Below are 115,343 nucleotides of genomic sequence, written 5' to 3'. Positions count from 1 at the left end.
ACGGACCCCGCGGCGGTGAGGGCCGTTCCCCCGTCCCGCCGGATCGCGATGCCGAAGTCGAGCACCTTCACCACGCCCGCCTCGGTCACCATGACGTTCGCCGGCTTGATGTCCCGGTGCACGATGCCCGCGTCGTGCGCCGCGGCCAGCGCCGCGCAGATCTGCCGGGCCCAGCCGACGCTCTCCGCGAAACCGGGCAGGCCACGCGCCAGCACACCGGCCAGGTCCGTACCCGCCACGTACTCCATCACCAGGTAGACGACCGTCCGTCCGCCGTCCGTGAATTCCCCCACGTCGTGGACGACGGCGACGTTCGGGTGCGTGAGGGCTCCGGCGAGGTGGGCCTCCCGCACGAAGCGGCGCACCGCCTCCGCGCTCTCGGCCGCACCGGTCTTGACCACGACCACCCGCTCGATGCGCAGGTCGTACGCACGCCACGCGGTACCGAACCCGCCGCTCCCCAGCGGGGTCTGAAGGCGGTACCGACCTCCCACCACGTCTCCGGCCCCGACCATGTCCCTCTGCCCCCTCCGCCGCCACTGGCCCCCGCGATCAGGCTGCCAGATCCGTCCCGGGCCGCAAGCGGTTCCAGGATCCCGGGGCGCGGGGGTCGGGGGTCGGGGGTCGGGGCGCGGGGGTCGGCGGCTCGGGCCGCGGGCGCGGCCGCCGGGCGGCGCCTGACAGTGCCGCGGCAGGCAACGTTCGCCCGTCAAGGAGCGGCGCCCGGTGCGTGCTCTCTGGGGGTCCCCCCTGCTCGAAGAGCTCGGGGGAGTGCCAGCCGGAAGTCCTCGTACTGGGCGTACTTGGGCTTTCGGCCGGTGCGGCGAGTGGGGTTCCCCCTGCTCGAAGAGCTCGGGGGAGGCGTGCCGGGCGTCGCGACGGGGCGAACGTTGCCTGTTGCCGCACTAGCACGGCCGGTGCCCCCCGGCGCCGGCTCAGGGGCGCCGGGGAGCCCCGGCCGGGGCGATGGGGCCGTACGGCCGGGCACGCGGTGATCAGCCGTTGATCGGGGTGTCGTAGTGCGCCCACGAATCCCAGTTGCCGTCGTGGTCACGGTTACGGCCCCAGTACTCCCCGCTCTGGTCGTAGTAGAACAACCTGAAGCTCCAGCGGTCGCTGGTGTCGTAGTCGTAGGCGTACGCCTTGCTGTACGCCTTCCCTCCCATGGACATCCAGCCCGACCAGTCCCCGTCGGAGTCGGTCCAGCGGGTCCACACCGCACGGTCGGTGCCGACGACGAACTCCTGCTTCGTACCGTTGGGGAGCTTGTAGCTGGTCACCTCGTACTCGCAGATGTAGACACCGCCTCCGCGCGAGCAGTTGCTCGCCTCGGCCGGCGTGGCCACCGCCGCGACACTCGCGAGGGCGGCGGCCGCGATCACGGCTGCCTTGAACTTGCGGACCAGCATGACTCTCTCCTCCGGACGTGCGTCCCCGCCCCGTTCGGGCAGGGACGCGGTGCTCATGGCGGAAGTCTTCAGCCCGCCGCTGGCGTCCCGCTAACGTTCCGCCGACGTTCCTCGTGCGCGGGGCGGTCCAGCGCCCGCCCGGACCCGTGACGCTCTCCGGCCGCCTTGCCCGGGAGCTGGACCCGCCGCCGAGGACGCGCGCCTTCCCCGGTCGGCCGGCGGGCGCCGTTTCCGGATCAGCTCTTCAGACTGTAGAAGCGCATCGGTGAGTTCGGCTCGAAGCCGATACGCGGGTACACGGGTGCTCCGGCGACGGTCGCGTGCAGGGCGGCGCGGGTCAGTCCGGTGGCCCGGGCGCCTTCGTGCAGCGCCTTGCGGGTCACCGCCTCCCCGTAGCCCCTGCGCTCCCACTCGGGGAGCGTGGCGACGAGGACGACGAAGAGCCGCCCCTCCGCTTCCACGGTCGCGGCGCAGGTCACCGGGACACCGTCCCGCAGGCCCAGATAGGCGTGCACGTCGTTCTTCCACAGCGCGGAGCCGACGAGCCCGTCGCGGCCGTCCTCCAGGGGGAAGCCGTAGGCGCGCGAGTTGATGTCCGCGTAGGCCCGCAGCTGTTCGTCGGTGCGCACGCGCGCGAACGTCAGGTCGGGATGGACCGGGTCGGGGACGGGGAGCAGGTCCCCGGCCATGCCGGTGCCGGGGAAGGCGTGCTGGAGGCCGGCGCGTTCGGCCGCCTCCGCGAGCTCCGCGCGGGCCCCGGCGTCGAGCAGGTCCTCGAAGAGCCAGAGGAAGCCCGGGTGCTTCTTCGCGCGCATGATGTCCGCCGCCTGGTTCAGACGCCGCCGCACGAGCGCCGCGTCCGCTCCCACCTCGGTCAGCGTGACGCAGTTCCAGAACGCGAACCGGCAGTCGGCCCAGCGCACGGCGAGGCCGGGCAGGTCGCGCACATCCGCGTCCGGTTCCCGGTCCAGGACCATGGCACGCCAGACCGTGGCGAGCTGTTCCATCGATTCGATCGATTCGGCGAGACCTGTCATGGAGAGCTCCTACTCCTCGCAGTCGAGTGTGCGGACGGTTCGCGGTGTCAACGAACGGCGCCGGTCCGGGGGTTCGCACCGCCTCGGGCCCCGGCGTGCCCGGCCCCGCCGGCGCGCCCGGCGGGGCGTCGCCCGGTCGTGGCGGTGTCCGGCGGCCCGGGACGGAACAGGCGGCCGGCCTCGGCGGCGCGGCGGTCGCGGGGGGCGACCGCCGTCACGAGCCCGACGGGACGGATCACGGTGCCGGCTCCGATCGTTCCGCCGCGGGTGCGTCCTGCACCCGGCGGACCATCTTCCACGGCCCGCCCGGCAGAGCGCTCCTCTTTACGCCGGTCCGGCCGGTAAGCCGCAGCGGACCGGCGGTGACGGCGTGGATCAGCCGATCGGCGGTGACGGCGCGCACCGGTCGGCCGGTGCGACGGCGTACATCGGCCGGGAGCCTGCGCGGCCCGGGCCCGGGCCGCCGTGCCGAGCCCCGCGGACGTACTCGGGTGACAACTGAGTATGTGCGCTCTGGTCGGTGCCCGGACCAACCGCGACGCTCGGTCCATGCGCGAAGGAATACGGAGAACCCTCCCGCGACAACTGCTGTGGACGCTCGTGGCGGCCGCCGTGTCGGCGGCGGCCTGGGCCGCCTGGCTGGGCTGGGACCAGCGGCGTGACGTGCACCCCGACGGTTCGACGACCGGCCCGTACGAGGCGTGGCAGGTGGCCGGGCTGATCCTGACCCTGCTGGTGGCGGTGTGCTGGGCGGCGTCCCGGCGCCACGTCGTCGCCGCCGTGCTCGGCCCCACGGCCGGCCTGACCGGCGCCGCGTTCTACGACTGGTCGGACGACGCGAGCGGCCTCTTCGTCGTCGGCGTGGGACTGGTCATGCTGGGAAGCCTCGCGGGCACTTCCGCGGTCGCCGCCGTGACCGCCGCCGTGCAGCGGGCCGGACGGCGCGGCTGAGCGCCCGACCCGCCGTCGCCCGGCGCCCGGTGGCGTGCGGTCATCCCGGGCCGGCGCAGGGGCCGTCGGTTCCGGTCACCTGGGCCACCAGCCGCAGTCCGGTCTCCTGCGCGACCCGTTCCGCGGTCATGCCCGCGCCGGACTCCTGCCGCAGCGCGTCGAAGATGCCCAGCTCGAAGCGGCTCAGCACGTTTATGAACCGCAGCGGGCCCAGAAGGTATTCGCGGGACTTGGTGAGTACGGCGTCCGATTCGGTCATCGTGTTCTCCTTCGCCGGCCCCGGGCGGGGCACTGAGGTGGTGAACTGCGGGGAGAACAGGAAGGGCGCCGTCGCGGGGCACGCGCGAAGTCGCTGCCGAACTCGGGCCGCCCCGCGCGCAACCCGTGGCCGTCCGTCGGTGTTCCAGGTGGGTGATGGACGAGATTGCCGAGCAGCTGACCGAGCGACTGGCGGTGGACCTGGATGACGGCTTCACGGAGCTGGTACGGGTCCACGCCCCGGCGATCCGCGCGTTCCTGCTACGGGTCTCCGGATCCGCCACGGAGGCGGAGGACCTGGCGCAGGAGACGTTCCTGCGGGCCTACTCGGCGCTGCGCGGCTACGGTGCCGCACGCCGCCGCGAGTTACGCCTCAGAGCCTGGCTGCTGACGATCGCGACGAACGTATGGCGCAACCACGTCCGCACCGGCGTGCGCCGGCCCACCTCGGTGGGCGCCGTGGAGGACTCCCGCGAGTCGTGGCACGACACCAGCCCGGGGCCGGAGGAACTGGCGGCGGTGGCGGAGGACCGGGGCCGGCTGGTCACCGCGCTGTCGGCGCTGCCGGAGAGCCCGCGGGTGGCGATCGTGCTGCGCCACGTGCTCGGGCTGAGCTACAGCGAGATCGCCCAGGCCCAGGGCTGCCCGGTGGGCACGGTGAAGGCCCAGGTCTCGCGCGGCATCGGGACGCTGCGGCAGATCCTGGAGAACAACGACCCGCCACGGGAGGGGGTGCAGCGGTGACCGCGGAACACGACGGCCGCGAGAGCGCTCCGTACGACATCGAGGCCGCTCTCGCCGGGCTCGCCGACCCGCCGCCCGCGGACTTCGCTCTGCGCGTCCTGCGGCGCGTGGGCATCCCGGAGGAACGGTACGACACCTGGGTGAGCCTGGACACGCCCGCCGGACCGCTGTACGTGGCCCACAGCCCGACCGCGGTGACCGGGGCCCTACTGGCACGGCTCGCGGGCGGCGCCGACGAGTTCGAGGCACGGCACTGGCGGCGCACCCGGCGCACCGCGGTGCGCGCGGTGACGCCGCTGCGCGGGGTGCGCACCGCGCTGCGCACGGGCCGCGCACACCGCCTTCCCGTCGACCTCGCGGGGCTCGATCCGGTGGAGCGGGCGGTGCTCACGGCCGTGCGCTCGATCCCCAGCGGTCAGCTGCGCCCGCTCGGCTGGGTGGCCCGGGAGGCCCCGGCGGCCGAGGCCGGGACGGTGCTCGCCGCCCTCGCGCGCAACCCGGTGCAGGTCCTCATCCCCTCCCACCGGGTGACGCACGACGACGGCACGCCGTGCGACGCGGACCTGCCGGAGGACTGCGGGGCGGCGCTGCGTGCCGCGGAGGGCATCGATCCGGTGCGTCTGGAGGAGCTCGCCGCCCGGGGCGCCGTCTTCCTGGGCAGTGACACCACCCGCGTCTACTGCCATCCGACGTGCGCGCACGCCCGCCGGATCACCCCGCCCCACCAGCGTCCGTTCCGCACCGCCGGGGAGGCCCACCGGGCCGGCTACCGCGCCTGCCGCAGTTGCCGTCCCCTCACGGTGTGAGCCGCCTCCCGGCCGACCCGGCGTGCCGGGCCCCGCGTCCGGCGCTCACGAAACTCGCCGGGCCGTCGGCGCGCTGAGCGGGATCGCGCCCTACGGCAGCACCGCGGCCTACGGCGCGCTCTCGCCGCCGCACTCGACCGCCCCGAGACGGCGCGCGCCGTCGGCAGGGCGCTGGGCGCCAACCCGCTCCGCGTCCCGCTGGGAAGGGCACGACTCGTCCACGACTCGAGGTCGTCGCGCCCGGAACGCGGGCGGCCGTGCAACCGGCCCGGACCGGCCGGTGTTCCCCACCCGAGGCGCACGCGAGGCGCGCGTCCGCGAGCGGATGGGAAGGACGCCACATGAACGTACGGTCCGGGGGGCGTGTGGGCGCTGCTCCCGAGGCGGGCACCGGCACACAGGCCGGACCCGTATCCGGGAAACTGGGATTCGGTCTGGCCCTGATCCTGGCCGCCCAGTTCATGATCATGCTGGACTCGTCGATCGTGGCGGTGGCGATCCCCCACATCCAGCGGGACCTGGGGTTCTCCCCGGAGGGCGTGCAGGCGGTCGTCGCCGCGTACAACACCGCCTTCGGCGGTGCCCTGATCCTGTGCGGCCGCGTCGGCGACCTGCTCGGACGCCGCCGCGTCCTCATCGTCGGGATGCTCGGGTTCGCGCTGACATCGCTGCTGTGCGGTCTCGCCCGGAGCGCCACCGAACTGGTGGCGTTCCGCGCCCTCCAGGGGCTGTCGGCCGCCATCATCGCGCCCACCGCGCTGTCGCTGCTGACGACGCTCGTCCCCGAGGGGCCGCAACGCGTGAAGGCGATGAGCAAGTTCGGCATCGCCACCGTGCTCGGGTTCATCAGCGGCCTGGTCTGCAGCGGTCTTCTGGTGAGCGCCTGGGGCTGGAAGGGCGTCTTCTTCGCCACCGTGCCGGTCGGCGTCCTCGGGGCGGTGCTCATCCCCCGGTTCATCAGGCCGGTGGACCGTCTGCCGCACCGCATCGACGTAGTGGGCGCCGTGCTGATCACGGCGAGCGTGTCCGTGCTCGTGGCCGCGCCGACGCGCGGCGCGCAGGCCGGCTGGACGTCGGGGGAGTTCCTGCTGCTGCCGGCGATCGGCGTGGTGCTCTTCGCGGCCTTCCTCTGGTACGAGAACCGGCACGACGAGCCTCTCGTCAAGCTCTCCCTGTTCCGCTCCCGGACCCTGAGGGCGGCCAACGTCGTGTCCCTGTGCTCCGGGATCAGTTCGGGCACCGCCTACCTGCTGACCACCATGTACCTCCAGGACGTGCGGGACTTCTCACCGGTGAAGGCCGGTCTGTTCGTGGCGCCGGTGGGCGTGCTGAACATCGCTTTCGGATTCGTCATCGGACGCCTCATCACCCGCTACGGGCTGCGCGCCTCGATCACCGCCGCGACGCTGCTGTCCGGCCTCTTCGTGGCGCTGGTGGCCGGCCAGGTCTCTCCCACGGCGAACCTGACGGTCTTCGCCGTGGTCCTGCTGCCCATGGGCATGGCGTTCATGGCGGGCACCGTGACCTCCACCCTCGCGGCGACCAGCGGCGTCGCCCCGCAGGAGCAGGGCCTGGCCGCCGGGGTGCGACAGACGTCGTTCCAGCTGGGGATCGCCCTGGGCGTGGCCGTCCTGGTGCCCCTGGCCTCGCGCGACGTCGGCACGCACGGCGGCGCGGGCGTGGCCGCCCAGGAACTCGCCGACGGGGTGCGGTCGGCGTTGCTCGTCCTCGCCGCCGTGGTGGTGGCCGCGGGCGTGGTCGCCTTCACGGGCGTGCGCCGTCCGGCTGCCGGCAAGGACGCGTGAGAAACCGGCGAGCGCGACGGACCGGGGCCCGTCGCGGCCCTGCGCAGGCGCCCCCTCGCAACAGTCGACAGCGCGCCCTTCTGCGGAATCCAGGTCAAGACCAAGGACACCAAGCAGAAGACGTCCTGTCCGGTGGTGCACAACGAGGGCAGCTCCAACAGCCCGGTCTACGTCATCACCTTCGGGTCTTGATCTCTCGTAGCGGTCCGGCGGTCCGGCGGTCCAGGGCCGCCGGACCGTTTCGGCTACCTCAGGTGGCGAGCCGGACGTATGCGAGGCCGACTCCGGCGATCCGTGTCTGTTGCCGGTGCTTCCACCGGTTGGCGGCGGTACGGCCGCGGCCCAGTGTGTTCGGTGAGCCCGGCTCCAGGGCTCCAGTGGAAACCCCGGAAGACGCCGTCGAGGTCGAAGCGGTCGGTGGGATCGCCGTCGCGGTACCGTGACGGCCCGGCGGTTCGACGGGGAGGACACCGTCCGGCCCGCACGAACGGATCGCTGACCACGACCGCCCGATCGAGAGGGCCGGTCGACCGTCGAACGAGACGGCCAACCGCCGACCCACGTCACCACGGCCACAGGTGGATGTGGTCGGGTTAAAGGAAAGGGTTAAATGACGGGATAAAGATTGCTAGGGTCCAGGGTGGAGGTAGACGCATGGCGACCGAGGAAGAGCTGTTCGCGTCCGTCGACGCGCTGCTGGACGAGGAGCCGCAGCTCCCGCCCCCGGCGGAACGCGCCCGGTTGCGTGAGGCCGCCGGCATCACGCAGGCCCGTCTGGCGGTCGCGTTGAAGACGTCGACGCAGAGCGTCAAGAACTGGGAGAACGGCCGGTCCGAGCCGAAGTCGCCGCGTCTGGAGGCGTATCAGCGCCTGCTGAACGGCTGGGCGGCGAGATTTCCCGCGCATGGCGCCGCTCCCGCTCCTGCTCCCGCTCCTGCTCCCGCTCCCGCTCCCGCTCCTGCTCCCGCTCCCGCTGTGGCCGCCGCGCCCGTCCCGGTCGTCGCGCCGCGGCCGGAGGCGGAGACGGTCACCGGCCCGGCCGCACCCGAGGCGGAGCCCGGCATTCCGGCAGGGGTTCCCGCGGCCCCGGCCGCGCACGAGCGTGCCGTCCGTCCGGCCGCGAGCCCGGCGGCGTCGCGGCGCCCGGCGGAGACGACCGCGGGAGCCGCGGTGGATCCCCGGTTCCCGCACGGCCCGCTCGCGGTCCTGGACGGCGACGGCCGCGCGTACGGGGTCGACGGCATCGTGCTGGACTGTCCCGCCCGCACGATCCCGGAACTGGTGGAGTGGACGCTGCGCGAGTCCGGTCTCGGTGCGCCCAAGCTGCACCGCAACGGCAAGGACCAGGACCCGCTGATCGTGCTCACCGCGGACGCCGCCGTGAAGTTCGCCCTGCCTGAACGCCTGGAGGACCGGCGCGGCCTGCGCCTGCCCGCGGACCACCCGGTCGTCAAGCAGATCGGCAAGGCGAAGTGGCAGCTCACCCAGCGTGGGTTCGGGCCGTGGACCCGCGTCTACCGCAAGGCCCAGGGCTCCCAACGGCAGTGCGTGCAACTCGCCGTCCTGCCGTGGAACGCCCTCGACGACCGCTCCTGGCCCGGCGTGGCGGACATGGAGCCGGCCGGCATCGCCCGGGTCCTCGGTCTCTACGCCCGGCGCGTCATCACCCCGCGCGGCGGCACGGCGGTCAACGGCCTGGAGCTGATGACCGCGCTGCGCCCGCCCACACGCCCGGTGCGCGACCAGGAGAGCGGCAACTGGATCTCCGGCCACAACCCCGGCAGCCTCGGCACGGAGCCGATGGACCCGGCGCCGCCGGAGGGCCGGCCCGAGCACCCCGCGGTCCACCACCGCGGCTGGCAGGGCGGCTTCCTGCACGAGGAGGCGTACCAGTGGGTGCGGTCGGTGGACCTGCTGACCGACGAGGAGTGCCGCCTGCCGTACGCGGTCGGCCTGGACCTGAACACCGCGTTCCTCGCGGCCGCCGCCCGTCTGGTCGTCGGCCTGTCGGAGCCGGTGCGCTTCACCCGCCCGCGGTTCAACCCGAAGATCCCCGGCTCCTGGCTGGTCGACCTGTCCCACGTGGAGCTGGACCCGCGCCTTCCCAGCCCGTTCACGCCGACCGGCGAGCGGCCGACCGGCCCGGCCTGGTACCAGACGCACACCGTGGCCTACGCCCAGGAGCTCGGCTGCAACGTGGAGCCGGTCGAGGCGTACCTGCGCCGCGAGACCGGCGCGTACCTCGACCCCTGGCACGACCGGCTCAAGAACGCCTACGTCGACACCCTCGCCGACCTCGGGGTCACCAAGGACCTCCCCGAGGCGGAGTTCCTGGCGGCGATGGAGCGGCACAAGGACGTCGACCCGGCCCTGACCGCCGTACTGGCCGCGATCAAGGGGACGGTCAAGGGCGGCATCGGCAAGCTGTTCGAGGCCCCGCAGGGCAAGGACTACAAGGACGGCGACCCATGGCCGGCCATGCGGCGCCCCACCTGGCGCCCGGACATCCGCGCCGCCGTCATCAGCAAGGCCCGGGTCAACATGCACCGCAAGCTGCGCAACATGGCCTCGATGACCGGCCTGTACCCGCTCGCCGTGCTGTCCGACTGCGTCGTCTACCCTAGCCCCGGACCCTCGCCGCTGGACTTCCTGCCGTACGCGGCCTCCGGCAAGCCGCAGCCCGGAGCCTTCCGCCTCGGGCCCAGCCCGGGTCTGGCCAAGCTGGAGGGCGTCCAGGAAATGCTCTGGGCCGTCGACCTGATGGAGAAGGGCTACAACCCCGCCCGGCACATCAAGGGCGGCGACGCCGTCCTGGACGAAGGCGAGTAGACCCGGGACCACCGCCACCGGCATGCTGTGGCCGGAGGCCGGCGGGGAGCCGGAGCGGACGCGGGGCCGCCGACGGGCGCGCACGGAAGTCCCGCGGCCGACCACGCGCCCCCGCCTGGGCCCTGCCCGGTCCGGGCCGTGGCGGCACGACCCGCGCGAGACGTGCGAAACCTGGTTCCGGCCGGTCGGTCCCGACGGCCGGAACCCCACCTGCGAAGGGAGCCGCAGCCGTGGCCGGAGAGATCGAGGACGCCATCGAGCGGGCCGACCGGGAGGCCTTCACCCGCGAGCCGCCGAAGACGCTCAAGGGCCGGATCAGCTACCTGATCAAGCAGTTGGGCAGCGCCAAGGCCGTCGCCCGGGAGATCGGCGTCACCGCGGACTCCGTCAACCGCTATCGGCGCGGCGCCCGCAAGCACCCCCGCGCCGACGTGGCGGCGAGGATCGACGAAGCGGTGCGGGCCCGCTGGCAGCCGAAGGTGCGCGGGCGCCGGCGGCGACAGGCCGCCACCACGGGCGGGATCACGGTGGAGACCAGGGCCCGCTTCGGATACACCGCTCCCATCGGCACCACCGACGACGGGCGCTTCCGGCGGCTCACCGTGCACCTTCCGCCGGAGTACGCCCGCCGCCTCTTCGAGGCCCGCGACGCCGGGGCCGGCGACCGCGAGATGCGTGGAATCATCGCCGACGGGTTCAAGGACGTGTACTTCCAGGACGGCGGTGGCCGCGCCATGGGACTCTCGGACGTCGCCATCAACGACATCGACTACCTGGATCTCGACTACTGAAGCGGGCGCGGAAACACGCCCGCTGGACTTCCGGCCGTCGGCGGGGACGGGGCCCGCCGGGCGAACCGCCCGGTCCGCGGGTGCCGGGTGGCGCGGGTGCGCCCGGTGGGTGTTCGCGCGCCGGCGGGCAGGGGAGTCCGACGGCCGAACAGCGCCCGGCGTGGGCCGTCGGCGGGTCACGGGGTCGGCGCCGGCCGCCGAGGGGCCGGGGTCCGCTGCCCGTGTGACGCTTCTGTGAAAGGCCGCCCGGCCCCTTCGGGCCCCGGCCGCCGACGCGTTCCCGTTCCGTATTCTGGCGCCTGGAACTGTCGGCCGACCAGGGGGGCGCCGTGCCGCTGCACAGGGAGGACCCGAGGTCCGTCGGCGGCTACCGGCTGGTCGACCGGCTCGGGGCCGGCGGAATGGGCATGGTCTACCGGGGCAGATCGCGCTCCGGGCGCGAGGTCGCCGTCAAGGTCGTGCACGCCAAGTACGCCCGGGACCCCGTCTTCCGGGCCCGGTTCCGGCAGGAGGTCGAGGCCGCCCGGCGGGTGAGCGGCGCCTTCACCGCGGCCGTGGTGGACGCCGACCCGGAGGCCGAGTCGCCCTGGATGGCCACCCAGTACGTGCCCGGCCAGTCGCTCGCCGCCCGCATCCGCCACCGAGGCCCGCTGCGCGTCAGCGAGTTGCGGCCGCTGGCGCTGGGCCTCGTGGAGGCGCTGCGGGACATCCACCGGGCCGGAGTGGTGCACCGTGACCTGAAACCGGCCAACGTCCTGATGGCCGAGGACGGCCCCCGCGTCATCGACTTCGGCATCTCCCGGGCGGCGGAGAGCCACCACACCCTCACCGAGACCGGGCAGGTGATCGGCACCCCGCCGTTCATGTCCCCGGAGCAGTTCACCGACGCCCGGACGGTCGGCCCGGCCTCGGACATCTTCTCGCTCGGCGCGTTGCTGGTGTACTGCGTCACCGGGCGCGGCCCCTTCGACGCCGACAGCCCCTATCTGGCCGGCTACCGGGTGGTCCACAACCCGCCCGTCCTCGACGGGGTGACCGGATCCGTGCGCGCGGTGCTGGAGCGCTGCCTGGCCAAGGATCCCGCCGACCGGCCCGGACCGGACGAACTGGCGCGGGAGTTCGCCGACGCCCTGCCGGAGCCGTCGCCGGGCGAACCGGAGACGATGACGCTGCGGCTGCCCCCGGCGCGGCCCGGCGACCCGACCCTCGCCGGCACCGCGACCGCCGCCGGCCGCCGCCCCCCATGGCGCGGGCCGCGGACGCTGCTGGCCGTGTCCGGCGTGCTGGCCGCGGCCCTGGCCGGCTATCTCCTGGTGGGCCCGCGCGGCGGTGACGGCACGGCACGGGTGAACTCCACGGCTTCCACCAGCCGCTGGACCGCTCTCCCGGCCGGCTGGAAGCCGTGGCAGACGACCGCGTCCGCGGTCGCGGAGAAGGGCGTGCGGAAGGCGCCGGGGTACGAGGGGGACAGGGCGCCTGCCTGTGTGGCGGACGACGGAGCCCTCTACTGCGCCGGCAGCGCACTCCTGCCGGAACGGATCGACGCCACCACCGGACGCACCCTGTGGCGCTCCGGCATCGCGCCCGCCGGGGTGCCGGCCACCCGGTACGTCACGACGGTCCTCGGCGTGGCCGAGGGCGTGGTGCTCGTGGAACTGGCGGTCACCGACGAGGGCGGCATCGGACAGGCGCAGTCCGTCATCGCCCTCGACGGCGCGAGCGGCGCCCGGATCTGGACCCACGCGGTGCGCACCGACAGCCTGGGCTCGGTCTACGCCGCCGGGGTGACGCTGACGCAGGAGGGCGACGGCAGTGCGGTGACCGTCCGCTCGGCGCGCGACGGCACCGTACGCCGGAGGGTCCCGGTGCCCTCCGGCTACGACTGCCTGCCGCTCGCCGCCGATGACCGTCCGTTCGTGGAGTGCATGACCCAGGAGGAGGGCTCACACGTCACCGAGTTCCTCGTCGTCGATCCCAAGGACGGTTCCGTACGCACCCTCACCTCCCCCGCCCAGCCAAGGAGCTTCATCGGCGTCCTGGACGGCAGGCTGGTCTTCGTGGAATCGGACGACCGCCCGGTGGCCAACAGCCCCGACCTGATCTACACCCGGATCGTGCGCGTCGACCCGCGCACCGGCGAGCGAGCGCTGACGCCGCTGCCCGAGCGGTACCGAGGCGGGATCCCGACCCTGGCGCACGGCACGCTCTACTTCGCCACCTCCAGCGGCCTGGTCACGGCCGTCTCACCCGCGACGGGGGCCCGGCTGTGGCAGAGCCACACGACCCTGGAGACGCCGGGCCAGGCCTCGGTGGACCGGAGCGGGCGCACCGTCTACCTGGCCGGGGGGAGCGGCCGGGTGGCCGCCCTCGACACGGCGCGCGGCACCCTGCTGTGGGAGTCGTCGGCGCGTGCGGAGGTGCTGAACAACGGGCTCCTGCCCACCGTGTGGTTCAACGGGGGCGCGCTGGTGCTGGCGGCCTCCGACGGCACCCTCTTCACTCTCGACCCGGCGCACCCCGGGCGGAAACCCGTCCCGGGGTGACCCGGACGCGGTCCACGGTCGGGCGGAAGCGATCCCGCGGCCGGGAGGGACGATCCGCTCACCCTCGGGCGCGGACCCGTCCGCCCGGCGCCGGCCCGGGTCCGGCCCGGTGCCGGCGGCCCACTCGACGCCGGCCGGGCCGGGCTCCGGCGCGAACGCGTCCACGCCGGAGCCCGTTGCCGACCCGGCGGTTCCCGCCCACTCAGGACAGGCGACCACGCAACTGTCCGGGAGCGCGGCTTCCGGACGGAGTTCCTCAGAGGCCGGACGCCGGCCCGGATCGAGCGCCGGCCACGCCGTAGGCGGCACGCCAGGCCGCCGGGGGCACGGCGGCCTGGCGCCGGAAGAACGTGGTGAAGTTGCCGACGTCCCGGAAGCCGAGGCGCCGGGCGCAGCCGGCGACCGGCACGTCGGTGTGCGCGAGCAGTCTCTTGGCCTCCAGCAGGATGCGCTGGTCGAGGAAGGTCTTGGCGCCGGTGCCGGTGGCGGCACGCGTCGCCCGGGTGAGGGTGCGCGCGTCGCAGCCGAGTGCCCGCGCGTAGTCGGCCACGTGGTGCCGGTCGGTGAAGTGCTCCTCGACGGCGGCCCGGTAGGCGCGGAACACATCCGTGTACCGGCTGTCGACCGGCGTCGCACCGGCCGGGGCCGTCGCGTCGGGCAGGGCGCGCAGGACCAGTGCCGCCAACAGGTGGGAGAGCAGTTCGGGAGAGGCCAGCCGTGGTGTGCTCGCGGCCGCGGCGTGTTCGCGGCGCAGGTGCTCGGCCGCGAGCAGTGCGAGCTCCAGACGCTGCCGGTCCACCTGCCAGCACGCCGGGGCGGCGGCCTCGGCCGCTGTGAAGCCGGGCAGGAAGCCGGTGCGGAAGAGGACCAGCGGACCGTCGCAGGCGTCGACGTCGCTCCACCGGTGCACCGTGCCGGGCCGGATCCACACGACGCTTCCCTCCGTCAGACGGTAGTCGTGGAAGTCCGCCTCGTGGCCTCCGCCGCCGGAGCCGACGAGGGCGAGAACGTGGAAGTCGGGGCGCTGCGGAAGTACGCGGCGGCGGTGGGTGTCCATGGCACGCAGCGCCGCGAAGTCCATGACCTCCACACCGTACGGCGATCCCACGGCGGGCAGATAGCTCAACTGCCGCACACCGACGTGTCCGTTTTCCACAACCATCGTGCCCTTTCCGTCCGGGAACCGGACAACGCCTTGCGTACCGTCGGAATCGGCCTGAGAAGCAGGTCAGGGTACCCGGTCGGACTGCGGTACCGCGACGGCCGCGGGTTCGCGGCCGAGGGCGAAAGGTGTGACGATGACGGAAACGACAATACGGGTGGCTGTGGCGGGCGGGACCCTGGACGTGCGGGTCGGGGGCCGGACCGGGCCGGCGCTGGTGTTCGCCCACTACTGGGGCGGCTCCGCCGACACCTGGGACGGGGTGCTCGGCCACCTGCCGCCCGGGCAGGCGACGGTCCGCTTCGACCAGCGCGGCTGGGGCACCTCGCGGGCGCTGCCCGGGCCCTATCACCTCGATCGGACCGCCGACGATCTCGCCCGCGTCGTCGACACGTGTGTGCCGGGTCCGTTCGTCCTGGTCGGCCACTCGATGGGCGGCAAGGCGAGCCAACTCCTCGCGGCCCGCCGACCCGCCGGACTGGTCGGCCTGGTGCTCGTCGCGCCCGCACCGCCGCGGCCGCCCGCCACGGTGACCGAGGAGTACCGGCGGGTCCTGTCCCACGCATACGACTCGCCCGAGACGGTGCGGCACGCCCTCGACCATGTGCTGACCGCCGTGCCACTGCCCGAGGCCGTGCGGACCACCGCGCTGCGTGACAGCCTCGCCGCCGGGGCCGAGGCCCGGCAGGAGTGGCCGTTGCGCGGCATCGCGCAGGACATCACACGCGCCGTGCGCGACATCGAGGTCCCGGTGACCGTGCTGGCCGCGGAGCACGACGTGGTGGAACCGCCGAGCGTCCTGCGCGAGCACCTCCTGCCGCACATCCCGCACGCGACCCTGACCACGGTCCCCGCCGTCGGCCACCTGCTGCCCGTCGAAGCCCCCGCCGCCGTCGCGACCGCCCTCGGTGAGTTCCTCGCACTCCTCGGGCACCGACGGCACTGACCGTCCGAGAAGCGCTGCCCGCCCCGGCCCGGCCGCACTAAGCTGCGGGGCATGGACATCGTGATCCCGCTCTTCGACCGCTTCGAACCGCTCGACGCGATCGGGCCGTACGAGATACTCGGGTACGTGCCCGGCGCCAGTGTGCGGTTCGTCGCAGCCGAACCCGGCATGGTGCAGGACGTGTTGGGCTCCCTGCCGGTGCACGTCCCGACCGGGTACGCCGAGGTGGAGCGCTGCGACGTCCTGCTGATCCCGGGCGGGGGCAGCCACCGGACCATGGTGGAGGACCCCGAGTTCCTCGACTGGGTGCGCCGGATCCACGCCGGCACCCGCTTCACCACCTCGGTCTGCACCGGTTCCCTGGTGCTCGGCGCGGCCGGCCTGCTGGACGGTCTGACCGCCACCACCCACTGGGACGCGGCCGCCGAACTGGAGTCGTACGGCGCCGTCTACACCCCCGAGCGGGTGGTCCGGCAGGACCGGGTGATCACCTCGGCCGGTGTCTCCTCCGGCATCGACATGGCCGTCCGGCTGGCCGCCCTGCTCACCGACGAGGTGACCGCCCAGGCGATCCAGCTCTACACCGAGTACGACCCCCAACCCCCCTTCGACACCGGCTCGGTGGCCAAGGCCCCGGCCGAAGTCCTCGAACGGGCCCGCACGCTGGGCTGACCGAACCGCCCCGCTCGTCGGCGGCCGCGGTCCGGCACGGTCCCGCGCCGGACACGGGTGCGATCCCCCGGTGTCCGGCACCCACCGTCGCGCAGAGCGCCGTTCAGGCCCGCCTGGTCGCCGACGAACTGCCTCGGGCCGCACCACCCGACGCCGGACGCCGTCGATCCGGCCGGTGTCCGGCGCCCGGCTCCGCCTCGTCGGGCCGGGAGGGACGACCGGGGGCCGGGACCGCCGCCACCGCGCTCACCACGGGATGGCGCCGGACCCGTGGAAGCTGACCATGAACCAGATCACGAGGGGCATGAGCACGAGGAGCACGAACGCGGCGAGGACCTTCGCCCACACCGCTGTCCCACCGGGTCCGTCCGTCGGCATGACTGCTCCGCATCATCGCTCGGGCGCGGGCGGTCCGCCGACGCGGTTGAGATGGTAACTCCCGCAGAGCACCTGTTCGTTGGTGGGCCGGGCGGCACCCGAAAGTGGCGTCCCGGGCGGTCGCCGTGCGCGGACGGCCCAGTTGCCGCGCCCCCGGCGACCGCCCGACGCCGTCGGCGGATCCGGTCCGCCGGGCCGAGGCGGCGCGCCGGCCTCGCCGCGGGCCGTCTCCTCCGGAACCCCGCCGGCTCTTCCCGATGTGCGACGACACCGACCCGCCCCGAACGCGAGGTCGGCCTTCATGTCCACAACGGGGCATGAAGGCCGACGTCACGTTCAGCCCCCAGGATTCGCCAGCCGTGTCATTGCCTCGCCGGGGGCGCGGGGTGCTCCGCCGCAGTCTCTAGAAGAGCCCCTTGTAGCCGGTCCAGCCACTCGCGATCTTCGTGCGGGAGCCGAAGGTGCCCTTGCCGGTGCCGTTCTGCCGGTAGAGGTTCCCCGCGGTGTCCCGGGCGACGATGTCGGCCCTGCCGTCGCCGGTGATGTCCCCGACGCCGACGACCGCGTTGTACGAGCCGCCCCAGGCGCCGGCGATCTTCACCCGGGACGTGAAGGTTCCCTTGCCGGTGCCGTTGAGGCGGAAGAGGTTGTCGGCCCTGTCCTGGAGGAGGAGGTCGCCGATGCCGTCGCCGTTGAGGTCTCCGGCGCCGACGATCTTCTTGTAGCCCTTCCAGTCGGCGGCGAGCTGGACGCGGGACGACAGCTTGCCGGTGCTGGTGCCCTTGTAGAGGTAGACGGCACCCGTGGAGGCGTTGCGGGCGATCAGGTCGGGGCGGCCGTCCTTGGTGACGTCACCGGGTGCGGTCAGGACGTCGTACTGGGTCCAGCCGCTGGTGCCGAGGGTGGTGTACGGCGTCGACGGCTCCGGCGCCGCCCCGCAGGCCGGCTTGTACAGGCGCAGGGCGCCGCTGCTCGGCCGGACCAGGACGTCGTTGCAGCGGTCGCCGCTCAGATCGCCGAACGGCACGGCCCTGACCGAGGTGGACCAGCCGCTCGCCGACACCTTGCCGGAGAGCTTCCCGGCCCCGTCCCCCTGGTGGAAGGTGAGCGATCCCGAGGAGTTCAGCGTCAGGAGGTCTCCGACGCCGTCGGGCAGCGACGAGCCGCCGACGTGGTCCCGCCACACGGCCGTGCCACCCGTCAGCCGGACCGTGCCGGACTGGACCAGCGCCGCGCCCTGTCCGTCCGCCGGCACAGCCGTCAGCGTCCAGGTGTACGAACCGTTGGGAACCGGTCCGCCCGCAGTGTCACGGCCGTCCCACGACGTCGCGATCGAGTACGCGGCCCCTCCGCCCGTACGCGTGGCGACGACGCGGCCCGTGGCCCTGTGGCGGATCTCCACCTTCCAGGAAGCCGCCGGTTCGGACAGCCACCACTCGCCGCGCCAGGCGAGCGGCGTCGCGTCCGTCTCCACCCGCGCGCTGACGTTCCGGTAGGGAGAGAACAGCGGCGCCTCGGGTCGCCCGGTGTTCAGGACGTGGACGGCCTGGTCCGGCGTGGAGTACGCGAGATCACCGTTGCGCGGGTCGAGAGCCACGAGGCCCGCGGCGTCGGTCGTCCACCGCTGGACGGCCGCCCCGGTCCGCAGGTCGTAGACGCTCAGCCCCTGCCCGCCCCGGACGGCGACCACGCCGTCGCCGAGGCGGGCCTGCCCGGTGGAGGGAAGCGGGAAGCTCTTCCCGGACCGGAGGTCGTGGACGCCCGCGGCGAGCGGGGCGTCGCGGGCGTTGCACATCCAGTACAGCCATCGGCCGACAGCCTGGAGGTCGACCATGGAGGAGCACCTGGTGCTCACCGTGAAGGAGGTCAGCGAGGCCCCGGTGCGCGCGTCCTTCGCGGTCACCGTGCCGCCCGGGGCCGAGGACCACAGAGTGGTCCCCCAGATCGCACCCACGCGGTACGGCTCCTTGTGCAGGACCTTGCCGGAGCGGATGTCGACGACCCGGAGTTCCCGGCTGCCGCCGGCAGGCGTCCCGTCGACCAGCACCAGGTTCTCCGATGCCCCCAGGATCCTCGTCCGGGGCCCGGAGTCGTCGTAGGAATCCTCGAGGCCCGTCTCGACCGGGGTGCCGGGAAACGTCCCGCCCCTGCCCACGACGAACAGCTCGGGCCGCCAGTCGCCGTCCACGCTCATCGTCCCGCGGTACACGGTCCGGCCGTCCCCGGTGGGGTACAGCTCGGGGCACGGCACTTCGGTGGCGGTGCACTTGCCGTACGGAGCCGGCAGGCCGCCCACCCGGACCCGCTCGCCGTGTCCGGGCGCGGCTCCGGTCAGCGGGCGCTCGTAGACGGCGGTGGCTCCATCGCCGGACTCCAGGGTCCTGACGGTGCCATGGTCCAGCGTCAGCCGCTGGAGCTGCATCGGGACCGGCAGGACGCGGAGCACACGAGTCGCGTGCGGTACGGCGTCCGCCCCGGCGGTGATGTCCTGGTAGCCGTAGTCCTCCGCGGACCGGCCGCCGAGGACCTGGAGGCCGCCGTCCGGTCGGACGGCGACACGGCCCACGACCGCGCGGTCGAGAAGCGTCCGCTCGCCGGAACCGTCGAAGGGCACGGCCACGACCCTCCAGACGGACGCCTGGGACTCCTTCTGGCCGAGCGAGGGGTCATAGCGGCCCACGATCAGCGAGTCGCCGACGACGCCGAGGACCTTGGCGTCCTCGAGACCGATCCGAAGCTCACGCACGGGGGTGTCGAACCGGCCCTGCTCATAGATCCGCACGCCGTCGGCCTGGGGGGTGACCAGATGGAGGGCGGTCACCACGGAATTCCCGTACACCGTGCCGTAGGGCAGCCGCGTGGCCTCGGCGGTACGGAGATCGACCCAGACGTACTGTCCGACGTCCTGCCCGGGGACGCGCAGAAGCGAGAGGAACCCGTGGACGCCGGCCCGCCCGACGAGGAGGACGGAGGCGCCCTGAGGAAGGCCCGTCACGCGGCGGTCCACCGTGGTCCCGTTCTCATCGCTCAGCAGATGGAACTCGGTCCACTTCCCGTCGGTGCTCCCGCCCTCGGACACCACGGTGGTCCCGATCGTCCTGCTGTACTTCTGCCCCGCGGGGACGGTGACGGTCGTGGTCTCGTCGGTGGCCATGTTCCGCAGCAGCACGTCGCCCCTGTCCCCGCTGGGCGGCAGCGCCACGACGTCCGATGCCGTTCCGTAGTACTCCACCGGGTCGGCAGGCTGAGTGCCCTCGAGCTTCCGGGTCGAACCGTCCGCGCCCGTCCACTCCAGCCCGGAGGGCCCCTTCGTGGTGGTCGCGGCGTGCAGGAACCCGGAAGGCCCCACGCTCATCACGGAGCCGTAGCCCGGTGTGACGCGCATGGTCGCGGCGATCGTGGTCCCGCCGAAGGTCCCGGCGTCGGCTGAAGCGGTCCAGGGGGCCGGACCGAGGGCCAGCGCCAGGGACACGACCGCCGTGGCGGCGACAACGCTTGGACGTGCAGAGGCATGACGAGACAACTGGACCCTCCCCGAGTACCGAGACGTGGTCGTGCCCCGCTCTCCGGCGCTCCTGACCCCCCGGCCAACGCACCCGTCTCACAAGTGGGTTGATCTTACAGTCACCTCACAGGGTCTCGGCGAGGGTTCTCCGAGGGTGTGCGGCCGACGGCACCGACCGGCACCACGGCCCCGACCCGGAACGCGGGGCGGACATCCGAAGTGGGAGCCACGGGCACCTTCGGTGCGGTGCGGTGCGGTGCGGTGCGGTGCGGTGCGGTGCGGTGCGTTGCGTGGCGGTGCGGCGGGGCCGGCCCCGCCCCGACGCCGAGGGCGACTCCACGGACCGGAACGGCACTTCGGCGCCCCGTGGTGCTCATCGCGGCAGAATGCTGGTCAGCCGTGTGTTCCAGAACGGTGACATCGCCGGGGCAACGACCGCTGAGTGCGTGCTGTCTTCCCTTGCGAGAGGCCGCCGGACCGGTCGGGAGCCTGACCAGTCCCGCCCGATCCGGCGGTGAACACAGCGATCCCAAGAGGGAGTGGCCATGAGCATGCGTTATCGCCGTACGGCACTGCGGGGGACGGCCGTCGGCACGGTGGCGGCGGCCGCGCTCGGCCTGGCGGCGGCCGGTGCCTGGGCGAAGTCCGACATCTCGTTCACGGCCGGCCCGCACTCCGTGCGCCTCGGCTCGTCCGTCCACCTCGCCGGCCACGGCGCGGACGACAACTCCACCTACAACAGGTTCTGTGTGCAGGAACGCTCGGGCACGGGCAAGTGGGTGACGTCGCGTTGCTCGAGCGGCGCCTACAACGGCGGCGGCAGCCTGAAGTTCTCGGTGCGCCCGTCGCATCGCGGCCAGTGGCAGTTCCGCGGTGTGCTCACCGAGGCGTCCTCCCGGACGTCCCGGCACACCTGGATACACCAGGTCTCCTCGACGGTGACCGTCCGGGTCCGCTGACCGCCGGGCCGGCTCGCCCGCATCATGCCGGAGAGGCTGGTGCGGGCACCCGGAGGGGCGCGCGGGCATCGGGCTCGGCCTGGTCAGCAGGGAGGAACGGGTAAGGGCACTGGACGGCGAACTCACCGCGGGCCCGACCGGTGACGGCGGCTTCCGCGCCGTGGCCACGATGCCGTTGGAGCCTGCGGATGTCTGAGCAGATCAGCGTGCTCGTCGTGGACGACGAGCCGGTCATCCGCGCCGGACTGAGCGCGATCCTGGACAGCCAGTCGGACATCACCGTGGCGGGCACCGCGGACGACGGTGAGGAGGCCGTCGAGGCGTGCGCGCGGCTGCGGCCGGACGTACTGCTGATGGACATCCGGATGCCGCGCCGCGACGGCCCGTGGGCGCCGGCCGAGCTGGGCCGCCGGAGACCGCTCGGGCCGGGGCGCAGCCGGGTGCCCATGCTGACGACGTTCGACCTGGACGAGTACGTCGACGACGCGCTGGCGGCCGGGGCGTCCGGCTTCCTGCTGAAGAACGGTCGACTTCGAGGGCGGGGAACTGGCCGGTGGCGCGCGGCCGTCGTCGGGCCGGACGTTGATTCTCACCCGTTCCGGGACCGCCCGGCGCTGTTGTCCCCGCCGGAAGCGGTCCGCGGTGCCGTGGCGGTGGGGCCGCGCAGGCGGGCGGCGCGGGCGGAGGCGGCGGCCGGTCAGGCGGGCGGCCAGCTCCGCAGCGCCATGTCGGCCACCTGCCGCAGGTCCTCACGCGTAGCGCCACTGGCGGCCTGGACGGCGATGCCGTTCGCCACGGTCATGAGGTAGCGGGCGAGCTGTCCGGGATCGGTGCCCGGGGGCAGGTCGCCTTCGGTGACGGCTCGCCGGAACCGCTCGCGCAGACGCGCGGTGCCTTCGTTGCGCCAGGCGATGAGGGCATCGCGGGCGTGGGCCGCGGTGTCGCCGGCGGCGAGGGACGCCTGGACGCCGAGGCACCCGGTGGGGCGGTCGGGGCGGGTGGTGGCCCGCACGGAGCCGTCGAGGAACGCGGTGGCCACCTGCCGGGCGGTCGGCTCCTCCAGGGCACGGGCCGCATATGAGGCGGGGCCCTCGGTGTAGCGCTCCAGTGCCTTGCGGAACAGGTCCTCCTTGTTGCCGAAGGCCGCGTACATGCTGGTGCGGGTGATGCCCATGGCGCCGGTCAGGTCGGTGAGGCCGGCGCCTTCGTAGCCCTTCTCCCAGAAGACCCGCATGGCCTGTTCGAGGGCCTCGTCCGCATCGAAGCCCCTCGGCCGGCCGATCCGCGCCTGTCGCTGCGTTCCCATGCACTCCACTCTACTACTTCAGTACCGATCGGTCGGGAACTCTGCTACCTTCGTGTTCCGTACTGATCGGTACGGAACTTTACGGAGGTCATGCGCATGTACCAGCTCAAGGACAAGACCGCAGTCGTCACCGGCGGCGGCACCGGGATCGGCTTCGCCGCCGCCGCGCGACTGGCGGCCGAGGGTGCGCACGTGTTCATCACCGGCCGGCGCAAGGCCGAACTCGACACGGCCGTCGAGACCATCGGTGCGACGAGGGCCACCGCGGTGGCCGGGGACATCTCCGACCCGACCGACCTGGACCGGCTGTACGACGCGGTCCGCCTCCGCGGTCGGGGCCTGGACGTGCTCTTCGCGAACGCCGCGACCGCCTCGCTGGTGCCGCTTGAGCAGATCACCGAGAAGGACCTCGCCCACGTCTTCGACATCAACGTGCGGGGCACGCTGTTCACCGTGCAGAAGGCACTTCCCCTGCTCAACCACGGCGCCTCGGTGATCCTGAACGCCTCAACCGCCGCCGACAACGGTGCCGAGGGGTTCGGTCTGTACGCGGCGTCCAAGGCCGCCGTACGGTCCTTCGCCCGGGTCTGGGCCAACGAGCTCAAGCATCGAGGCGTCCGGGTCAACGCCATCTCGCCGGGTCCGGTCGACACCCCCGGGGTCACCAACCTGGTCGGGCAGGAGAACGCGGCCGGCCTCCGGGCCAAGCTCGCCGCGGACACCGCGCTGGGCCGGATGGCACGCCCTGAGGAGGTCGCCGCGGTCGTCGCCTTCCTCGCCTCCGACCAGAGCAGCTTCGTCCTCGGCGCCAATCTCTACGTCGACGGCGGCGAGAACCAGATCTGACCCGCCTACCCAGAAGCTCACCGGAGAGGCCCCGTGCCCGGCCACGGGACGGCCGGACCACTGAAGTGCGTGCGCTCCAGCAGCGGGTACCCGTGCTGTCCGAGGATCGGTATCACCCGTGCGTGGCCGGGACGGAGTTCCGAAGCGGCACATCCGTGCATGGCGTGCGCGGCTGCCCGGCGAGAGGGCCCAAGACTGTGACGGAGAGCAGCGCGGTGTCGCTGATGCGGTTGATGCAGGCCAGTCATACGGCCACGCTGGAGCAGCTCCCGCAGTTGATCGCCGACCATGCAGCCGTGGCGGGCATGCACGATGTGGCCCTGTTTCTGGTGGACGTCCGGGAAACGGTGCTGCGCCAGGTCACGGGGCGGGGGCTGGACGCCGGGGAGGGTGGGCAGGAGTTCACCGTTTCGGGCAGTCTGCCCGGCCAGGCCTACCAGCGTGTGGAGCTGATCCCCGAACCCGCACGGGGCCAGGCGGGCGAGGGTGCGCGGCGGCGGTGGTGGGTGGCCGTCACCGACGGCGTGGAACGGTTGGGCGTGCTGCGGGCCGACACCGACACCGACACCGGACCCGTCCGCCGGGCCTTGAGCGATCTGGCGTCGATGACGGCTCTGATGCTGCTGAGCAAGCGGTCGTTCAGTGACTCCTACGCGCGTCTGGTGCGCACCGAGCCCATGAACGTGGCCGCGGAGATGCAGTGGAACCTGACCCCGCCGCCCGCTTTCGCCGGGCACGACGTCACCGTCGGCGCGGTGATGGAGCCCGCCTACCAGGTCGGCGGGGACGCCTTCGACTACGCCGTGGCCGGCAGCGCCCTGCACCTGGGCGTCTTCGACGCCATGGGCCACGACACCACCGCCGGAATCACCGCCAACGTCGCGGTGTCCGCCTGCCGCAACGCCCGCCGCCAGGGCGCCACACTGACCGAGACCAGCCAGGAAGTGGAGCAGGCCCTGATCGAGCAGTTCCAGGCCCGCCGCTACGTCACCGCGATCCTGGCCGACCTGGACATGGAGAGCGGCCGGCTGACGTGGATCAACCGCGGTCACCATCTGCCGCTCCTGATCCGCGACAACCGCTGGACCATCGAACTGTCCTGCCCGCCGGCCGGCCCCATGGGCGCCGACCTGAGCCTGCCCATCACCATGGCGACCGAGCAGCTGGAACCGGGCGACCGTCTGCTGCTGTACACCGACGGCATCGTCGAAGCCCGCGACAGGCACGGGAACGAGTTCGGCCGGGACCGGTTCGTCGACTTCATCCGCCGCCACCACTCCGGCCGGCACACCCTGCACGAGGCTCTGCGCCGGCTGATGGCCGCTGTCATGGAATACCACGACGGCAAGCTCGACGACGACGCCACCGTCCTGCTCACCGAGTGGCGCGCCGGCCACCAGCAGGAGCTGACCCCGTGAACCGCCGCCCACGTGGAAAGAAGCGGTGATGAGCACCGACCAGCCGATCGCCGACGACCAGGACCACACCCCGTACCTGCATGTCCGCCCGCTGAGCACCGACCGCGACCTGGTCACCGTCCGAGGCGACCTCGACCTGCACACCGCCCACCGACTCGCCGACGCCCTGCACTCGCTGCTGCTCACCGACGGTCACAGCGTGCTGTTGGACCTGTCCGGCGTCACGTTCCTGGACTCCACCGGCCTGACCTGTTTGATCACGGGCTACCGCACAGCCAGGACCACCGGCGCCCGCCTGGCCCTGATCGCACCCAGCGAACGCGTACGCCGCATGCTGGCCCTGACCGGTGCCGACCAGATCCTGCACAGCTACCCCACCCCCGACTCCGTGCCCGACCGGCAGTGAAGAACCGGCGGGCGGGGCGGCATCCGCAACTCGCGAGGATGAGGCTGGGTGCAGCAGGTGCTCGGGAGGTACCGGTGTTGTGATCATCTCGCGTCGGCCGAGCTCGTCGCGGTTCCGGCGTTCTGGGCGGCGGTGCCGGACCTGCTCGCATCGGACCGGCTGCCCGGGCAGCAGGCCTGCACCGCACGAATGCTCGCGGACGCCCCGGCCGGCCGACCCCGACGCCTGGGCCGCGCTCCGCCCGCCGTCACCACGGTGCGGTGCGGGCGCGACGGCGGCATCAACGGTGTCGTCTCCTGCACCGAGCGTCCCAGCGACGCCACGTCAGTGATCTTGCGGCAGCACTGCGCGGAGCCCCCCAAACAGCGAAGACCCTGATCGCTCGGTCGCTGGAAGACGACGACGACCGCCCCGTGCAGGCATTCTCGCTCGCCTGCGCTCTCCCCCGGGGCCTGGCCGGCCTGCCGGAACGCCACACCCCCGCCGCCCGGCCGGATCTCCCGAGAAGAGCAGCGGCGCCCGGGCAGCGGCCTCGTCCGCCGGACTCATAGGGCGAGCGGGTCTGCTTCCTCTTCACCCCGGGATAGATGCCCAGGACCGGGGTAGAACCTTGGGCGGCTCCTCATGTCCCAGGAGCCGCAGCACGCCCGGCCGAGATCTTTCAGCCGGGCATGGATAGAGGAAAGACAGTATGGCCAGCGGTACCGTTAAGTGGTTCAACTCCGAAAAGGGCTTCGGCTTCATCGCTCAGGACGGCGGTGGCCCGGACGTCTTCGCCCACTACTCGGAGATCCAGGGCAGTGGCTATCGAGAACTGACCGAGGGCGAGCACGTCACGTTCGACATCGGCCAGGGGCCGAAGGGGCCGCAGGCGCAGAACATCGTCCGGGGCTGAGCCGCCTCCCGGCGAGCGCCATCCAGCCGAACAGCCCGACCTCGAAGGCGGTCAGGGACCGTAGGTCGGCCTTGACCGCCGAGATCAGGCCCTTGCGCCGGCCCAGCAGCGGCCCGCTCATCGGGGCTGCGCGGCAGCGGGACCAACGACGAATCTCCGGCTCAGGAGACCAGGCCGTGAGAGTAGCGCTTGAAGAGGGTGGCGAACCTGGCGGCGGCGGATGAGCCGGGCCGGCTCGCGGTTGGCGAGCCGGGCGTGCATCGGCCAGGTGCCGTGCGTCGTCGGCCTGCGCCGCCCGAGCACCAGGTCCGCTTTACCGTCCCGGACGGGCTGGGCGAGGGAGGGCAGCAGCTCCGGGTCGCGACGGCGACGCGCCACCTCACCGTCCGGGGCGACGCGCCACCGGTCCCGGTGGCCCGCGCCGTCACCGGTAGCGGCCCCCGTCGGGAACGGGTACTCGTCTGCGTATGGGCCTGTGGGGCAAACGGGAAGACATGGTGGTGCACGAGCGGGAGCCGTTCAACGCCGAGCCGCCGCGCGCGGCGCTGGCCGGGAGGCGGCGGACGCCGGTCGACGCCTTCTACAGCCGCAACCACGGACCGATCCCCGACATCGAACCGGCGGCATGGCGGTTGCGGGTGGACGGCCTGGTCACGCGGGCACTGGAGCTGTCGCTGAAGGATCTGCGGGGACAGTTCGAGACGGTGGAGGTGCAGGCCACGCTGCAGTGCGCGGGGAACCGGCGGGCCGGCCTGGTCGCGGTCCGGGACATCCCCGGCGAGGACCCGTGGGGGCCTGGCGCCACCTCGACCGCCTGCTGGTCCGGGGTACGGCTGGCCGATGTGCTGGACGCGGCCGGTCTGCGCCCGCAGGCCGCGCACATCGCCTTCGAGGCCCCGGACGTCTCCCGGCTGGCCGACCCGCCACAGCCCTACGGAAGCTCCATCCCCACCGCCAAGGCCCTGGGGCCGGAAGTGCTCCTGGCGTGGGCGATGAACGGCGGACCGCTGCCCCGCGTCCACGGCGGACCGCTGCGCGCGCTGGTGCCGGGCTGGATCGGCGCCCGCAGCGTCAAGTGGCTCACCCACGTCACCGCCCGGGCCCAGCCGTCCGGCAACTACTTCCAGGCCGTCGCCTACCGCGTCCTGCCCGCCGAGGCCGACCCCCGGCAGCCCGGGCCCGCCGATGGCATCTCGCTCGGCCCGATCACCCTGAACTGCGACTTCCTGTACCCCGACGACGGCGCACACCTGCCGCCCGGAGAGACCGGGATCACCGGCTACGCCCTGGCCGGCGACGACCGAACCGTCGCCCGCGTCGACGTCTCCCTCGACGGCGGCCGGAGCTGGCGGCAGGCCGCACTGGACCGGCCGGACAGCCCTTGGACCTGGCAGCACTGGCGGACCACTCTCGTCCTGCCCGTCGGCGACACGGAGGTGATCGCCCGGGCGTGGGACTGCACCGGCGCCGTCATGCCCGAGTCCCCGGTCCACCTGTGGAACCCCAAGGGCTACGCCAACAACTCCTGGGCTCGAATCCGCGTCCTCTGCCGCTGACAAGCACTCCGGCGGCGTCCGACGCGACCAGGCGAAAGCGCGAGCGCCGCCCGCGCCGGGAGGGACGGCGCCCCGTCGGACGGGGCAGGACGGCGGCGAACGTCATTCGATCGCCGAGGCTTCGCCGCCCGCCGACTCGCCGGCAGATCCACGACGACATCCACGACGACATCCACGACGACATTCACGAGGGCTCCTCGCCCGCCCTCGCGTGTGCGCTGATCGGCCGGCGGCGTCCGCACGCGTTGAAATCCGGACCGGAGGGGGAGTTGAGTTCTCCGTCATGAGCCACTACGTCAAGACGTTCCATGCCATCGAGATCGGAGACGGCGGTGACGGGCGGTGGGCCGAGCACGTCCGCCCGGCCATGGTGGGCGCGGAGGACTGGCTGACCGAGGAGGGGAGGACACCCGAAGGCGCGACCCGCGCCCGGCGGCTCTTCGAGGAGCACATGCCCGAACTGGTCGCGCCACTCGACCGGCTCGCCGGCCAACTGACCTCTCCCCGGGCCAGAACGTTCCTCACCATGGCAGCGGTGCGGCCGTTCTTCTCCGGGTGCACCCAGATCGGCCGCGAGGGCGCTCTGCTCAGGAACTACGACTTCGCTCCCGAACACTGCGAAGGCACCATCGTCTCCTCCCGCTTCCTCCTCCCCGTGATCGGTATGCAGGAGGCTGGGTGGGGTCTGCTGGACGGCATGAACAACGCCGGTCTCGCGGTATCGCTCACCTTCGGCGGGCGGTTCGTCCACGGGCGGGGCTTCGCCATGCCCATGGTGCTGCGCTATCTGCTGGAGACCTGCCGGACCGTCGACGAGGCGCTGGACAGACTGCGCACCATACCCGTCGCGATCCCGCAGAACGTCACCCTCGTCGACCCGGGGCGGACCGTGACGGTCCACGTCGGACCCGACATCCCGCTGACCGAGACGCCGGACCGCTGCGCGTCCAACCATCAGCACCTGCCGGTGTCGGACGAGCAGGAACGGGCCACCCGGACACGGACGAGGCTGGCCGCCGCACAGGCGGCCGGCATCGACGTCACGGCGATGCTACGACCGCCGCTGTACCAGTGCGCGTACGACGAGTGGCTGGGCACGGTCTACACGGCCCACTACCGTCCCGCCGAGGGCCGCGTGGCGTACCACTGGCCCGGGGAGAGCTGGGAGCACTCCTTCGCCGGCTTCTCCCCAGGATCCCGCACCGTCACCTTGGGGCTCGCGGAAGGGAGCGGTGACCGCTGACACACGCGCGTCGACGGTGGAGTCGAGGCCGTGGAGGCGGGCGGCGCGGGCCGTGGCCGGGAAACTGACGGCCGAACTCGGTACACAGCCCCGACCGCGGCACGGTGCCGTCGGCACCCGCGGACGACACATCCTCGACCGAGGAAAACGGCAGTTGGGCGGCGCTCCACCGGCGGACCGCCGAGACACGCAGGTACGAGGGGTCGCGCCCGTCGCCGCGGTGACCGCGGCCCGCCACAGGACTCCTGTCCGTGAGCGGGTCAGGGCTCGTCATGCCAGCGCGTCGGCGTCACGGTGCCGGTTGCCCAGTCCCGGCGCAGTATCGCGTACCCGACCGAGTCGTGGCGGCGCCCTCCGGCTCCGGGCCAAGCTTCGCGATAGTGGGCTTCTTTGTCATAGCCGCACTTCTGGAACGTCCGCCGCATGGCCACGTTGTCCTGGCGAGCTGATCTCCACGGCCGTACCTCACGAACCTGTGAGGGCTTCGGCGAGCCGCGCGACCGGATCACCGATGAGTCGGTGCTGTGACCGTCCGGTGGGCCAGGTGGAGATGCCGTCGGCCGGCCATCGCGGAACGACGTGGAAGTGCAGGTGGGGCACCGACTGTTCGGATCCTGGGCCACTGGCGTTGAGGATGTTCACTCCCGAGGCGTTCAGAGCGGTGCGCATGGCGCCTGCCAGGCGCTGGGCCAGCTTCACCGTTTCGACCAACACCTCGGCGGGTGTGTCGAAGACATCCGTGTGATGGGAGGCCGGCGCCACCAGGGTGTGTCCCGGAGCGAGCGGGTTCAGTGGGGCGAAGGCGCAGACCGAGGAGCCACGAACCACCCAGTGGGCGGTTCCCTCGTGGACGAGCCGGCAGAAGAGACACTCCATGCGGCGGACTCTGTCACACACGGTGACCACCGTCGATCTGATTTCGTCGCGCGGACTCCTCGACGGCATCGGCCGAGCCTCACCGGCACGGGACACCGACGATCGTGGGACAGCGTTCGCACGGTCACTCCGGAGCGGAGTCCTCCTGCCCCCTCTCCTTCTCCTCGGACAGGGCGAAACCCGAACCGTCGTCCGGCAGCATGACCAGACGTACGGCCATACGGCGAGAGCCGGCGGCGCGGTCACCTGGCTCCGTCACGTACTTGCGCAGCAAGGTCTGGTACTCCTCGGCGAAGGCCGCTGCCTGGTCCTTCGTCATCCACAGACCGGAGCGGTAGATCTGGTTCCAGCCTGCCGAAGTGTCGTATCCGGCATAGGCCTTGACGACCAGGCTCAGATCCTGCGTCATCTTGAGCGTGCCGATCTTCAGCGCGGCCTCGCGCTCGGCGGCTGTCATCTCCAGCCCCGGGGGCGTGAAGATGTCCGTCATCAGGGATCTCCACCAGCGTTCCCTGCCGTTGGAGCGCTCCTCGACCTCGGCGATGAGCTTGAGATCGGCGAGCTTGCGCAGGTGGTAGCTGGTCGTTCCGGTGCTCTCGCCGAGCGCCTTGGCGACGCTGGTGGAGTTCGCTTCGCCGTGCTCGCCGAGGTAGCTCAGGATGTCGCGGCGCACCGGGTTGGACAGCGCCTTGTAGAAGGCCTTGAGGTCCGGGCCCGTCAGCACTCTCGTCTCGGAACGCTCAGCCATGCCCTTCACCCTACTGCAGAGACTCTCTGCGATGATTGCAGAGACTTTTTGCAGAGAATCTCTGTCATGGTTAGGATGGAAGCAGGCGGGCGCTCGCACCTGCTGGCACACCGCGGGCGGCGGCTACCGTTTCGACGTTCTTCGGACTGGAGGGGGCCGGCCGTGGCCGACTCACTGGATGCGCGGATATGTGACGAGATCGATGACCAGGTCGCCGAGGCGTTCGACGCCTACCTGGCGGACCGTCTGGCCGAGCCAGGCCCCCTGCGTACCGCGCTGGCCACCAGGCGCAGTGCGGGGGTGGTGCTGGGCACGGTGGGTCTGGGCGCCCTCGCCACGGCGTTGGCGCCGACCGCGGTCCCGGTCGTCTGCTGGATCTGGGGTGCCATCGCCTTCGTCGACGTGGCTTGGCTGTTGACCGCTCAGCGTCATTGAGGCGCCCGTCGGCGCGGAATGGCTCGTTGCCTCCGGGTTCCGCGGAGGGTGGCGCCGGCAGCCGGCCATGCGTCGTCCCGCGCACCCTTCCCCGGGCATCCGACCGACGCCCCCGGTCGAGCAACCTCCCGAACGGAAGACGGGTAGCCCGTATGTGCCGACCGCTTCGTTCCGGGCGGCCGTGTACGCCCCGTGGCCGGGACGCGGGGCTGTCGTGCCCGCGGTCCCGGCCATGGCGTGCTGCGGAGGCGGCGACTCGCACCGGGGCACCGCGGCCGACGCCGGGCCGGCCGGCCTGCCGGACCGCTCCGCCCGGCCGGCCCGGCATGTGATGACCGCCCCCCGCCCGTACTCACGGCAGGTGCCGTGCGGTTCGGATCAGTCGACGTCGTCGCTCTTGCAGATGGCGACGTCGTCACTGGTGCCGGGGACTGCCGCGGCGCGCACGTCCTGGAAATTCCCCTCGAAGGCGTCGTACACCGAGGCCGTGGTGACGCGGAGCATGGCCTCGTCGTTGTTGCGCAGCGCCGGGCCGCTCCAGTTGTGACTGCCGGTCCACATGACCTTCTGGACCGTGCCCGCGTACATGCCGTCGACCAGCAAGTTCTTGGAGTGCACGATCCGCCGGGGCGTCGAGGCGTCCGCGTCGTCGTCATGCTGGTAGCAGCGGTTGGTGATGCCGGAGACACCGTGCAGGGCACTCCAGGTGCCGGCGTCGGTCTCGCTGTAGACCAGGTCGACCAGGCATCCCGCCCCGGCCAGCGCACGCAGCTTGTCCGCCACGGCCTGCCGGGTGATCTTCAGCATGGCGGCGTGGACGGTGGTGCGGTGCGCACCGGCGGAGTCCGACCAGCGGCAGGTGATGTTGTCCAGGGCGTTGACCACGGTGTCGGTGCTCGCGTCACTCCCCGCCCGGGGGAAGAAGTAGTACTTGTAGTCGCCCGCGTTGCCGTAGGTGTAGGACCAGGCGGAGCGGTTCTGGGCCGGCAGGCGCGTGAAGTACCCGACATAGCCGTCGTAGAGGTCGGTGATCCCGGCGACGGTGAGCGAACTGTTCCAGTAACGGCTGTAGTTGGACGGCGTGAGGTTCGAGGTGAGCTGGACGACGACGTTCTTCTGCGCGCCGCCGCCCACACTGCTCGCCAGCAGGAACTTGTTGTGGTTGATGCCCGTGCCGGCCGGACCGAGGCACGAGGAACCGGACGTGCACAGGGCGACCCAGGACGACGCGGAGGTGCTGGTGCCGAGCGCCGCCTTGAGGGTGTCGTAGGAGGACGGGTAGTCCAGGGTGCTGTGGTCGAGGACGACCCGGACGCTGACGCCCCGGTCCTTCGCGGCGAGAAGGTCCGCGGCGATCGTGTCGTCCCACAGGTGGTACATCGCGAGCCGGAGGATCGACCCGCTGTACGCGTTGGCGACCACGGAGCGGACCTGGGCGCGGATGGTCTGCTGGTCGACGGTGGTGCCGGTGGGCCGGTTGAAGACCGGCCCGGTGGTGACGGTCGCGGCGTCGGCGGTCTGCGCGGGTACGAGCAGCGCCGCCACGCAGGCGGCGGCGGCGAACAGCACCCCGGCCCCGCGCCTGCCCGACACTGCCCTGACGAGCGATGGTCTCATCGTCGGCTTCCCCCGTCCTTCCGTTGGGTGGGTTGGTCAAACGTGGTTCGGTCAACCCGGCCCAGCAAAGCACGACTTCGCGAAGGAATCCGCCCCTTCACCATGCCGCTTCACGGCGCGTGCCTGCATTCGGTCGGTGGACGTGAGGACTTCGAGGAACCCGACGTGCCCCAACGGGGACAGGTCGGCTCCGCCGGTGAGGGGACGGAGGGTGTCGCCGAGCGGGAAACGGCCGCCCCCGAGGCCCGGCGACGGTACGAGAAGACCGGCGAGGTCGTCGACGTGCCTGTGCTCGGCGGCGGCGATCCGGAGGCGGTGGTGTGACACGCTGCGGGACGCGGCGGGTGACCGGTGCTCGCGCGGCGGGCCCTGTTTGACCTTGACACGGTGACAGGGTCTTCACTGCTCGCCAAGGAGGTGGTCCTGATGACAGGGCAGGACACGGCTGCGGTGCGGGTGCTGGAGCGGCTGGAGGACGGCCGTTCGTCCGTCAGACTGCGAGCCGCTCTGGCGCTCGGCACGACACCCGACCCGCGCTTCGTCGACAAGCTCGTCGAGCGATGCGCGATCGAGCCCGAGTTCTTCGTGCGCGACATGCTGACCTGGGCGCTCACCCGCCATCCGGCGTCGTTGACGCTTCCCGTGCTGCTGGCCGAGGTCCGCTCGGAGCGTGCGCAGGCACGGAGCCAGGCGCTGCACACGCTGTCCAAGATCGGGGACCGGCGGGCGTGGCCGGCGATCACCCGGGCGCTCCTGTCCGACGCCGACGAGGAGGTGGCGCGCAGCGCCTGGCGGGCCTCGGTCCTACTAGTGCCGGAAGGTGAGGAGTCCGCGCTGGCGACCGCGCTGGCGACGCAGCTCGGCCGTGGTGGGCGGGCTACGCAGCTCAGTCTCAGCCGGGCGTTTGTCGCGTTGGGAGAGGTGACGGTGCCGGCCCTGCTCGCCGCGACGACGGCCCCCGACCCGCGCACGCGCGCCCACGCGCTCGCGACCCAACGGCTGCTGCGTGACCCGGACGCCGGATTCGAGTACGCGATCGAGGAGGCGAAGCGCGTCGTGGCCCTCGGCGACTTTGGCCAGGAGGGACGATAGAACGTGTTGATCGGTGAGGTGGCGCGACGGTCCGGGGTCAGTGCCCGCATGCTCCGGCACTACGAGTCGCTCGGTCTGGTGCGTCCTTCGGAGCGCACCGGCTCCGGCTACCGGGAGTACTCCGGGGAGGACATCCAGCGGATCTTCCACATCGAGAGCCTGCGGTCGCTGGGGCTGTCGCTGCGTGAGATCGGACGCGCGCTCGACGACCCGGGCTTCACGCCCTCGGCGCTCGTCGACGATCTCGTGCGTCGTACGCGCGAAAGCATCGCGGCGCAGACCGCGCTGCTCACGCGGCTGCGCCGGATCGACGCCGCGGACCCGGCCGGCTGGGAGGACGTCCTCCGGGTCGTCGCGCTCCTGCGTGCGCTGGAGTCGGGAAGCGCCGGCGCGCGCCAGCGCGCGGCCCTCTCCAGCGTCGACGGGGTCGCGGCGCCGGTGGAGGCCCTGGTCGAGGCGGTGCTGAGCGAGCGGGACCCGATCGTCGCCGGAGCCCTCCAATGGGCACTGGCGCGACTGGGCGACCGCGGCCCAAAACTTCTGGCGGAGGGCCTCGGCTCGCCGGTGGCCGCGGTGCGGGAACGCGCCGTCCGGGCCCTGGCCGAGATACCCGGTGGCGAGGCCGCCGCGCGTCTCGGGGACGCCCTCGCCGACCCCGACGTCGTGGTGCGCGGGTACGCGGCGCTGGCCCTCGGGGCACGTGGCGTGGCCGATGCGGTCCCGACGCTCGTCGACATGATCGTGCGGGGGAGGAACGACACCGACGCGGCCGACGCTCTGAGCGTGCTGGCGAGCGACCCCGCGACGGCGGATCGGATCGCGAGCGGGCTCGTGGACCGCCTCGCCCACGACACCTCCGGTGCGCCGGCTCGCGGACGGCTGACCCAAGCCCTGGCGGGCATCCCGGGGCCGACGGCGTCATGTGCCCTCGCGGAACTGTCGCATGACGCGGACCGTGCCGTCGCGCTGACCGCGACGTACCTTCTCCGGCTGCGCGACGCACGGTGACGCGCCTCCGCCCGGGGCGCCGCCCACGAGGTCCTCGGGGCGATCACCATCCCCTGAAGGGGAACGGCGGACCTCCTTGCGACCAGTTGCGCGCAAGGCTCCGCCACGAAGCCGTCCGGCGACACGCCGAACCCGTACGGCGACGACCGCACGGCCTCCGCCACGGGGAACGAACTCGGCAACCGGTCGGGGAGGTTGGGACGGACCGGCTCCGCACCGGGATCGACGGCGTACCGATGGGACCGCCGGGCCGCGGACCTGGCGTGGCCGGGGCCGGCGGAACCCACCGGTCGCCGATGTCGGTGATCCACGGCTGACGCGGCGCGACGGCGGTCACGTTCCCGAGCGGCGGGCGGTAGGTGCAGCCCTGCGACGGCCGGTCCCGGTCACGCGCCTGCCGAGCGATCGGTTCAGGGCGACGAGGCGCCGCACGCCTGCCCTGTGCCGTCTTGGTGGAGGCCGCGCGCGGTGACCGGGGAGGCCGTCGCGCGCCCCGCGCCGGCGGGGCGCGGGGCACACGGAACCCTGGCGGGCGCCGTCACCGTGAACGACTGGCGTCCTCGAGCCGCTGGGGAGGATGGTTCCCGCCCCGCGCGCGCAGGGAGACGTCCGTCTCGGTGAGCACACGGTGCACGAACCCGTACGACCGCCCGTGCGCCTCGGCGATGGCCCGTATCGACATGCCCTGGTCGTACTGCTTCTTCATCTCCTGCGCGAGCTTCTCGCGGGCCGTACCGGTGATCTGCTTGCCCTTGTCCGCGACTCGTCCCTTCGCTGGTCGTCGGCCGGGTGTGGTCGTCGGCCGGGTCTGGTCGTCGTCTACCCCGAACTGCGGGCCGGTCACGGCCTGGACGCCGGAACCCCCGGCCGTGGCGGACCGTCCCGACAATCTCGTCCCCGGTGGCCGCACCGTCCCGTGCGCAGGCCGCGCACCGCCCGAACGCGGAGAAGCCGGCCGACCCCGGCGGCCAACCCGCCGCGTTGCGGGAACGGACCGAACCGGCGGGCCCCAGGGCCGTGGTGGGGGTGCGCCGGCGCAGGCTGTCACCCGTCCGGTGCGGCACTGCCGGGCACGGTGTGAACCGCACGGGCGGAGAGCGGATCACGGCCGGTGGCCGGGGCCCGGCCGGCTTCTGCTCCGCGCGCGTTCGGTGGTGTCGAGGCCGCACCGACGCCCCGCGCGAGTGCTTCGCCGGACGCTGTCCGTGCGCGCGTCCGGCCGGTACGGCTGGGGCAGTTGCCGTCGCGGCACGGCAGCGGGGGCGTGCCGGACGAGCCAGGAACCGGCCAGTCCGATCACGGCGCCCGCGGCGACGTCGCTGGGGTAGTGGGCGCCGCGCTCTGCCCACGCTCGATCGCCACCATGGCGGCCGGAACCGCGCACAGGACGCCGGCGAGAGGCCAGGTGGCGAGGACGGCCGCGGTGAACGCCACGGCGGCCGCGGTGTGCCCGGAAGGGAACGACGACGACTCGGGGCGGTCGTCCACCTCGTCGTGCGGGATCCATTCCTTCGGGGGCCGGGCCCGGTCGGCCAGATGCTTGCACAGCCCGTTGGAGGCCAGTTGTGCCGACGCCGACGCCGCCCGCCCCGCCGCCGCACGTCGCCCCCGCCGGCCCCCGGCCGAGGCCATCACCACGGCCGCGCCGCACCTCGGCGCGGTCCCGGCCGGATGCGTGCCCCGGACCTGCGCGGGCCGGGGACGCCGCCCCTCACTCACCGCCTACTGCACACCGTCTTCAGAGTCGCCCTGTGCAGGACGTCCCGCGCGGACTGCGCGTCCTGCACCCTCTGCACGTCCTTGAGCAGACCCGGTATGTCGGCGTCCTGACCGGCGGCGACCCTTGCGATGGTCAGCAGGACAGCCTCGTAGAAGGCGTCCCGCACGGCAGGCGGCATGACATCCGAGGCGTCCAGGCAGCGGGGCCCGGCACCGAGCCGCTGCGCGATCTCGTGTTCGAAGAGGCCGTCCTTGGGTTTCACCTCACGGTTCGCCGAGAAGATTCCCCCCTTCTCGGCCCAACTCCTCTGCCCTTCCATGGAGGCCAGCCGCTTGATCAGCTCCCGGGCCTGGGGACGCTCGCTGAACAGCGCCGCGAAGTCGCCGGTCACCTCATGGGCCCGGACCCGGCCGCCGCCCCCGGGCAGCAGCGGAGCGGAGTCCGTCAGACCCGCGTGCTTCGCTTCATTCCGGTAGAAGGAGCTCGCGAAGGAGCCCTGGTGCTCCAGGGAGCACCCGCCCCAGCCGTCGAACAGCAGCCCCTTGCTGTTCGGGGCGCCACGGTGGTCGGTGAGCAGGGCATGCTCGGCCGCGCCCCTGTCCTGCCGGAGCAGACCGGCCCACGCCTCCCAGGCGGTGCGCACCGCGGTGCTCCGCCACCACTTCACCGAGCCCTTGGCGAGCGCCCACTTCTCGTAGACGTCCGGGCCCTCCCGTTGCAGGACGAGGTCCTCGATCCAGTCGGTGCCGGGCCAGCCGGAGGCGCCGTCGTCACCCACGCCCATGCACCAACTCCGCAGCGGGGCGGGCGAGGTGGCGGGCTCTTCGCCCCGGCGGTACCAGACGATGCTCTTCAGGTCCGCCTTGACCGGCACCCAGTAGACGTTCTCGGAGGGCGTGCCGGTCGGCTTCCAGGGCGCCCCGTACTCCTGCGGCTCGTACAGGTCGTTCAGCGGTTTGAGGCGGTTCTGGTCGGCGTACTCGGCGAGTTCGCCGATGCCCGGCATGATCACGATGTCCGGGGGCTCGCCCGACTGCACCTTGGAGAGCAGCACCTCGCGCTGGGCCGCCGTGCCCTGGTAGCGGAAGGGGATGCCGAAGTCCCGTAGGACGGCCTCGAACTGTTCCGCCTGCTTGGCCGTCCACGTCCCGAGGATGGTCACCGGCACGTCGTCGTCGTGCTGCGCCCAGACCACCACCATGCCGCCGGCGCCGATCAGCAGCATGACCACGATGAGGACCAGCATCCTGAACCGTCGGGTCACCGCCGCCTCCAGTAGTCCTTGTCGAGCCGCAGACCGAGCCCCAGCGCGGGCAGGACGATGACCAGCAGGCCGCCGACGAGAGTGCCCCGGTACACCTTGTCGGTCCAGGCCTCGTCGGCCAGTTCCAGCCGGACGCCCTCGGACTCCGCCGTGACGCGCTGCTGCGCGTCGGCCGGCCCCGCGCCGCTCTGCCGGGACACCTCGGTGATCTGCCGCAGATTCCTCACCGCCCCGGCGAGGGCGTCCTCGGTGGAGGAGGTCGTCGTCAGCGGGACCACCGCGAGCAGTACGGTGAGGACGAAGGCCACGAGCAGATACGGGTTCCAGTCGCGGCCGCAGCGGTCGCGCAGCACGAACAGGGCCGAGAGCAGGGTCAGCGCCACCACGGCCAGGGCGAGTTCGGCGAGCCACCATCCGGCGTGCTGCCACCGCCCCATGGTCGCCGTGGCCTCGGCGTGCTCCATCTGGACCCGCTGCAGCGCGTCCAGGCGGGGTGCGAGGCCCACCGTGTCGCGGGTGAGCAGCGAGTCCGCCTCGCCGAGCTTCTGCTTCCGCATCAGGGGCTCGTCACGGTAGAGGGAGGCGCCCAGAGTGAGCGAGTTGCTGTAGGTGGCGAGCAGACCCTTGACCGTGCCGAGGTCCTGGTCCGTGCGGTCGGCGATCCGGGACAGTCCCTGGTCGGCGGCGGAGAGCTGGGACCGGTAGGTCTCGCCCGAGCCCGCGACGTCGACCAGGTTCAACCTCAGCAGGGCGTGGGCCTCCTGGTCCGCACGCAGCGCCGCGAGCCGGGTGGCGGCGAGCCCCTGCACGGCCGGCGCCTCGCGGGAGGCGAGTGTCTCGGCGCTGCGCTGGGTCTGACCGAAGGAGAGGAACAGGGCGGTGGCGGCCACGGCCGCGAACACGAACAGGACCAGCAGGTGCGCCTCCAGCAGTCGGCGGGTCCGCCAGGGCCGCAGGCGCTCGCGCCAGAGGGCCGCCGGCAGGTACCGGCGCCAGGAGGCGGTGCGTCCGGTCCTCACAGCAGCTTCTCCCCGCACGTGACGCAGTACCGCGCATCGTTCCCGGCCGGGGTACCGCAACCGCCGCAGCGCGGGCCCGGCCGCACACCGACGGGGTCGGCCGGCGGTCCACCGGGGCGGGACCCGGCGCGCAGGATCATCGGACCCAGGGTGCGGGCGTCGAAGGCGCGCAGGCGCACCAGCCCAGCGGCCGCGTCCTCGATGTCGGCGACCGCGCGGATCTCGTTCAGCACCCATTCCGTGCCGAACTGGTGCGCCAGCCGGGCGGCCTGTGCCAGACAAGCCTCGGCGGTGCCCCGCTGGTGTTCCCGGAGGGCGAGGAGTCCCCGGCGAAGGGCGCTGCGCATCCTGGCGGTGGCGTTGAGGTCGCGCACGCTGTCGGCCCCCGCCGGGGCATGGGGCGGCGACTGCTCGGGCAGGTGCCAGCGGGCGAGGACGGGCTCGTGGACCTCGCCGATGGAGACCATGGCGAACTGGAGCTCGGTCTCCAGTGGGTCGGCGTCGGCGTCGGCGACCAGGGTGAGCAGGTAGTCGCGTCTGCCCTGCTGCCATTGGTAGGTCGGGAAGCTCCAGTGGTGCGGCCGGCCGGGCTGGGACAGCCCACCGAGGCGGTGCGGCCGGGGCGCCTTCTCGTTGAGCGAGACCTGGCGCACGGAGGGCCGCACGGTCACCTCGATCGGCAGCTGGGGAGCGTGCACCCGGCGCAGCCGCTGGATGGCGGTGGTGATCGCCCCGCTGAGCCCGTCGTCCACGAACTGGGCGGTGCCGTGCAGCCGTTCGGCGAGGGTCAGCAGGGGTTCGGGCGCCCAGTCCGCGCCCACGGCGAACACGTCGCAGGTGAACTGCCCCGCGCAGGCGTCCAGTTCCCGCTCCAGTCGGGTCTCCGCGGCGGCGCTGCTGCCGTCGGTGATCAGCACCAGGTGGCGTACGGACGCCGGCCGGCCGGCGAGCAGGGCACGCGCTCCGGCCACCCAGGTGGCGTACCCGGCCGGACGCGGACCGTCCCGGTGCAGGGGGAGGGAGCCTGTGACGAAGGCGGCCCGGCGCCTTTCGTGCTGGTCGGCGACGGCCCACTCGTCGTCGCCCCGCGGATAGCACCGGACGGGCTCGGGGCCGCTGCCGAGCACGGTGAAGGAGATGCGGTCGGGCAGGGCGCGCAGGGCGGCCGGCAGGGCGTGCCGGACGAACCCCCGGTTCGGCTCGGCGACGTCCACCGCGATGATCACGGCGAGCTGGACCGCGGGCAGGTCGGTGGGAGCGCCGTCGGCGGCCACGTCGACCCGAAGCCGGGCTTCGATCTTCGCGTTCCGGTGGGGACGCAGATCGTGGTCGAGGTCGACGTGCAGGCGGATGCCCGGCCGCGGCGGCCGGGTGTGGCTGCTCATGCCGTACGTCACGCTCCTTCCCTTAGTCGCCGTGCGTGCCGTGTGCCGTGCGTGGCGTGCTGTCGTGTCGCGTGGCGTGTGCCGTGCGTGGCGTGTGCCGTGTGTCGTGCGCGGCGTGCCGTCGTGTCGTGCGCGGCGTGTGCCGTGCGTGGCGTGTGCCGTTCGAGCTCGTGCCGTCGTGCCGTGCGCCTCAGAACACCGTCTGGGGCCGTACCGCATGCGAGAGGTCCATGAGGTGTTCGTGAGCGGCGGGTGATTCCCGGTGCCGTGCCGCCAGGTGCCGGTAGTGCGCCTCCAACTGCTCGCGCAACGCGCGCTCCGGCGTGCTCAGCCGCCGAAGGCCACGGGCGTCGAGCCGTCCGGCACTCCTGCCCGGGGAGCGGCGGTGGTCGCTGAGGCCGTGCACCGCGTCGAGTTTCCACTCGTGCAGTTCCGTGCTCAGGCGCAGCGCCTCGTCCTCCGACAGGCTCGGTTCCCCGGCGCCCGGCCGCTGGGCCACGAGGCCGGGCAGTTCGGCCAGCGCCGCGTCGACCTCGGCCGGTGCGGGCAGCGGGTCACCGTCTCCGGGCAACCGGGCCGCGCGTATGCGCAGCGAGGCGATCCGGGCGACCGTGTGGTCGAGGGTGCCCTGCCGGACCCGGCCGAGCACGTCGATGGCCGCCCGGCGGTCGCCGGCGCGCAGCGCGAGCCGGGCCAGCCCGAGTGCGGCGCCGCCGTGCGCGGGGTTGCGGGCGAACACCGCCTCGTACAGTTCCCTGGCGGTGGGGCCGGGCGTGTCACCGCCGAGCCGCTCCTCACAGTAGGCCAGGGCCAGTTTGGGCGCGTACTCGCCGGGCAGTTCGAGCTGGACCCGCGTGAAGTGGGACTTGGCCCGGGCGACCTGCCGCGGGTCGTCGTCGAGGCCGGCGCTGCGCAGCGCGAGCAGGGCGCGGTGCCACTCCAGCCGCCACCGGCGCACGGCGGGCGGCCCGGGGATGGAGTCCGCGATGTCGAGTTCCTCCTGCGCCTGCTCCAGGTCCTGCCGGGTGTTCCGGCCCAGCAGGACCCGCACGTTGTGCAGGCGGATCTCCACCGAGGGAGGCTTCTCGCCCTCCTGGCCGAGGAGCTGGCCCGGGTCGTAGCCGCTGCTCACCTCGAACCGCGCGGCCTGCGGATCGCCCGGGTACGGCCTCGGCACCGGCAGGCAGCCGGCGATCTCGGTGGGCGTGGGGGCGCCGAGGTCGAGGGCCGGTGCCGCGGGGGGCTCGTACCGGTCGCGGCGGGGGCGGCGCAGCCAGTGCTCGATGTCCGGCACCGTGCCGAGCCGGGCGCCGAGGAGCTGAGCGGAGGGACGGAAGTAGTCCGACGGCTCGGGCGGGTCGCTCTTGCCGCGCAGCGCGCGTATCTCCCGCAGTGCCCCGCGCAGTTGGCCGACCATCTCGCGGGCGTCGGTGAAGCGCCGGCCCGGGTCGGGCCGGACGGCGCGGTCCACGACCTGCCGGAAGGAAGCGGTGCCGAGGCCGGGCACCACGGCGACGGCCCAGCGGGCGAGTCTGTCCAGGGTGACGCCGACGGTGTACAGGTCGTGGGCGACGGTGGGTATGTCCGTGGCCCCGGTCTCGGGCGCCATGTACTCGTCCGTGACATGGGCGGGCGGCTGGCTCTGGCCCTGTTCGCGCATGCCGCCCAGGTCGATGACCTTGACGCCGTCCTTGTGGTGCACGACGTTGGACGGCTTCATGTCCCCGTACACGAAGACCCGTTCACCGTAGGCGTGCAGGTGGACGAAGGCTTCGAGGATCTGGCAGCCGTACGCCGCGACGTGCTCGATGTCCAGGACGGACTCACCGCGCCGGACCTCCTCGACGACTTTCGCCAGGGTGCCGTCACCGACGTCGTCCATGACTATGTAGCCGCCGGTGACCTGACCGGTGCCGTCGATCCGGGCGACGAAGTCGCGGATCTGGACGATGCGGGGGTGGCGGATGGCGACGAGGTTGCGGCGTTCGACGTCGGCGAGCCGGGCGCCGTCGTGCTCGTAGCGGTTGAGCAGCCCCTTGACGGCGACGACGTCACCGAGATGGGTGTCCTCGGCGAGGTAGACCCACCCCTGGCCGCCGTGCGCGATGGGCCCCATGATCTTGTACTGGTCGCGCAGCATCTCGCCCGCGGTGAGTTCGGGCTGGTACGAGTAGCGCTCGCCGCAGGCCGGGCAGAACCCCTTGATCGGCACCGGGCCCTCGGTGTAGGGCGGGGCGAAGGTGATGCCGCAGTCGGCGGACGAGCAGCCCATGCGGATGCGCAGCGGCGCGTCGGGAGGGAGGAGGCGTTCCCCGGCGGGACGCGGCTCGCGCTCGGGGAGCGAGAGGAGCTCGCGGGGGCCGAGCTCCCTCGGGTCCCCGGGCAGGGCGGGCAGCCCGGGGCCGTCCTCCGCACGGCCGCATACGGCACAGCGGCCGGTGGCCAGCACGGCGCCGCCGCAGGGGGCGCCGTCGAAACGCCGGTGCGGGCAGGTCGTCATCCTCTCGTGGTCCTCCTCACCTGCCCGGGCCGGGCAGAGCGGCGCGTCACCGGCCACCATGACGGCTGAGGTCGGTGCGCAGGGTCCTGATCAGCGTGCGCAGTCGGTTGAGCTGCTCCTGCGGGTCCCGCACGGTGTCGATCAGACGGCGCTCGGCCCCGCGCCGGTCGGCCGTCTCGGTCACGGAGCCGAGGGACTCGCTGTCGACGACGTCGCGGAGGACCGCCTGGCCGAACTCCACGATTCGCAGGCGCTCCAGCAGCGCGTCGGCGTGGCCGAGGAGCGCGGGCCGCAGCAGCCGGTCGCGGGACGCGGTCCAGCCGGTACCGCCCTCATGGCGGAAGACGAGCAACAGCCGGAAGCCGAACCCACGGAGCCGGTCGAGGAGTTCGATCAGCGGACCCGGCTGGGGTTCCTCGTCGAGACCGTCGACGAGGACCGTGACCGGCCGGACGGGCGCGCGGTCGGCCGCCTGCGCGGGCCGGGGTTTGGCGCCGCGCAGCCAGTCCCAGTACGCCAGGTATTCGCCGGCCGGGAAGGCGACCTGGCCCAGGGCGTGGTCGATGAGATCGGGCCTGCTGGCGCCGCCGCGGTGGACGACGTGGGCGCGGTGCAGCAGATGGCGCAGCGAGCGGTCCTTGCCGCTGCCCGGAGGCACCACGGTGATCTTCACCGGGTCCTCGTCCGGGTCGTCGAACCACCGGGTCAGCCGTTCCTCGAAATCGCGGTCCCAGGCCCACGGACTGCTCAACTCGGCTATCAGCGGCGACAGTTCGGCGATGCGGCTGACGGGAACCAGATACGAGAAGGCGAGCCGGTTGTCCTCGGGCAGCGGGCCGCCCATGTCACCGCGCCAGCTGACGACGAGGCCGACCACACGGGCCGAACGGTCCTCACGCGGCCGGGTGCACACGGCCGCGCCGCTGAAACCGGGCCGCACCACCTCCCCCTTGGTGAAGGCGTCGAGCTGCACCAGTTCACCACTGGCGCCGCTGATCCGCCCCCACAGGGACATGCCGTCGTCGAAGCCGTTCGCGTAACCGGTCGCGTACACCTCCATCCCGCCCCACAGCGTCGCTTCCAGCGGGGCCGGGCGCGCCTGCGGACGCGGGCTGTCCAGGCGCAGCACCGCGACGTCCTCGCCGCTGCCGGCCTTCGGCAGCCAGCCGCCGGGCAGGACGCGTGCGGAGACGGCCTCGAGCCGGCTGTTCTCGGCGAACTCCAGCCACATCACGGCGTCCGGGTGGCGCACCACGTGTGCACAGGTCAGTGCCGTGTGCTGGTCGACGAGTACGCCGGCGCCGCAGATGGGACCGTGCGCGCCCTCGCGCCGCAGCCTGAGCCTCCAGTCCGCACGCAGTTCCCCCATGCTGTCCCACACTACGTGCAAAGCAGCGCGCGTCCCTAGACTCGTGAGGAGCTTGAATCGGTCAATCGACAACAACCGGGGGTGTGTTGACATGAGGGATGCGCAACCGATCGGTCTCGCGGAGGCCATCGGCACGGTCCGTGCGGAGCTTGCCCGGGCCCAGGCGGAAGGCGCGGAGAGCGACTGGCGGTTCAGCGTGGAGCAGGTCAGCCTGGAGTTCGCGGTGCAGTTCCACCGGGCCGGCGAGGGCGGGGCGGGGCTGCGTCTCGGTGTGGTCGAGGCACGTCTGGGCGGTTCGGTGAGCCACGACTCCACGCACCGCATCCAGGTGGACCTCAAGCCCCTCCCCGGCCCCGACGGCCGCCACCACCAGGTGAGCCGGGAGGACGCCGCCCCCCGCCACCGGCCGGACCCCTACGACGGGTCGCTCTCGCGGGACTAGACCGTGTGCATGCAACGGGTCGGGTGACTCGTCGGGCGGCGGACGTCCACCCACCCGACCCGACCGCCTCGGCGCAGACGCGGCCCACTCGTCCCGCCGCGGCCGCCGTCGTCCACGGTGGCGCCGGATCACGCACACCGTTTTCGGAGCCGCGGCACGGGGCGCGCCGACCGCCGACGTCGAGGCCGCGGGGGAGACCGGCCGACCGTATTCGCTTCCCGGGGCTCGCCGGACAGGGCGTGGACCCTGGACAGGTCGTGGACCCTGTCGCCGGGCCCCTGCCCGCCTGGCGTGATTCCGACGCCGAACCGTGGGCGTGGCGCGGGGAACGCCGTCAGTGCCCTGGGCCGCGGTCGGGTGTCCCGCGGGACTGTTCCGCTCTCGCCTGGCCCTGTTGCGGCCAGGCGAGAGCGGTGATGCCCGCTCCCCGTCTCGGCACGGGAGCGGCTCTCCCGGATGGAAGACCGACACCATGGGTGTCCTGATTCCATTGACGCGGGTCGGCCGTGCAATTGCAAGGAGAACCGGGAACTTCCCACCGAAAGCGCGTCCGTCGGCCACGCCCCGTGCCGCAACGGGCACGCGGCGATCGCCCTCCGGCTGTCCCGCGGCGGCGATTGTTCCGTGAATCGGTGATCACATCGCCTGGCAACTCCTGTTGTGGTCATGCTGGTTGCCCTCTCGGAGACGGACTCGGCACCCGTCCTTCCGGAGAGTCCCGGCCGCCTCCGGATGGGCCGTCGGGACGTGAACCGACCGACCCGTATTCCCAAGGGAGTCCTGCATGGCAGGAAAGCAGATAGCGGTCATCGCGGCCACGGCGACGGTGTTCGTCTGGAGCGTCGTGATGGCGGTGATCGGTCAGGTGGCCGCGGTCGCCACGCTCGCCCCGGCCCTCGGCCTGACCGTGCAGCAGATCGCCGGCGCCACCCGCACACGGACCGCGCCCGCCCCGAGGCCGCGCGTGGCGCCGACGGCGGACAAGGAGGACGGCGCCCAGTGACGACGCCCACCGAGCCTCCCGTCCCACCCGCCAGACGAGCCGCCGCACGGCCCGGACGCAAACTCGGACCGATCGCCGACAACGTGAGCAGCGCCCACCGGGCCTGGCTGGAACCGATGCGCGACGCCTACCTGAACAGCGGGCTGACCCTCAGCGAGCTCGGCGGCCGGGTCCGGTTCGCCAAGTCGAAGATCTCCGAACTGCTCAGGGGATGCGGTCTGTACCCGCGCTGGGAGATCATCCTCAGCCTGTCCGCCGAACTGCGGATGCCCCAATGGCCCCTGTACCGGCTGTGGCGCCAAGCAGCGCTGGAAGCCCAGAAGAGCAAGGAGTGGGTGGAACGCTCCAGCGAGAAGGCCGCGCTGACCATACTGGACACCGCCGCCCCGCTCGACCACCGCGCCTTCCGCGAACTGGTGGAGAACGACTACTCCCTCTACGCGCAGGTCTTCCTCGACGACGACCAGCGCGACACCGCCGTCTCCGACACCTTCGACATCCTCTGGCTGTGCTGGAACAGCGCGCTCGCCAGCCCCGACACCCGGCGCTTCGCCTGGCAGGTCCTGCGCACCACCGTCATGTCCAGGACACCGCACCTGGACGGCCGCCCCGAGTTCGCCGAGGCGGCCTTCGACACCGTCGCCCTGCAGTCACTGACCGGCCCCACCGCACGCATGAACCAGATGACGGAGAGCATGCACCTGTTCAAGGCCATGAGCCGGCTGCCCGACCACCAACTGGACGTCATGGTGCTGCGCCGCCTGTGCGGACACGACGCCGAGGACGTCTCCGACCTCCTCGGTGTCCCACTGGCCACGGTGCGGTCCGACGAGCGTCACGCAGTCCACTTCCTGGAAAGCGTCATCTGCCCGCCGCCCGAGACCGAAGGAAACGCCCCATGACCCACATCGAAGAGATCCTGTCCCGGGCCCTGCTGGTCCGCGACCGCGCCGTGCCCCGCGACATCGTCCCCACCACGGCTTCCGCCGCCCCGCCCGCCGGCGACCCGCCGCCCGCCACGGGCAGCACCCCCAACGCCGCGGCCGAAGACCTGCGCGCCCTGTGCGAAACCCTCGTCACCCACACCCCCGCCACCACCGTCGCCCAGTTCGTCACCGACCAGCTTCCGGAACCCCGCAGCGCCCTGATCCTCGCCTGCGTCCTGCAGTTGACCGACACCGACGACGGAGCACGTTTCTGGTGGCAGTACGCAGCCGGGGCCGGACAGGCCGCCGCCGCCTACTGTCTCTACCTCCACCACCTGGCCCAGGGCGAGAGCGACGCGGCCGACTGGTGGCACCGCCAGACCGACGACGTCCAGCCGCCCCCAGAGCCCACCCGCCAGGAACCCCAGAACCCACCGGCGGACCACTGCTGGTACCCCGCCAACCACAGAGTCACCCACAGCTCCACCACCACCATCCTGCGCATCCTGCGCCACCTCGCGAAGACCACCACCCGCCCCCGTACGGCCGCGGTCAGCGAACTCATGACCTACGTCCCCACCGCGGTCGCCGCCGGCTACCTCCGCCAGCCGGAGATGGAGCTCCCCATGCCCGGAGGCGACTTCGCGCACCGCATCCGCACCCTGCTCACCGCGGCCGCCAACCGCCCCGCCGCTCCTACCAGCCTCCCCTCGCGCCCGGACCCCGCCGAACGCCCTCGCGCCATCGGCCGCCCCGCCTCCCACCGCTCGCCCATACCCGGGTCGGCACGCCCACAGATAGGACAGACCGCGAAACGATGACCACCCCGGGACGCGGCCGGGGCCGGCCGGCCACCGGCGCCGGCCGGCGGTCCGTCCCCGGCCGGGACCGGGGACGGACCGCTCGGGGTCAGGCGCGGCAGGTCAGCATGGTCAGCGGGGGGTTGGCGGCGTAGTCGTCCCAGAAGGCCTCGCCGTACTCGCGCACACCGGCGGCGGAGAAGCGCACACCCAGCGGGTCGCGGTCCTCCAGGGCCCGGGCCGCGTCGACCATCGCGGAGGAGATGTCGACACCGAGGACGTCCGATGCGCCGCGGCGCTTGAACTCCCGGCTGTAGAAGCCGGTTCCGAAGGCCAGGTCGAGGACCGACCCGCCGTTCACGTCGCCGACGAGGGCGAGGAAGCCGGGCACCTCCGCGTAGCGCGCGAGAGGGAGCGTCTTGAAGCCCTCGAACGCCTCTCCGATCTCGTCGTACAGCTGACCGCTCATCGTGCTGTTCCCCCTCTGCCGTCGGCGTCGGCGTCAGGGACGGGCCGACGCATCCGGCGGGAAGTCCGCCTCCCGCCGGCCGGGGCGGCGTACTGGCGGAAACCACGAAGATGCGGTGGCCCAGGTCGGTGCATGCCGCGTATGCGCATCGGACGACCGGTGCGACCGCCGGCCTGGTGCCGGACGGGTCGAAGAGGTGAACACCGGTCGATGAACTACCGTGACGCTCGGCAGGCCCCTCGCGGCCTCCGGCGGAACCGGCGCACGGCGATCGGGGGATGCGCCCGTCCGGCGGCCTGCCGGTGCCGTGCCGGCGACATCCCTCCGCGGCCGGGTCAACGGCCGCTCGGGGAAACCGTCCGCGAACGCGTCTCCTACGCGCGGTACTTCGCCGCCCGGCGCGGGCAGCTCCCTCCCTCCCGGCCGGCCGCTACCCGGCCGGACCCCGCGGCGCGGGAGTCCTCCCCTCCGCCCGGTGATCCGCGGGGAACCGCCCGGGCGGTTCCCCGGGTCCGGCGGAGCGCGGTGCGTCGTCCTGCCGGGCCCGGCGGTGCCCGGCCTGGTGCCGCCGCGTGGTGCCGGTCCCCACGGCCCGGCGTGTGCGGTAGTCGCCGGGTGTCATGTCGTACTCCTTGCGGAACGCGAGGTGGAAGCCGACCTGGCTGCGGTAGCCGATGCGCTGCGCGATGTCCCGCTGCGGCACGGACGTGTCCGCGAGCAGCCGCCTGGCCTCCCGCAGACGGCGCACCGTCAGGTGCCGCATCGGCGGCTCGCCCACCAACTCCCGGAACACCTGCGAGAACACCGACCGGGACATGCCGGCCTCACGGGCGAGCGACTCCACCGTCCACGGCTCGGCATAGGAGCCGTGGATCGCCGTCAGGGCCGTGCTGATCCCCGGGTGGCGCAGCGCTCGCAGCGCGGGCGACTCCTCCGCCAGCTCCTCCATGGCGATCCGCAGGGACAGCACGAAGACGGTCTCGAACGCCCGCAGCGTGACCAGGCGGGACCCCGGCGCCGTACGCCCGATCTCGGAGGGCAGGGAGTCGAGGGTGCGCAGCAGCAGCGGTTCGCCTTCGAGCATGTGGCGGCGGAGCACGATGATCCGGGGCAGGGCCTGGTAGAGGCCCGGCTCACCTGTCGCGCTGTAGTGCAGACTCGCGCAGAGCATGCGCGTCCGGTAGGGCGGTGTTCCGACCCTGACGACGCCGGACCCGGATCCGCCCGGGTCGCAGCGGGGGACCAGGGCGGACAGCGGCGTCGTCCGCGCCCCGTGTTCGGCCGCGAAGGTGTGAGCGGTGCCGTGCGGGAAGATCGCCAGGTCGCCCTCGTGCAGTTCCACGGGAGCGGAATCGTCGCCGAAATCGATGACACAGCCGCGTTCGACCATGTAGTGGACGATCGCGCAGTTGTCGTCGTGTCCCTTGACACCCCAGACCCCGCCGGCCTGCCACATGCTGTGGAAGATGTCGATCAACCACAGGGGACGCAGGAGTTCACTCAGCACGTCGTCATGCACGGACGATCCTTAAAGCGATTCGGCTCTTGATTAATTGATCGTAGCCACCGCGCCGAGAACGATGGGACCGAGCCGGGCTCATTGGCCGGGTTACGGGGGTCGAAGTTCTGGGGGACATGTGCCATGAGGATCGTGATCGCCGGGGCGGGCATCGGCGGCCTGCCCGCCGCGCCGAGTCCGCATACCGTCGGACTGCGCGACATCCGCATCCTGGAGGCGGTTCGGCAGATCCGTCCGCGGGGAGCGGGGGTGAACCTGCTGCCCGACGCGGTGCGCGAGCCGGCCGCCCTGGGACTGGCCGGAGAACTCGCGGCCCTGGGCTGCGATCTGACCGAAATCGGCCACCACAACCACCTCGGACGGAAGATCCGGCGTGAACCGTGCGGCCGGGCGAGCGGCTCCCGCCGGCCCCAGTTGGCGCTGCACCGCGGTGTCTTGCGGACGGCCCTGGCCGACAGGGTCCGCGCCCTCCTCGGAGACGGCGCGATCACCACTGACGCGCGCCTCACCGGCTTCACACCCCTGCCCGGCGGAGGCGTCGAGGCGACCGTCGGCCACAGCACCGGCGACCGGCCCGCCGACCGAATCTCAAGGCCGTCACCCTGCTCGGGGACGCCGCGCACGCCATGGCGCCCGTGGGGTCGAACGCGACGACCCAGGCGGTGCCGGACGCCCGCGGTCTCGCCCGCGCCCTGGCCACCCACGACGACCCGGTCGCGGCCCTCGCGGCCTACGACCGGGACCGCCAGGCCGCGGATGAACCGGTTGTAGCTGCTCAACCGTGCCAAGGGCACCGAGGTCGTGATCGACCTCGTCCACCAAACGGGCCCCGGAGGGCTTCGCACGGGTGCAGGACGTGGTCCCCGCCGCCCGGCTGGCCCACGTCGCCCACACCTACGCCCGCGCCGCCGGCTTCGTCAGCGCGTCGGTCAGCGCCCCCTCCCCCCACGGCCACCCGAGCCGAGCGCACCATTCGGGCGCCGCGGTGGGCGAACGCCGACACCGCCGCCGCCCCGCGGACGCACCCCCGGTTCCACCACCCACTCATCACACCCCGTGTCAGGAGAGACATGACCCGCAGCGGCCAGGAGTACCTCGGATCCTTACGCGACGGCCGTGCCGTCCGGCTCGACGGTGAGCTGGTCAAGGACGTCGCGGAACACCCCGCGTTCCGCGACACGGCCTGTTTCATAGCGCATCTGTACGGCATGGCACGGGGCGAGCAGCTCCGGGACGTCCTGACGGTACGTCCCGAGGGGGAGGACCGCGCGGTGCTGCGCGCCTTCCACGTGCCGCGCACCCGCGCCGAACCGGTCGAGCGGCGCAAGGCGTTCAAGACCTGGTCCGAGGCGAGCCCCGGCTTCCTCGGCAGGTCCCCCGACTGCACGGCCGTCGGCCTCGCGGGCTTCGTCTCGGTGCCCGAGGTCTTCGCGGGGGAGACCTTCGACGGACGGGACAACCTCGCCGCCTACTACCGGCGTATGGCCCAGGGCGACCTCTACCAGTCGTTCACCACCACCAACCCACAGATCGACCGCACCGAGGCGGTCGGCGAGCGGGAGGAGGACGACCTGTACGTGCGCGTCGTCAAGGAGCTGGCCGAACTTCCGGGCGGCGGGGGAGGCCCGTATGGCGGCCGCTGACCGCCGGCGGGCCCTGGTCCTGCTCGCCTGCACACAGTTCGTCCTGCTCCTGGACACCTCGATCATCAACGTGGCCGCCCCCTCCATCGGCGACAGTCTGGACATCTCGCCCGCCCAGCTTTCCTGGGTGGCCAACGCCTACCTCGTCTCCTTCGGCGGACTGCTGCTGCTCAGCGGCCGTGCCGCCGATCTGCTGGGGCAGCGCGGGGTGTTCATGGCCGGGCTGGGCGTCCTCACGGCCGCCTCGCTGCTGGGCGCCCTCGCCGACCACGCCGCCCTGCTGATCGCCGCCCGTGCGGTCCAGGGCGTGGGGGCCGCGATGGCCGCGGCAGCGGCCTTCGCCTTGATCCTCACGCTCTTCGAGGACGGGCCGGAGCGTCATAGGGCACTGGGCGTGTTCGCCGCGATGGCCGGTGCCGGGGGCGCCGCCGGCACGGTGTTCGGCGGTGTGCTCACCAGCTGGCTGGGCTGGGAGTCGACCTTCGCCCTGAACGTGCTGGCCGGAGCCGCCCTGATGGTGCCCGTGCCGCGGCTGCTGCCGGCCGGAACGCCGGCCGGGCGCGAGCGCGGCTTCGACGTGCCCGGCGCGGCGGCTGTCACCGCCGGTCTGGGGCTGCTGGCCTACGCGGTGGTCAACGCGGGCGAGGCCGGCTGGGGTTCCGCGCCGACGCTGGTCGCCGGGGCCGCCGCCGTCCTGCTGCTGGCCGCCTTCGTCGTGATCGAACGCAGGGTTCCGCACCCCCTGGTGCCCCTGGCGGTGCTGGGCCGGCCGACGCTGCGGCTCGCCAACGTCCTGGCCGCGCTGTGGCAGATGTCGCTGTTCCCGATGTTCTTCCTGGTGAGCCTGTACCTGCAGGCGGTGCTCGGGTACGAGCCGGTTCTCGGTGGCCTCGCCCTGCTGCCGCTGTGCGTGGTCGTCGTCGCCGTGGCCTTTGTCGCGGACCGGCTGATCGGCCGGTTCTGCCTGCGCCCCGTGATGGCCGCCGGGTTCGCGCTGGTGGCCGTGGGCATGGCCTGGCAGTCCCTGCTGTCGGCCGACGGTTCCTTCGCCACGGACGTCCTGCCGCCGAGCCTGGTGCTGGGTGTCGCCCTGCCCCTGGTCTCCATCACCGCCAACGTCGCGGCCACCTCGGACACCGGCGAGGGGGAGGCGGGCCTCGCCTCCGGCCTGCTCAACACCAGCCAGCAGTTCGGCTCCGTCCTGGGGCTGGCCGTCCTGTCGGGGGTCGCCGCCGCACGTACCGGCGCCTCCTCCGCGGCCCACGACATCGCGCTCACCGAGGGCTTCGGCACCGCGTTCCTGGTGGGGGCGGTGCCGGCCGTGCTGGCACTGCCGCTCACGCTGCTGCTGCGGCTGCCCGCGGCGGACGTCCCGGCCCCGCCGGAGGCGGACACCGTCGTCGAGCACCGCCGGGCCGTGCCCTGATCGTGTCCGGTCCGGTCCGCCTGGACCGGACCGGCGCCGGGCGCCCACTGAACCCGACCCACCACGAAAGGCACGACATGACACAAGAGCACCGCAAGCACGTCCTCGTGACCGGAGCCAACGGTTTCCAGGGCGGTGCGGTGGCCCGGTTCCTGGCCGGCCAGGGGCACTCCGTGCGCGGTCTCGTCCGGGACGAGGCGAAGGCCGCGGAGCAGGCGGCCGCCGGGGTGACGCCGGTGTGCGGCGACCTGGGCAACCTCGAGGACATGCGCGCCGCCTTCCAGGGCGTCACGCACGCCGTCGTCGTGATGCCCCTGGAGTACGACCCGGACACGGTGGCGGGGTACGCCCGCAACATCGCCGATGCTGCGCGCGAGGCAGGTGTGCGGCGCCTGGTCTACAACGTCAACACCCCGGTCCCCGAAGAGACCACACCGTACGCGGGGTTCGAGACGCGCCGGCTGGCGGAGCGGGTGCTGCGGGCCGGCGAGGTCCCCGTGGTCGTGGTCAGGCCGCCGGTCTACCTGGAGAACCTCTTCAGCCCCTGGAACGGCCCCGCCATCGTCGGCGACGGTGTGCTGGCCTACCCGCTGCCCGCCGAGCAGCGCGTGGCCTGGATGTGCCACGACGATCTCGGACGCGTGGCCGCCCGGGCCCTGGACGACGACGTGCCGGCCGGCCAGGTGCTGAACGTCGGAGGCGCCGACGTGTTCACCGGCCCCGAGCTGGCGGCCGTGTTCGGCCAGGCCCTGGGCCGCGAGGTCCGCTACCTCCCGCTGGCCGTCACGCGGTTCGAGCAGGCACTCGCACAGCTCCTCGGCGCCGGCGCCGCGGCGGGCGTTGCGGGGATCTACCACTACGCGGCCACGGGCCGGGCGGGCGATCTGCTCGCCCCGTCGCCCGCCGCGGTGCAGGCCGCACTGGGTGTGACCCTGACCCCGGTGGTCGAGTGGGTCAAGGCGCAGCCCTGGGAGCACTGGACCCGGTCCGCCGGGTGATCACGGCCGGCGCCCGGGGCGCGGGCCCGCGCGGTCGCGTCCCGGCACACGGCACGCAGCTGGACGCAACACAGGGGGGAGAGACCGTCGCCCGCCGGCGCCTCGGGCGGCGTGCGGCATGCCGTTTCCCGGGCGCACGCACGACAGCGGTCGTGCGGGCGCCCGGGAAACGGCCCTGCCCCGCGTCTACGCCTGCACGGGCTCCTTGGCGGCGGCCGGCTCGGGTTCGCCCTCCGCCCCGGCGGTGTCCGCGCCGCCCGCCTTGGCGGAGTACATCACCGATCCCTGCTGGTTGGCCTTGTCGATGACCTTCTTCTTGAACAGGGCGTCCAGGCTGTTGCGCACCGTCTGGAGCGAGGCGGTCGCCCGCTCGGGGTGTGCCTTGACGACCTCGTCGTGCACCTCGCGTGCCAGGCGCGGCTCGCCGGGAGTCCTCAGCAGGACGTCCAGGACCAGCTGGTGCAGCGGCGGCTGCTTCGCCTCGCCGCCCCGCGCCTCCGGCACGCCGCCCCTGGCCGCCGCCGTCTTCCTCGCGGTGGACTTCGTGGTGGACTTCTTCGCCGCCGCCGTCTTGCCGGCGGTGGTCTTGCCGGCGGTGGCCTTCCCGGCCGTCACGGCCTTCTCGGCCGCCGCTGTCTCGTCGGCCGTCGCTGTCTTCCTGGCCGCTGCCGTCTTCCTGGCCGTCGCCGACTTCTTGGCCGGCGCCGACTTCCTGGCGGAAGTCTTCGCCTTGGCGGGGGCCTTCTTCCGCGCGGCGGGCTCGGGTTCGACCCTGCCGGCCTGTTCCTCCTGCCGGGGCTGGGGGACCGGCGAGGCGGCCTCCGCGGCCGTCGCCGGGGCGGCGTCCTCGGACCCTTCACCGGGGAGCCGGTCGTCCGCGGGGGCGGCATCCTCCTGGGCCTCGCCCGCGGCGGGCAGCGTGGGCAGCATCCCCTGCGCGCCCACCAGCCACTCCTCGTCCTGCCGCAGTTGTGCCAGGCGTTGCCGGAGGCTGGAGATCTGCGCGGTGAGGGCGCTCTGCTCCTTGCGGTTGGCCTCCAGGTCCTGGGTGCATCGTTGCGCCCACACGCTCTGGATGGGGGTGGTGGTGTTCTCGGGTTCGTCAGCCACGGCTGCACGCTCCTTGTACCTGGGGGTGTTGCTGCCGGATGCTACCCACACCGGCCCGGCGGCAGTTGTGCCTCGCGAACCGTGGAGCAGCCCCGCGGCTGTGGATGTTCGCATCGTAAGGGCGGGATGCCCGGTTCCGGGCGGCGGGCCGGACCACGATCTCGTTCACCGCGACCGGGAGGGGCTGTACGATCGCGAACGCGATGGCCCGGCCGATCGCGGCGGACGGGACCGCGACGCGGTCCCGCATCCGCGTGATCGCCACCGCGACCCGGCCGCCGGCCGACGCCTCGGCGAGGTCGGTCGCGGTCGCACCAGGTGGGGCGGGCGCCGGCCGCGGGGGAGTCGTCGGCTTCCCGGCGCGGTCCTTCGCGGATGGCCCGGACCGCGACCTCGGCGCCGCAGCGGACCGCCATGGACGGCCCTGAGGAGGGCTGTCGAGGCGCGGTCCCGCCACCCGGCGGCCACGGTCACGACGGGCTGGGCGCCACGGTGGACGAGCCGCGCACGACGGTGGAGGAGCCGCGTACGAGGGTGGACGAGCCGCGCGTGACGTTGACGGAGATCCGGTCGCCCGGGGCGGCCAGTACCCGTGCCCGGCCCGCCGTGCCGCGCCGCACGGTCGCACTCCCGCGGACCGTGATCCGCCACCGCCCGGGCGGCAGGGACAGCTCGGTCACGTGTGAGCCGTGCCGCGCCGCGGTGTACGTCAGCCGGTACACACCGCTCGTGGCGTCGTACGAGGCGGAGTGGACCGTACCCGCCACCGCCTCGGCGTACGGTTCGGCGGTCAGCTCCTTGTTGGGGCGGAAGGCGCCGGTGCCGTCGAGGGCGCAGTACCCGCCGCCGCGGCACCACACATAGCCCGCCCAGCCCGAGCCGTAGCGGCCCAGGGAGGCCATCGCGTCGCGGTAGAAGCGGTTCATGTGCGGCAGTTCGCTGTTGAGCGGCCCCCACTCGCCGACCACCACCGGCACCTTGTACTCCTTGGGGTACCGGGTGACCGCCTCCTCGTACGCCTGGATCCAGCCGGCCGCGGGGTCGTAGTCGGCGCCCGCCTCCATGGCCGTGTTGTAGAAGTGCGGCGCGTACACCACCTTGGGGTCGTCGACGCGCCCGAGACCGGTCGGTACGCCCTCGCCCACGATCGGGGTGGGTTCGACGAAGAGCCAGGCGTCCGGGTCGGCCGAACGGACCGCGTCGGCGAGGCGGTTGTACATCGGCGTGAGCTGGTCGTGCTCGATCCGGCGGGCGGCCGTCGCCAGGTCCTCGCCCGGACGCGGCTCACCCATCGGCTCGTTGATCAGGTCGTAGCCGAGGACCGCCGGGTGGTGGGCGAAGCGGGTGGCGAGCACGTGCCAGGCGCGGGCCTGGGCGCGGCGCAGGTCCCCGTCCTCGTAGAGGTGGGTGAAGGCGCGCTGTACGGCAGGCTCGAAGTACTCGGCGAACCAGTCGTCCGGGTGCGCGGTGAACGGCAGCGAGTCCGTCCTGGTCGCCCACTCGGGGATGCCGCGGTGGCCGAAGGCCGGTCCGAACACGTCCTGGTGGAGGTCGACGACGACCCGCACGTCGTAGCGCGCGGCCCAGTCGAGGACGCGCCGGACGCGCCGCAGGTACTCCTCGCTGTACCGGCCGGGCCGCGGCTCCAGGTCGTCCCAGAAGACCAGCAGCCGGGCGAAGTCGAAGCCCTTGGCCCGCAGGTCCCGGAAGTCGCCTTCGGTGATGGCCGTCAGGGCCTGCTCGCCGCGGTGCGCCTTGTCCTCGACGTTCCAGCCGCGCAGGGTCAGGACCCGTCCGTACCGGTCGGTGAGGCGGGGGACGTCCTGCCCGGACGGGTGGGCGTCGGCGTTCGTGGGGGCGAGCAGCGCGGCGACAACCGCGCCCGCGGCCAGGGTGGTTCTCAGCACGGGGCCCTCCGGTTCGTCGGTGTGCACGGTGCCGCGCATCCCATCAGCCGCCGGGGAGTGTCTTCAAGACGTCGTACGCGACATCCTGCGGCAGTTCTCGCCGGAGGTATTCCCAAAGTCCCTACCGACCAGTAAGAACCGTGGGTAACCCCACGTCCAGGAGGTGCCCATGAGACGACACTCCCGGTACGGACTCCGGTGGACCCTGGCCACCGTCGCCGCGACCGCCGGCCTGCTCGTCACGGCGTCGGCCGCCGTCCCAGCGGTGGCGGCGGGCCCAGCGGTGGCCGCGGGCCCGGACGCCGCCCGGCCGGTGTCCGTCACCGCGCTCCCGCCCGACCTGGAGGCCGTCCGCGCCGCGGAAGCCACCGCGCTCTACGGCGACTCGGCCGTGCGCCCGCTCGCCGAACGCAAGACCTCCCTGATCTCGCTGGGCGACAGCGAGATCTCCGGTGAGGGCGTCGGCACCTACCAACCGCCGACCAACGGTCCCACCAACTGGTGCCACCGTTCCCCCGACGCCGCCATCCACCGCACCGGCATCCCCGCGGACCTGACCTACAACGTGGCCTGCTCCGGCGCCTACACCGGCAACATCCGCATCGGCGGCGCGAAGCAGTACGCCGACGAGCTGGTGCAGAGCGACGCTCTGGCGGTCAAGGCGCGCAACACCCGGATCAAGATGGTGCTGCTGGTGGCGGGCGCCAACGACGACCTCCAGTTCGGTCCCGTCATGACCGACTGCGTCGAGCGCTATCTGCTCTCCCAGGGCCCCTGCGAGTCCAAGTACGCGCCGGGCTGGCAGGCCCGCGTCGACGCCCTGGTCCCCAAGGTCGAGCAGACCGTGCGCGACCTCAAGTCCGTGATGCGCGACGCCGGTTACGCCGACGGGGACTACAAACTCGTCGTCATGGGCTACCCGAGCCCCATCGGGCCGGACTTCCGCGACAACCCGGACTTCCCCGGGAAGCTCGCCTGCGGCGGTCTCGGCTACGACTCGGACACGGCCTGGGGCCGCGATGTGGCGGTGCCCGCCTTCGAACGCGGCATGCGCAGGGCCGCGGCCGACACCGGCGCGCTCTACCTCGACAACTCGCGCCTGTTCCACGGCCACGAGGTGTGCACGGAGAACGCCTGGGCCCGCGGCCTCTACATCGACCTGTCCAAACCCGGCCTCCCGGACGAGAACTCGGTGCGGCAGTCCTTCCACCCCAACGCGCGCGGGCACGCGGCCTTCGCGTCCTGTCTCACCCAGTTCTACGACTCAGGGCTGCGCGAGGGCGCGTGCGCCGACGTCAACTCCTCCGGCAGCCCCACGCTCTTCCCCAGGGCCTGGGACGACGCCTACCAGCCGGTGCGCAACCAGGCGACCGGCAACTGCGTGGACGTCGACTCCTCGAAGAGCGCCGACGGAACCGCGGTGCTCGGCTGGGACTGCGGCGGCACCCGCAACCAGGACTGGTGGTACGACTCCGCCCGGCAGACCTTCCACACCGGACTGACCCAGGACCGGTGCCTGGACGTGCCGGGCGCCCGGTACCAGGCGGGCACCGCGCTGATCATCTGGAACTGCTCCGGTGCGGCGAACCAGAGGTTCGTCCGTGACGGCGGCACCATCCGGCCGTCGGCCGCGACCGGGCTGTGCCTGACCCAGAGCGCCGCCCGGCAGCCCCTGCGCCTGCAGAACTGCGACGGCTCGGCAGGTCAGCGCTTCACCCCGTGACCCGGGGGCCCCGAGGCGGGGTCGGCCGGCGCCGGTCCCCGCGACCAGGCTGACGACGGCCGCCAGGACGCCGGTGTCGAACACGTACGACCGCGAGGAGTGCCGCCGCGCCATGGCACGGGCCGTCGTACCGGAGACACCGGCGTCCGGCACCTGGTACGTCATGCCCAGGGGTTGGGGTCGTGGCCGAGGCACAGGAAGTCCCGGTGGGCGGGCGGTTGCCCGAAGCCGAGGTCGGCCCCGCATGCGCACTCCTGGCGCTCCCGATCGCGGGAGCCGTCTGCCCGGCGGGCCGCGGGCGCATCGTGGCCGCCGACCGTTCAACGCGCCTCCCGGCCGCCCGTCGCCGCGACCAACCCCCGGGCGGGTCAGCGGACGTGAAACCTCGGGGGTGCCACAGCACGCACGACGGCGCCGGTCCACGACCGGTGGCCACCGGCAGAGGGTCACCACTACGGTGGGCCGATGCCACCGACGCCGCACCGCTGCGCGCTCCTCGTCATCGACATGCAGGACGACATGGCGCCGATCATGCACCGCCCCGACCGAACCGTCCGGACCATCGCGGCTCTCGGCCTGCGGGCGCGTGCTTCGAACGTTCCCGTCATCACGGTTCGACAGCAGGGGTGCGGCGACGTCCTGCCCGAACTGGCGCCCCTGGGCGGAGATCCGGTGGTGACGAAGTCCTCCGCGGACGCCTTCTTGGACACCGACCTCGACGAGACGCTGATCCGGCTCGGCGTGACCGAGCTCCTGGTCACCGGTTTCGCCACGGAGAACTGCGTGGAGACGACCGCCCGCCAGGCCCTCAGCCACGGCTACGACCTGGTGCTGGTGGCGGACGGCCACACCACGTCCGTCCGCTCCCAGCCGACTGACTTCGTCCCGCCCGACCAGTCGATCGCCCATCACAACGAGATCTACCGGCACATCGCCTTTCCTGACCGCAGCATCCGGGTCCTGCCCGCCGCAGAGGCCGACTTCATGGCGCCCCCCTCATCGCAACGCCGCGTTCCATAGCCGGGACACCGGGCGCCCACTCCCGCCGACGTTGCGTTGCCGGAGCGGGATCGACGACGGACCGTCGCTCCCGTGGCCGCCACCTTCCAGGACTTCGCCTCCTCGCGGCCAGGACGTCGGCATCCGACGGCGACGTGTCCCGCCCGGCGGCCACCCCGGTCCACACGTGTTCCGAGGCCGACGCCGCCGTGCCCCCCGAATCGGAGGGCACGGCCGTCCCGACGGGCGCCGCAGGCCCGCTGCCGCTGTTCGACCTCGCCGACCGTACCTCGGGGGGCGTGCGGGAGTTCGGCCCGTGCGGCGAGCCGGACACCAACTGACGGACAGATCCGCATCGCGCCGGTTATGCTGTCGGGGATGAAGAACTCCTCCTCTTTCGGATTGGGGGAATCGTCCGCGCAAGGTGAGTGCTGATGGCACCTCACTTCGCGAAGGACATTCCGTCCCACCTGTTGATGTGGCAGCGCGTCCGTGAGTACGCGGTGCCACCGTCCATGATCGAGACAGCGACCGCACGGCGTGCGGCCGGAGACTGGGCGGGGGCCTGCGCCGCCGCCCGGATCGACGTCGACCTCGATCTGCGCGCCGTGCGCGAGAGCCACGGCACCGAACTCGTCACCCGTCTCCGTGCGGATCTGCGCCGGCTGGCGCCCGATCTGCTGCGCTGGCACATGCCCCGGATCGCCCCCGACGGGCGGCTCCGGCCCGGCCTCACCCTCTCCCTGGCCCGTTACCGCGGTTCCGGTGCCACGCCGGTGCAGTTGGTGGTGCGGACGCCGCCGGCCCGGGCGGACGCCGGACAGCGCATGTCCCTGACCCTGTGGGAGGGGGCCGGGAACGACACCGCCCGGCACCATCCGCATCCGCACCCCGACCGGCGTTTCCGGCTCGACCTGCACCGGCATCTCTGGGACTTCGGGCACAGCGGCGAACTGGCGGCGCGGTGCGGTGCGCACCTCGCGCACACCGCGGGCGGCGCGCTGCCCACGGTGCCGCCGGACCTCTCGCCGCAGCGGACCGGACCACCCGGCCCGCCCGGTGTGTCCCAGGCGTCCGCCGGCCACGATTCCCCGTGGGCGGTGGCCCGTTGGGCCGCCGAGGCCGAGTTGCTGTTGCGCGCCGAGGGGCGTCCTCGCGGCGCCTTCACCGTGCGGCTCGATGCGCGAAGGCGCGCCGTGCTCGAACTCCTCGCCCCCGACGACAGTCACGTCCCGATGCTGCGGCCGCTGCGTCAGGCGCTGCCGCCGCAGGAGGTCGCGGCGCTTCCGGTGCTGCCGGAGGCGGCAGCCCGGGTCCTTCCCGATCTGGAGCTGCTGCGGGGCGGCCTGATCGCGACCGGGCGGCTGCATCCGCTCGTCGCCGCGGCACTGGCGGCGTGCGGCTCGGCGATGCGGTCCGGCTCGGCGCCCGTGGCCGGTCCCGCCCCCGCACCCGGTGATCCGCACCGGGTGGAGTGCCGGGGCGAGGTCCACCGGATCGCGCTGCGCGACGGGGTGCTGACGGCGGTCGACCACGACCCGGCCCAACTACGCCGGGAGGAACTGCTGGCGGCGCTCGGCGGTCCACCGCTGCCGTGCCTGCGGGCGATCGACGCCGTGCACCGCGACCCGGAGGCACTGCCCGCGGTCCGGGAGCGACTCCGCCACGGCGACGTCACCGGGGCGCTGGCCGTGGTCGAGGGGCTGCTCGGTCCCGGCGCGGTCCTGCGCGACGGGCCGCTCCGGGAGGAACTGGAGTCGGCCGCGGCTCGCCGCATCGACCACGGGCTCTTCCGCTCGGGACTGGTCGCCGTGCACCCCGCCGCCGGCGCGGTCGGGGACGGCGACACCTCGGACACCGGGTACGCGAAAGCCGGCCACCGGCCTCGACCCGGCCGTCATACGCCCTTCGAGCTGCACCGAAAGCGCAGCAGCCGGGCCCGCCCCCGCACCGGTATGGGCCGCTGACCGGTCGCCCCCGTCCAAGTCCTGTCCATACACGGCGCGTTCCGCGCCGCGCCCCCATGACATCCGGAACGGCGGCCTCCTCCCGTGCGTTCCGCTCCCTCGTCCCACCCAAGGTGATGCCCATGACTTCCAGCACCGTTCTGCCCACCCCGGTCCCGCCGGCCGGCCCGTCCGCGCCCGCCGGCCCGTCCGCGCCCGCCGACGCATCCGCGCCCGCACCCGCGCCCGTCGGCGTGAGCGCATCCCCGTCCGTGGACGCGTCCGCGACCGGCGCCCAACTGGCTGTCGCCGGCGATCTGCTGGCCCGTCTGCGGACGACCAGCACCGAGCCGCGGCCCGACGAGCAGCTCGAAGCGCTCACCCTGGCCGTCGCGGCCGACCTGCCCGTGCTGCTCTGGGGCGAGCCCGGCATCGGCAAGACCGCGGCCCTGACACAGCTCGCCGCCTCCCTCGACCTGCCGCTGACGACCGTGATCGCCAGCGTCCACGAGCCGTCCGACTTCTCCGGGCTGCCCGTCGTGGGGGACGACCCCGCGGTGCAGGGGGTGCCGATGGCGCCGCCGCAGTGGGCCGTGGAACTCGTGCGGGCCGGACGGGGACTGCTCTTCCTCGACGAACTCTCCACCGCCACCCCCGCCGTCCAGGCCGCGCTGCTGCGGGTCGTCCTGGAGCGGAGGGTCGGCGCGCTGCAACTGCCGCCGGGGACAAGGATCGTGGCAGCGGCCAATCCGCGCGCGTCGGCGGCGGACGGGTGGGAGCTGAGCCCACCGCTGGCCAACCGGTTCGTGCATCTGTACTGGGTGCACGACAAGGACGTGGTGGTGCGCGGGCTGGGCGGGGTCTGGCCCCGGGCCGAGCTGCCCCGGCTGGCGCCGGAACGGATGCCCGAGGCGGTGGCGTTCGCCCGGCGCGCGGTCTGCGGCTTCCTGACGGCCCGGCCGGCGCTGGTCCACCGGCTGCCGAGCACCGAGACCCGGCGCGGCGGTGCCTGGCCCTCTCCGAGGAGCTGGGAGGCCGCACTGACCCTGCTGGCCTTCGGCACGGCGGCCTCCGTCTCCCGGGAGGTGCTGGCGATGCTGGTGCGGGGCGCGGTCGGGGACGGGCCCGGGCTCGAACTCCTCGCCCATCTGGACCGGATGGACCTGCCGGACCCGGAGACGCTGCTGGCCGACCCGGCCGGCGCCGAGCTGCCGGTGCGGGGCGATCTGCGTCAGGCGGCACTGGAGGCGGTCGTCGCCGCCGTCGGTGCGCGGCCGGAGCGGGAGAGGTGGGAGGCGGGCTGGGCGGTGCTGGTCCGGGCGCTGGAGACCGGGGCACCCGACCTGCTGGTCGCCCCGGCGACGGCCCTGGCCGGGTTGCGGCGCGACGACTGGGAGGTGCCGGAGGCGGTGGAGCGGCTCGCCGGGGTGATCGGCCTCGCCTGGCGGGCGGACCGGTCGGTGGGACGGGCCACGGCGGAGGCCGGCGCCGGGCGCACGAGCGGGGAGCGCCGATGACGGGGGCCGCGAAACAGCCGCTTCCGCACCCGGAGTCGCGCCCGCTTCAACACTCGGAGTCACGCCCTCTCCCGCACTCGGAGCCGCCCCCGCCTCCGCACCCGGAACCACGCCCGCTCCCGGATCCGCCTCCGCGCCCGGCGTCGGCGTCCCGACCCGGGCCGCAGCACCCCTTGTCCCGGCCCGCGCCGCCGCGTCCGCTCCCGCGCCCGATGGCTCCGCCCGCGCCGCCGCGTCCGGTGCGGGCCGCCGTGCCGGGGCCCCCGGGCGGTTCCGCCGATCCGGATGGCTCCGGAGGGCCGGGCGGTCCGGGCGGTTCAGGCGGGCCGGGCGGTTCCGGCGGTCCGGGCGGTTCCGGCGGTCCGGGCGGCGTGCCCGGACTCCCGTTGGACATGGAGAAGTTGCTGGCCGCCCGACTGCACGCGGTGAAGGTCCGCCCCTATCTGGCCGACGCGCTCTTCGCGCTGCACGTGGTGGAGGACCGGTCGGTGCCGACGATGGCGGTGGACGCGCACTGGCGCTGCTACGTCTCCCCGGGCTTCGTGGCGCGCACCCCGGTGGGAGAACTGGCGGGCGTCTGGGTGCACGAGGTCTCCCACCTGCTCCGCGACCACCACGGGCGGGGCGAGCGGTATGCGCGGGAGCACGAGGAGCACGGGCCGGGCGAGCGGAGCGGGACGGGGGCCCTCGCGACCGACGGCGCGGGGAGGCTGCGGCGGAACATCGCCGCAGACTTCGAGATCAACGACGACATCTACGGCGACGGCCTGCCCCGGCCCACCGGAGCGGTGCTGCCGTCACTGCTGCGGCTGCCGGACGGACTGCTGATGGAGGAATACCTGCGGACGGCGTCCTTGTCCGGGCTCGCCGCGGACCTGACCTGGCTGGACTGCGGCAGCGGCGCCGACGGGCAGCGCCGGCCGTGGGAGCTGGGGCCCGACGGGGCACACGGGCTGAGCAGGCAGCAGCGGGACGCGGTCCGCTTCCGGGTCGCGGAGGGGATCAGGGGAGGGCCGGGCGACGCGCCCGAGGGGTGGCGCCGGTGGGCGGACCAGGCCTTCCATCCGCCGCAGCCGTGGCGGCAGTTGCTGGGGGCGGCGGTCCGCTCGGCGGCGGGCGCGCCGGGAGTGGGCGAGAACCACAGTTACCGGCGCCCGTCCCGGCGCTCGGCCGGCGTCCCCAAGGTGCTGCTGCCGAGCCTGCGCCGTACACCGCCCCGGGTGTGCGTCGTGATCGACACCTCCGGGTCGGTCAGCGACGCCGAGCTGGGCAGCGCGCTGCTGGAGGTGGCCGCGATCTCGCGGGCGGTGGGCGGGCGGCGCGACCTGGTCTCGGTGATCTCCTGCGACGCGGCGGCCGGGATCGCCGTCCCGCTCTGCCGCGCCGAGAACATCGACCTGGTCGGCGGCGGGGGAACGGACCTGCGCTCCGGTTTCGCCCGGGCGCTCCGCTCCCGGCCCCGTCCGGACGTCATCGTGGCCCTGACCGACGGCCAGACGCCGTGGCCCTCCGCGCAGCCGCCCTGCCGTACCGTCGTCGGTCTCTTCCCCCGCCCCGCCCGCGCCGTGGACGAGGACGAGCCGGACTACGCCCCCGACGCCCCGCCGCCCTGGGCACGGGTCGTCGCCATCGGCTGAGAGGACGGGCCGGAGCCGCAGACGGCGACCAGGCGTACCCCGATGTCCACGTGCTTCTTCGGCAGCACAGGATGCGCCCGGCCCGTCCCGGCCGTCCCGGCGAACGCGCTGCCGCACGGCGGCGCCGAAGGGGCGCCCGGGCACGCCGGCGCTCAGTGCGTCAGCAGGTCGTCCAGTTCGGCTGCGAAGAGCCGGGCGGGGTCGAATCCCATCCCGTTGAAGTGGCCGACGGGTTCCAGGGACAGGACGCCGTGGATCCGGGTCCAGAAGCTCAGGGTCCGGTGCAGGGCCGCGGGTGGCGCGGGATGGTCCGCGGCCCACTCCCGGTGGTCCGCGAGGTAGTCGTCCGGTGGCCCGGCCGTGATCGAGCGTGCCGGCCGGCGACCGCGCGCCCCGGCAGTGGTGCCTGCCCGCGCGGCGGGGAGCGCCGCGCCGAGTACGGGTCACGAATCGAGAAGCGCCGTTCACGCAACCCGGTCTAACCTGCCCGCCATGGACATCACCATTCATACGAGTACGCTCCCGCACGACGACCCGGACGCGTCCCTCGCGTTCTACCGCGACGTTCTCGGTTTCGAGGTCCGCAGCGACGTCGGGCAGGGCAGGATGCGCTGGATCACGGTCGGCCCGGCCGGTCAGCCCGACACGTCGATCCTCCTGGCGCCGCCGGCCGCCGACCCGGGAGTCACCGAGGACGAGCGCCGCACCATCACCGAGATGATGGCCAAGGGCACCTACGGATGGATCCTGCTGGCCACCCCGGACCTCGACGCCACGTTCGAGAAGGTGCAGGCCGGCGACACCGAGGTCGTACAGGAGCCGACCGAGCAGCCCTACGGCATCCGCGACTGCGCCTTCCGCGACCCCGCGGGCAACCTGGTCCGCGTCCAGGAGCTTCGCTGAGCCGTGGGGGCACCGGCGCGGCCGTGCGGGCGGACACCGCGACCACCCGTGAGGAACGCGGCGGCGCACCGTTGTGGAGGTGCCCGCCCGGCCGGCCGCCCAGCCGGACCGCGCCCGGACCCTCGCTGAACCGGGCCGCCGGCCCGGCCCGGGTCCCGTCGCAGTCCGGCAGCCGCTCGACCGGCCGGCCGACTGCGGCGGGGCCGGTCGTCACCACCGAGCGCCCGGGGCGCCTGCCCCGCCCGGCGCCCCGGGCGTTGGTGGACGTCGTTGGAAGACGGAGAAGGGGAGTGTTCTCATGTGCCGGCCCGAATGGCGGCGTGCACGCGTCCAGGCGCAGCGCCTGGCGGATCTCGCGCGGCTGCGCCGCGTCCGCGACCGGATCGACCGGGAGTACGAGCAGCCGCTGAACGTGGAGGCGCTCGCCCGCAGTGTGAACATGTCCGCCGGGCACCTCAGCCGGCAGTTCCGGGCCGCCTACGGCGAATCGCCCTACGCGTACCTGATGACGCGTCGCATCGAGCGCGCGACGGCGCTGCTGCGGCGTGGCGACCTCAGCGTCACCGAGGTCTGCTTCGCGGTCGGCTGCGCGTCGCTGGGCACGTTCACCACGCGCTTCACCGAGCTGGTCGGCATGCCGCCCGGGGCCTTCCGGCGCCAGGCGGCGGAGGCGGCCGACCGCGTCGACGCGGCGGGTGCGGCCCATGACGCGGGGCCCGCGGTCGCGGTGGACGGGATGCCGGCGTGCGTGGCGAAGCAGGTGACGAGACCGGTCAGGAATCGAGAAGCCCCGGCCGCCCGGCAGCCCCTAGCGTGATGGCCATGGCAGTCACCGCTCCCACCGCATCGACCATGTCCATCGCGTCCGTCACCCTCGAGGTGGCCGACCCCGATGCCGCCCACCGCTTCTACACCGCCTTCGGCGTGGACACGCGCCTGCGCCTGCGGGCGTCCGAGGCGCCTTCCACCGGATTCCGCGGCTTCACCCTGGCGCTCACGGTGTCCGGGCCGGCCACCGTCGACGGCTTCCTCGGCGCCGCCGTGGAGGCCGGCGCCACGGTGGTGAAGCCCGCCGCGAAGTCGCTGTGGGGCTACGGCGGCGTCGTGCAGGCCCCGGACGGGACGATCTGGAAGGTCGCGACCTCGGCGAAGAAGGACACCGGTCCGGCCACCGGGGAGATCGACGAGATCGTCCTCCTGCTCGGCGTCGGGGACGTGAAGGCCGCCAAGCGGTTCTACGTCGGCCGGGGCCTGACCGTGGCCCGGAGCTTCGGGGGCAAGTACGCCGAGTTCGCCTCCGACGAGTCCAGCCCGGTCAAGCTGGCGCTGTACAAGCGCAGCGGCCTGGCCAAGGACCTCGGCGTTCCCGCCGACGGCGCCGGCTCGCACCGCATCGTCCTCGGGAGCACCGCCGGCCCCTTCACCGACCCGGACGGATTCGCCTGGGAGACCGCCGCCTGACACACTCCCGCGCCGCCCCGACTTCCGGCCACGTACCCGTCCGACCCGCCACACCCCGCACGGAGGAGACCCGTCATGCACGCCACGAAGCCGTCCGCCCAGACCCCCGACACGCCCGCCGAGGAGCACAACGGATTCACCGCCGAGGAGCGGGCCGCGATGAAGGCCCACGCGCAGGAGGGGAAGAAGGCGGCCGCGCGACGCGGTCTGTCCCGGGCGGAGAAGGAGGCGGCGGCGGAGCAGGACGTGCTCGCCAAGATCGCCGAGATGCCGGAAGCGGACCGGGTCCTCGCCGAGCGGATCCACGCCATCGTCAAGGCCGCCGCTTTGGACCTCACCCCCAAGCTCTGGTACGGGATGCCCGCGTACGCCCGGGACGGCAAGGTCGTCTGCCATTTCCAGAGCGCGCAGAAGTTCAAGTCGAGGTATGCCACGCTCGGCTTCAGCGACCAGGCGGCGCTCGACGACGGCGCCCTGTGGCCCACCGCCTACGCGGTGAAGGAACTGACCGCAGCCGATGAAGAGCTCATCAGCGCGCTCGTGAGGAAGGCGGTCGGCTGAGGCCGGCCGGGACGGAACCGGCGGCCGGAGCGGCCATGCCGTGGGATCCGCCGGACCCCACGGTCGGGCCCGCTAGGCCGTGGCCCCTTCACCTGAGCCGGCCGAGGACCGTGGCGGCCCGGCGCAGTGCCTCCTCGGGGGAGAGCCGGGCACCGTGGCCGAAGGCATGGTCGAAGGCCGCGTCGCCCAGCGTGGCGCGGGCCGCGTGGGTGATCCGGTCGACGTCGGCGCGTTCGGCCGGCGGCAGGGGTGCGGCCACGCTGCGGCGGGCCGCGTCGGCGGCGCCGAGCAGCAGCGCCGCGCAGCCGGCGGCCGGCTCGGTGCCGTGCAGGGCCGCCGCGCCGGCCAGGCCCTCCAGGGACAGCGCGAGGGCGCGCGGCTCGCCGAGCGCGCGGGCCACGTCCAGGCCGCGCAGATGATGCGCCGCGGACCGCTCGGCGTCGCCGCGCAGTTCGGCGATGAAGCCCAGTTCGGCCAGCAGCAGGTGGTCGCCCGCCTGCGAGGACACGTCCGCGTAGCCGTCGCGCAGGTGCCGCAGGTGTGCCTCGGCGGCATCCAGGTCGCCGGAGCGGCGGGCGCCGAGCGCGAGGCCCATCCCGGCGTGGATCTCACCGTATGTGTAGCCCTGTTCGGCGGCACTGCTCCGGGCCTGCTCGTGCAGCTCACGGGCCCGGTCCCAGTCGCGGTCCAGCAGCGCCAGGCGGCCCAGACCGGACAGCCGCGCCGACTCCTCGGCCGCCAGGCCCAGTTCGCGTGCGATGCGCAGCCCCTCGTGCTGGCGGCGCGCGGCCTCCTCGTACTCGCCCTTGATCTCGGCGAGCGCCGCGAGCGGCGACACGGTCTGCAGTTCGCCCCAGCGGTCGCCCACCTCGCGGAAGAGTACGGCGCTGCGCCGCCCGTCGCCGCCCACCCCGGCGAGATCGCCCCGGATCAACGCGAGCGCGGCCCGCAACCCGAGCGTGGCGGCGGTGCCCCACCGGTCGCCCGCCGCGGTGAACAGCTTCAGCGCCCGGTCGTTCGACTCGCTGCTGTCGTCCGCCGCTCCCGCGCTGAACAGGCCGTACGCGCACAACCACAACGTCCGCGCGCGGCGCGCCGGGTCGGGGACCGCGTCAGCGTCCGGCATGCCGGCGGCCGCGTCGTGATCACCGGTGAGCAGTGCGAAGGCGGCGTGCAGCAGGACCGGTTCGGCGTGCTCGGAGTCCGCCGTGGCGGCCGTGGTGGCGTCCAGGACCGCGCGCAGGCCGCGGCGGGCCTGGTCCAGCCGGCCGCGCAGCAGCCACCACCAGGCCAGCGCGGCGGCCAGGCGCGCCGCCTCGGTCGGCGTCCCGGCGGCGGCCCGGCGCACCGCCTCCTCCAGGGCCGCCCGCAGGTTGCCGGAGTCCGCGTCGAGCCGCGCGAGCCAGGACCGCTGTCCGGCGCCGCGCAGTTCGCCTTCGGCGCGTTCGGCGAGCCCGAGGTAGTGGCGCAGGTGCCGATCGCGTACGGCGGCGTGGTCCTCCATCTCGTGCAGCCGTTCGGTGGCGTACGCGGCGACGGACTCCAGCAGCCGGTAGCGCGGGCCGGTCGGGCCGCCCACGACGGCCACCAGCGACCGGTCGACGAGCCGGGACACCAGGTCAGGGACCTCGGGTCCGGCGACGCCCTCGCCCGCGCACACCACCTCGGCCGCCCGGAGGTCGCAACCACCGCTGAAGACGGACAGGCGGCGCAGCACGATGCGTTCGGGTGCGCTGAGCAGTTCCCAGCTCCAGTCGATCATCGCGCGCAGGGTCTGCTGCCGCTCGGGCGCGCCGCGCCGGCCGGAGGTGAGGAGCCGGAACCGGTCGCCGAGCCGGGCCGCCAACTCGCGCACGCCGAGGGCGCGTACCCGGGTCGCGGCCAGTTCCAGGGCGAGCGGGATGCCGTCCAGGCGGCGGCAGATCTCCGTGACGGCGGCGCGTTCGGAGGCGTCACAGGCGCTGGAGGCGGGCGGGCGGCCGGGTGCCGAGGCGGCGGCGCGCTGTGTGAAGAGCCGTACCGCGTCGGCGGTGGGCAGCGGCTCCACCAGGAACACCTCCTCGCCCGGCAGGCCCAGCGGCTCCTGGCTGGTGGCCAGTACGCGCAGCCCGGAGGCGGTGCGCAGCAGCAGGGCGGCGAGTTCGGCGGCGGCGTCGACGACGTGCTCGCAGTTGTCCAGGACCAGCAGGGTGCGGCGGTCGCGCAGTACGTCGGCGAGGTGTTCGACGGGCGAGCGGGTACCGGTGCCGCAGACCCGTACGGCGGCGGGCGAGTGGTCGCTGATGCCGAGGGTGGTGGCGACGACCTGGGCGAGGTCGGCGGCGGTCCCGTCGCGGACGCCGGAGAACTCGACGAACCAGGTCCCGTCAGGCAGGTCGGCGCCCCACTCACCTTCTCGGACCGTGTCGGCCGCCGCCACGGCCAGCCGGGTCTTGCCCACTCCGCCGGGGCCGGTGAGGGTCACCAGGCGTGCGCCGCGCAGGAGTCGCGAGAGGCGGGCGCGGGACTCCTCCCGGCCGATGAGCGGGGTGAGGGAGGCGGGCAGGTTGGACGGGGCGGGCGTGGCGCGCGCGTTCGCCTCCGTGGTGGGCCGGGGGTGGCCGGCGGCCGGCTCCGGCTGTGAACGCGGGTGGGCCGCGTCGCGCGGCGCCGGGGCCAGCTCGGGGGCCTGGCGGAGCACCGCCTGGTGCAGGGCGGCCAGTTCGGGGCTCGGATCGACGCCCAGATCGGCGAGGAGAAGGGCGCGCAGGTCCTCGTACGCCGCGAGCGCCTCGCTCTGCCGGCCCGTCGCGTACAGCGCTCGTATCCACAGCGCACGCAGCCGTTCCCGCAGGGGATGCCGGGCCACCAGGTCGGCGAGCTCCCCGGCGAGGAGCACGTGGTCACCGGCGGCCAGGCGGGCCTCGGCCTGCTCCTCCCGTACGGACAGCCGCTGCTCGGTCAGGCGCCGCGCGGCCCCGCGGGCGAACTCCAGGTCCGCGAAGTCGGCGTAGGCGGGACCGCGCCACAGGCCGAGTGCCTCGGTGAGCAGCGCGGCCCGGGCGCTCGGGGCCGCGATCTTCCGGGCCCGCTCCGTCAGTTCGCGGAAGCGGGCGGCGTCCACCTCGTCGGCGTCTTCCAGCCGTAGCCGGTAACCGGGCGGCTGGTGCTGCACGCGGTCCCGGCCCAGGACCCGGCGCAGCTGTGAGACCTTGGCCTGCAGGGCGCCCGCGGGCCGGGCCGGCGGCCGCTCGCCCCACAGGTCGTGGATGAGGCGGTCGGTGGAGACCGGGCCCCCGTCGTGCGCGAGCAGATCGGCGAGCAGGGCCCGTACCTTCGCCTCGGGAACCCGGACGGCGACCCCCTCGTCGTCCCACACCGTCAGTGGGCCGAGCACCCCAAACCGCATGGGCGTCACTGTACGTCACGTACACCGTTGCGCCAGGCCGCCGCCGAGGCCGGCCCCGTGAGCCGGACGTGAGCCGACCGTCAGCGGACCCGAAGGTTTTCCCGAGCGCCCCCGCGCACAGTCGTGTCCACCGGGCAGCGCCACGCGCCGGGCCCAAGTGACCGGTGCGGGGGAGGAAGCGGCGGCATGACCAAGTACGCGGGCCGCACGGCCGTCGTCCTGACCGGGGCCCCCGGGATCGCGCTGGCCATCGCCAAGCGCCTGGTGGAAGGCGGCGCCCAGGTCGTGCTGACCGCCCGCACCACCGAGGAGCGCCACCGCCGGTGCGCCGAACTGGGGTCCACCGCCCGGATCGTCGCACCGGCCGATGTGCCGGCCTGCCTCGGCGGCGGCGCCGACCTGCTGTTCGCCGACGCCGCGGACACCGTCCGGCCACTGCTGCCGTGCCTGGGCGACGGCGGCGCGGTCGTCCTCACGGCGCCCGGCGCGCCGTCCGCTGCCCTGCGCGCGCTCGCCGCCGAGCTGGTCTCGCGCGGCATCCGCGTCAACGCCGTGGCGCCGGGCTGTATCAGGGCGCCGGGCGACGACGCCGTCCCCCTGCCACCGATGGGCCGTCTCGGCGCCGCCGAGGAGGTGGCCCGGGCCGCGCTCTTCCTGGCCACCGATGCCACCTTCACCACCGGTGTCCGCCTCCCCGTCGACGGCGGCCTCGGCCGGCCCTGACAGCGCACCGGCCCTGACAGCGCACCGGCCGTGCGGGGACCGCCCACGGCGACCGCCGCGGCCCGGGCCCCGCGATCCACCTCACCCCGACCCGTCCCCACGACCCTGGAGCACACCATGAGCACCGCACCCGACACCGCGGCCGGTTCGGCCGCGGAACCCGGCACCGCAGGGCGCCGTCACGGCGCCGGCGGGGAACCGCGGAAACTGCCCATGCCGGCCCTGCTGGCCCTGGCGACCGCCGTCTTCGTCACCAGTCTCACCGAGAGCCTGCCCGCCGGTCTGCTCCCGGCGATGAGCCGGGACCTGCACGTGAGCGAGTCCGCCACCGGGCAGACGGTCACGATCTACGCGCTCGGCACCGCGCTCACCGCGATCCCGCTGACCGCGGCCACCGCCGGCTGGCGCCGCAAGCGGCTGCTGCTGACCGCCATGGCCGGCTTCGCCGTCGCCAACACCGTCACCGCGCTGTCCTCCCTCTACGGGCCCACCATGGCGGCCCGTTTCGTCGCCGGGGTCGCGGCGGGTCTGGCCTGGGCGCTGCTCGCCGGGTACGCCCGCCGACTGGCCCCGGTCCCGCTGCGGGGCCGGGCGATCGCCGTCGCGATGGCGGGCATCCCGGTCGCGCTCTCGCTCGGTGTGCCCGCCGGCACCTTCCTCGGCAAGGTCACCGACTGGCGCGTGGCCTTCCTCGCGATGACGGCGCTGACCGTCGTGCTGCTGGCGTGGATCGCCGCCGCCGTGCCGGACTTCCCGGGCCAGGAGCGTGGCGGGCGGCCCAGGATGCTGCACGCCCTGCGCGTCCCGGGGGTGACCCCGGTGCTGTTCGTCACGCTGGTCTTCGTCCTCGCGCACACCGTCGTCTACGCGTACATCGCCACGTTCCTCGACGACCTCGGCATCGGCGGCAGCACCGGTCTGGTACTGCTGGTGTTCGGCGCCGCCTCGCTGGCGAGCATCTGGATCGTCGGCGCGCGGATCCACCACCGGCTGCGGGTGCTGACCATCGCCGGTTCACTGCTGGTGGCCGTGGCCGCCGCGGTGCTGGCCGTGCTCGCCGACCACACCGCCCTCGTCCACCTGGCCGCCGCGCTCTGGGGCCTGGGCTGGGGCGGAGTGCCGACCCTGTTGCAGACCGCGGCCGGTGACGCCGGTGGCGAGTCGGCGGCTGACGCGGCCCAGGCGATGCTCGTCACGCTGTGGAACGTCGCCATGGCCGGCGGTGGCGTCATCGGCGGCGTGCTGCTCGACCTCAGCGGCAGCGGTGCGCTGCCGTGGAGCGCGCTGCTGCTCATGCTGCCGGTGATCACCGTGATCGTGTTCGCCCGCGGCCACGGCTTCCCCGCCAGGAGGCCGGCTGCCTGAGCGGGGCCGCGCGGCGGCGAGTTGCGGCGGCACCGGGCGGTCGGCACCGCGTACGACGCGACGACACCGCGCGGCCGCCTGCGGCCGGCGCGCCCCGACGACCGCTACGCGCGGGCCGACCTCACCGGACAGCGGTGATCCCCGCCTCCCGCGAGGACCGGTCCGCTCCCGCGACGGCCCGACCGGCACACCGCGAGGACGTTCGGGCCCGCCGGAGTGCGGGGCGGTCCGAGCCGGCCCGGCGGACCCGTTCGGTCACAGGCCCTGGGCCCGCGCGCCGGCCGGGCGCTCCGGGATCGCCCCGGCACACGGGCCGGCGTCCGGCAGATGGGTCTTGGCCCACTCCGCCAGTTCCCTGAGCGCGGGCTCCAGGGCGGCCCCGGCCTCGGTCAGCCGGTAGGAGACACGCAGCGGCGGGCCCTCGTCGACCTCGCGCAGCACCAGGCCCGCGGCGCCGAGTTCCGCCAGCCGGTCGGAGAGCATGCGCTCGCTGATGCCGGGGATCGCCCGGCGCAGGTCGGCGAAGTACGCGGGCCGGCCCACCAGGACGGCCACGATCGGGCCGCTCCAGCGCTTGCCGAGCAGCTGGAAGACGCGGGTGATGCCATCGTCCACCCGCTTGCACGCCGCGCTGTCGTGGGTCTGCTCCGCCGCCATGTGATCAGGGTACTACCTCGCCATAGGGAGGTGAGAAAAAGTAAGTACCTGTGTTAGATATAGCTGAGTACGAAAACTTAGCCCCGCCCTCGCCGGTGTCGGGCTGCCCCGTTCGTCTGTCTGGAGACACACATGGCCACCCTGCTGCACATCGACTCCTCCGTGTTCCCGGGCGAGGCATCGGCCTCGCGCGCCGTGACGGCGGCGTTCCGCGCGCACTGGCAGGAGCGGCACCCGGAGGGCACGGTCGTCTACCGCGACCTGGCGGCGCGACCCGTCCCGCACATCACCGCCGCGGCACACACGGCCGGCTTCGTCGACCCGGCCTCGCACACGCCCGAGCAGGCCGCGGCCTTCGCCGAGCGCGTACGGCTCATCGAGGAGCTGGAGCGGGCCGACGCGGTGCTGATCGGCGCCCCGATGTACAACTTCACGATTCCCTCCACCCTCAAGGCATGGCTGGACAACGTGATCCTCATGGGCCGCACCGCGGGGGACACCCAGTCCGCCAAGGGCACTCCGGTGACCGTCGTCGCCAGCCGGGGCGGCTCCTACGCGCCGGGCACCCCGCGCGAGCCGTACGAGTACGTGCAGAACTACCTCGCGGCCGCCCTCGGCGACGGCCTGGGCCTGGCGGTCGACTTCATCGTCCCGGAGCTGACCATGGCCCCGCACAACCCGGCGATGGCCCAACTGGTCCCGCTGTACGAGGCCTCCCGCGACCGTGCCCTGGAGGATGCCGCCGCGAAGGCGAAGCGGCTCGCGGAGCGCCAGGCAGCCTGAGCTCCCCCGCGGCGCCGGTGCGCCGCTGCCGGCCGAGCGATGTCGCTCGCCCGGCCGGCAGCGGTCGCGACCTGCCGGAGTGTCCCCGGCAGCGGTCGCGCGGTGTCGCGGTGTGCTGAGAACGCCCGGCGGATCCGGCTCACATCCGGGCGTACGGCTGCGGCGCCAGCGTCTCGAACGGGAGCCGGACGGTGGTGGCCGTCCCGGTGTCCGCGTTGGACGTGCGCAGGGCCGTCAGCTCCTCCGCCGTCAGCGCGCGCCGCACCAGGCGGAACTCGTCCAGGGAGCCCTTGAACCGGTCGTAGCCGTCCGGCCTGGCCCCCAGATGGAGACCGAGCACGGCGAAGCCGTCCTCGTACGTCACCGAGCCGGCCGGAGCCGTGGCCTCGCCGGGCGCTCCACCGTCCACCGACAGGCTCAGCCTTCCGCCCGCGCGCTGGAGCACCACATGGTGCCAGGCGCCGTCGCCGAAGGCTTGGGCCGGGCCGGCGTCGGTGACGTGGACGGTGGTGGTGGCCGTGTCCGTCTGCAACAGGGCGGCGATCCGGTCCTGGCCCGGCTGGGCCCGCAGCCACAGTTGGCGTTCGGCGCCGCCGACGCCGTACGCCCAGAAGAGGACCTGGTTGGCGCTCGTCTGACTCGCCGTGTAGCGCATCCAGGTCGCCACGGTGAAGTCGCCGGAGCCGAGGGCCTCGTCCGCGCCGTACGGCAGTTCGACGGAGTCGTCCGTGCCGTCCAGGGCGAGTCCGGCGCCGAACCTGCCGCCGCCCGCCGAGGTCGTGGGCCGGGCTCCGCCCCGCACGTAGGCGTGGTCGCAGTGCACCGACGAGTCCGGGGTCGCCGGGCCCGCGGTCGGCCTGACCACCAGGTGGGATTCGGTGTGGTCGTTCTCCATGGACCACGACAGGGCGGGCCCGTCGGCCGGGTAGCCGCCCGTGGAACCGACGGCGGACCGCGCGGTCCTCGTCAGCTCGTCCGTCGTCAACGCCCGCTTGTAGAGCCGTACCTCGTCCAGGGAGCCGGTGAACACATCGAGGTCGCCCGGCTTGGAGCCGACCCTCAGCCCCTCCGGCGTCGCCGTCGAGGTGAGGGCGCCGGACAGCCCGGCCGTCTCGGCTGCCGTGGTCCCGTCCACGCTCAGCCGCAGCGTGCCGCCGCTCCGGCCGACCGAGAGCAGGTGCCAGGCGCCGTCCCCGAAGGCGGCCGACGGGCCGGGATCGGGCAGTGCCACCTGCACCGCGCCCGCGGGTGTCTCGGCGTACGCGAGCAGCCGCCGCTGGGACGGCTGCGCGCGCACCCACAGCGAGGGTTGGCCGGAGACCGAGCCGTAGGCCCACAGCAGCGCGGCGTTCGGGTCGGTCTCGGTCAGGGTGTGCCGGAACCACAGGACGTAGGTGAAGTCGCCCGAGCCGACGTCGAGGGCCGGCAGATGGGGGACCTCCACGCCGGGCCGGGGCGCCGACACGGAGATCGCGCCCGCGCCGACCCGGCCGGGCACCTCACCGGGCACCCCGCCGAGCAGGGTGCCGTCGGCGCAGTGACCCGAGACGTCGTCCTCGATCGCGACCGAGGTCAGCGCGGGCACATCGGCGGTGTCGACCACCTGGAACGGCAGCCGCACACCGAGCGAACCGTCCGCGGAGGGGGCCGCGTTCCCCGTGCGCAACTCGGCGAGCTGGGCGTCCGTCAGCGCGGCGCGGTACACCCGGAACTCGTCCAGGGCGCCGCTGAAGGGGTCACCGGCGGTGGCGTCGGGCTTGGCCCCGAGCCGGATCCCGTCCACGCCGTCGACGCGGTCGGCGCCGACCGGCCCGGCCACGCCGGTGGCCTGCGCCGAGGACGTGCCGTCCACCGAGAGCGTGATCCGTCCGCCGTCGCGCACCAGCGTCAGGTGGTGCCAGGCGTCGTCGCCGAAAGCGGTCGACGGGCCGGCGTCGGCCAGCGCGACGGAGGCGGTGCCGCCGGTGCCCTGCACCCAGGCGTACAGGCGGTCCTGGCCGGGCTGGGCTCGCACCCACACCTGCGGTTTCGTCGCGCCGTACCCGTAGGCCCAGATCAGTACCCGCTGCTGGGTCTCGCCGGGCTGCGCCGTGTACTTGAAGAACAGCGAGTAGGTGAAGTCGCCGTCGCGCGGGTCGATGCCCGGCGTGTACGGCACGTCGGCGTACTCACCGGCGGCGTCGAGGGCGAGCCCCTGCCCCCAGCGGCCGGTGCCGAGCGCCGAATCCCCTGCGAGATAGGCGTCGTCGGCGTCCGGCGTGGTGTCGGGGGTGGTGCGGCCGGCGGCCCGGGAGGCCTGCGGGTGGACCGCGCCGGTGAAGGTGCCCGGCACGCCGGCCGCCGCCGGGGTGAAGCGGTTGAAGTAGACGTTGGCCGCGGAGAAGCTGTCGCCGCCCTCGTAGACCAGGCCGATCTCGCCGTCGGTCAGCTCGGCCAGGTCCGAGTAGCCGGCCCGCTGGGCGTTGATCTGCGCGGCGTCGCGCCAGGTGGCGCCGCGGTCGGTGGAGTAGCGGATCCGCATGTTCCGGCGGTCCGTCGGGTGCGAGGGCGCCGAGAGGACGAGCGTGTCACCGGGCGTGGCCCGGTACGTCTGCTCCAGCGCCAGGACCGACGCCTGGACCTGGGGCGTGGTCAGCGAGGGCACGACCTGCTGCGCGGGCACGGTCGCGCCCGCGTCGGTGCTGACGGCGTGCGTACGGTGCCCGGACGAGGTGCCGTTGTTGTTGCGGGCGTTGATGTAGACCTGCCCGTTGTCGAGTTCGGCGACGGTGGGCTCGCCCGGCAGCAACCCGGGGCCGTAGGAGTCGGCCGTCTCGCTCGCGAACCAGTCGTCGCCGTTGTCGCTGTAGAGCACACCGACGAGCTGGCCGTCGTGACCGGGCCGCGGAGGGGACTCGTACGCCCCCACCACCAGCCGGCCCGCCTTGTCGCCGCGCTTGAGCTGGATGCCGTGCCCGGGGCCGGTGCCGAACCAGCCGTCCTGCGGGTTCGCCAGCCGGGGCAGCGGCTCGGGCGCGCCGAAGGTCAGCCCGTCGTCGGTGCTGTGCTGGATCCGCGGCAGCCGTTTGCCGCCCGGCTCGGCCGGTTCCGCCGTGGAGAGCAGATGGACCTCGCCGGTGCGCAGGTCGGCGACGGGGGAGGCGTTGCCGCGGGTGAAGGGCGTCTCCGGGTCGGTGTCGCTGCCGGCGAGCGCCACGCGGACGGGGCCCCAGGTGCGGCCGCCGTTGGTGGAGCGGCGGACGACGATGTCGATGGCGCCGCGGTCGCCGCAGGAGGGCGAGCGGCGGGCCTCGGCGAAGGCGAGCAGGGTGCCCGCCTTCGTACGGACGATCGCGGGGATGCGGAAACAGCCGTATCCGGCGGTCCCGGAGCGGAACAGGATCTGCTCGGTCCCGATGAGGCCGTCGGCCGACGGCTGGGTACCGCCGGCGGCGGCGGGCGGAGCGACGGCTCCGAGCAGGATCAGGGGCAGGGTGACGAGGGCGGCGCCGAGGGCGCGCACGCGTAGTCGTAACACGGCGGTGCAGACCTTTCTGGTGCGGTGCGGACCCGCGGTGCGAGCCCGCGGTGCGGACCTGGCCGTGAGCGGAGCGCCGCCCGGCTCCGGCCCGCCCCGGCTCCGTGCCTGGTGGACGGAAGGAAGCGGGGCGGAGCGGGCGGCGGTGGGGGGCGCGGGCCGTGGCGGCCGTCGGGCCGCCACGGCCCGCGCTACGGCGCGGTCACTCGGCCGGCGGGGCGGGCAGCTTGTGGCCCTGGAAGTCCGGTGCGTCGGCGGCGGCGCGCATCGCGCTGAGCGAAGAGGTCTGCCGGACCTGGTAGATGCGGGTCTGGTTGTCGGCGGTACGGAAGGTGTAGGCCCAGGTCGCACCGGTGGGGTTGGTGTAGGTGAAGGCGGTCGGCTCGGTGGCCGAGGTCTCGTAGGTCTCCTGGTCCCAGGCACGCCAGGCACCGCTGCCCTGGGCGGTCTCGCCGGTGTTGTGGATGTAGCCGTCGGCGCCGAGGACGACGACCTCGGTGAGGCCGGTCAGCGGGGAGATCACGGCGCTGGGGGAGCCCTGCGCGGTGACGCCGGCGACGGTCTCCCAGGCTCCGTAGGCCCCGCCCTCGGCGGACTGGCCGGTGGTCAGCACGTTGCCGCTCGGGTCCGTGGCGAAGACGCGTATGCGGTAGCCGGGGTAGACGACGACGGACGGCGTGCCGTTGGTGGCCTGAGCGCCCAGGCCGGTCCACGCCGAGAGCGTGCCCTGTTCCTTGAAGAGGGCCGTGGAGAGGGTGCCGTCGGCCTTCCTTCCGAAGAGCTGGATGCCGTCGCGCACGGTGACGGCGGTGAGGGGGCCGGTGAAGCCGGTGCCGGAGAGCGGCATCCAGCCCATGAAGTCGACGTTGGCGCGCTGCTGGACGCGGTACCAGGGCTTGCCGTCCGCGTCGAGGGCGAACTGGGTCATGAGACCGGAGGGGGTCTTGCCGGTGACGGCGTGCTGCTTCATGGCACCGGCCAGATCGATCCAGTTGCCCCAGTCGGCGCTGCCCACGGCGCTCTGGTTGCGCTGCCAGACGCTGCCGGAGGTGTTGTGGGCGGTGACGACGACGCGGCCGTCGGTGTGCGCGGAGAGCGAGGGACGGCCGGTGAACGCCTCCTGGCCGGAAATGACCGTCCACTGGGCGCCGTTGATGTCGGCCGGGTCGGTGCGGCCGTGGACCAGGCGGCCGATGTTGTCGGTGTAGGCGAGCTCCAGCTTGCCGTCGGACGCCTGCATGACGGAGTTGGGGGTGTACGACTCCAGCGGCACGGGCGTCGCCGCGGGCGTGTGGTTGACGTTCAGCTTGCAGATGTCGGGCCCCGCCGAGACCGAGACGTAACCGGCCCAGCCGGACGCCGCGACCTGCTTGTTGTAGACGGCCCAGTCGCGGATGTCCTCGTCGAAGCGGTAGTACGTGACCGCGCCGCCGCCCTTGACGCGGAACAGCGTGTCACCGCCGTACGACGGCATGAACTTGGTGTCGCTCCAGTCGGCGGCGGACTCCAGCACATGGCGTTCGATCCAGCGCTGGCTGGTGTAGTCGTAGCGCGAGCGGTAGAGCTTGCCGTCGGTCGCGTCACGGCCGTATATGACGCCGCGGTCGCCCGCGTAGATGGCGTCGTAGTTCCAGCCCTGGTCGACGATCTTGCCGCCGCCCTCGACGAAGTCGTTGGCGGTCGCGTCGTAGCGGTACCAGCGCAGCTCGTTGTTGGCACCGGAGAGCGTCCATATGTAGCCGCCCCGGTCGATGGTGATGTCGTCGGTCCGGTCGGCGGCCTTGAACTGGGCGAAGCCGGAGCTGATCTTCCGGTGGTGGACGTCCCAGGTGTTGCTGGAGCTGATCCGGTGGCTGTAGTACAAGCCGTCCGACTTGATGCCGTAGAAGGTCGCACCGGGGCCGGCGAGCATGTGGCCGTAGCCGGTCCAGGTGGTGTCGATGGTGCTGCCGGCGGGCAGGGCGTTGCCGGTCGCGGGGTCCGGCATGTCCATTCTGCTGAGCTTGCCGGCGGAGTCCAGGGCGTAGGTGGCCCCGTTGGAGCCGCAGGTCAGCGACACGGCAGCCGACGCGGTAGCCGAGGGCAGCGCACCGGTGAGGGGGAGGGCGGTCACCAGGGCCGTGGCCAGAGCAGTGGCGGAGACGAGTGCGCGAGGTGAGATCCGGTTCATGACGTGGACGTTAAGCGTCCGATGGTGAACGCTGCCCTTTCAAGCAGGTGAACAAAGATCTTCAATAAGGATCACCAAGGTAAACGGCCGGGCTCAACGCGGCTCTTTTTCTTACTTTTTGCAGGTCCATCAATGGAACGGTGATTTCGGCGGTGATTCGGCGCCTTCCACGGTGCGAGGTGCACGGAAGGTTAACTCTGATCGTATTCCTGTTGAACGACGCCCCAGAAGCGATCGCCGCCGACTCCCGGCGGAACGCGCGGCGCCTTGGTTCGGTGTCACCAGTGCCACCTAGGGAAACGACGTGCCGCCCCCGAGGTAAGGATCACGTAATGATCACGCCGAGATGAATGGTCTTGTCATGTCGTCGACATGGTGATGGCGATCCTGCACGCTCCCTGTGACTATCCGTTCGTCCCGTGGGGGAACCGTGCCGGCGTACCGGACACTCGCGCGCTCGTTGCTGCTGCCGAGGCTTCTGCGTTCACACTGGGGCAAGGCCGTCGCGCTCGCCGTGGCCACGGTCATCGCCGTCGGCTCGCTCGCCGTCGCGGGCGTCGGGATCCACCTCGTTCCCGCGAAGCCGGCCGCCGCCAAGGGCCCCGCACAGCGCTGGGGCAGCGCCGAGGGGCTGAGCCACGTCGTGGGCGGCCGGCGCAACAACAGCGCACCGCGGTCCCTGCGGGCCAAGTACCCGTTGAAGAGCCCGCCCGCCGCGCGGCCCGCGGTGCGCGAGAACGCGGTCGAGGTCACCGCCCCCGCCCCCGCGAAGGTCAAGGGCTTCGACCGCGGGACGAGCAAGGAGATCGTCTCGGAGCGGGACGCCCGCAGCCGTACCTACGCCAACGAGGACGGCACCCGTACCAGCGAGATCTCCACCGACCCGATCAACTACCGCGACCCCGGCGGGAACTGGCGGCCGATCGACAGCTCGCTCGTCGAGGACCGCGGCGGCTGGTCCAACACCGCCGACTCGGTGGCCCTGCGCTTCGCCGGCCGGGCCGACGCGGGCGTCCTCGCCTCCGTCACGCTGCCGTCCGGTGAGTCCTTCGGGTACGGGCTGAGCGGCGCCGCCGCCGTGGCGGGCAGCGCGCAGGGCGCCCGCGTCAGCTACGAGCAGGTGCTCCCCGGGGCCGACCTCTGGCTGGACTCGCAGGCCGGCGGGGTCAAGGAGACCCTCGTCCTGAGGTCCGCCACCGCCCCCAACAGCTTCCTCTTCCCACTCCAGCTCCGGGGCCTCACCGCCAAGGCCGATGGCGGATCGATTCTGCTGACCGACGCCGAGGGCCGCACCCGCGCCGTCGTCCCGGCCGGCTTCATGGAGGACGCCGACCGGTCCGTCTCGCACGCCGTGTCGTACGAACTGATCCGGCGGCAGGACGGCGGCCAGGCGCTGAAGGTGACCGCCGACCCGAAGTGGCTCGGCGACCCGGCCCGTGCCTTCCCCGTCCGCATCGACCCCTCCGTCGACACCACCTCCGCCTCCACCTCCATGACGGTCCGCGGCGGCGGCTCCGTCGTCGGCTCCAGCGAACTCCAGGTCGGCAAGGGCCCGGACGGCGCCTCCGCCGCCTACCTCGGCTTCCCCGGCCTCGACGAGGAGCTCCGGTACCACCAGATCTTCGGGGCGCAGCTCCAGGTCGTGAACTTCGACTCGGCCTCCTGCAAGCCGCGTTCCGTCTCCGTGCACCCCGTGACCCAGTCCTGGACCGCCGGCACCGGCACCGCCTACCCGGGCCCCTCGGTCGGCGGCGCCCTCGCGTCCAAGTCCTTCGCCTACGGCTACATAGGCTTCGGCCAGTCGAAGTCCGCCTGCCCCACCGCCGGCGAGCTCTTCGACCTCGGCAAGGGCGGCCGCGACCTGGTGCAGCGCTGGGTCAACGGCACCCAGGCCAACTACGGCCTGTCGCTGCGGGCCTCCGCCACCGACTCGCTCGCGTTCAAGAAGTTCACCGGACACGCCTCGGCCAACCCGCCCAAGCTGTTCGTCACGCACTCCCCGTACAACGCCTCCTACGCCTTCCCCAAGCCCGTCCCCGACCCGCCGGTGCTCCAGAACCAGGCCGGACAGGTCAAGGTGGCCGTCACCAACAACGGCGCCGAGACCTGGACGCCGTCCACCTACTACCTCGCCTACCGCGCCTACGACAAGAAGGGCAAGCTGGTCACGCAGCAGCGGGCGGGCAGCCTCACCGGCAACGTGGCCCACGGCGCCCGGGCGACGGTCGACGCCACCATCAAGGCGCTCCCGCCGGGCGTCTACATGCTCGACTTCACGATGGTGCGCCAGGGCGGGAAGGTCTTCACCGACGAGCAGGTGCCGCCGGGCCGGCTGACCATCCAGGTCTTCGACATCGCGCCGGTGGTCAAGGAGCAGTTCCCGCCCAACGGCTACCAGGCCCAGACCCTGACCCCGCAGCTCTGGGCGGCCGGCGTCGACATCGACGCGCCGCCCGGCTCCTCGCTCCAGTACAAGTTCGAGATCTGCGAGGCGGACAAGGACGGCAAGCCGACCGCCTGCACGACCTCCGCCTACCAGACCGGCTCCGCCTACCCGGTGCCCTCGGGCCGGCTGAAGTGGGGCAAGACCTATCTGTGGCGCGGCTTCGTCAAGGACGCGTCCAACGAGGTCCCCACCCAGCAGGTGGCCCTGGTCGCCACGGTTCCGCAGCCCGAGATCACCTCGCGGCTCTCCGGGGCGCAGGGCAAGGAGTTCGACCCCAACGTCGGCAACTTCACCTCCAGCGCGACCGACGCCTCCCTCGCCGGCGTCGGGCCCGACCTGACGCTGATCCGCACGTACAACAGCCTCGACCCCCGGCGTGACCTCGCCTTCGGCGCCGGCTGGACCACCCGCTTCGACATGCGGCTGACACCGGACGACGACGGCAGCGGCAACGTCGTCATCCGCTACCCCGACGGCCAGGACGTCCGCTTCGGCAAGAACGCGGACGGGACGTACGCCCCGCCGCCCGGTCGCTTCGCCAAGCTGACCTTCGACTCCACGGCCAACACCTACAAGCTGCAGGACAAGTCCGGCACGACCTACGAGTTCAGCACGACCGGTCTGCTGGCCAAGATCACCGACGCGTACTCCAACTCGGTCACCTACACCTACAGCGCCGGCAAGCTCGCGACCGCGACGAACAACCGCACCTCCCGCTCGCTGACCTTCACCTGGACCGGCGCGCACGTCACCAGGGTCCAGACGACCTCCGTCGACGGCGCCCCGCCGGCCTGGACGTACAGCTACACCGGCGACCTGCTGGACAAGGTCTGCGACCCGCTGAACGGCTGCACCCAGTACACCTACGGCACCGGCAGCCACTACGCCACCACCGTGCTCGACTCCCGCCCCGAGTCCTACTGGCGCCTGGGCGAGGAGGAGGGCACCGCGGCCGACAGCGCCAACCAGGCCAACCTCGGCAAGGACCGCGGCACCTACCAGAACGTCACCCTGAAGGCCGCCGGCGCGCTCACCGGCGACCCCGGCACCGCGGCCTCCTTCAACGGCACCACCTCACGCGTCGATCTGCCCGCCGGCACCCTGAAGAAGAGCCGTGACCAGGCGGTCGAGGTGTGGTTCAAGACGATCGCCGGCGGCGTCGGCGGCCCGCTCCTCGGCTACCAGGACAAGACCTGGGGCACCACGCCCGGCACCGGTGTGCCGATGCTGTACGTCGGCACCGACGGAAAGCTCCGCGGTCAGTTCTGGACCGGCACGGCCGGGCCGGTCACCGACGTCACCAAGAACGTCAACGACGGCCAGTGGCACCACGCGGCGCTGTCGATGTCCGGCACCACCCAGAGCCTCTACCTGGACGGCAAGCTCTCCGGGACCATCACGGGCAAGCAGCCGTTGCAGACCGACCTCACCTACAACCAGATCGGCGCCGCCCACGCCACCACCCCCGCCTCCTGGCCGGGCTGGGGCTCCACCGCCGCCAAGTCCTTCGCGGGCGCCATCGACGACGTCGCCGTCTACCACCACCCGCTGGGCACCGCGGCCGTCGCCGCCCACTACCGCGAGGCCGGCCGCGGCGCCGACGTCCTGACGAGGACCACGCTGCCGAGCGGCCGCGTCGCCTCGGAGGTCCAGTACGACACCGCCCGCGACCGCGTCCAGGAGTACACCGACCGCAACGGCGGCACCTGGAAGGTCGGCACGCCCGCGGTCTTCGGCAACGACAAGGACCTGCGCCGCACCGTCGAGGTCCGCGACCCGATGGACGCCCCCTACTTCTACGAGTACGACGGGCTGTCCTCGCGCCTGCTGCGCTACGGCGAGCCGATGGCGCTCGGCGCCCGCGAGCCCGTCACCGAGGCCCCCTCCCCGTCGCCGACCGGCCCCGGCCAGATCTGCACCCAGCCCGACCCGGGCGACCCCGCCTTCTGCACCGACCCGCCCGGTGGGAGCGGCGACGGACCGGACTTCATCCGGTACACCGTCGACGGTGTCGCCATCCGCTCCTTCGAGTACGACGACAACGGCTTCCAGACCGGCATCACCAGCGAGAACGGCGACAAGGTCACCCTCGGCTACGACGACCGCGGCAACGTGACCAGCCGGCGGACCTGCCGTTCGGCCGGCGACTGCCAGACCTCGTACACCACCTACCCGACGCCGGCCGGCGACTTCGACCTGCGGGTCGACCAGCCGTCCGAGACCCGCGACGGCCGCTCGACCGGCCCCACCGACAACCGCTACCTCACCAAGTACACGTACAACACCAGCGGTGCGCTGCTCACCCAGACGGCGCCCGACGGCGGCACCGCCAGGAACACGTACACGACCGGCGCCGAACCGGCCGTCGGCGGCGGCAACACGCCCACCGGCCTGCCGCTCACCACCGCCGACCCGCGCGGGAAGGTCACCCGCTACCAGTACTACAAGAACGGCGACCTGGCCTGGGTGACCGAGCCGTCCGGCCGGATCACCAAGTACACGTACGACGCGCTGGGCCGCAAGCTCACCGAGACCACCGTCACGGACGCCCAGCCGGCCGGCACGACGGCCACCTTCACCTACGACAAGCTCTCCCGGGTCCACACCCTCACCGACCCGGCGGCGACCAACGCCGTCACCTCCGGCAAGCACCAGCAGCGCACCACCACGGACTACGACGCCGACGGCAACGTGGTGCGCACCGAGATCAGCGACCTGCTGGGCGGGGACGCCGCGCGGGTGATGACCTTCGGCCTCGACGACCACGGTCGCCCGGAGCTCGTCACCGACGCCGAGGGCAACGAGACCTCGTACACCTACGACGTCTTCGGCAACAAGACGTCGATGGTCGACGCCGGCGGCAACCACTTCGACTACGTCTACACCGCGCGCAACATGATGGCCGAGACCCGGCTGCGCGACTGGGACGACGACGGGGGCGACGACGGCTACACCGTCCTCCAGTCGTACGCCTACGACATGGGCGGCCGGCTGGTCCGGCACACGGACTCCATGGGCCGCTCGCTGATGTACCAGTACTACGGCGACGACCTGGTCAAGTCGATCACGCTCAAGGACTTCCACAACCCCGACGGCACCAAGCGCGACATCGTCGTCGAGTCCGACACCTATGACGGCGCCGGCAACGTCCTGACCGAGACGACCGCGGGCGGCAAGCTCGTCACCGAGTACACCTACGACCCGGTCGGCCGGGTGAAGTCCGAGGCCACGGACCCCGGCGGGCTCGCGCGGCGCACGACGTACACCTACGACGTCGCCGGCAACGTGCTGACGACCGCCTCCAGCGGTTCCCCCTCCAACGTCCCCTGGCCGGTGAGCGTCAGCGGCGACTCCGTCCGCTACGAGTACGACGACGCGGGCAACGTCCTGCACGAGACGGTCGAGAACGGCACCGACTCCCGCACCACCGACTACACCTACGACGACCGCGGGCTCACCACCTCCAGGACGGACCCGGCGGGCAACAGGACCGAGTACGGCTACGACGAGCTCGGCCGGGCGGTCTCCGTCACCGCGCCCGCCGTGCGGACCGAGTCCGGCGGCAGCGCGCCCGCCACCTCCCGGCCCGCCACCTTCACCGGGTACGACACCTTCGGCGCGGTCACGGAGTCGGCCGACGCGCTCGGGAACGTCAACCGCACCGCCTACGACCGGCTGGGCCGCCCGGTCACCGAGACCGCGCCCTCCTACACGGCGCCGGGCTCCACCGGCACCGTCGCCCCGACCGTCACCAACACCTACGACCCGCTCGGCAACCTCACCGAGAGCACCGACCCGCTCGGCCGTGTGACCAGGTTCCAGTACGACCGCCAGAACCGGCTCACCGTGAAGGACGTCCCCGTCGGCACGGGCGACGAGCGGGGTCAGTGGAAGTACACCTACACCCGCACCGGCGAGATCCTGTCGGTCACGGACCCGAACGGCGCCCGCGCCGAGACGACCTACGACGACCTGGACCGCCCGGTCACCACCACGCAGATCGAGCGCAGGCCCCAGCCCGGCGCCTTCACCACCCGCAACGAGTACGACGACGCGGGCAACGTGGTGAAGCAGACCTCGCCGAGCGGCGCCGTCAGCCAGTTCACCTATGACAGCCTCGGCCGGCTCACCCGGACGCAGGAGCCCAGCGGCGTCGTCACCCAGCTCGGCTACGACGCCGAGGGCCGCGAGGTCCGCCGCACGGATGGCATGGGCCGCACCTCCGCCAAGCTGTACGACCAGCTCGGCCAGCTCGTCCAGGACCAGGACCTGGACCCGTTCAACAGCGTGCTGCGCAAGGTCGGTTACACCTACGACAAGGCGGGCAACCTGGCCACGTCGACCAATCCGCTGAACCGTACGACGACCTACTCCTACGACGCCCTCAACCGGCTGAGCAGCCAGACCGAGCCGGTCTCCGACACCAAGTCGATCACCACGTCCTTCGGCTACGACGCGCTCGGCAACCGCACCCGCTACACGGACGGCCGCGGGAACTCGACGATCTACACCGTCAACACGCTCGGCCTGGCCGAGTCGGTGATCGAGCCGGCGACCGAGCGGGACCCGTCCCCGGCGGCCCGCACCTGGACGACCGCGTACGACGCCGCCGGCCGGCCCGTGAAGGTCACCGCGCCCGGCGACGTGGTCCGCGAGCGCGAGTACGACAAGGCGGGGCAACTGGTCCGCGAGACCGGCGCGGGCGCCGAGGCGGCCACCCCCGAGAAGCGGTTCCGCTACGACCCGGCGGGCCGGCTGGTCGGGGCCACCTCCCCGGAGGGCGACGACACCTACGAGTACAACGACCGGGGCGCCCTGCTGAAGGCGGCCGGCCCGTCCGGCGACGCCACGTACGAGTACGACGGCGACGGCCTGCTCACCAGCCGCACCGACGCGGCCGGCACGGCCCGCTTCAGCTACGTCAAGCAGCAGCTCGCCTCGGCGACCGACCCGCTCACCGGCGTGCGGCAGAGCTACACCTACGACGGCGCGGGCGCGGTCAAGAAGGTCGACTACGGCGCGGGCCAGTCCCGGGGCCTCACCTACGACGACCTGGGCCGCCTCGACACCGACACCCTGAAGAACAGCGCCGGACAGACGATGGCGTCGGCCGACTACGGCTACGACGACGACGACCGGCTGACGTCGAAGACCACGACCGGTACCGCGAAGGCCGGATCCAACACCTACGGCTACGACCAGGCCGGCCGCCTCACCTCCTGGACGGCGGGCGGCACGACGACCGAGTACGGCTGGGACGACAGCGGCAACCGTGTGAAGAACGGCGCCAAGACCGCCACCTTCGACGAGCGCGACCGGCTGCTGTCCGACGGCGACTACACCTACGACTACACCTCACGCGGCACACTCGCCTCGCGCACCAGCTCCGGTCTGAAGGAGGACCTCACCTTCGACGCCTTCGACCGGCTGGTGAAGGCGGGCGAGTCCGGCACGGAGTACACCTACGACTCGCTGGACCGTGTCGCGTCCCGCAACGGTGTGGGCTTCTCCTACGCCGGCTTCGCACCCGACCCGGTCAAGGACCAGAACTCCACGTACGGCCGCGGCGCGTCCGACGAGCTCCTGTCGATCGCCGAGGCGGGCGGCACGGCCCGACTGACGGTGGAGGACAAGCACGGCGACGTCGTCGGGAGCATGTCCGCGGCGAACGGCGCGGCGCCCGCCCTGGACGAGTCCACGGCCTTCGACCCGTTCGGCCAGGTGCTCGGCACCGCCGACATGCAGGGCAACGTGGGCTACCAGGGCGACTGGACCGACCCGGCCACCGGCCAGGTCGACATGGGGGCCCGCTGGTACGACCCGGGCACCGGCGCCTTCGACTCCCGCGACTCCTACGGCTACAGCTCCGGCGCCTCGATCCTGGCCAACCGCTACACCTACGGCGCCGGCGCCCCGCTGGACTACACCGACCCCGACGGCCACTGGCCGAGCTGCGGCTGGTGCAAGAAGGCCGTGAGCTATGCGGGCAAGGCCGTGAGCTGGACGGGCAAGAAGATCAACCAGGGCGCGCACTGGGTCTCCAAGACCGCCCAGTCCGTCTGGCACGGTGTGCAGTGGGCGTGGCGCAACCCGGGGGCGGCGTTCAAGCTGGCCCTGAGCTACGTCGGCAAGGCCGCCAGCTGGGTGTACCGGAAGTCGGGTCTGAAGACGGTCGTCGACGCCACCGTCAACGCGGCCAAGTGGGTCGGCCAGAGGACGGGCGTCACCGAGTGGGCGCGTGAGAAGGCGAGACAGGCCGCCAGGGCGGCCTACCAGGCGAAGGTCTACCTCACCAAGAAGGCCAGGCAGGCGGCCTCGTTCGCGGCGCAGCACAATCCGATCCCGGCGATCCTCGCGGCCACCAAGCCGCTGATCGCCGTCGGCAAGGCGATCGTCACGGCCGACCCGAACCTTCCGGCGATCATCGTCGGCGCGGCCGTCCAGGTGGTCGCCGACGCCGCCAAGGCCGCGGACGCCATCCGCGACGAGGTCGTCAAGCAGGTCGGCAGCGTCGTGGAGACCGTCTCGGACGCGGTCGACTGGGGCGAGGTCTGGGACGACGTCAAGACGGTCGGCAACATCGTCGGCGACGTCACCGGATTCAACGACATCAAGAACTGCGTCACCACGGGCGACATGGAGTCCTGCGCCTGGGCGGCGGCGACCGTGGGCGGCATCGTCCTCGGCGGCGCGGGCGCGGCGGCGGTCCGCGCGGCCAAGGCCGGACGGATGACGGCGAAGGCGGCGAAGTACGCGGACGAGATCGCCAAGGCGGCGGAGAAGGGCAAGAAGGTCCTCAACGAGGCCGAGTCGGTGGGGGAGTGCGTCTCGACCGCCAGGGACGTGGCCTCACTCGCCAGCGGCAACAGCTTCGTACCCGGTACGGAAGTCGTGATGGCCGACGGCAGCCGCAAACCGATCGAGAAGGTCGAGGAGGGCGACGAGGTCCTCGCCACCGACCCGACGACCGGCAGGACCTCCAAGGAGAAGGTCACCGACACGATCGAGGGCCGGGGCGCGAAGAAACTCGTCAAGGTCACGATCGACACGGACGGCGACAAGGGCGACGCGACCGACACCGTCACGGCGACCGCGGGTCACCCCTTCTGGGTCCCGGACCTGAAGAAGTGGCTGAAGGCCGGCGAACTGAAGCCCGGCGAATGGCTGCGCACCGGCTCCGGCACCCGCGTCCAGATCGAGGCGGTCAGCGCCTGGACCCAGCAGGCGGCGGTCTACAACCTGACGGTCGACAGCGCCCACACGTACTACGTGGTGGCGGGGGCGACGCCGGTCCTCGTTCACAACTGTGGGGATGTCTATCGGAGCGACACCCGGCATCCCAGCGAGATCTTCGATCAGGGGTTCGCTCCCAAGGGGGACAACATGAACCTCGAAGAGCATGTCGCGGGTGTCTCCGGGACCTTTTCCCCCGACTCCGGATACGTGGCGACGACCACTTCGAAGTCTCACGCGCTGAGCCGGAAGGGCCACACTTTCGCGATCGACTCCCGAGGCGCGTCCGGCGGAATCGACGTGAACAAGGCGATTCCTGGGAACGTGCATGCAGAGGAGGCGGAGATCGCCGTGCCACGTACCATCGAGTCGTGTCACATACGCGGGTGCTGGCACGAAACAACAGGAGAATGGATCCCCAATCCGAACTACCGGGAGTGAGGTATGGAATCGGTTGAACTGTTGGCTGCGGGGCCAGGATCCTCGGTCGTTCCGGTTTCATTCGAGATCCTTGACGAGGACGGGGCGGGCCTGAGAATGAAGTTCTCGGGCCGGGACTGGCGGTCCTTCTCCGAGTCGAATCTGTTCAAGTGCCTCCTCAGCGCTCGAACTGACCTGGAGAAGGAAGGCCTCCTCCTCTGCTGCCAAGGCGCCCGACCGGACGTGTTTCCATCCGGGATGCAGCAGCAGATGGATAATGGCCGCTTCGCCGCGGTCCTCTCCAGGTCCGCCGAGAAGAGAGAGACCGTTGATATCTTCGGCGCGGCCGAACCGTCCCAGGTGACTTCTGTGGAAGGCCAGCGAGTGGCCGTGTACCAGTTCTTCAACTTGCCGCTTCCCGACGCGGGTGAAGACGCGTAGAAGAAGCTGGACGGGCGTGTGGCGGCGAAGCCGACGCCCGACGGAGACGTATGTCGGTGCCCCCACGAGACTTTGTGGGGGCACCGACGTCAATGGAGTGGATCAGCCGTCTACCGCTGACTGGGGCGGGCGGGCCGGGCATCTCCCTCGTGGTGCGTGGCCCAGGGCGTTGAGCCGCGACCGGGCGCGCCGACAGTCGGTGGCGTGAACGCCTGGCCGCGGCCGCCCGGGTGCCGTCACCACTCATCCGGACGCGGAACCGGCAGTGTTCACCGTCATGTCGGTGGCTGTTCATTTCCAGGCCATGGGAATCCTTCGGGAACGGATAGCATGCGCGGGTTACTGGAATGAAATCCCCGGGGGAGTCCCGCGCATGCCCACGCTTTCCGTCATCGTCCCGTGCCATAATGTCGAGGCCTATGTCGCGGAAACGGTGCGCAGTCTGGCGGTCAACGCGGACCCCGAGTTCGAGTTCCTGCTGATCGACGACTGCTCGACCGACCGCACCGGGCAGATCATCGAGGACATGATCGGCGCACTGCCGAACGCGCGGGCGATCCACCACGAGACCAACCACGGTGTGGCCCAGGCCCGCAACACCGGACTGGACGAGGCGAGCGGCGACTACGTGACGTTTCTGGACGGGGACGACTGGTACGCCCCCGGCCATCTGCGCGCCATGGTGGACCGCATATCCCGCCTCGACTGCGACTTCGCCCGCACCGACCATGTGCTGGCCACGGGCCGCAAGCGGCAGATCCGCTACGCCCCGGCCCGGATGCGGGACGTCGTGATGGACCCGCGCGACGGCATCGCGCCCGCCCACATGTCCACCATGGTGGACTACCCCTTCGTCCCATTCGGCATCTACAGTTCCCGGCTCTTCGAGGACGGCGAGGGCCGGTTCGAGACGCGGCTGCGCACCGCCGAGGACCGCCTGTGGGTGTGGCGGCTGCACCTGCGGGCCCGCAGCTACGCGGCGCTGGGACTGCACGGGGCCTTCTACCGGCGGGGTGTGCAGACGTCGCTCACCCAGATCTCCGACACCCGCCAGCTGGACTTCATCCCCGCCTACGACACCGTCCTGCGGGAGGTGGCCGCCGATCCGGAGGGCGACCGCTTCATGCCGAAGGCGATCCGCACCTACTGCGCGATGATCGCCTTCCACATGAACAAGGCCGACCAGTACGAGAGTTCGGTGGCCGCACAGCTCAAGCTCGAGTCGGCCGCCGCGTTGCACCGGATGCCCCAACAGGTCCTCGACGAGACCCTGGCGACGATGGACACCGCCCGGAGCACGCTGCTGCGCCGCCTGCGCGACACGGGCGAGGCCCGACCGGGCGGCACGGGCGCCGTGACGGTCGGGCCCCCGGTCTTCCGCACGCCCCGTACCACCAACGCTCCCCGCCCCGCCCCGGGCTCCGCGGACTCCTCCGGTCCCGCGAGCGCCCCGGACGCCCACGGCCGGCCCGGGAGCGAATCCGCGCCCCGGCCGCTGCCGGTGCAGATCTTCCAGGCGTCCACGCTGTACGGCGCCGCCACGCTGGCCGCGGCCCTGGACGCCGGCCGGTTCGGTCCCGCCGACCAGGCCCGGCGGGTGCTGCTGCTCACCAACAACGCGGCCGTCCCCGAGGTCGCGCCGCGCCTGACCGACATGACGGGCCACCAGGAGATCGCCACCCGCTTCGACCAGGTCGAGGACTTCAACGAGGCCATCGCCCCCCACCACCCGGGCGGCTGGCAGCCCCGCCCGGACGACGCCCCCCTGTGGGAGCGGGTGCTGCGCACCAGGTGGCGGCTCGGCACCGGACCGGTGACGCTCGTGGTGGAGTCCATCCAGGTCAGCCCGGCCCGCAGCCTCGCCACCGTGTTCGCCGGTGCTCCGGTGCACGTGTACGCCGACGGCCTGATGAGCTACGGACCGACCCGCGACGAGCCGCCGCACTCCGTCGCGGTCCGGATCCAGCGGCTCCTCCACCTGGACCTGGTGCCGGGGCTGCGCCCGCTGCTGCTCTCCGAGTTCGGCGTCGAGCCCGAACTCGTCCCGCACGACGCGTTCCGCGCGGTGCTGTCCGAACTGTCCCGGGCCGCCGCCGGCGACCCGGAGGTGGCACGGGCGGCCGAGGCGGCGCCGACCGCGCTGCTGCTCGGCCAGTACCTGGCCGCACTGGACATCCTCACCGCGGATGAGGAAGAGGACCTGCACGTGCGGATGCTGCGCGCCGCCGCCGCGGCCGGTCACCGGTCGGTGGCCTTCAAGCCGCACCCCACCGCGCCGGTCCGCTACGGCGAGGCCCTCGAGCGCGAGGCCGCCGCGGCCGGAGTGCGGCTGACGACACTGCGCGGGACGCTGCTCGCCGAGGTCTTCTACGCCCGCCTGCCGCTGGAACTGGTGGTCGGCTGCTTCTCCACCGCGCTGCTCACCGCCGCGGAGTACTACGGCATCCCCACCGGCCGCGTCGGCACCAGGACCGTGCTGCGGAAGCTGACACCCTACGAGAACAGCAACCGCGTGCCGCTGGTGATCGTCGACCACGTCGTCCCCGACCTCGAAGCCGGGGCCACGGCCGAACTGCCCGAAACCCCGCCCACCCTCCAGCCGCTGCTGGAAGCGGTCGGGTACTGCATGCAGTCCGCCCGGTACCCCTGGCTGCGCGCCGGGGCCGAACGGGTGCTGTCGCAGGCCGCGGGAGACCCGGACGCCTTCCGGGACGGGCCGTACGCCGCGTACTTCACCACCGAGCGGCTGACCGAGCTGCGTCTGCCCGGCGGCCGGAAGCGGCGCGCCCTGCTGCGGCAGGCGCTCGCACGCGGCCGGCGCGAGGCGGCGTCCCGGTCCTGACGACCGGGCCCGGACGGGACACGAGCGTCCGTCGACGGCGGGCGGCCCGGCCCCGTACGCCCACGACGGCCGACCCCGACCCCGTACGCCCAGACGGCCGGCCCCGACCCCGCCCGCCCACGACGGCCGACCCCGACCCCGCCCGCCCAGACGGTCGGCCACGGCGGCGGCCCGTCGCGGAGGCCGCCGGCGCGCACCCGTCCGGATGCCCCCGCGCGGCGCCCGGACGTCCCCTGCCCGTGACGGACGTTCCGACTTCCGTACCAGACGGCCTGCACCAGACCCCGGAGGAAACGTGTCCGCTACCGTCAGGCCCCCGTCCGGCCCCACGGCCCCCGATGGCGCCGGCGGCACCGGACCCGGGGGCGCGCGCGCCGGCCGCGTCCTCGCCCCGCTCCGCGGCCTGGCGGGCCGGTCGCGCGGCAGCGTGCCGCTGCGCGCGGCCCTCGGCGCCGGCGTCCTGTCGTGCGTGGTGTTCTGCCTGGGGAGCCTGCTCGCCGGGAGCTACCCGCTGGGGTCGCACAGCCGCAACGTCGTCGACATGGGCACGCAGTACGTGCCCTTCCACGCCTACTGGCGCAAGACGCTGCTCGGCGGCACCGACGGCGATCTGCTCATGAACTGGAACTCCGGTTTCGGCTCGAACTTCCTCGGCGACATCGGCACCTACCTGAGCAGCCCCTTCGACCTGATGGTGGTGCTCTTCCCGGCCGACCGCGTCGAACTCGCCCTCTACGTCATCAGCACGGCCAAGATCACCGCGGCCGGGGCGGCGATGGCGGTGCTGCTGCTGAGGCTGCGCCGCGGTCCGTGGCCGGTGGCCGCGGTGCTGGGGGCGGGGTACGCGGTGTGCGGCTGGACGCTCGACAACGGCGCCTACGTACCGATGTGGCTGGACGGGCTGCTCGCCTTCCCGCTGCTGTGCCTGGTCGGCGAGTGGGCGCGCACCGGGCGGCGCCCGGTGGTGGGGCCGCTCGTCGTGGGGCTGGCCTGGGTGTCGAACTTCTACACCGCCTACATGGCCACCATCGGCGCCGGGATCGTGCTGCTGGTACGGCTGCTCACCGACGAGGAGGGCCGCCGGCGGCTGACCGGTGTGCTGCACGCCGCCCGGAGCGTACTGATCGGCGTCGGGCTGGCCGCCCCGCTGGTCCTGGTGATCTACTCGGCCACCAAGGTCGCCCACCCCACTCCGCCCGTGACCTTCGCACCGGCCGCCTGGCCGGACGTCTTCGCCCGGCTGCTGCCCGCCACCAGCAGCACGGAATCGCCCGCGCTGTACATCGGCACCCCGGCGCTCGCGCTGGCGCTGACCATGCCGTTCAACCGCCGTCTGCCGGCCCGGACACGGTACGGCTGGCCGGCCGCGATCTGCCTCGTGGCGCTCTCCCTGCACTGGCGGCCCACCCATCTGCTCTGGCACGCGGGCGCCGAGCCCAACGGTGTCACCGACCGTCAGGCCTTCGTGCTGTGCGGCCTGCTGCTGATCGCGGCCTGGCTCTCCACCGCCGACGGGCTGCCCCGGCCGCGCGCGCTCGCCGCGGGCCTGGCGCTCCTGACCGCACTGGCACTGGCGGCGCGGGGCACCTACGCCGTCGACCGGTGGTCGTACCCCGTGTTCGCCGTCGCGCTGTTCGTCGGTGTGCTGGCCGCGGCCGCGGTGCTCGTCGCACCCCGCTTCGAGAACCGGGCCCGGCTCCTGCCGGTGCTGGCCGTGGCGCTGCTGGTGACCGCCCAGGCGGGCGAGATGGCGGTGGCCGGGATGCGGGTCTCGCGGCTGGAGCTGCAACACAGGTCCTGGTCGCCGCGGCTGGGAGGGCAGGAACGGGACACGGCGGCCGTCGTCGCCGCCAAGGACGACTGGCCGCGCTCGCGCACCGATCCCGGCGCGGACCCCGGCCGCAACGACCAGATGATCGTCGGCGGTCAGGGCGGCGGCTACTACAGCAGCCTGACCGCCCAGATCACCTACGACACCCTGTCCGCGCTGGGCCACGGCTACTTCGCCAAGGGCCGGCGCCTGGTGAGCCTGGACAGCCCCGTGACCGACGCCGTCTTCTCCATCGGCACCCGGATACGCCTGGTCCAGGACCCGGCGGGCGGGGCCGGCAAGGTGCCACGGGCCACCACCACCGCCGTACCGCCGCTGGTCACCGTCCGTCCGGGCCTGCGCCTGCCGGACAGCACGGCCCGCTTCGGCGCCTCCGTCTTCGCCAACCAGGAGATGCTGCTCGGCGCCCGCGTGTACGACCCGCCGGCCCGGACCACCAAGACCCGCCACGGCAAGGGATCGCTCACCCTCTCCACCACCTGTACGCCCGGCAGCCGGGCGTACCTCTCGGCGCTGACGTTCAACGGCACCGCGACCATGAACGGCGGCCGGCCGGTGGCCTTCGCCGGCAAGCTGCCCGCCGTCCGGCCCCCGGTGCAGAGCATCGGTGTCGTACCGGCCTCCGGAAAGGTCCGGGTCGAACTGCGCCACACCGGGTGGCTGGACCTGCCGAAGCAGCCGATCGGCTGCCTGGTCGCGAGCCGGCTGGACCAGGCCGTTCAGCGCCTGAGGGCCACCGGCGCCACCGACGTCCGTGTCGGCGGGCACTCCGTCACCGCCCGAATACCGGCCGGCAGCACCGGCACCGCGGTCCTCGCGGTGCCGCGGATCAAGGGCTGGAGGTGCGCGGCCGGCGACGGTCCCGCCCGCCCCGCCAAGAGCTACCTCGGCCTGATCGCGGTGCCCCTGGACGGCAGAGCCACCTCCGTCAGCTGTGACTTCCGTCCGCCCGGCCTGCTGCGGGGCGCGGCGATCGGCGCGACCGCCCTGGCCTGTCTGACGGCCACCGCGTTCTGGTACGGGCGCACCCGTCGGCGGCGGGAGGCGCCGGCCGCGGCGCCGGGGGTGTGACGGCACCGGGAGGCGCGCGGGCCGGCGGCAGGGCCCGGCGCGCGCCGAAAACAGCGTGCGCCGCTGCCCTCATGACGATCGGGGAGCCGGCGGGCGAAGGATGGTGCGCACCACGTCCGCGCCGGCACGGGCCGCCGCCGTCGCGATGTCGGCATCGTCAAGGCCCGCATACGAGTTGATCACGCCGCGCATGGAATCCGCACTCGAACAGGGGGCCGCGGAAGCCGCGTTGCGCACCGCTGTCCTTCGAACGCGTGCGTCAGCGGTGCAGAATGACGAGGGAGGCGAGAAGCAGCGCGGCCGAGACGGAGAGGCCAGGGATCCGGCAGGGGCGCCAGACCGTGAGCGCCAGGGCGGCGGCCCACACCGCCCCCACCAGGACGGCCGTCCAGAGGCCCACCGCCGTCCACGCGGCGACGAGTGGGAACGGCGCCAGCAGCAGCGTCGGCGGGATGACCGCCAGTTGGGGACGGATGCCCAGCGGGCGGTACACCACGATCAGCACGACGAGCGCGATGGCGAACGAGCCGGGGATCGAGATGATCGGCCACAGTGTCATGCAGAAGTCGGGTGCCCGGGCGCAGGTGCGGGTGTCGTAGCGGTCCGCCCAGTCCACGAGCTCGAATGACAGGTATGTGAGCGCGGCGCCGGTTCCGGCGGCGCCCATGGCGCGCGCGGCCAGGCTCGCGGGAGAAGGCACCGCGCGCCCGCCGGACCGCTCTGAGGTGGCAGCGTTCATGACAGCATGGTTCCTCGTCGTGGCGGCCGGGGCCTGAGTACGGGTACTCAGGCCCCGGTTCGGGCAGGGGGAGCCCGGCCCTCCGCGCACGCCACCCGCCGGCGGTGCGCTCCTCGGCCCCGGCACGGCGAGCGGCTTTCCGATCCGTGGCGCCGGGTGCCCGCGCGCGGACGATCCGGCAGCGCGGAGGCGATGCCTGCGGCGTCGGCCGGCGCCCGGCCGACTCCTTCGGCCGGTCGCGCTGCTGAGCGCCCGGAACCGGTTCGACGTCGGGCGCGGGGTGGTCGGGCGAGTGCGGCAGCGGGGGTGGTGATCGCGGAGCATGTCCGCAGCAGGCGAGGACGTGGCTCGATCCGTGTCCGGCGGTCTCAGCAGTTGGCGCTGTAGCGGACGCATCCGGGCGGCGGGGTGTGGCTGTGTTCCCACTCGTGCTGCGCGGCGGTCAGCGATCCGCCTGCCAGGAGGGCCACCAGGAGGTGTGCGGTCACCGTCCAGCGGGCACGGCAGATCGCCGCGACGACTGCCAGGACGAGTACGGCGATCAGCAGTGTCCGCAGCCGCCCGATGTGCGCGAGGCCGGCCGCGTCGATGCCCGCCCGGTCGCCTTGCGCCGCCCATACCTCCAGGCCGTAGCCGTACATCCAGTCCAGCACGAGCCACCCGGTCTCCAGCAGGAACAGCGGAATCGCGAGGGCGAGGTCCACGCCCGGGCGTGTGCGGTGCGACCAGGGACGTCGTCGTTCCGGGGCCGGAAGGGTGTCCGTCATGGGTGCAGGATGGCGCGGCCGGTGCTGACGCGCATGAGTACCCGTACTCACGCCTGGTCCGGCGGTGCGCGAGGTGGTGCGCAGTCTGCCGGACCTCAAGTGCGACGTCGACGTCGTCGGCGGCAGCGCACCCGGCCGGAGCGCGAGGCCATGACGAGTGCCACGTCAGGCCCCGGTGAACGCCCGGGTGAGCGGCCTGGGCAGAGGGGCGTCGCGACCACTCGGTACCCTTCCTCCCCATGACGCGCGCTTGGATCCTGCCGGTTCTGCTGGTGCTCTGCGGTTCGGTCGTCGCCACTGGGCGAGTACTCGACGGGGCCCCGGGGGCAGCCGCGGTACTCCTGTCGGTGTTCGTGCTGCTCGCAGGTGTGAGCTCGCCCCTGGTCTTCCCGAGGTCGATCGGCGCGCTGGAGGCGCAACGCCGCAGCGCGGTGGACGGCCGTCCGGTCGTCTACTGGCGGCCGGGCTGCGCGTACTGTCTGCGACTGCGCATCCGGTTGGGCCGCGGCGCCCGTCGGTTGCACTGGGTCGACATCTGGCGCGACCCGGCTGGAGCGGCGGCGGTGAGGGCGGCCAACGACGGCAACGAGACCGTGCCGACCGTCCTCGTGGCCGGCCGGCCGCACACCAACCCCGATCCCGCATGGGTGCGGGAACAGCTCTCCCGCCCCTCGTGATCGGGACGAGGGCGAGCATCGACGCCGGGAGCCCGTGCCGGCGCCCTTCGTCACCCGGGACCGCGACACCACCGTGAGCGGGCCCGCCGTCGCGGACTCCTCCGGCACGAGCACCGCCGGGCGGGAAACGTCCCGCACCACCGGTACGAGCATGAGCGCGGACCACCGATGCGCAGGCGCCGTTCCCGGAACCGCCGGCCGGCTACCTGGGGCGAACCACCACCCGGCTCCACCCTCGCCGGGCCCGCCGGTGCCGTGGCGGACGGTTCCCCGGCGAGTCCACTGCCGTGGCCGGCGGACGAACCCTGGCCGCTGTGCGCCGAGCACCACGGCCAGTCGCGTGGCCGGCGCGTCATCCCTCGCGGAGGACCTCCCGGGCGGCGGGGCGCAACGCGGGGTCGTCACGGAGCCGTAGGAAGGTCACGAGCAGGGTCAGCGCCTGGAGCAGGGCACACGCCCCGATGAGGTGGCTCAGACGGGGCGCCGGGGTCAGCGCGAGAAGGATGCCCGCGAGGGGGAAGGGCAGCAGCAGGAGCAGGACGCTCACGGAGAGGGTGGTGCCGAAGGCCGCCGGCGGGATGACCAGCGACCGCAGGGTGCGCAGGACGAGGGTGAGCCCTCCGTCGGCCGCCATGAACAGGGCGACGAAGGCCGCGTAGCCGGCGTAGGACGAGGTCTGCGCCACGGCGAGGCAGGCGGTGGCCGCGAGGGTGGCGCTGATCGCGCCGACCCCCCACAGGCCGAACCGGTTCAGGACGAACTGCCAGCACACCATGGCGGCGAGCGTGGCGGCCGCGGCGATGGACCACAGGGTGCCGACCGCGGCCGCGGAGTGGCTGAAGCGCTCCGTCACCAGGACGGGGCTGGCCGATTGCAGCAGGCCGAGCATGAGATTGGAACAGGCCAGCCCGGTCACCAGCCGTCGCAGGGCGGGCAGTGAACGCAGGGTCCGCCACCCCTCCCGCAGGCCCCCGCTCGGCCCCTGCCCGCCGTGGCGTCTGCCGCGCAGAGGAGTGGGCGGGGTGCGCAGGGCGAGTGAGGCGGAAAGGAAGGACAGCACGCTCAGGCACGCGAGCATGCGTGTCGGTCCGGTGAGCAGCAGGAGACCGCCTGCCGCGGGACCGATGAGGGTGGCCGTCTGGTCGATGCTGATCGACACCGACTGCACTGTGTGGGACCGGCGTCCGCCGTGACGGCCGACGGCCGCGCCGACCGCCTCGTTGGCGATGAAACTGAACTGTGTCAGGGTTCCGGTCACGGCCGTCAGCGCCAGGACCGTGACGGTCTCGGCCGTGCCCGGCGGCAGGACGGTCAACGCGACGGCTGCGCCCGCTACCACCAGGGCGCGGGCCAGCGAAGCCAGGAACCACACGATCGCCGCGCCGCTGCGGTCGACCAGGGCGCCGGCGAAGGCGAACGCGGCCACTCGAGGGGTCCATTCCAGCGCGAAGGCCAGGCCCGTCAGGGACGCCGAGCCGGTGGTGGCCAGCACGACGAGCGGCATGGCGTACGTGGTCATGGAATAGGCGAGCGCCTCGCAGGCACGCGGTGCGTAGACCCGGCCGAACAGGCCGCCGGTGGCGCCTGCCGCATGCCGGCCGGCGGGTTGGGCGTCGGTCAAGGAAACGGTCACGAAGGGGCTTTCACTGAGCGGGGGAAGGGACGATCAGCCGGGGCGGTGCAGGCCGCCTATGCGGAGCAGAACGCCACGGATGTGCATGTCGTGGTCATGACGCAGCGCTGGGTCATGTGAACTCCGCTCCGAAGTCTCGAAAAGTGCGCAGGGGCATACCCGTTACGGGGACATGGGCCTCCCCCTGCCTGGTGCCGCCCGCGTGCCTCCCCAGGAGAGCAGGCGGCGCGCCCCCGTCCGGTGTAGTTACATCAGCGCAGTTCGGGAAGGGAATGTCACCGGCCGCAGCCGATCTTTCCAAGATCAACACATCCATGGGGGAGGTGTCGCCGCGTTCGGGGTACTCGCGCGCCCACCGGACGGCGCCACGGCGCCTTCGGACCCGAGCAAGCAGTGACGGAACCGAAGAAGCAATTGACGGGAAATCACCACCGTGACCAGTACACAACCGCACTACGGACCACAACGGCGGACGACAGGTTCAGAGCCGGTGGGTGAGCTGGTGCAACGCGCATCGCAGCAGCTGACGGAACTGGTGCGCGCCGAACTGCGCCTGGCACAGGCGGAGATGAAGGAGAAGGGCAAGCGGTACGGCAAGGGCGGCGGGTTGTTCGGAGCCGCCGGCCTGGTCGGGTTCCTGACGCTCGAGGCCCTGGTGGTCACCGCGATCGCCGCTCTGGCGGTGCCGCTTCCGGTATGGGCCGCGGCCCTCGTCGTCACCGCCGTGCTCGGGGTGATCGCCGCGGTGATGGCGCTCACCGGGAAGAAGCAGGTCACCCGAGCCGCGCCGCCCGTGCCCGAGCAGACCGTCGAGAACGTGAAGGCCGACGTGGCCGAGATCAAGGAGAGTGCGCACCGATGACCCAGCCGCCCCACGACGAGCCCACCGCCTCCAGCCCCGAGGAACTGCGGGTGCAGGTCGAGCGGACCCGCCACGAACTCGGTGAGACCGTGGAGGTGCTGGCGGCCAGGACCGACGTCAAGGCCCGAGCCCAGGAGAAGGCCGCGGAGGTCAAGGACCAGGCCGCCGCCAAGGCCGGTGAGTTGAAGGAGCAGGCCGCGCTCAAGGCCGGGGAACTGAAGGCCAAGGCCGCTCAGGCCGCCTCCCGAGTGCAGGACAAGCTGCCCGACCCGGTCAAGGCCAAGGCCGCTCAGGCCGCCGGGCAGGCCCGCGCGAAGGCGGCTCAGGCGGGCCAGGCATGGCAGGAGAGGACGCCCGAGCCGGTACGCGCCGGGACGGCCCAGGGCGCGCGGATGGCCCGGGACAACCGGAGCCTGCTTCTGGCGGCCGCCGCGGCGGGCGCCGTGGCGTGGCTGATGTGCCGCCGGAAGGCATGACGCCGCGCGGGCGTCCCGGACCGCCCGGGAGCCCGCCGGTCCCGCTCCGGGCGGCATCAGCGGCATCCTCGTCGGCGCACCGCTCGCGCAAGCCCGCCAGAGCGCCCGGACAGGACGCGGACGCCCGGACGCCGAGGACGCCCCGGCACCGCTGACGAGGGCCGCACCTGAGGAGAGGTACCGCTCGGGTGCGGTCGGCACGGGCGCCGAGGCAGCCGTCGGCCGGTCAGGTGCCGTTCCCCGCGGTCCGACCGGAACCTGGTCCGGCCGGCGCGCACGACAAGCAGGAGGAGCCGGTGGGGCATGGATACCGGCCCCCGGCCCGCTCCCACACGAAGGACCGTCACCACCATGTCCGAGCAGCACACGGCCACCACGCTGACAGTCGCCGCGGTCATCGCCATGATCCTGATCGCCAGGGCAGCGGTCCTGCACCGCGGCGGCCGGGGCCGTGACACCTGTCCCGCCCGCCCGCCGCGCCGTCGCGGCACACCCTCCGCCGTCGGCACACCGCCCCCCTCCGCCGGGTCGTCGAAGGACGCCGCCTCTCGGGTCGTGCGGGAGGCCGAACAACACGTCCGACGCTGCTGGCAGCGGCTTCAGGCACCGTCTGACCCGCGCGAGTGACCCGGGCAGCACCCGGTGCGAGCCCGCGGCGACATCCCGCCTTCTCACCGGGGCGGTTTCACGCAGGGCTCCGGACGAACCACGGCGCCGCGCCGCGCTTCCGGCACACCTCCACGTCCGGCCCGGCCGGCGCAGGGGGGCCGTCCGGCATCAACGGCCAACCGGTGGAGGTTCTCGCGGCAGCCACCCCGCACGGGCGGACCCACCGGATCCCGCCGGGGCGCCGACTTCGCCGGGGTGTCTGTCGCCGCCTCGGGGTACCCGCCTCGCAACACGGCCCATGGCCCGGTCCGGTACGCGGTGACAGCAACGGAGAACCAGATGAAGGCCCGCCGATCAGCAGCCCCCTCGACTTCCGCGCCGGTCCCGGCGGATCCGCGGGCCGCCGACGTCCTGTCCGGCCGCTACCGGTTGGGCGCGAGAATCGGGTCGGGAGGCATGGCCGACGTGTACGAAGGCTTCGACACGCGCCTTCGGCGGCCTGTGGCCGTCAAGGTCTTCCGGCCCGGCCCCGCCCCGCGGACCGGGAACCGTCTCGCCGACGAGGCCCACTTCCTCGCCCGTCTGCAACATCCCGGACTGGTCACCGTCTACGACACCGGCCGTCACGACGACCGCACCTACCTGGTCATGCAACTGGTCGACGGTCCCACGCTGCGCGGCCTCCTGGCGGGCGGAGCGCTGCCCCGGCGGCGGGTGGCCGATCTGGGCACCGCTCTCGCGACGGCCCTCGCCCACGTCCACCGGGCCGGCATCGTGCACCGCGACGTCAAACCGTCGAACGTCCTGCTCGATGGGGCCGGCGCCCCGCACCTGGCCGATTTCGGCATCGCACGCCTGGCGGACGCCACCCGCCACACCTCGTCCGACGTGCTCACGGGCACCGCCGCCTATCTGGCACCCGAACAGGTCGAGGGAAGGCCCATCGGAACCGCCGCGGACATCTACGCGCTCGGCCTGGTCCTGCTGGAGTGCCTGAAGGGGGAACTCGAATACCAGGGCACCCCGTTGGAGGCCGCGATCGCCCGCCTGCACCGCCCGCCCGCGATCCCCGCCCGCGTACCGCCGGACCTGGCGGCCCTGCTGCGGGCCATGACCGCCCAGGATCCCGCGGCGCGCCCGGACGCCCGACAGTGCGCGCAGGCCCTCTCCGCCCTGAACACCGCGAGGGAACCGTCCCCGGCGCCGCTCCCTGCGGGCCCGGCGGGCCGGCCTCCGGCGCCCGGTGCCGCTCACCCCGACGCGGACGAGCCGCCGGGGACGCAGGAGACAGCGGGCACCCGGCCCGACCCCAGGGGCGGCGCCCGGCACAACCGCCGCCGGGCAGTGGGAACCACCCTGGCCGCACTCTCCGTGGCCCTGGGGACGACCCTCGCCGTCGCCTCCGGCACCAGCGGAGGCAGCGACGACCACGCCGAGGCGGCCCCGTCCACCGCGCCACCGCCCTCCAGCACCGCGACCCCCGCAAGCAGGCCCAGCGCCGTGCCGTCGACCGCGTCCCGCGCCGAGCCCGCTTCCAGGAAATACACCCCGTCCCGTCCGGTCGCCGCGCCGACCGGATCCCACACCGAGCCCGTCTCGGAAACACCGGACTCGTCCGGCCGGGCACCGGCCGGACACCACGGCACCGGGCCCCGCAAACCGGCTCCGCACCACCCGTCCTGGAACACGGAGAGCCGCACCCGCCGCGCGCCACACGGCGTCGCGAAGCCGCCCGGGAAGGCCAACAGGCCCAAGCCCCCGCAGCACCGGACATGGAAGGACCACGACTGAGACGGAGTGGTCAGCGCGGGCTGCCACCCACGCGGCCTGCTCGCGATCGCCGGAACGGCCATGGGGGAGTGGTGTGCGCCGGTGCGCCGCCTACGGGCGGATCGTCCAGGTCGAACAATCCCGGATCAGGCGATGTAGAGACGGATGGCCGCGCTGTCGCTGTCCAGGTCGGCATGGAAGTTCTTGCGGGTGCCGTAGTCGCAGGCCTTCCGGAGGAAGGGGGAGCCGGTGCGGGGTTCGATGCGAAGGTAGGCGCACTTGCCGTCGATCCGGGTGTCCTCCACCCAGCCGCTGAGCGAGCTTCTGTTTCGGCCCGTACAGAACAGGGTGTAGCCGGCCTTGCCCCCGTCGATGGTGGTGCTGGTGTCCTTGGTGCCGCAGGGAACGGCGGAGGCGGGGGATGCGGCGGCGAAGGCCAGGCCGGCAGCGAGGGCGGCGGCGGTCAGCAGGCTCACGACTGGTTTCCGGGTCATTCGCGGTGCTCTTTCGATGAGTCGGGCGAGGTCTACCGCACGTACAGCTCGGCCATGACGGAAAACTCGTGCGGGTAGTGGCGTGAGATCTGGTGCGAGTTCCCCTTGCCGCAGACCTTGTCGAAGTAGGTCCACGTCCGGTCGTTGCGGGGGCGGATGCGGATGCGGGCGCACTTCCCGTCGTCAGCGGTGTCCTTGAACCAGCCCCTGATGGTGGCGGATCCGAAGGCGCAGGTGACCGTCCAGCTTCCCTCGGCGCCACGGAACTTGGGCTCGGCCTTGTGGGGGCAGTGGCCGGCGGCGGCAGGGGCGGTGGCCGTCACGAGGAGTCCGGCGGTGAGGGCGGCCACGGCGGCGAGGGAGGCGGAGATCCTTCTGGTTCTGCTCACAGGGGCGCCTTTCGACGTGGGCGGTGCCGGACTGAGCAAAACGTAAGCCCCGGGGCGGTACGGTGTGAATTACCGGAATGGGTGATATCGGGTGTGCCGGATTCGCCCGGATCGCGGCGTCGGGAAGGACCGGACGCCGGCTTCGGTGCGTACGGCCTCGCGGGCCGGCGGTGGGCGGGTGGTGTCGCCGACGTGCGCTCCTTCGCCGCTGGGGCGGTGAAGCTGCGGTCGATCAGGTCGGCTGCCTTCGTGGGCGGCCGGGTCCGCGTCGAGCCGACGGTGAAGACCGGTGGCACCGCGGTGGCGCGACCGGGTCCCGTGGCGGCTCATCCTCGTCGGTGGGCCTGGGCGAGGCGGCTTTGCAGACGGGCGTGGCGGAACTGGTAGACCGCCCCGGCCTGGCGCAGGACGCCGCGCCGGTAGGCGTCGTCGAGGAAGGTGGCGACGGCCCAGGGGAGGCGTCCGGTCAACGGCAGCCAGACGCGGGAGAGCACGAACCACTGGCCCCAGGCGGTCAGGCCCAGGGTGTAGCCGAGGGCGCCGCCCAGGCCGCTGATGGTGCCGAGCATGAGACTGGCCGTCGGGTCCATGACGAGCCGGCCCAGGTGCCCCTGGAGCAGGTCGACCACCAACCCGGCCCCGAGTCCGACCGCCACGCCGAATACGGGTGCCCAGACGGCCAGTTGGGTGACCACCGTCCTCCGGTCGGTGTTCAGGACGCTGCGTGGGCTGATGGCGGAGACGATGTCGAGGGGGGTTTCGAGGAGGCCGAGGAGGCAGAAGGTGAGTCCGGCGGCGCCGCCGAAGACCAGGCCGAGGACGATCGCGTCGACGAGCCCGAGGCGCACCGCGGACGAGAACCCGACCTGCCAGCCGTACGCGTGCACCAGGCCGACCACGAATCCGTAGGCGGAGCCGAAGAGCACGCCGGCCACGGTGCCGATCACCAGCCGGGGGCCGGCCGTCCAGGTGGTGGTCTCCGGCCGGCCGCGGATCCGCAGGCGGGTGGCGGACGGTGTGACCTCCTTGCCCATGACCGTGTACGTCAGCCAGTGCACGAGCCCGAACAGGAAGCCGGCCAGGAGTCCGACGATCGTCCCGTCCAGCAGACCGCCGACGAGCGAGCCGCTGAAGCAGGCGGCGACGGTGCCGTCGACGAGTCCGATGACCAGTGCCGTGACGAGGGCGGTGACCAGGGTGCGGGTGGAGTCGCGCAGGCCGTGGCCGAGCCGCCACCAGGCCAGGTCGGGGGTTTTGAGCTCCGTCAGGTGGTGGGCGAGGTAGCCGAGCCACCGCTGGACGCGGTCCGGGTCCCGCTCGCGCGAACCCGGCAGGGTCCGGCGGCGGTAGACGGTGGGGAGGAAGTTGTCGAGCAGGTGCTCCTCCAACTCCTGCACACCGGGGAACAGTTCGGTGTCGAGCAGGGAGGCCGGATCGTGTTCCGGGGTGTCGCTGTAGACGGTGCGGGCGAGCGCGACCATCAGCGGAGTGGACAGGACCGTGGCGAGCGGGGCCGCCGACCCGTCCGGTGACGGTTCGCGCAGTTTCTCCAGTACGGGGTCCCAGGCGCCCGCCGCGGGGTCCGAGCGGTCGCTCTTGCGGGTCGTGCGGGGCAGGTAGTGGTCCAGGTCGTCGAGGGTGAGGTCGGTGAGTTCGATCGGCGCGGCGGAGGTCAGCACGTCGGTCTCCTCCACCGCGGCGGCGTACTCGGCGGGGCGGCTGGTGAGCAGGAGGGGAAGAGTGGTGGCGTTGAGGGCTTCGAGCGCGGGGCGGCGCAGTCCGTCGGCCACCTCGTCGAAGCCGTCCAGCACCGGCAGTACGCGGCCGGAGTCGACCAGGATGGACGCCAGGCTCGCCCTGCCGGGTCCCAGGGCGGCCGTACCGGGGTGGTCGCGCGTCAACTGCCCGGTGAGCCAGTCGCGCAGGGTGACGGCGGTGGGGTCCCAGGCGCCGATGCTGAAGATCACCGGAACGGGCTCCGCGGGCGTCCGCGACCTCAGGTGGTCGAGGACGAAGCGCAGGGTCAGGACCGTCTTCCCGGACCCGGACCTGCCGAGGACCACCAGCCGCCCGGAGGGGATGCGGCGGTAGGTCTCCGCGATCTCCTCCAGCCGGCCGCTCAGGTCCAGGGGGCCGCTCACGGCTCCCGGCGGGAGCCGGCGGATGTTGGCCCAGTGGTCGGTGAGCGTGGCGCGGGCGGGCCTCCAGCGGACCGGCAGCGGGTAGGGGTCCTGGATCCGCCGTTGTTCCTCCTCGCGCTGCCAGCGGGCCGCCACCGCCTTCGCCAGTTGTTCGGTCGCGTTCGCCGGCGCGTGCTGTGCCGCCGGCGCCGGCTGTCGCGCGGCGGGCGGCTCGAAGGCCGTTTTGTCCGTGCCCGGCTCACCGGCGGCGCCCGCGCCGCCGCTCCGCTGCCCCGGGACGGCGGCGCCGAGCAACTCCTCGCGGTCCTCGCTCCGCAGGGCGAGCGCGTCGGCCAGCCGCCGCACCGTGGTCATCCGTGGGTTGCCTCGCTTGCCGGTCTCCAGACCGCGGATGGTGCTCACGCTGATCCCGGAACGCCGCTCCAGCTCCTCCTGGGTCAGATGCGCCTTCTCGCGCAGCCGGCGCAGGACCATGCCGAACTCACTGGCCACAGGTCACGGCCCCTCCCCCTTGAGACGTCCGCATTTCCGCAGGTGGGGACTCTAGCGCGGTCACCGGTCACATATGACCGGTTGAACGCCCTGTCCACATTTCCTGCACGGCGGCCAGCCTCGACGGCATCGACGTGATCGACCGGGGCGAGCGGAGCGACCGGTCCTGAGAACGGGGAGTGGCCATGCCGACGACGACCGCAGCCCAGGGCAGCCCGGGGAGCACGGTTCTCACCGCCGAGGAGCGCGAGGTGCTCCACGCGCTCGGATGCGGTCTGGGGGATGCCGAGATCGCCGCGGTCCTGGCCCTGTCCGAGCAGGTGGTGGCCGAGCGGCTCGGCCGCGTCCTGGGGAAGCTGGGGCTGCGCGACCGGGCCGCCGCCATCGTGCACGCCTTCGACTGCGGTCTGGTCGTGCCGGGACAGGGCCCGCGCGGGCCGGTGCCGGCGACCGTCGCCGGAGGGCGGACGAGGACCGTAGCCGGCCCCCGGCTCCGGGTCTCGGTGCTCGGTCCGCTGCGGACCACGCTCGCGGGGCGGGTCGTGGACGTCGGCCCGGTGCGGCAGCAGGCCGTACTGGCCGCGCTGGCGCTGAGCCCCGGCCGTTCCGTCAGCCGTCGGCGGTTGCTGGACGACGTATGGGGCAGGGAGATGCCGGACGGGAACGTCGTACCGGTCTATGTGTACCGGCTGCGCAAGATCCTGCGCCTCGGGGAGCGCCCGGACTCGGTGATCCGGCGCGACCGGTACGGATACGGACTGGTTCGCGGTGTGGCCGAGGTGGACGTGCTGTGCATGGAGGACCTCGTCACCCGGTCGGCGGAGGCCGAACGTGCCGGCGACCTGCCCGGGGCCGTACGGCTGTGCGACCGGGCGCTGGAGCTGTTCCGCGGTGAGCCGTTGACCGGACTGCCCGGGCCGTTCGCCGAGTCGGAGCGGCTGCGGCTCACCCAGCGCAGGGTCGCCCTGGCACAGCGGAGGGCGGACTGGCTGCTGAGGCTGGGCCGGCACCTCGAGGCGATCACCGGGCTGTCCGCCCTGGCCCTGGAGGAGCCGCTGAACGAGCCGGTCGCCGCGATGCTGATGCACGCGCTGCGGCGGGACGGCCGGCGGGCCGAGGCGCTGGCCGTCTTCGACCGCGTCGGCCGGCGCCTGGCCGAGGACCTGGGGGTGGCACCGGGCGAAGCGCTGTTGCGGGCGCGGCGGGCGGCTCTGCGCGGGGACGGCGCCGGAACCGGTCGCGGTCGGGCGGGCGCGGCGTGAGCGGGGGAGCCGCTGACCGGGGACGCGAGGAGGAATTGCTGCTGGCGCGGGTCTCGGCGGCCGCCGGCCGGGCACGTCTGGGCAGGCGACGCGCCACCTATCGGGCGCTGCCCGCCGAGCCCGGGGTCCGCCGGGCGGTCACCGCGGGCGTGCGGCGCCTGCTGCGGACCGGTGGCGGACCGGTCACGAGGGCGGGTGCACGGCTGGACCTGTACGAGCACGGGATGACGGTTGCCGTCGACGGGCGGATCAAGGTCATCCGCTTCGACGGCACGGTGGTGCGCCGGCGCAGGGTGCTGTCCTCGCGGGGCATCACCCGCGCCCTGGTGCTCGTCGACGTCGACGGCGAGCGGATCGTGCTGCGCTGCGCTGACTTCGGCCGGCCGGAGGAGTGGTGGCCCGAGATCCGCCGGGCCGTCGTCGACGCGCAGGTGCCGCGGGCCCTGGCCGCGCTGCACCGGGGAGCACGGCTGGCCTTCGGCCCCGTGTGGATCACCGGGGAGGAAGTCGGCTCCGGGCGGACGGCCCTGCGATGGGCGCAGGTCGAGCGGATCGGGATCGTCAACGGTTTCGTCGCCGTCCGCGCGGCCGGCCGCTGGCAGGTGTGGGCCACCGCGGCGTCCGGGATCCCGAACCTCTGTGTCTTCCACGCCCTCACCGAGCACCTCGCCGGTGCCGAGCCGGACGACGACTGACGTACGGCCCGCTCCCCGGCGCCTTCGCCGGCCGCTCCCGGCGTCCGACGGACGCGGCCGGCGGCCACACGCGACCGACCCACCCGATCCAGAAGGAGACAGTCATGGCCGACAGCTACCGGTACCGGTGCGGCGAGTGCGGACACCACACCGCCTGGGGCAGCGAATCCCAGGGGGCGCGGGCGATCGAGGCGCACTACGGCCGAAGCCACCCGGACGTCGTACCGGGCGGGATGGTCGAGTTCCGCAGGGGATCGTCCTCCGGCGGCTCCGGATGCCTGATCGCCCTGGGCGTCCTGATCCTCTTCCTGATCATCGCGTCCCGGCACTGACCTCGCCGAACCGCACGGGCGACGGATTCGGCGAGGGGCGGTCGAGTGCGATCGCCCGGAGACGGCGATGACCCGCTTCTCCGACCGGACCAACCGCACGGTCCGAGAGCGGGCCGGCGAGAGGTGGTGAGCCCGGGCGGAGCGTCGTCCCCGCGGGCCGCGCAGTCCCGATGCCGGGGGACGACGCCCCGACGGCCCGGGTGGCCCCGCGGCGCCGGCCCTGCCGCGCCCCGCCCGCGAAAAGGCGGAAGCGCGGGCGTGGGGGCGGCCCCGGCATCCCGGGGCCGCCCCCACGCGCAGGCACTCCGCGCCCTTATCGGGGCCGGGCGGCGTCCTTGACCGACTCCTTTGCCTCGCGGGCGTTGCCCGCCGCTTCGGCCGCGTGGCCCTTGGCGATCAGTTTCCGGTTGCCGGTGGCGCGTCCGGCTGCCTGGGCGGCCTTGCCGACGAGCTGCTCGGCCTTGGCCCGGGCCTTCTCACTGGCGGCCATGTCGCTCACCTTCCTCGGTGCCGGTTTCATGTGCTGGCTGTGCGCATGACCCCGCACCGAGTCGATAAACCTTTGGCCACAGCAACATGTTGAGTGACCGGAAGGGGATGGCCGTGCTGCGTGAGAGGTGGGAGAGGGGGAACGTTGGCGGCGTATGCGCATGCCCTTCACTCGATGGAAGAAACTCGTATTTTGTGTGCTTGTAGAGCCGAAGTAAGGGCATCCGGTGGCCAGGAGGTTGATATCGATGGTTCCCCTGCTTCTGGTTCTTCTGCTGGCTCTGATCCTCTTCGGTGCGGGTTTCGCGCTGAAGGCACTGTGGTGGATCGCGGTGATCGTGCTCGTCGTGTGGCTGCTCGGCTTCGTCGTCCGCTCCGCGGACAGCGGTGGTCGAAGGGGCCGCTGGTACCGCTGGTAGGTGAGGACGACCGAGCGCGAGGATCACGGAGCGGGGTCCGGCCGGAAACGGCCGGGCCCCGCACGTGTGTGAACGCCCGGTCGAGATCGTCGTGCGGGCGGCACCGGCCGGGGGACCGACCGCCACGGCACCACGACTTCAGTGGTCGGAAGAGATCGGGCGTATCGGGCGCACGGCAGGGTACGCGATCAAAGCGGCGGCCCCGCGGAACCAGCAGTGGGACCCTGCCTCCTGTTCCGCGGGGCCGCTGCTTGCCCGGTACGGCTGTCGGTTCCTCCCGGTCCCCGGGCGGCGGCACCGGACCGGACGTGCCGAAGGGGCGGCCGGGCCAGTGTCCGGTGGAGGGTTTCGCGGCAGTCGATGACGGCGCCGGGGGCGGCGAGTCGCGGGGCGCGCCTCACCGGCCGGCCGGGCGCAGCCCTCGGTGCGGACGCGGTGCGAGGCGTGTACCGCCGCGTCAAGTTGGCCTGACCGGCGGAGCCGAAGACGCCCGCGACCGAGGAGAACAGCGCGAACACGGCCAGTTGGTGCCCCCGGGTCAGTTCGTGCAGGGCGAGCGCGGCGTCCGCCTCGGGACGCAGCACTCGCTTCAGCCGGTCGGTGGTGAGCGCCGGGACGACGCCGCCGTCCAGCACCCCCGCGGTGCGCACCACACCGGTCAGCGGATGGTCCGCCGGCACCGCGCGTCGTCCTCACCGAGTCGGTCCCTCGGTCCCGGCCCACGCGTGGGCTCCCGGTGGCGGGGAAGCCGCAGGGCATGAACAGTGCTGCCACGATGGCCCGGACACCGCTGGCCGGCGACGGGCGTCCCGACCTGCCCCCCTGGGGCGAAGTCGTCCTCGTCGTCGTTTGGGCGTGTCTTTTCGTCTTCATCGTGACCAAGCTGTGGGCGAGGCAGCGACGGCGTTAGCTCGCCTAGTCCGCGGTGACGCCCACTCGGTTTCGGCTCCTCGGTTACGTGCTCGACGACCGTGAAGGGGCTGGGAACCGGGGCCCCGGCGGCGTCGTTCCACGACACCGCTCCTCGCAGACCGGTGACTCGGCCGCGACCCGAAGGAACACGGGCCACCCGGTACGCCTGCGAACCGGTGGCAGCCGGCTGTGTTCGATACCCGGATGCCACCCGAACCGTGTTGCTCGTGGGCTCCGGTCGGAGGGCAGGTGCAGTGGAGGTCACGGTGCGGTGGGTCAGGACGTCCTGGACGAAGCGGCTTCGGGCGGGGAGGCCGCTGCTCGCCAATCCGACGGGCAGTCACACCTGAGCTTCGGCGATGGCCGCCCGCAGTTCGCGCGCCAGGCGGTCGACGTGGGGCTCGACGACGAGCGTGACGTGGTCGCCGGGGAGCTCCCGGACGCGCGGCGGCCGCGTCGAGACTTCTTCCCAGCCTCCTGTGGCGGTCTCGCACAGCGCGGAGTCGTAGGCGCGGAAGAAGGAGACCGGGCCCGAGTAGACGTCCTCGGGAGAATACCCGGCGCGACAGATGCGAGCGGCGAGGTCCACCACACGGCTCACCCGGTCGTCGGGCTCGTCCGGTGCGAACATGTCGCGCTCCCTGGCGAGTTCCATGACGAACGCCGGTCGCCGCTCCGGCTCGACGGCGAGCAGCGTCTCGCGCCTCAGCGGGAGCTCCCGGCCGAACCAGGACTTGAATCCTCTGCCGAAGAAGACCAGGGCCTCGAACGGGTCCTGGACGGTCTCGGTGATCTCGTCGCGGAAGAAGGGGGCGGGCGCGAGGCCGTCGATGGCGGCGAGCAAGGCGACGCGTTCCCCGCGGCGCTGCAGTTGCAGGGCCATCTCCAGTGCGACCATGGCGCCGACGCAGTGACCTCCCAGGAGGTACGGCCCGCGCGGCTGTACGGAGCGCATGGACTCGATGTGGTCGGCCGCCATGTCCTCCACGTGGTCGAACGGCGGTGCGGCACCGTGCAGCCCTCGGGTCTGGAGGGCGTGGAAGGGCTGGTCCGGCGCCATCCGGCGGGCGAGCGCGTGGAAGTAGTAGACGTTTCCTTCCCCACTCGGCAGGAAGAAGAACGGGGATTTCGAGCCGTGCGGCTGGAGCGGCACGACGGGCTGCTCGCAGAGCTTCCTCGACCGCGCGCGCAGCCGGCAGCCGATGCGCTCGATCGTCGGCTCCTGGAGGAACGTCTCCATCGGGAGCGGTGGAGCGCCGAGCCGCGCCGCCGTCGTGGCCAGGGCGGCCTTCGCCCTGGCGTGGTCGCCGCCGAGGGCGAAGAAGTCGTCCTTCACCCCGATGCCGTCCACGTGGAGGAGATCCGACCAGATCTGCCAGAGCCGCAGTTCGTAGATGTCCCTGGGGGGCACGGGTCGCGGGGGCATGTCCTTCTTCCTCAGCCGTGTCCGGGAACGGGGGCGTTTGCGCGTCGCTCGTGCTCGGGCCGACCCGGACGCGTTCCGGCACGGCGTCCTCGGCCGGCGCCGGACGGTTCGCGACGGACCAGGAGTTCCTGGTCCCGCACCCGGCGCTTGACCTGCGTCGGCAGCGCGCCGGAGACCGCCTCGTGCGCGAGCACGCTCGCGATGAGATGCGCGACGCGCGACCAGTCGCAGTACCCGTCGATCGCTGCCCGCTGGCGCGACTGGACGTCCGGCTGCACCGCTCGGCGCAGCGTGAGCAGCGCCTTGTGCCGGTCGTCGCCGAGGGTGTCCACGAGGACCGGCAGCGGCGAGCCGGGGTGCTCGGCGCACTGGGTGGCGTAGAGCCGATCGAGCTGGAACGCGTACACCGCGCGCTCCATGGCCACCTCCGCCGTGACCGCGTCCACGGTTCCGTCCGGCGCCGCCAGCGGATCGGGCGACATGAGGAGCGGGGGGACGCCGTTCGCGAGCGCGGCGCCGATGCTGCTCAGGCCGGGGCGGCAGACGAAGGCCGCCCGCGGCTTGGCGCGCAGCGCCCGGAGGAACGTGCTCCAGTGCTCGTCGACCCATCCGAGGAGCGTCACGTTCGCGCGTGGCCGGCGCTCGAGTTCCAGGGCCAGCCACGCACGGTCCTTGGCGCTGCCGCCCGCGAAGAGGAACTGCGTCTCCTCCATTCGGGCCGCCAGCGCCAGCATCGTGCGCCAGTGCCGGCGGCTGCGGGCGGAGAAGCCGTTGCCCTGCGAGACGAGCGCCACCCCGCGTGCGTCTCGCGGGGTGAAGAGGTGCCGGAGCGTAGCCCAGCGCTGGGCCAGTACGGCGCCGGCCCGCTCCGCGGCCTGTTCCGGGCAGAGCTCGCTGGCTTGGCCGAGCGGCGGGACGAGCACATAGGGCCGCGTGCCCGACTCCAGCGACAGCCGCTCACGCCAGTCGACGGCCTGGTACCAGATCGTGCCGCTTTGAGGCAGACGGGCCATGATCTCCCGGCTGGCGGCCTCGAAGTCGGCCGAGGGAGTGCGCCGCGGATCGGTTCCCGACGCGTGCAGCGCGTCCCGGAGCTCGCGTCGTGTGTGGATGGCCGGGGCGGACGCGGCCAGGAGCTCGGCCACTCCCGTCACCGGTTTCGACGATCGGGCCCGGACCGCCAGCCGCCTCAGGCGCGGGAACTCCTCGAACGCGTAGCGCACCGCATGCAGCGGGACCTCCCTGCGCTGCGCGTGCTCGGCGAGCTGGTGCAGGATCCAGGTCTCCGGCCGGCAGTCGTTGACGATGGCGGCCGCGCCCGCGCCGGCCCGGGCGAGTTCCAGGTTGTCCGCGATCCAGAGGAGAGCGGCCTCGCGGTTCAGGAGCTCCGGTCGCGAGGGGTTGGCGACATCGGCGGGTGTGATCGTCGCCGACTCCGAGTCGCTGTAGCGGAGCGGGACCACATGGAGCCCCGCTGGGCCCTCGGCCTTGCGGCGAGCGCAGGCCGCGTCCTCCTGCCGCCGGATCGCGGCGGTGAACGGGATCGGTTCCGGGAGCCTGGCGAGGGCTCCGTGCACGGCCGGTACCCAGCCCGTCGTGTGCCCGAAGGCCTGCGCGACGTACAGCGCGCCCGTCGAAGCGCACGCGCCGTGGACGCTCACACGGAAGTGGCCCGCGCGCCGGGGATCCGGTCCCGTGGCATAGAGCGGGGCCCGCGCCTGCGGCAGCGACGAGCCGTCGCGTGGGACGAGCACCGCCAGCCTCTCGTCGCGGTCCGACACGAGGACGCTGTCCGGTCCGGCCGCCACGGCGAACGCCACCCCGTCCCGGGCCGGCGGCGCGTCCCCGATCGGCAGCGGCTGCCCGGCGACGGCGATCCGCGGCGGCCGTCCGGCCACCGGGTACGTCACCTCGACGCGCCCGAGCGAGAGCGTCACGCTGTTGCCGCGGAGCACGCGGAACGGCTCGTCCGGCGGCGGATGCGCGACCGTCGAAGGGGCCGTCATCGAAAGACCTCGTTCGCGTGGAGATCCCTGGCGGTCATGTCCTCGTAGGTCTCCGGGCGGCGGACGAGCGTCTCGCGGCCCTGGTCCAGGACCACGATGCCCGGCTGCGGGAAGCAGAAGGAGTTCGAGAAGGAGACCAGATAGGCCCCCGCGTCCATGACGGCGAGGGTGTCCCCGACCCGGAGCGGGGGGAGTGCGACGGTTTGGCGCAGACGGTCCATGGGGCTGCAGGTGGGGCCGTCGAGCGTGTAGGTCTCGGTCCGGGACCCGCCCCACCGCTCGGCGTGGAAGATCTCGTGGTACTCGCGGTGCAGGATGTGGGCGATGTTCTCGCCGGCGTCCAGGATCGCGTGCGCGGGTCCCGCTCCGGGCGCGTTGAGGCTGTTGACCCGGCAGAGCAGTAACTGGGTGTTCCCGGTCAGCGCGCGTCCGGGCTCCAGCAGGACGCGAGGCGCCGGTCGGCCGGCGCGACGGAAGTGATCCTCGACCTGCTCGACGAGCAGCGCCAGATAGCGTTCGACGGTGAGCCTGCGCCCCACCCGCTCGGCGAGTGGGAGCGGCGAGGCATCGAGCGGCAGCACCGTCGGGACCGCCAGGCTCCCACCGAGGTCGAGCAGTTCCACGCGGAGGCCGAGCCGGGCGTGGAGCACATCGCAGAACTCCAGCACCTCGCGGACGAAGCGCTCCAACGTGTCCGCGTCCTCGATGGCCACACCTCGGTGCGCGTGCAACCCGACGACCCGCAGCGAGGGATGCGCCAGGGCCTCCTCGTAGGCCGCCAGCGCCTGCCCTCCGGCGATCGGGACGCCGAACTTGCCCGACCAGCCGTCGGAGGTGGCCACGCGCAGGCCCACGTCGGTGCGCTTGCCGAGCTCCGCGGCGGTCCGCGCGACGAGCGCGATCTCCTCGCGGTGGTTCAGATGGGTGAGCAGCAGATCGCTCTGGACCAACGTGCGCACGACACCCGGGGTCTTGCCCGGGCCGTTGTAGATGATCCTTCCGGGCTCGACCCCGAGCCGCAGGGCGAGCCACAGCTCGTACGGCGAGACCACCTCGGCTCCGACGCCGAGTCGCGACAGTCTTTGGAGCACGGCCGGAACCGGATTGGTCTTGTAGGAGTAGAAGACCTCGACACCCAGCGACCGGCCCCGCGGCATCCGCTGGAAGCGTCGGACGTTCTCGGCGAGCCGGGCGCCGTGGACGACGAAGAGGGGGCTTCCCCAGCGATCCGCCAGGCTCGAGAGCGGCTTCCCCTCCAGGCACAGCGCTCCCGCGGCGCACGTCAGGCCCCATGTCTCGGGGTGGAGGGACCGCGAAGCACCGGCCGCTCGGTTCGGGCGCCCTCCGGGAGCGAGGACGGAGTGTGCGGCCGACGCCG

At 73.1% G+C, this 115,343-nt stretch carries 92 protein-coding genes and 4 pseudogenes (2 of these 96 running past the window's edge); 57 read left to right on the top strand and 39 right to left on the bottom strand.

All coding sequences use genetic code 11. The features are described from left to right. From ACF061_RS13035 to ACF061_RS13025, 3 genes are all read right to left on the bottom strand, one after another. Positions 1-515, bottom strand: the start of a protein-coding gene (locus ACF061_RS13035) for a serine/threonine-protein kinase (protein WP_392266912.1). Its footprint begins 1,180 nt before the window's first position; 515 of the gene's 1,695 nt are visible here — the first part of the coding sequence; its start codon is at positions 513-515; its stop codon lies beyond the left edge, outside the window. A gap of 480 nt (positions 516-995) precedes the next feature. After that, entirely contained in the window at positions 996-1,466 is a 471-nt protein-coding gene (locus ACF061_RS13030) for a hypothetical protein (protein ID WP_392266911.1), read from the bottom strand. 179 nt (positions 1,467-1,645) lie between these two features. Next, a complete protein-coding gene (locus ACF061_RS13025; protein ID WP_392266910.1) occupies positions 1,646-2,446 on the bottom strand; it encodes a GNAT family N-acetyltransferase in 801 nt (266 codons plus the stop codon). Positions 2,447-2,995: 549 nt separating this feature from the next. On the opposite strand from ACF061_RS13025, the gene ACF061_RS13020 reads away from it, so the two are divergent. Further along, positions 2,996-3,397, top strand: coding sequence for a hypothetical protein (locus ACF061_RS13020; protein WP_392266909.1), 402 nt, complete (start codon positions 2,996-2,998; stop codon positions 3,395-3,397). Positions 3,398-3,437: 40 nt separating this feature from the next. Here the strand turns inward: ACF061_RS13020 and ACF061_RS13015 are convergent, their stop codons facing one another. Next, the gene (locus tag ACF061_RS13015) at positions 3,438-3,656 is read right to left on the bottom strand and encodes a hypothetical protein (RefSeq protein WP_392266908.1); all 219 of its coding nucleotides are present in this window, start codon (positions 3,654-3,656) and stop codon (positions 3,438-3,440) included. A gap of 155 nt (positions 3,657-3,811) precedes the next feature. Here ACF061_RS13015 and ACF061_RS13010 point away from each other — a divergent pair, with 155 nt between their 5' ends. The 6 genes from ACF061_RS13010 (at position 3,812) to ACF061_RS12985 (ending at position 13,173) form a co-directional block, all read left to right on the top strand. Beyond that, a complete protein-coding gene (locus tag ACF061_RS13010) occupies positions 3,812-4,399 on the top strand; it encodes an RNA polymerase sigma factor (protein ID WP_392266907.1) in 588 nt (195 codons plus the stop codon). Beyond that, entirely contained in the window at positions 4,396-5,205 is an 810-nt protein-coding gene (locus ACF061_RS13005) for an Ada metal-binding domain-containing protein (RefSeq protein ID WP_392266906.1), read from the top strand. The genes ACF061_RS13010 and ACF061_RS13005 overlap by 4 nt, the downstream gene beginning before the upstream one ends. Positions 5,206-5,546: 341 nt before the next feature. Continuing rightward, positions 5,547-7,010 carry an MFS transporter gene (locus ACF061_RS13000; protein WP_392266905.1) on the top strand — a complete coding sequence of 488 codons (1,464 nt, stop codon included), beginning with the start codon at positions 5,547-5,549 and terminating at the stop codon, positions 7,008-7,010. A gap of 654 nt (positions 7,011-7,664) precedes the next feature. After that, positions 7,665-9,839: a telomere-associated protein Tap gene (tap, locus tag ACF061_RS12995; RefSeq protein WP_392266904.1), complete on the top strand. Its 2,175-nt coding sequence runs from the start codon at positions 7,665-7,667 to the stop codon at positions 9,837-9,839. A gap of 230 nt (positions 9,840-10,069) precedes the next feature. Then, entirely contained in the window at positions 10,070-10,630 is a 561-nt protein-coding gene (tpg, locus tag ACF061_RS12990; RefSeq protein WP_392266903.1) for a telomere-protecting terminal protein Tpg, read from the top strand. A 329-nt stretch (positions 10,631-10,959) separates the two neighbouring features. After that, a complete protein-coding gene (locus ACF061_RS12985) occupies positions 10,960-13,173 on the top strand; it encodes a PQQ-binding-like beta-propeller repeat protein (protein WP_392266902.1) in 2,214 nt (737 codons plus the stop codon). Between the two features lie 256 nt (positions 13,174-13,429). Here ACF061_RS12985 and ACF061_RS12980 read toward each other — a convergent pair whose 3' ends face one another. Beyond that, positions 13,430-14,335 (bottom strand): AraC family transcriptional regulator, encoded by a 906-nt coding sequence (locus ACF061_RS12980; RefSeq protein WP_392266901.1) that lies wholly within the window; start codon positions 14,333-14,335, stop codon positions 13,430-13,432. 136 nt (positions 14,336-14,471) lie between these two features. On the opposite strand from ACF061_RS12980, the gene ACF061_RS12975 reads away from it, so the two are divergent. After that, positions 14,472-15,281 carry an alpha/beta fold hydrolase gene (locus ACF061_RS12975; protein WP_392266900.1) on the top strand — a complete coding sequence of 270 codons (810 nt, stop codon included), beginning with the start codon at positions 14,472-14,474 and terminating at the stop codon, positions 15,279-15,281. Positions 15,282-15,332: 51 nt separating this feature from the next. Continuing rightward, on the top strand, positions 15,333-15,953 hold the full coding sequence (locus tag ACF061_RS12970; RefSeq protein WP_392266899.1) for a DJ-1/PfpI family protein: 621 nt from the start codon (positions 15,333-15,335) through the stop codon (positions 15,951-15,953). 246 nt (positions 15,954-16,199) lie between these two features. Here the strand turns inward: ACF061_RS12970 and ACF061_RS12965 are convergent, their stop codons facing one another. Then, positions 16,200-16,331: a hypothetical protein gene (locus ACF061_RS12965; protein WP_392266898.1), complete on the bottom strand. Its 132-nt coding sequence runs from the start codon at positions 16,329-16,331 to the stop codon at positions 16,200-16,202. Between the two features lie 403 nt (positions 16,332-16,734). Further along, on the bottom strand, positions 16,735-19,716 hold the full coding sequence (locus ACF061_RS12960; RefSeq protein WP_392266897.1) for an FG-GAP-like repeat-containing protein: 2,982 nt from the start codon (positions 19,714-19,716) through the stop codon (positions 16,735-16,737). A 665-nt stretch (positions 19,717-20,381) separates the two neighbouring features. On the opposite strand from ACF061_RS12960, the gene ACF061_RS12955 reads away from it, so the two are divergent. After that, on the top strand, positions 20,382-20,795 hold the full coding sequence (locus tag ACF061_RS12955; RefSeq protein ID WP_392266896.1) for a hypothetical protein: 414 nt from the start codon (positions 20,382-20,384) through the stop codon (positions 20,793-20,795). A 188-nt stretch (positions 20,796-20,983) separates the two neighbouring features. Further along, on the top strand, positions 20,984-21,604 hold the full coding sequence (locus ACF061_RS12950; RefSeq protein ID WP_392266895.1) for a response regulator transcription factor: 621 nt from the start codon (positions 20,984-20,986) through the stop codon (positions 21,602-21,604). On the opposite strand, the gene ACF061_RS12945 is transcribed toward ACF061_RS12950, so the two are convergent. Then, complete coding sequence (locus ACF061_RS12945; protein ID WP_392266894.1) at positions 21,493-22,101, bottom strand: TetR/AcrR family transcriptional regulator; 609 nt, start codon at positions 22,099-22,101, stop codon at positions 21,493-21,495. The two genes, ACF061_RS12950 and ACF061_RS12945, sit on opposite strands and share 112 nt — an antisense overlap. 96 nt (positions 22,102-22,197) lie before the next feature. Between ACF061_RS12945 and ACF061_RS12940 the strand changes: the two genes are divergently transcribed. The 7 genes from ACF061_RS12940 to ACF061_RS12910 all read left to right on the top strand — a co-directional run bounded on the left by ACF061_RS12940 (position 22,198) and on the right by ACF061_RS12910 (position 28,465). Further along, positions 22,198-22,947 (top strand): SDR family NAD(P)-dependent oxidoreductase, encoded by a 750-nt coding sequence (locus ACF061_RS12940; RefSeq protein ID WP_392266893.1) that lies wholly within the window; start codon positions 22,198-22,200, stop codon positions 22,945-22,947. 224 nt (positions 22,948-23,171) lie between these two features. After that, complete coding sequence (locus ACF061_RS12935) at positions 23,172-24,365, top strand: PP2C family protein-serine/threonine phosphatase (protein ID WP_392267043.1); 1,194 nt, start codon at positions 23,172-23,174, stop codon at positions 24,363-24,365. 28 nt (positions 24,366-24,393) lie between these two features. Continuing rightward, entirely contained in the window at positions 24,394-24,771 is a 378-nt protein-coding gene (locus ACF061_RS12930) for an STAS domain-containing protein (RefSeq protein ID WP_392266892.1), read from the top strand. A gap of 48 nt (positions 24,772-24,819) precedes the next feature. Continuing rightward, positions 24,820-25,149, top strand: coding sequence for a hypothetical protein (locus tag ACF061_RS12925; RefSeq protein WP_392266891.1), 330 nt, complete (start codon positions 24,820-24,822; stop codon positions 25,147-25,149). A gap of 313 nt (positions 25,150-25,462) precedes the next feature. Then, positions 25,463-25,666 (top strand): cold-shock protein, encoded by a 204-nt coding sequence (locus ACF061_RS12920; RefSeq protein ID WP_392266890.1) that lies wholly within the window; start codon positions 25,463-25,465, stop codon positions 25,664-25,666. A gap of 494 nt (positions 25,667-26,160) precedes the next feature. Continuing rightward, entirely contained in the window at positions 26,161-27,222 is a 1,062-nt protein-coding gene (locus tag ACF061_RS12915) for a sulfite oxidase (protein WP_392266889.1), read from the top strand. A 283-nt stretch (positions 27,223-27,505) separates the two neighbouring features. Further along, positions 27,506-28,465 (top strand): C45 family autoproteolytic acyltransferase/hydolase, encoded by a 960-nt coding sequence (locus ACF061_RS12910; protein ID WP_392266888.1) that lies wholly within the window; start codon positions 27,506-27,508, stop codon positions 28,463-28,465. A gap of 465 nt (positions 28,466-28,930) precedes the next feature. Here ACF061_RS12910 and ACF061_RS12905 read toward each other — a convergent pair whose 3' ends face one another. Next, on the bottom strand, positions 28,931-29,341 hold the full coding sequence (locus tag ACF061_RS12905; protein WP_392266887.1) for an HIT family protein: 411 nt from the start codon (positions 29,339-29,341) through the stop codon (positions 28,931-28,933). Between the two features lie 124 nt (positions 29,342-29,465). After that, on the bottom strand, positions 29,466-30,089 hold the full coding sequence (locus tag ACF061_RS12900; protein ID WP_392266886.1) for an ArsR/SmtB family transcription factor: 624 nt from the start codon (positions 30,087-30,089) through the stop codon (positions 29,466-29,468). Positions 30,090-30,251: 162 nt separating this feature from the next. Here ACF061_RS12900 and ACF061_RS12895 point away from each other — a divergent pair, with 162 nt between their 5' ends. Then, positions 30,252-30,524 (top strand): hypothetical protein, encoded by a 273-nt coding sequence (locus tag ACF061_RS12895; protein WP_392266885.1) that lies wholly within the window; start codon positions 30,252-30,254, stop codon positions 30,522-30,524. A 378-nt stretch (positions 30,525-30,902) separates the two neighbouring features. Here ACF061_RS12895 and ACF061_RS12890 read toward each other — a convergent pair whose 3' ends face one another. Further along, positions 30,903-32,141, bottom strand: a complete 1,239-nt coding sequence (locus ACF061_RS12890; protein ID WP_392266884.1) for a phosphatidylserine/phosphatidylglycerophosphate/cardiolipin synthase family protein — start codon at positions 32,139-32,141, stop codon at positions 30,903-30,905. Between the two features lie 165 nt (positions 32,142-32,306). Between ACF061_RS12890 and ACF061_RS12885 the strand changes: the two genes are divergently transcribed. The 3 genes from ACF061_RS12885 (at position 32,307) to ACF061_RS12875 (ending at position 34,241) form a co-directional block, all read left to right on the top strand. Then, positions 32,307-32,465, top strand: a complete 159-nt coding sequence (locus ACF061_RS12885; protein ID WP_392266883.1) for a hypothetical protein — start codon at positions 32,307-32,309, stop codon at positions 32,463-32,465. Between the two features lie 102 nt (positions 32,466-32,567). Then, positions 32,568-33,233, top strand: coding sequence for a HEAT repeat domain-containing protein (locus ACF061_RS12880; protein ID WP_392267042.1), 666 nt, complete (start codon positions 32,568-32,570; stop codon positions 33,231-33,233). A 3-nt stretch (positions 33,234-33,236) separates the two neighbouring features. After that, entirely contained in the window at positions 33,237-34,241 is a 1,005-nt protein-coding gene (locus ACF061_RS12875) for a MerR family transcriptional regulator (protein ID WP_392266882.1), read from the top strand. A 538-nt stretch (positions 34,242-34,779) separates the two neighbouring features. Here the strand turns inward: ACF061_RS12875 and ACF061_RS12870 are convergent. The 7 genes and pseudogenes from ACF061_RS12870 to ACF061_RS12840 form a co-directional block, all read right to left on the bottom strand. Continuing rightward, positions 34,780-34,995 (bottom strand): annotated as a pseudogene (locus ACF061_RS12870) (helix-turn-helix domain-containing protein); the annotation flags it as partial. Between the two features lie 542 nt (positions 34,996-35,537). Next, positions 35,538-35,873, bottom strand: a complete 336-nt coding sequence (locus ACF061_RS12865; protein ID WP_392267041.1) for a phosphatase PAP2 family protein — start codon at positions 35,871-35,873, stop codon at positions 35,538-35,540. Positions 35,874-35,956: 83 nt separating this feature from the next. After that, positions 35,957-37,225: an ABC transporter substrate-binding protein gene (locus ACF061_RS12860; protein ID WP_392266881.1), complete on the bottom strand. Its 1,269-nt coding sequence runs from the start codon at positions 37,223-37,225 to the stop codon at positions 35,957-35,959. After that, positions 37,222-38,244, bottom strand: coding sequence for a hypothetical protein (locus ACF061_RS12855; protein WP_392266880.1), 1,023 nt, complete (start codon positions 38,242-38,244; stop codon positions 37,222-37,224). The genes ACF061_RS12860 and ACF061_RS12855 overlap by 4 nt, the downstream gene beginning before the upstream one ends. Then, the gene (locus ACF061_RS12850; protein WP_392266879.1) at positions 38,241-39,629 is read right to left on the bottom strand and encodes a vWA domain-containing protein; all 1,389 of its coding nucleotides are present in this window, start codon (positions 39,627-39,629) and stop codon (positions 38,241-38,243) included. The genes ACF061_RS12855 and ACF061_RS12850 overlap by 4 nt, the downstream gene beginning before the upstream one ends. 190 nt (positions 39,630-39,819) lie before the next feature. Then, positions 39,820-42,129: a tetratricopeptide repeat protein gene (locus ACF061_RS12845; protein ID WP_392266878.1), complete on the bottom strand. Its 2,310-nt coding sequence runs from the start codon at positions 42,127-42,129 to the stop codon at positions 39,820-39,822. Between the two features lie 46 nt (positions 42,130-42,175). Next, the gene (locus tag ACF061_RS12840; protein WP_392266877.1) at positions 42,176-43,498 is read right to left on the bottom strand and encodes a serine protease; all 1,323 of its coding nucleotides are present in this window, start codon (positions 43,496-43,498) and stop codon (positions 42,176-42,178) included. 91 nt (positions 43,499-43,589) lie between these two features. Here ACF061_RS12840 and ACF061_RS12835 point away from each other — a divergent pair, with 91 nt between their 5' ends. The 4 genes from ACF061_RS12835 (at position 43,590) to ACF061_RS12820 (ending at position 46,690) form a co-directional block, all read left to right on the top strand. Then, positions 43,590-43,940 (top strand): trypco2 family protein, encoded by a 351-nt coding sequence (locus ACF061_RS12835; RefSeq protein WP_392266876.1) that lies wholly within the window; start codon positions 43,590-43,592, stop codon positions 43,938-43,940. A 784-nt stretch (positions 43,941-44,724) separates the two neighbouring features. Next, positions 44,725-44,943 carry a hypothetical protein gene (locus ACF061_RS12830; protein ID WP_392266875.1) on the top strand — a complete coding sequence of 73 codons (219 nt, stop codon included), beginning with the start codon at positions 44,725-44,727 and terminating at the stop codon, positions 44,941-44,943. Positions 44,944-45,026: 83 nt separating this feature from the next. Then, positions 45,027-45,845, top strand: coding sequence for an RNA polymerase sigma factor (locus ACF061_RS12825; RefSeq protein WP_392266874.1), 819 nt, complete (start codon positions 45,027-45,029; stop codon positions 45,843-45,845). Beyond that, the gene (locus ACF061_RS12820) at positions 45,842-46,690 is read left to right on the top strand and encodes a hypothetical protein (RefSeq protein WP_392266873.1); all 849 of its coding nucleotides are present in this window, start codon (positions 45,842-45,844) and stop codon (positions 46,688-46,690) included. The genes ACF061_RS12825 and ACF061_RS12820 overlap by 4 nt, the downstream gene beginning before the upstream one ends. 88 nt (positions 46,691-46,778) lie before the next feature. On the opposite strand, the gene ACF061_RS12815 is transcribed toward ACF061_RS12820, so the two are convergent. Beyond that, complete coding sequence (locus ACF061_RS12815; RefSeq protein WP_392266872.1) at positions 46,779-47,138, bottom strand: class I SAM-dependent methyltransferase; 360 nt, start codon at positions 47,136-47,138, stop codon at positions 46,779-46,781. Between the two features lie 430 nt (positions 47,139-47,568). Beyond that, the gene (locus tag ACF061_RS12810) at positions 47,569-48,657 is read right to left on the bottom strand and encodes a cupin domain-containing protein (protein ID WP_392266871.1); all 1,089 of its coding nucleotides are present in this window, start codon (positions 48,655-48,657) and stop codon (positions 47,569-47,571) included. 1,070 nt (positions 48,658-49,727) lie between these two features. On the opposite strand from ACF061_RS12810, the gene ACF061_RS12805 reads away from it, so the two are divergent. The 3 genes from ACF061_RS12805 to ACF061_RS12795 all read left to right on the top strand — a co-directional run bounded on the left by ACF061_RS12805 (position 49,728) and on the right by ACF061_RS12795 (position 52,724). After that, positions 49,728-50,300, top strand: coding sequence for a 4-hydroxyphenylacetate 3-hydroxylase N-terminal domain-containing protein (locus ACF061_RS12805; RefSeq protein WP_392266870.1), 573 nt, complete (start codon positions 49,728-49,730; stop codon positions 50,298-50,300). Then, entirely contained in the window at positions 50,287-51,726 is a 1,440-nt protein-coding gene (locus tag ACF061_RS12800) for an MFS transporter (RefSeq protein WP_392266869.1), read from the top strand. Before ACF061_RS12805 ends, ACF061_RS12800 begins: the two co-directional genes overlap by 14 nt. Before the next feature lie 77 nt (positions 51,727-51,803). Next, positions 51,804-52,724 (top strand): SDR family oxidoreductase, encoded by a 921-nt coding sequence (locus ACF061_RS12795; RefSeq protein WP_392266868.1) that lies wholly within the window; start codon positions 51,804-51,806, stop codon positions 52,722-52,724. A 186-nt stretch (positions 52,725-52,910) separates the two neighbouring features. Here the strand turns inward: ACF061_RS12795 and ACF061_RS12790 are convergent, their stop codons facing one another. Continuing rightward, positions 52,911-53,834 (bottom strand): hypothetical protein, encoded by a 924-nt coding sequence (locus ACF061_RS12790; RefSeq protein WP_392266867.1) that lies wholly within the window; start codon positions 53,832-53,834, stop codon positions 52,911-52,913. A gap of 470 nt (positions 53,835-54,304) precedes the next feature. Then, positions 54,305-55,780, bottom strand: a complete 1,476-nt coding sequence (locus ACF061_RS12785) for a cellulase family glycosylhydrolase (protein WP_392266866.1) — start codon at positions 55,778-55,780, stop codon at positions 54,305-54,307. Between the two features lie 130 nt (positions 55,781-55,910). Between ACF061_RS12785 and ACF061_RS12780 the strand changes: the two genes are divergently transcribed. The 6 genes from ACF061_RS12780 (at position 55,911) to ACF061_RS12755 (ending at position 63,563) form a co-directional block, all read left to right on the top strand. Next, positions 55,911-57,464 (top strand): ricin-type beta-trefoil lectin domain protein, encoded by a 1,554-nt coding sequence (locus tag ACF061_RS12780; RefSeq protein ID WP_392266865.1) that lies wholly within the window; start codon positions 55,911-55,913, stop codon positions 57,462-57,464. Positions 57,465-57,929: 465 nt separating this feature from the next. Beyond that, positions 57,930-58,484 carry an isochorismatase family protein gene (locus ACF061_RS12775; protein ID WP_392266864.1) on the top strand — a complete coding sequence of 185 codons (555 nt, stop codon included), beginning with the start codon at positions 57,930-57,932 and terminating at the stop codon, positions 58,482-58,484. Between the two features lie 188 nt (positions 58,485-58,672). Next, complete coding sequence (locus ACF061_RS12770; RefSeq protein ID WP_392266863.1) at positions 58,673-58,804, top strand: hypothetical protein; 132 nt, start codon at positions 58,673-58,675, stop codon at positions 58,802-58,804. Between the two features lie 93 nt (positions 58,805-58,897). Next, positions 58,898-60,430 (top strand): hypothetical protein, encoded by a 1,533-nt coding sequence (locus ACF061_RS12765; RefSeq protein ID WP_392266862.1) that lies wholly within the window; start codon positions 58,898-58,900, stop codon positions 60,428-60,430. A gap of 122 nt (positions 60,431-60,552) precedes the next feature. Continuing rightward, positions 60,553-61,926, top strand: a complete 1,374-nt coding sequence (locus tag ACF061_RS12760; protein ID WP_392266861.1) for an AAA family ATPase — start codon at positions 60,553-60,555, stop codon at positions 61,924-61,926. 392 nt (positions 61,927-62,318) lie between these two features. Next, positions 62,319-63,563, top strand: a complete 1,245-nt coding sequence (locus tag ACF061_RS12755; RefSeq protein WP_392266860.1) for a VWA-like domain-containing protein — start codon at positions 62,319-62,321, stop codon at positions 63,561-63,563. Between the two features lie 152 nt (positions 63,564-63,715). Here ACF061_RS12755 and ACF061_RS12750 read toward each other — a convergent pair. After that, a pseudogene (locus ACF061_RS12750) lies at positions 63,716-63,907 on the bottom strand (TetR-like C-terminal domain-containing protein); the annotation flags it as partial. Between the two features lie 148 nt (positions 63,908-64,055). On the opposite strand from ACF061_RS12750, the gene ACF061_RS12745 reads away from it, so the two are divergent. The 4 genes from ACF061_RS12745 to ACF061_RS12730 all read left to right on the top strand — a co-directional run bounded on the left by ACF061_RS12745 (position 64,056) and on the right by ACF061_RS12730 (position 66,488). Next, a complete protein-coding gene (locus ACF061_RS12745; protein WP_392266859.1) occupies positions 64,056-64,466 on the top strand; it encodes a VOC family protein in 411 nt (136 codons plus the stop codon). A 298-nt stretch (positions 64,467-64,764) separates the two neighbouring features. Then, positions 64,765-65,283: a helix-turn-helix transcriptional regulator gene (locus ACF061_RS12740; protein ID WP_392266858.1), complete on the top strand. Its 519-nt coding sequence runs from the start codon at positions 64,765-64,767 to the stop codon at positions 65,281-65,283. Continuing rightward, positions 65,283-65,927, top strand: coding sequence for a glyoxalase (locus tag ACF061_RS12735; RefSeq protein ID WP_392266857.1), 645 nt, complete (start codon positions 65,283-65,285; stop codon positions 65,925-65,927). Before ACF061_RS12740 ends, ACF061_RS12735 begins: the two co-directional genes overlap by 1 nt. Before the next feature lie 75 nt (positions 65,928-66,002). Continuing rightward, positions 66,003-66,488: an iron chaperone gene (locus ACF061_RS12730; RefSeq protein ID WP_392266856.1), complete on the top strand. Its 486-nt coding sequence runs from the start codon at positions 66,003-66,005 to the stop codon at positions 66,486-66,488. Positions 66,489-66,576: 88 nt separating this feature from the next. On the opposite strand, the gene ACF061_RS12725 is transcribed toward ACF061_RS12730, so the two are convergent. Continuing rightward, positions 66,577-69,876, bottom strand: a complete 3,300-nt coding sequence (locus ACF061_RS12725) for a BTAD domain-containing putative transcriptional regulator (protein WP_392266855.1) — start codon at positions 69,874-69,876, stop codon at positions 66,577-66,579. Between the two features lie 186 nt (positions 69,877-70,062). Here ACF061_RS12725 and ACF061_RS12720 point away from each other — a divergent pair, with 186 nt between their 5' ends. Together ACF061_RS12720 and ACF061_RS12715 are read left to right on the top strand one after the other, a co-directional pair. Further along, the gene (locus ACF061_RS12720; protein ID WP_392266854.1) at positions 70,063-70,599 is read left to right on the top strand and encodes an SDR family oxidoreductase; all 537 of its coding nucleotides are present in this window, start codon (positions 70,063-70,065) and stop codon (positions 70,597-70,599) included. Positions 70,600-70,716: 117 nt separating this feature from the next. Then, positions 70,717-71,964 carry an MFS transporter gene (locus ACF061_RS12715; protein WP_392266853.1) on the top strand — a complete coding sequence of 416 codons (1,248 nt, stop codon included), beginning with the start codon at positions 70,717-70,719 and terminating at the stop codon, positions 71,962-71,964. Between the two features lie 255 nt (positions 71,965-72,219). Here ACF061_RS12715 and ACF061_RS12710 read toward each other — a convergent pair whose 3' ends face one another. Further along, positions 72,220-72,621, bottom strand: a complete 402-nt coding sequence (locus tag ACF061_RS12710; protein WP_392266852.1) for a winged helix-turn-helix transcriptional regulator — start codon at positions 72,619-72,621, stop codon at positions 72,220-72,222. Positions 72,622-72,753: 132 nt separating this feature from the next. On the opposite strand from ACF061_RS12710, the gene ACF061_RS12705 reads away from it, so the two are divergent. After that, positions 72,754-73,404 (top strand): FMN-dependent NADH-azoreductase, encoded by a 651-nt coding sequence (locus ACF061_RS12705; RefSeq protein WP_392266851.1) that lies wholly within the window; start codon positions 72,754-72,756, stop codon positions 73,402-73,404. Between the two features lie 139 nt (positions 73,405-73,543). On the opposite strand, the gene ACF061_RS12700 is transcribed toward ACF061_RS12705, so the two are convergent. The 3 genes and pseudogenes from ACF061_RS12700 to ACF061_RS12690 all read right to left on the bottom strand — a co-directional run bounded on the left by ACF061_RS12700 (position 73,544) and on the right by ACF061_RS12690 (position 79,091). Further along, the gene (locus ACF061_RS12700) at positions 73,544-74,989 is read right to left on the bottom strand and encodes a LamG domain-containing protein (RefSeq protein WP_392267040.1); all 1,446 of its coding nucleotides are present in this window, start codon (positions 74,987-74,989) and stop codon (positions 73,544-73,546) included. A gap of 99 nt (positions 74,990-75,088) precedes the next feature. Continuing rightward, a pseudogene (locus ACF061_RS12695) lies at positions 75,089-76,906 on the bottom strand (exo-alpha-sialidase); the annotation flags it as partial. Between the two features lie 217 nt (positions 76,907-77,123). Beyond that, positions 77,124-79,091: a tachylectin-related carbohydrate-binding protein gene (locus ACF061_RS12690; protein ID WP_392266850.1), complete on the bottom strand. Its 1,968-nt coding sequence runs from the start codon at positions 79,089-79,091 to the stop codon at positions 77,124-77,126. Positions 79,092-79,521: 430 nt separating this feature from the next. On the opposite strand from ACF061_RS12690, the gene ACF061_RS12685 reads away from it, so the two are divergent. From ACF061_RS12685 to ACF061_RS12665, 5 genes and pseudogenes are all read left to right on the top strand, one after another. After that, the gene (locus tag ACF061_RS12685) at positions 79,522-89,211 is read left to right on the top strand and encodes a polymorphic toxin-type HINT domain-containing protein (protein WP_392266849.1); all 9,690 of its coding nucleotides are present in this window, start codon (positions 79,522-79,524) and stop codon (positions 89,209-89,211) included. 3 nt (positions 89,212-89,214) lie between these two features. After that, a complete protein-coding gene (locus ACF061_RS12680; protein ID WP_392266848.1) occupies positions 89,215-89,631 on the top strand; it encodes a hypothetical protein in 417 nt (138 codons plus the stop codon). A gap of 277 nt (positions 89,632-89,908) precedes the next feature. Further along, a pseudogene (locus ACF061_RS12675) lies at positions 89,909-90,355 on the top strand (glycosyltransferase family 2 protein); the annotation flags it as partial. Between the two features lie 771 nt (positions 90,356-91,126). Continuing rightward, positions 91,127-92,473, top strand: a complete 1,347-nt coding sequence (locus ACF061_RS12670) for a polysialyltransferase family glycosyltransferase (protein WP_392267039.1) — start codon at positions 91,127-91,129, stop codon at positions 92,471-92,473. A gap of 295 nt (positions 92,474-92,768) precedes the next feature. Then, positions 92,769-95,375 (top strand): YfhO family protein, encoded by a 2,607-nt coding sequence (locus ACF061_RS12665; RefSeq protein ID WP_392266847.1) that lies wholly within the window; start codon positions 92,769-92,771, stop codon positions 95,373-95,375. Between the two features lie 259 nt (positions 95,376-95,634). Here ACF061_RS12665 and ACF061_RS12660 read toward each other — a convergent pair whose 3' ends face one another. Further along, positions 95,635-96,114, bottom strand: a complete 480-nt coding sequence (locus tag ACF061_RS12660; protein ID WP_392266846.1) for a hypothetical protein — start codon at positions 96,112-96,114, stop codon at positions 95,635-95,637. 368 nt (positions 96,115-96,482) lie between these two features. Next, a complete protein-coding gene (locus tag ACF061_RS12655) occupies positions 96,483-96,881 on the bottom strand; it encodes a DUF6234 family protein (protein ID WP_392266845.1) in 399 nt (132 codons plus the stop codon). A gap of 239 nt (positions 96,882-97,120) precedes the next feature. Between ACF061_RS12655 and ACF061_RS12650 the strand changes: the two genes are divergently transcribed. Continuing rightward, positions 97,121-97,558 carry a glutaredoxin domain-containing protein gene (locus tag ACF061_RS12650; protein ID WP_392266844.1) on the top strand — a complete coding sequence of 146 codons (438 nt, stop codon included), beginning with the start codon at positions 97,121-97,123 and terminating at the stop codon, positions 97,556-97,558. A 352-nt stretch (positions 97,559-97,910) separates the two neighbouring features. On the opposite strand, the gene ACF061_RS12645 is transcribed toward ACF061_RS12650, so the two are convergent. Further along, positions 97,911-99,191, bottom strand: coding sequence for an MFS transporter (locus tag ACF061_RS12645; RefSeq protein ID WP_392266843.1), 1,281 nt, complete (start codon positions 99,189-99,191; stop codon positions 97,911-97,913). 490 nt (positions 99,192-99,681) lie between these two features. Between ACF061_RS12645 and ACF061_RS12640 the strand changes: the two genes are divergently transcribed. The 4 genes from ACF061_RS12640 to ACF061_RS12625 all read left to right on the top strand — a co-directional run bounded on the left by ACF061_RS12640 (position 99,682) and on the right by ACF061_RS12625 (position 102,929). Further along, a complete protein-coding gene (locus ACF061_RS12640) occupies positions 99,682-100,053 on the top strand; it encodes a phage holin family protein (protein WP_392266842.1) in 372 nt (123 codons plus the stop codon). After that, entirely contained in the window at positions 100,050-100,529 is a 480-nt protein-coding gene (locus ACF061_RS12635; RefSeq protein WP_392266841.1) for a DUF3618 domain-containing protein, read from the top strand. Before ACF061_RS12640 ends, ACF061_RS12635 begins: the two co-directional genes overlap by 4 nt. Before the next feature lie 351 nt (positions 100,530-100,880). After that, a complete protein-coding gene (locus ACF061_RS12630) occupies positions 100,881-101,156 on the top strand; it encodes a hypothetical protein (protein ID WP_392266840.1) in 276 nt (91 codons plus the stop codon). A 321-nt stretch (positions 101,157-101,477) separates the two neighbouring features. Continuing rightward, complete coding sequence (locus tag ACF061_RS12625) at positions 101,478-102,929, top strand: protein kinase (RefSeq protein WP_392266839.1); 1,452 nt, start codon at positions 101,478-101,480, stop codon at positions 102,927-102,929. A 125-nt stretch (positions 102,930-103,054) separates the two neighbouring features. Here the strand turns inward: ACF061_RS12625 and ACF061_RS12620 are convergent, their stop codons facing one another. From ACF061_RS12620 to ACF061_RS12610, 3 genes are all read right to left on the bottom strand, one after another. Then, positions 103,055-103,402, bottom strand: coding sequence for a hypothetical protein (locus tag ACF061_RS12620; protein ID WP_392266838.1), 348 nt, complete (start codon positions 103,400-103,402; stop codon positions 103,055-103,057). Positions 103,403-103,434: 32 nt separating this feature from the next. Next, on the bottom strand, positions 103,435-103,791 hold the full coding sequence (locus ACF061_RS12615) for a hypothetical protein (protein WP_392266837.1): 357 nt from the start codon (positions 103,789-103,791) through the stop codon (positions 103,435-103,437). Positions 103,792-104,117: 326 nt separating this feature from the next. Continuing rightward, positions 104,118-106,424, bottom strand: a complete 2,307-nt coding sequence (locus tag ACF061_RS12610) for a helix-turn-helix domain-containing protein (protein ID WP_392266836.1) — start codon at positions 106,422-106,424, stop codon at positions 104,118-104,120. A gap of 185 nt (positions 106,425-106,609) precedes the next feature. Here ACF061_RS12610 and ACF061_RS12605 point away from each other — a divergent pair, with 185 nt between their 5' ends. The 3 genes from ACF061_RS12605 (at position 106,610) to ACF061_RS12595 (ending at position 108,713) form a co-directional block, all read left to right on the top strand. Beyond that, the gene (locus ACF061_RS12605) at positions 106,610-107,686 is read left to right on the top strand and encodes a BTAD domain-containing putative transcriptional regulator (RefSeq protein ID WP_392266835.1); all 1,077 of its coding nucleotides are present in this window, start codon (positions 106,610-106,612) and stop codon (positions 107,684-107,686) included. Continuing rightward, positions 107,683-108,381, top strand: coding sequence for a DUF6585 family protein (locus ACF061_RS12600; protein ID WP_392266834.1), 699 nt, complete (start codon positions 107,683-107,685; stop codon positions 108,379-108,381). The genes ACF061_RS12605 and ACF061_RS12600 overlap by 4 nt, the downstream gene beginning before the upstream one ends. 104 nt (positions 108,382-108,485) lie before the next feature. Beyond that, positions 108,486-108,713 (top strand): hypothetical protein, encoded by a 228-nt coding sequence (locus ACF061_RS12595; RefSeq protein WP_392266833.1) that lies wholly within the window; start codon positions 108,486-108,488, stop codon positions 108,711-108,713. 313 nt (positions 108,714-109,026) lie between these two features. Here the strand turns inward: ACF061_RS12595 and ACF061_RS12590 are convergent, their stop codons facing one another. After that, positions 109,027-109,203: a CsbD family protein gene (locus tag ACF061_RS12590; protein WP_392266832.1), complete on the bottom strand. Its 177-nt coding sequence runs from the start codon at positions 109,201-109,203 to the stop codon at positions 109,027-109,029. Positions 109,204-109,450: 247 nt separating this feature from the next. Here ACF061_RS12590 and ACF061_RS12585 point away from each other — a divergent pair, with 247 nt between their 5' ends. Continuing rightward, positions 109,451-109,621 carry a DUF5670 family protein gene (locus tag ACF061_RS12585; protein WP_086727732.1) on the top strand — a complete coding sequence of 57 codons (171 nt, stop codon included), beginning with the start codon at positions 109,451-109,453 and terminating at the stop codon, positions 109,619-109,621. A gap of 188 nt (positions 109,622-109,809) precedes the next feature. Here the strand turns inward: ACF061_RS12585 and ACF061_RS12580 are convergent, their stop codons facing one another. Then, positions 109,810-110,301: a KR domain-containing protein gene (locus ACF061_RS12580; RefSeq protein WP_392266831.1), complete on the bottom strand. Its 492-nt coding sequence runs from the start codon at positions 110,299-110,301 to the stop codon at positions 109,810-109,812. A gap of 77 nt (positions 110,302-110,378) precedes the next feature. Here ACF061_RS12580 and ACF061_RS12575 point away from each other — a divergent pair, with 77 nt between their 5' ends. Next, positions 110,379-110,531: a hypothetical protein gene (locus ACF061_RS12575; protein ID WP_392266830.1), complete on the top strand. Its 153-nt coding sequence runs from the start codon at positions 110,379-110,381 to the stop codon at positions 110,529-110,531. A 342-nt stretch (positions 110,532-110,873) separates the two neighbouring features. On the opposite strand, the gene ACF061_RS12570 is transcribed toward ACF061_RS12575, so the two are convergent. The 3 genes in view from ACF061_RS12570 to ACF061_RS12560 are tightly spaced (at most 11 nt apart) and all read right to left on the bottom strand, a layout consistent with a single transcriptional unit that may run on beyond the window. Then, entirely contained in the window at positions 110,874-111,959 is a 1,086-nt protein-coding gene (locus tag ACF061_RS12570; RefSeq protein ID WP_392266829.1) for a thioesterase domain-containing protein, read from the bottom strand. A gap of 11 nt (positions 111,960-111,970) precedes the next feature. Further along, the gene (locus ACF061_RS12565) at positions 111,971-113,965 is read right to left on the bottom strand and encodes a hypothetical protein (protein ID WP_392266828.1); all 1,995 of its coding nucleotides are present in this window, start codon (positions 113,963-113,965) and stop codon (positions 111,971-111,973) included. Next, positions 113,962-115,343: the 3' portion of a diaminopimelate decarboxylase family protein gene (locus tag ACF061_RS12560; protein WP_392266827.1), read on the bottom strand. 283 nt of this gene lie beyond the right edge of the window; only the last 1,382 of its 1,665 coding nucleotides appear in the window; its start codon lies beyond the right edge, outside the window — the gene reads right to left on this strand; the stop codon is at positions 113,962-113,964. Before ACF061_RS12560 ends, ACF061_RS12565 begins: the two co-directional genes overlap by 4 nt.

Origin of the sequence: Streptomyces sp. NPDC015220, from assembly GCF_043079345.1 — a bacterium.
Taxonomy (GTDB): Bacteria; Actinomycetota; Actinomycetes; order Streptomycetales; family Streptomycetaceae; genus Streptomyces.
The sequence above is the reverse complement of the archived record's forward strand: the minus strand, read 5'-3'. Positions and strand labels throughout refer to the sequence as shown.

What these genes read in the sequence shown, in the direction of transcription:
- ACF061_RS12680 (WP_392266848.1), top strand. Translation starts at nt 89,215, where the DNA reads ATGGAATCGGTTGAACTGTTGGCTGCGGGGCCAGGATCCTCGGTCGTT.
- ACF061_RS12630 (WP_392266840.1), top strand. Translation starts at nt 100,881, where the DNA reads ATGTCCGAGCAGCACACGGCCACCACGCTGACAGTCGCCGCGGTCATC.
- ACF061_RS12840 (WP_392266877.1), bottom strand. Translation starts at nt 43,498, where the DNA reads ATGGGGGAACTGCGTGCGGACTGGAGGCTCAGGCTGCGGCGCGAGGGC.
- ACF061_RS12785 (WP_392266866.1), bottom strand. Translation starts at nt 55,780, where the DNA reads ATGCGCGGCACCGTGCACACCGACGAACCGGAGGGCCCCGTGCTGAGA.
- ACF061_RS12705 (WP_392266851.1), top strand. Translation starts at nt 72,754, where the DNA reads ATGGCCACCCTGCTGCACATCGACTCCTCCGTGTTCCCGGGCGAGGCA.
- ACF061_RS12920 (WP_392266890.1), top strand. Translation starts at nt 25,463, where the DNA reads ATGGCCAGCGGTACCGTTAAGTGGTTCAACTCCGAAAAGGGCTTCGGC.
- ACF061_RS12830 (WP_392266875.1), top strand. Translation starts at nt 44,725, where the DNA reads ATGGCAGGAAAGCAGATAGCGGTCATCGCGGCCACGGCGACGGTGTTC.
- ACF061_RS12735 (WP_392266857.1), top strand. Translation starts at nt 65,283, where the DNA reads ATGGCCATGGCAGTCACCGCTCCCACCGCATCGACCATGTCCATCGCG.
- ACF061_RS12745 (WP_392266859.1), top strand. Translation starts at nt 64,056, where the DNA reads ATGGACATCACCATTCATACGAGTACGCTCCCGCACGACGACCCGGAC.
- ACF061_RS12880 (WP_392267042.1), top strand. Translation starts at nt 32,568, where the DNA reads ATGACAGGGCAGGACACGGCTGCGGTGCGGGTGCTGGAGCGGCTGGAG.
- ACF061_RS12910 (WP_392266888.1), top strand. Translation starts at nt 27,506, where the DNA reads ATGAGCCACTACGTCAAGACGTTCCATGCCATCGAGATCGGAGACGGC.
- ACF061_RS12970 (WP_392266899.1), top strand. Translation starts at nt 15,333, where the DNA reads ATGGACATCGTGATCCCGCTCTTCGACCGCTTCGAACCGCTCGACGCG.
- ACF061_RS12620 (WP_392266838.1), bottom strand. Translation starts at nt 103,402, where the DNA reads ATGACCCGGAAACCAGTCGTGAGCCTGCTGACCGCCGCCGCCCTCGCT.
- ACF061_RS12820 (WP_392266873.1), top strand. Translation starts at nt 45,842, where the DNA reads ATGACCCACATCGAAGAGATCCTGTCCCGGGCCCTGCTGGTCCGCGAC.
- ACF061_RS12805 (WP_392266870.1), top strand. Translation starts at nt 49,728, where the DNA reads ATGACCCGCAGCGGCCAGGAGTACCTCGGATCCTTACGCGACGGCCGT.
- ACF061_RS12720 (WP_392266854.1), top strand. Translation starts at nt 70,063, where the DNA reads ATGACCAAGTACGCGGGCCGCACGGCCGTCGTCCTGACCGGGGCCCCC.
- ACF061_RS12980 (WP_392266901.1), bottom strand. Translation starts at nt 14,335, where the DNA reads ATGGTTGTGGAAAACGGACACGTCGGTGTGCGGCAGTTGAGCTATCTG.
- ACF061_RS12625 (WP_392266839.1), top strand. Translation starts at nt 101,478, where the DNA reads ATGAAGGCCCGCCGATCAGCAGCCCCCTCGACTTCCGCGCCGGTCCCG.
- ACF061_RS12795 (WP_392266868.1), top strand. Translation starts at nt 51,804, where the DNA reads ATGACACAAGAGCACCGCAAGCACGTCCTCGTGACCGGAGCCAACGGT.
- ACF061_RS12890 (WP_392266884.1), bottom strand. Translation starts at nt 32,141, where the DNA reads ATGAGACCATCGCTCGTCAGGGCAGTGTCGGGCAGGCGCGGGGCCGGG.
- ACF061_RS12775 (WP_392266864.1), top strand. Translation starts at nt 57,930, where the DNA reads ATGCCACCGACGCCGCACCGCTGCGCGCTCCTCGTCATCGACATGCAG.
- ACF061_RS12845 (WP_392266878.1), bottom strand. Translation starts at nt 42,129, where the DNA reads ATGACGACCTGCCCGCACCGGCGTTTCGACGGCGCCCCCTGCGGCGGC.
- ACF061_RS12935 (WP_392267043.1), top strand. Translation starts at nt 23,172, where the DNA reads ATGCGGTTGATGCAGGCCAGTCATACGGCCACGCTGGAGCAGCTCCCG.
- ACF061_RS12730 (WP_392266856.1), top strand. Translation starts at nt 66,003, where the DNA reads ATGCACGCCACGAAGCCGTCCGCCCAGACCCCCGACACGCCCGCCGAG.
- ACF061_RS12835 (WP_392266876.1), top strand. Translation starts at nt 43,590, where the DNA reads ATGAGGGATGCGCAACCGATCGGTCTCGCGGAGGCCATCGGCACGGTC.
- ACF061_RS12725 (WP_392266855.1), bottom strand. Translation starts at nt 69,876, where the DNA reads ATGCGGTTTGGGGTGCTCGGCCCACTGACGGTGTGGGACGACGAGGGG.
- ACF061_RS12740 (WP_392266858.1), top strand. Translation starts at nt 64,765, where the DNA reads ATGTGCCGGCCCGAATGGCGGCGTGCACGCGTCCAGGCGCAGCGCCTG.
- ACF061_RS12800 (WP_392266869.1), top strand. Translation starts at nt 50,287, where the DNA reads ATGGCGGCCGCTGACCGCCGGCGGGCCCTGGTCCTGCTCGCCTGCACA.
- ACF061_RS12570 (WP_392266829.1), bottom strand. Translation starts at nt 111,959, where the DNA reads ATGCCCCCGCGACCCGTGCCCCCCAGGGACATCTACGAACTGCGGCTC.
- ACF061_RS12655 (WP_392266845.1), bottom strand. Translation starts at nt 96,881, where the DNA reads ATGACGGACACCCTTCCGGCCCCGGAACGACGACGTCCCTGGTCGCAC.
- ACF061_RS12930 (WP_392266892.1), top strand. Translation starts at nt 24,394, where the DNA reads ATGAGCACCGACCAGCCGATCGCCGACGACCAGGACCACACCCCGTAC.
- ACF061_RS12850 (WP_392266879.1), bottom strand. Translation starts at nt 39,629, where the DNA reads ATGAGCAGCCACACCCGGCCGCCGCGGCCGGGCATCCGCCTGCACGTC.
- ACF061_RS12950 (WP_392266895.1), top strand. Translation starts at nt 20,984, where the DNA reads ATGTCTGAGCAGATCAGCGTGCTCGTCGTGGACGACGAGCCGGTCATC.
- ACF061_RS12590 (WP_392266832.1), bottom strand. Translation starts at nt 109,203, where the DNA reads ATGGCCGCCAGTGAGAAGGCCCGGGCCAAGGCCGAGCAGCTCGTCGGC.
- ACF061_RS12595 (WP_392266833.1), top strand. Translation starts at nt 108,486, where the DNA reads ATGGCCGACAGCTACCGGTACCGGTGCGGCGAGTGCGGACACCACACC.
- ACF061_RS12565 (WP_392266828.1), bottom strand. Translation starts at nt 113,965, where the DNA reads ATGACGGCCCCTTCGACGGTCGCGCATCCGCCGCCGGACGAGCCGTTC.
- ACF061_RS12755 (WP_392266860.1), top strand. Translation starts at nt 62,319, where the DNA reads ATGGAGAAGTTGCTGGCCGCCCGACTGCACGCGGTGAAGGTCCGCCCC.
- ACF061_RS12915 (WP_392266889.1), top strand. Translation starts at nt 26,161, where the DNA reads ATGGTGGTGCACGAGCGGGAGCCGTTCAACGCCGAGCCGCCGCGCGCG.
- ACF061_RS12960 (WP_392266897.1), bottom strand. Translation starts at nt 19,716, where the DNA reads ATGCGCGTCACACCGGGCTACGGCTCCGTGATGAGCGTGGGGCCTTCC.
- ACF061_RS12945 (WP_392266894.1), bottom strand. Translation starts at nt 22,101, where the DNA reads ATGGGAACGCAGCGACAGGCGCGGATCGGCCGGCCGAGGGGCTTCGAT.
- ACF061_RS12765 (WP_392266862.1), top strand. Translation starts at nt 58,898, where the DNA reads ATGGCACCTCACTTCGCGAAGGACATTCCGTCCCACCTGTTGATGTGG.
- tap (WP_392266904.1), top strand. Translation starts at nt 7,665, where the DNA reads ATGGCGACCGAGGAAGAGCTGTTCGCGTCCGTCGACGCGCTGCTGGAC.
- ACF061_RS13015 (WP_392266908.1), bottom strand. Translation starts at nt 3,656, where the DNA reads ATGACCGAATCGGACGCCGTACTCACCAAGTCCCGCGAATACCTTCTG.
- ACF061_RS13025 (WP_392266910.1), bottom strand. Translation starts at nt 2,446, where the DNA reads ATGACAGGTCTCGCCGAATCGATCGAATCGATGGAACAGCTCGCCACG.
- ACF061_RS12955 (WP_392266896.1), top strand. Translation starts at nt 20,382, where the DNA reads ATGAGCATGCGTTATCGCCGTACGGCACTGCGGGGGACGGCCGTCGGC.
- ACF061_RS12975 (WP_392266900.1), top strand. Translation starts at nt 14,472, where the DNA reads ATGACGGAAACGACAATACGGGTGGCTGTGGCGGGCGGGACCCTGGAC.
- ACF061_RS12900 (WP_392266886.1), bottom strand. Translation starts at nt 30,089, where the DNA reads ATGGCTGAGCGTTCCGAGACGAGAGTGCTGACGGGCCCGGACCTCAAG.
- ACF061_RS12715 (WP_392266853.1), top strand. Translation starts at nt 70,717, where the DNA reads ATGAGCACCGCACCCGACACCGCGGCCGGTTCGGCCGCGGAACCCGGC.
- ACF061_RS13020 (WP_392266909.1), top strand. Translation starts at nt 2,996, where the DNA reads ATGCGCGAAGGAATACGGAGAACCCTCCCGCGACAACTGCTGTGGACG.
- ACF061_RS12940 (WP_392266893.1), top strand. Translation starts at nt 22,198, where the DNA reads ATGTACCAGCTCAAGGACAAGACCGCAGTCGTCACCGGCGGCGGCACC.
- ACF061_RS13000 (WP_392266905.1), top strand. Translation starts at nt 5,547, where the DNA reads ATGAACGTACGGTCCGGGGGGCGTGTGGGCGCTGCTCCCGAGGCGGGC.
- ACF061_RS13030 (WP_392266911.1), bottom strand. Translation starts at nt 1,466, where the DNA reads ATGAGCACCGCGTCCCTGCCCGAACGGGGCGGGGACGCACGTCCGGAG.
- ACF061_RS12605 (WP_392266835.1), top strand. Translation starts at nt 106,610, where the DNA reads ATGCCGACGACGACCGCAGCCCAGGGCAGCCCGGGGAGCACGGTTCTC.
- ACF061_RS12585 (WP_086727732.1), top strand. Translation starts at nt 109,451, where the DNA reads ATGGTTCCCCTGCTTCTGGTTCTTCTGCTGGCTCTGATCCTCTTCGGT.
- ACF061_RS12660 (WP_392266846.1), bottom strand. Translation starts at nt 96,114, where the DNA reads ATGAACGCTGCCACCTCAGAGCGGTCCGGCGGGCGCGCGGTGCCTTCT.
- ACF061_RS12815 (WP_392266872.1), bottom strand. Translation starts at nt 47,138, where the DNA reads ATGAGCGGTCAGCTGTACGACGAGATCGGAGAGGCGTTCGAGGGCTTC.
- ACF061_RS12575 (WP_392266830.1), top strand. Translation starts at nt 110,379, where the DNA reads ATGAACAGTGCTGCCACGATGGCCCGGACACCGCTGGCCGGCGACGGG.
- ACF061_RS12865 (WP_392267041.1), bottom strand. Translation starts at nt 35,873, where the DNA reads ATGGCCTCGGCCGGGGGCCGGCGGGGGCGACGTGCGGCGGCGGGGCGG.
- ACF061_RS12780 (WP_392266865.1), top strand. Translation starts at nt 55,911, where the DNA reads ATGAGACGACACTCCCGGTACGGACTCCGGTGGACCCTGGCCACCGTC.
- ACF061_RS12635 (WP_392266841.1), top strand. Translation starts at nt 100,050, where the DNA reads ATGACCCAGCCGCCCCACGACGAGCCCACCGCCTCCAGCCCCGAGGAA.
- ACF061_RS12690 (WP_392266850.1), bottom strand. Translation starts at nt 79,091, where the DNA reads ATGAACCGGATCTCACCTCGCGCACTCGTCTCCGCCACTGCTCTGGCC.
- ACF061_RS12965 (WP_392266898.1), bottom strand. Translation starts at nt 16,331, where the DNA reads ATGCCGACGGACGGACCCGGTGGGACAGCGGTGTGGGCGAAGGTCCTC.
- ACF061_RS12760 (WP_392266861.1), top strand. Translation starts at nt 60,553, where the DNA reads ATGACTTCCAGCACCGTTCTGCCCACCCCGGTCCCGCCGGCCGGCCCG.
- ACF061_RS13010 (WP_392266907.1), top strand. Translation starts at nt 3,812, where the DNA reads ATGGACGAGATTGCCGAGCAGCTGACCGAGCGACTGGCGGTGGACCTG.
- ACF061_RS12650 (WP_392266844.1), top strand. Translation starts at nt 97,121, where the DNA reads ATGACGCGCGCTTGGATCCTGCCGGTTCTGCTGGTGCTCTGCGGTTCG.
- ACF061_RS12710 (WP_392266852.1), bottom strand. Translation starts at nt 72,621, where the DNA reads ATGGCGGCGGAGCAGACCCACGACAGCGCGGCGTGCAAGCGGGTGGAC.
- ACF061_RS12905 (WP_392266887.1), bottom strand. Translation starts at nt 29,341, where the DNA reads ATGGAGTGTCTCTTCTGCCGGCTCGTCCACGAGGGAACCGCCCACTGG.